The sequence below is a fragment of the Streptomyces sp. NPDC047981 genome (assembly GCF_040653315.1).
GTDB lineage: Bacteria > Actinomycetota > Actinomycetes > Streptomycetales > Streptomycetaceae > Streptomyces.
The window spans coordinates 56754-172096 of record NZ_JBEZNQ010000002.1 but is presented as its reverse complement, the minus strand read 5'-3'; the positions used below and the strand labels follow the sequence as shown (position 1 = coordinate 172096).

Here is a 115343-nt window from a genome sequence, read left to right as displayed (position 1 = left end):
GGGGTGTACCGGGTGGACGTACGGGGGTGGTTCGGGGTGGGCGTACGGGTTCTGTTCGGTGGTGCGCGTGCGTGCCTCGGCCCGGTTCGGCCGGGGCTCGTACGGGGGGCTCGTACGGGGGTGACACGGGGTTGTACCGGAGGAGCCTTCCACCCACTTCGGGTGGGCAATCCGGCGCTTTGTTAACTACTCGGGCGTAGTCGCGCGGGCAAGCGCCCCGACACGTAAAACCGGCCCCGTCCCTGAGGGACGAGGCCGGTCGTCTCGATCGTCAGCCCTGGGTCGAGGGCGACTGTTCCTCCGCGTCTCCCGACCACATCTGCCACGGCTGGCGCGTCACCCACTCCTCCACGGGCGCCGCCCGCACCCCCAGCACGTCCGCCGACACCCCGTCGTCGCCCGCGAGCAGCAGCGGATCGGCGCCGGTCGCCATGTAGTGGTAGATCCCGGCGACGCCGGCCGCCGTCTCCGGGCCGAGCAGCTGGGCGAGCCCGCGCTCGAAGACCTCCGGCGCCAGCTGCAGATACCGCACCGCGCGGCCGAGCCCGCGGCCGAACGCGGCCGCCAGCTCGTCGCCCGTGAGCGACCGGGCCCCGCCGATGTCGAAGGAACGGCCCTCCAGGCCCTCGACGGTCAGCGCCGCGTGCACCGCCTCCGCCAGGTCCCGGTGGGAGAGCCAGGCCGTCGGCGTGGACGCGGGCAGCGGATAGGCGAGGACGCCCTCGTCGACCAGGGCCGGTCCGTTCCACGGCGAGAACAGGTTGTCCAGATAGACCGGCGGCCGTACGACCACCAGCGGGACGCCCGCGCTCCGCAGCTCCTCCTCGGCGATCCGCCGGGTCTCGAACGCGGCCACCGACGTCGGACCCTGCGGGACACGGGTGTTGGCGTTCAGGACCAGCCGCACGGTGCCGGCGGCCAGGGCCGCGAAGGCCACGTTCCGCGCGTAGGCGCGGATCCGCTCGGGCTCGTACACCAGCGGCAGCGTCACCACGCCGTGCGTCGTCCCCTCGAAGAGCCGCCGTACGTCCGCGGGTCTGGCCAGGTCGCCCGCCACGAACAGGGCGCCGGGCAGCGGCGGCCGGTCGCCCGAGGGACGACGGGTGAGCGTCCGCACCCGGTGGTGCCGCTCGACGAGCAGACGCGCGATCGCGCCGCCCTGGAAACCGGTCGCTCCCACGACCGCGACCCGCATCGGTATCTGACTGGACATGTGTCGTAGAGGCCCTTCGATAGGGTGTGGTGGCTGCCGTGTCGTCTCCTCCAGGCTGGCGGCGGCGGCTCACACCGTTCAATTAACAAACCGGGGCGGAAGTTGAAGGATCGTCCATGGACACCGTGGCAACCGACCGTGACGACCGGCGTGAGGAAGACGAGGCCGAGGACCTCCTGAGCGAGCTGCTCAAACCGCTCCGGCTCACCGGAGTCTTCGACAGTCGCTGGCACGTCCGCGCACCCTGGGCCATCGAGGGGGACGCCGAGCAGAGCTGTGCCGTGCTCCACTACATCGTCGAGGGGGGCTGCTGGATCACCGGCGACGGTCACCCTCCGTTGGAGCTGCACGCGGGCGACCTGATCGTCTTCCCGACCGGCAGCGCCCACCGACTCTCCGACACGCCGGACCGCCAGGGCGTACCGCTGCGGGCCGTCCTGCCCGAGCGCAAACCCGGCACGTCGGGCGAGATCCGCATCGACGGCACCGGCGCGGTGAGCCGGCTGCTGTGCGCCGGACTCCACTACGACGCCAGCGCGGCGAGCACGCTCTACACCTCGCTGCCCTGGGCGCTCGTCCTGGACGGCGCCCAGGTCGACCGCGAGCCGCTGCTGCGCGACACCCTGCGCCTACTGGCGGCCCCGGACCGGCCGGTCGGCCCGGGGGACCGGCTCATCACTCTGCGTGCCTTCGAGATGGCCCTGGTCCTGGCGCTCCGCCCGCTCCTGCGCGACCTCGCGGACAACCCGACCTCGCTGCCGCTGCTCCGGCACCCCGGCATCAGTCAGGCCGTGGTGATGATCGCCACCCGCTTCGCGCAGCCGTGGACGATCGACTCCCTGGCCCGCGAGGTCGGCATGTCCCGCTCGGCGTTCACCGCGGCCTTCCGCGCCCTCGTCGGCGAGTCCCCGGCCCGCCACCTCACCTCCCGCCGCATGCAGGAAGCCGCCCGCCTCCTCGCCGAGACCTCCCTCCCCCAGTCCGCGGTCCCCGCCCGCGTCGGCTACCAGAGCGCGGTCGGCTTCCACCTCGCGTTCCGCAAGTGGTTCGGGATGACACCGGGGGAGTACCGCGCGGGGATCTGCCATGCGGCTTGAGCCGCATCGCGCAGCCAGGGGCCGAAAACGGTGGACGCCCGTCGCAGGGACCTGCGACGGGCGTCCACGTTCGGGTCAGCCAATGGCCAGGCTGCTCAGCCATCCACCCTGACTCGCGACGAGACGGGTGCCATGGAAATCGCGACCACCGGGGTAGAAGTACAACGATCCGTCGCTCAGGACCGCCCAGAGATCCGGGATCCCGTCACCAGTGGCATCCGGGGTACCCATGATCTTGGGGACGTAAGCGGCTGCCCAGCCACCGGTTCCGTAGACCTCGTCCTTGCCTGTCCCGGAATTCACCGCAGCCGAGAGCGACGTCAGATCGACGCCTCCGCCCGAACCGGCCTTGCCGTGCCTGAGCAGCAGCCCCCGCCCGGTTTCAGGGCCGCGGAACAGCAAGTCAGGGACTCCGTCGCCGGTGATGTCGGCGATGCTGACGATGTCCCGGTCTGCCCAGGGAGAGCCGGCCACCAGCCTGGCTTCCGTGAAGGCGGCTCCGGTGTAGCCGATGAATGCCCAGAGCTGGTCGCCCACGGTGGCGAACATCTCGGGCAGCCCGTCGCCGGTGACGTCGCCGGTGGCCGCGATCTGGGTGAACGTGTCCGGCTTGGGAGCGTTGCCGGGCAGGAGGATCTCCCGGCGCTTGGTGATGTTGACGGCACCGTAGCCATCGCCGGGATAGACCCAGAGCTTCCCCCCGACGGTGGCGAGGAGGTCCTGCAGGCCGTCTCCGCCGTAGAAGTCTCCGTTGTGCGTGATCAGGGACCCGGTGAAGTGACCGCCGACGGGCGCAATGAAAACGGGCTCTTCGTCGTCGCCGTTGGGGTCCTTGTCGGGGTTGTCGCGGTACGCCCCGGACATCGAGTAGTCGAGATCTCCGGTGCCCTTGATCAGATCCTTGTCCGCATGTGAGGGGAAGAGACGAAGATTGCCCGACGCCGTCACGGAGAACATGTCGGGGCTTTTGTCCCCGGTGAAATCACCCGGTGTGTCGGCCTCTTCGCGCGGGGTGACGTAGAAGAAGTATTTCGTGGGTTCGGAGACATTGCCGGCCCCGTCAACGGCTCTCACGTACAGCACGTTGGGCCCCGCAGACGGAGGCTTCACGTTGGAAAGGAGCGCCGAAACGTTGACCGAGGTGCCCGCCGTTCGGGGCAGAGAAAAGGCGTAGCCGTTGGTGTTGAAGCCGTACTCGTAGCGGACTACGTCACTGTCAAGGGCCCGGATGGTGAACGTGCCTGGAGTACCGAACCTCTTCTTCGACCAGTTCGCGTCCTCAGCCTCGTTGCCGAAGGTGTTCTCGTTGACATCGGCGTTGGGGAAGTCGTCGGAGCTCACCCTCGGCGGCTTGGGGGCGCTGCTGTCGAAGATGAACCGGCAGGGGATCTTGCTCGGGGAGAAGGCCGACGTGGCGCCGGCGTCGTCGACGGCACGGACCTGCCACGAGTACAGGGCGCCGTTGGTCAGGCCCGTCGTGGGGAAGTTGGGCGTTGTGCGCAACGCTGCGGCAGTATCGCCGCCCACGGACACGTTGCCCGTCGACTTGAGCAGGTCGCCGGTGGTCTCCCACTTCCCTGCGGGCCACATGTTGAAGTCGAAGCGGTCGAGGTTCTCGTCCTTGTCGGTGGCTCTGGCCGTGAAGTTGATGGCGTCGGCACCGACCCGTACATACGGCGTGGTGGTGGTGCACTTGAAGTCGGGCCCGAGGTCATGGTGGGTCGGGGCGCTCGGTGGACGGTTGTAGACCAGAGCCAGTGTCGGTCCGTTTTCGCCGTTCGCCTGGAACTTCTTCCAGGCGTACTGGGAGTTCTCGTCCCTGGCACGCAGGCCGAAAGTGATCAGGTCCTTGCCCTTGTCCGCCGTCTTCTGCGCGGATGACGTCACGTCAAAGGTCTCGTAGTCGTCGCGACATCCCGACTTGTAACCGTGCGCGAAGCTCCTTGCCGGCGCCGCCATGTTGGTGTCGTTCATGGCGGGAGCGTTGCTCCAGTTGGTGCGCCCGTTGATGGGGCTTGTGAGGTGGACGCTCATCGAGCGCGCGCTGCATGACCAGGCGTAGGTCTCCAGGAACCGCAACGTGGCCTTCTGGATCTTCGCGCCCTGAAGGCTCTTGTCGAACGCGATGTTGAAGTACGAGCGGGAGGTCCCCCACGTGTCGGACTCGAAGCCGACGCGGGCTTCGTGCGTACCGCCCTTGTTGAAGTCCTTGCCGTTGAAGAAGGTGGCTTTGGGGTGGCGGCTGTAGGCGGTGGTCCAGTCCAGTACGTGCTTCTTGACGCTGGGGTCGATGAAGACCGGGTATCGGGTGCCGGGGTCGCTCAAGAAGTCCTGGTCCGGGGTGAGGAGCCACTTTCCGTCGGACAGGTCGGTCTCGACCAGCTCGCCTCGGGACTCCGGGGACGGACCGTTGAGCAGGGGCAGACTCAAGGTGGCGGCGGAGCCTGTCTGCGAAGGGGCAGGGGTGGGCTCGGACGGAACAGTGGGCGAAGGCGGGTCGGTCGGTGTCGGCCCGGCACTGTCCGAGGCCGAGGGCAGCACCTCGCCCAGGGGATCGACCTGGTCGTTGGCCAGCTCCTCGGTGCTCGTGCTGGGGCTCGGCGTCGGCGAGATGCTCGTAGGGGTCCCCGTGGGGCCCGGTGTCTCGGACGCGGTCGGCTGGGAGGTGGCACCCAGCTCGCCGTCGGTCACCGCAGGGGAGCCACTGCTGTCCCACATCAGCGGCGTCGGTGACAGCGCGACCTCATCCCCGTCGGCGTTCTCCGCCGAGACGATGCCGGAGGTCGGGTCCAGACGGAACGTCAGGTTCGAGGACGTGAGCCCATAGGACAGCTGCGCGGCACGCGGATCAGCTGCCGCCTGAGGGTTCTTCAGTACGAGCAGTTGGGCGAAGCCGTCGTCATCGGCTGTGAGAACCAGATCTGCCCCCGGGAAGATCTCGGGATAGAGGGCTCGAGATCCGTCGATGATCGGCGTCGGCACGGGGCCGGGCCAGGTCAGATGGATGTCGTAGGCGCCGTCGACCGTCAGGGTCACGAGCTGGCTCCCGGTGCCCGCCTCGGTGGCGAATGCGGGGAGGAGGGAGACGCGTCGCGCCGTCCTCCTCGAAGCGCGCTCATCCCCGCCGCTTGCGCTGCCCGCGGAGAACACCACGCCTGTGTTCGTGGCCTTGGGCTCCCACCCTCGGTTGGTCCGGCGCAGGGTTGGATCGACCGGCTTCCACTCCTGGCCGACCTTGGCCCACACCGGTGAGGCGTAGAGCTTCTTCTCCATGAGCCCGTCTGGGCGTGCCCACGTGGTTGATCGCGCGGTGCGGAGCGAGGTGGCCTCGACAGGCTTTCCGGTCTTCCTGGCTCGCGCGAGCGCGGAGCCCTGACCCAGCCCGGCAACTTGCTCGTTCTGGGACTGCTGTGGGTGAGTGGAGTTCGGTCGCTGGTCATCGGACGAGCCGACACGGAAGCCCGCATACGTGAGACCGGAAGCAGCGACCACGGCAGCAAGCGCCGCCGCGCTCGCTCGCCGACCAGGCCGCCGAAGCCACTTGTCTCTCATCGGGTGAGGTCCCTTCCCCTGGAAATCCGGGGCTCTCACGCACCGGCTGGACTGCGAAGCCGGCCATGACATGTGGATGACTTCGTCCGGTCGAGACTCCTGCCGGGAGGCATGGCTTGGGCGAGCTGATGATGACCCATGAAGTTCTCGCCGTCACCCCACGCCTGACGAAGCAGCCCCAGTGGAAGGAGCCCCCGGGCGGTGACTTTCGTGGTGCGCGGATCAGGCGAAGGGAGGTTCAGTGCAACCCCGGACAGATGAAATGCCGGAAAAGCCGGACGAAACTCCATCTCTGATGGCTGGTTCGGGGGAGTATGCACGTCGATCACGCGTTTGGTGATGCTTGACGCACTACTCCCTTCTGCGAGGAGCGCGGCGTTACGGCATGTCTAGCTGGACCTGTCTGACTACGCACCGTGACACTTCTCACCTGGGGTTCACCTACTCTGGCGCTTCTTCACGATTGCCACGCAGAATCTGCAAATCTGAAAGTGAATTCACACGCGGTCCCTTCCGGTCCCGCTTCAAGTGGTCCGGGGGGACCTCCCTGTGTTTGGTCGTCATCTGCATGCCCGTCGTCGAGTGCGTCGGACTCTGGTCCCCGCCTTGGGAGCCGTGCTGCTGGTCGGATTGCTCCCCGCCCAGGCTTTGGCTCTTCCGCCCGACCCCGCGGCTGTTGAGACGGGTCGTGAAACGCTGGCATCTGATCCGCTGGCACTTGAGCCGCTGGACGAGGACCAGCCCGTCAGTGGTGAGACATTCGACAGCGGTCTGGAAGAGCTGAAGGTCCGACCTCCGAGCGATGTGCAGCAGGCACCCCCTGGGACGACTACCCCACCTCCGGCGAGTTCCGGAGCTGTCACCTTCGGATCCGGCTTCAGCCAGGTCTCCACGGCGACGGCAGCCACCGACGACCCTGACTTCACCCAAGTGCCGAATGTCCCGCTCAGGCTGGGGCAGGCTGAAGGCCACGCTCTGCCGACCGGTACCTGGCAAGCGGCTGTCGTGGATCGAAGCAGCGAGATCAGCAAGGGCGTCGAAGGCGCCCTGACGGTTGGTGCGCTGGTGACCATCGAGGCGCCGTCCACCGGATCAGTGCCCATATCCGTGCAGCTCGACTACGGGAAGTTCGAGAACCTCTACGGTGCCGACTGGGCCTCCCGTCTGCGTCTCGTCCAGTTTCCCGAGTGCTATCTGACCACCCCGCTCGAAGAGGCGTGCCAGGAGTACGAGGAACTGGAGACGGCCAACGACACCAGTACGCATACGCTCACCGCGACCGTCGACACGGCGGCCGACGGAACGACGACACCAGCCTCCACGGGCAACGCCGCTACTCGCTCCGGCCCTGCCGTGGTGCAGGCTTCCTACACCACGGCCCTCCCCGTAGCGGCAGGCGGTGACAAGGCCGTCGTCGGCGCCGTCGACTCCGGAGCGGGCGCCGGCGGCTCGTTCAAGGCGACCCCGCTGGCCTCGAGTGGCAAGTGGGCGGCGGGAGGTTCGTCCGGCGCCTTCACCTGGGGCTACCCCCTCGTCATACCGCCGGCACCGGCAGGCCCGGCACCGAAGGTGACGCTGTCCTACAGTTCGCAATCAGTAGACGGCCGGACCGCTGTGTCCTCTCCGCAGGCCTCGTGGATCGGTGAGGGCTGGGACTACGACCCCGGCCACATCGAACGCAGGTACCGCAGTTGCAAAGACGACACCAAGACACTGCAGGCCGGTAGTCCCAACAACACTGCCAAGACCGACAAGACCAGCGACCTGTGCTGGGTGTCCTACAACGCGGTGATGTCGCTCGGCGGAAGCACTGTCGAACTGGTGCGCGTCGACGCGGCAGGCAGCAACCCGGAGAGCGACACCGAGATCTACCGCCCCAAGCGGGACGACGGGACGCGGATCCAGCGTCGCACCGGCGGCACAAACGACGACAACAACGGTGAGTACTGGGTCGTCACCACCACCGACGGCACCGAGTACTACTTCGGCCTCAACCAGGTGGGCGGCGGCCACGCCAACACCGACTCCGTGTCGACCGTGCCGGTCTTCGGCAACCACCCGGGCGAGCCGTGCCATGCGTCGGCGTTCGCCGACTCGCGTTGCGGAACGGGCAAGAAGCAGCAGGCGTGGCGATGGGGTCTGGACAAGGTCGTGGACGTCCACGGCAACGTCATGGTCGTCAACTGGGGGCAGGAGGAGAACTACTACGCGGTCCGCGAGAAGCGGAAGACGCCCGAGAGTTATGACCGGTTCGGGTATCCGAAGACCATCGAGTACGGCATGCGCGCCGCCGACCTGACCAAGCCGTCGGCCACGGTGGAGTTCGGCGTGAAGCAGCGGTGTCTGAAGTCCGCCACGGACTGCGATCCCGCCAGATTCGCGAAGACGGACGATCCAGGAGCCTACCGCCCCTGGTGGGACACCCCCGGGGCGCTGAACTGCAAGTCGACTTCGAAGCTCTGCCCCGGCTTCCCGTCGTTCTGGACCCAGCTGCGCCTGGAGACGATCACCACGAAGGCGGCCCGCGCGGGCCAGTCCGGCCTGGGCAAGGTCGATACCTACACGCTGCGTCAGTCCTTCCCTGAGGATTGGTACGACACGTCTCCGGGCCTGTGGCTCAACTCGATCACCCGCACGGGCTTCGGACCCGGTGACGCCACCGGCACCATCCAGTCCAAGGACGGGGTCAGCTTCGCCCAGTACACCGTCGGGACCACGTCACCCCTGCGGGGCCGGCTCAAGGACCAGCAGCTTCCGAACCTCGTACCTACAGGTGCGAGCGACAAGCGGCCCGGTTTCACCCGTCCGCGCATCGGGGCTGTGGCCACCGAGGCCGGCGGCAGCATCGAGGTCGAGTACACGGGTGGCTGCACCTCCGAGCCGGCCACGGACCAGGGTAAGAACAACACCACCTGTTACCCGGTGCGCTGGTCACCGGACGGGGACGAGAAGACGCCCGCCAAGGCGTGGTTCAACAAGTACGTCGTCGACTCGGTGACCGAGGTCGACAAGGTGGCTTCGCCGTTCAGCAAGCCCGTTCACACAAAGTACGGATACCAGGGACCGGCCTGGGCGAAGACTGACGACGAGTTCACCCGGCCGTCTCTGCGCACGTACAGCGACTGGCTCGGTTACCGGACCGTCACGGTCACCAAGGGCAGCAAGACGATCTCCTCGGACGGCACGCCACACGCCCAGTCGCTGACCGAGACCCGCTATTTCCTGGGAACCGGTGGTGAAGTCAAGGACTCCAGCGGTACCAACACTCTGCTCAACGACGACGCACCGCAGTACGCAGGAATGATGGCAGAGGCCATCACCTACCTGAACTCCGACAAGAAGAAGATCGTCAAGCGGACCCTGAACTACCCGGAGTCGACACAGACAGCCTCCCGGACCAGGGAAGCCGAGGACGGCACCGACCTCGACCCACTGCTCGCACATCGCACGGACGTCAAGCAGACCGACGAGATCCAGACGGTCGGCCCCGGCTGGCAAGCGGTGCGGACCAGCACCCTGAGCCGCGACGTGTATGGACTTCCCACCTCCGTCGAGTCCGCGGTGGTCAAGCCGAACGGCACCGGAGAGACGCTCTCTGAGGTGTCCTGCACCAAGACGGCGTACGTCCACAACACCGGCGCCTGGCTCATCGGGCTGCCCAAGTCCAAGCGCACGACTGCCACGGACTGCGCCAGCCACGCGACGGCCGATCCCGCTACGGAGCTCCAGGACTCGGTACAGCTCAGCTATGACGGGCTCGCCTACGGAGATGCCCCCACCAAGGGCATGGTCACGGGCCTTCACGAGATCAACGCCGCCGGCACCGCTCACGCGATCAGCACGACGACCACGTACGACCCGCTGGGTCGTGTCCGCACCGTCACCAAGCCGGATGCCGGCACGACCGAGACCCAGTACACCCCCGGCGACGTGGGCGGTCCGGTCACATCCGTGAAGACGCTCAAGACGGTCAATTCCAAGGAGCACGTCACCACCACGGCCTTCGACCCGGGCCGTGCTCTGCCTCTGACGGTCACCGATCCCAATGGCCGGGTGTCCCGGACCGAGTACGACGCTCTCGGGCGCCTGACCAAGGGCTGGTCCGCCGCGCGCTCGTCCGGTGGGCAGACACCGAACGTCGAGATCGCCTATCAGGCGGCGATCGCCACTCCCGATGAGAACCGTCCTGCCGCCGTCACCGTCAAGTCACTCATGGACGACGGCACCTATGCGCAGCAGGTCACGCTCTTCGACGGCCTGTTGCGCCAGATCCAGACCCAGTCCGAGGCCCACGGGCCCGGAAGAATCGTCGTCGACACCAGGTACGACGACCACGGTCTGGTGGGTGAGCTGACCAGCGGCTACCTCGCCAAGGGAGAGCCGACAGCAGACCTGTTCGCGGTCAAGACGCCCACGCTCATTCCCAGTTCGGTCAAGGCGCTGTACGACGGGTTGGAGCGTCCGGTCCGTCAGACGACGTACCACGGCCGTGTGATGAAGGACGCGGCGACCACCACGTATGGCGACGTCAGCGTCACTGTGGACCCTGTCGGTTCGACGAACCCCACCACGACGACGTACTCCGACGCGCTCGGCCGAGTCACCTCCATCCGCCACCAGACGGGCAGCGAGGCTGAGGCCTATCGCGAAACCGTGTATGCCTACGACAAGCGCGGCAACCGCAACAGGGTCACCGACCCAGCGGGCAACAACTGGACGTACGCCCACGACGCGCGCGGCCGTGTGACCTCCACGACCGACCCGGACACCGGCACCACCTCCACCGAGTACGACGACGCGGACCGCCCCACGATCGTCCGGGACTCGCTCAACAAGTACACGTACACGGCCTATGACCTTCTCGGCCGCATCACTGCGGTACGAGAAGGGTCTGCGCTCACTCCTCCGGTCAAGGAGTTCACCTACGACGGGGCAGGCGCGCTCGGCCTGCCTGTGGCATCGATACGGCACACCGCTTCCGGTGACTACATCGACCGGGTCACCGGCTACGACATTGAGTACCGGCCCACCGGACGCGAGACGGTCATTCCGCCCAACGCGATGACCACAGGTCTGTCGGGTACGTATGCGTACTCCTACACGTACACCCTCACGGGCAAGCCGCAGTCCGTCACCCTGCCTGCCAAGGGTGGTCTCACAAGCGAGCAGGTCATCACTCGCTACGACGAGGACGGCCTGCCCGAGTCCACCTCCGGCATCAACTGGTACACGACGGATGTCACCTACTCGCCCTACGGTGAGGCACTTAGGACCGTGTCGGGAGCCCAGCCGTACCGGGTGTGGACGACCAACTTCATCGACGAGCACACGGGCCGCCTCCAGCGCACGGTGACCGACCGGGAATCCGCGGGACCTCACCTCGTCTCGGACAGCGCCTACGCGTACGACGCCTCTGGCATGATCACCGCGAGTGCGCGCAAGCTGGCTGATGCGTCGGGAACGAGCTGGGACAACCAGTGCTTCGCGTACGACACGTTGGGTGAGCTGGTCCGCGCCTGGACGTCGTCGATCACGCCGGACGCGAAGGGCACCGGCTGCAAGTCGAACGCGGGCACCACCTGGGGTTACAGGGAGGACGGGGCCACCTCCAGCGGCCCGGTCGCCGACGCCCCCCATCAGGGGAGGACGCAGCCGGCCAACCTTGCAGCGACAGCACCTGCTCCTGGGACCGTCTCCACCGGCACGACCGCCTACCACCAGTCCTTCACGTTCGACTGGATCGGCAACCGCGCCACGATGACGGAGCACGACCCGACGGGCGACACTGCCAAGAACACCAGCTACGCCTACGCGTACAGCACGACGCAGCCGCACACCCTGACCTCCGTCGTCTCCACTCCGACGGGCAAGGACAGCAGCTACACCTACAACGCCACGGGTACGACCAAGTCCCGCGACCTGCCTGGCACCACGCAGGACCAGGACCTGGCGTGGACGACGGAGCAGAAGCTCGAGTCGAACACGGTGGGTGGCGTCAAGACCACGTACGTCTACGACGCCGCCGGCAACCGCATCCTGGAGAACTCCCCCACCGGAAGCACCCTCTACCTGGGCGAAACCGAGCTCACCACGGACTCGGTCGGCAAGATCACCCAGGCGTCGCGCGCCTATGCCCACCCCGGCGCCCCCACGGTCGTGCGCACGACGACCAACGGTTCAACCACCGGCCACAAGCGCAACGTCCTGATCGCCGACCACCTCGGTACCGCCAACACCACGGTGGAACTCTCGGGCACCCAATCGGTCACCCGTCGCGCCTTCAAGCCCTACGGCGAACTGCGTGGCCCCAAGCCGACCGCCTGGCCGAACAAGCGCAGCTATCTGGGCGTCGGCATCGACGACACCGCGTCGGGCCTCACCCACATCGGCGCTCGTGAGTACGACCAGACCACAGGCCGTTTTCTGTCGGCTGACCCGCTCATCGACTTCGCCGACCCGCTCCAGATGAACGGGTACACGTACGCCAATGGAAGCCCTGCCAGTCTCTCCGACCCCACTGGCCTGCGTCCTGAAGGGGCATGCGGAGGTTCGGGTTCTTGCAACGTGGGGACCGAGGAGCAACCCAAGTGGGAAACCTATACCTACGAAGGTGGTGGAGGGTGGTCCTGGGGCTGGGGTTACACCAGCACGACTAAGACGAATGATGGCACGAAGGTAACCACGGGCGTTTCCTACAACCGAAAGCGTGGCCTTTCCGCAGTCGTGACCGTGGCCCGGCCCCCGAAGGCTCCTGCCTTCACCGGCTACGCGATGGGAACTAACCCGAACTACGCCGGTCGAGCGCAGGATGTGGGGCCAGGAATCTCTGCTGATCTCGCCGAAATCGAGAGCTGGTCTTGTCCCGACGGTGATGGGTTTTCTTGCGAGGCGCGTAAGGAGGCTCTAAAGACCGGACTGATCACGGGTTGCATCGGCGGGACCTGCGGGGGAACGATTAGGCTCAGTCTTGGGAAGGGGGGCCTTGGCAGGGGAGGCTCCGGCAAGGGTACGACCAAGGCCGGCGACTGTAATTGCTTCCTGGCCGGCACGGATGTCCTCATGGCCGACGGCACCACGAAGGACATCGAGGATGTAAAACTCGGCGACGAGGTCCTGGCGACTGATCCGGAAACCGGAGAAGAAGGTCCACGGAAGGTTTCTCGACTCATTCGAACAAGTGCTGACAAACACTTCAATACCCTGTCGATCGCCACTGACGATGGCGTGGAAACGCTCACCGCAACGTACGAGCACCCCTTCTGGTCGCCGTCGGAGCAGACCTGGCTTACCGCGAGCGACCTTCAGCCGGGCATGACGCTGCTGACGGACGAGGGGCATGCGGTCATCGTCACGGCCAACAAACCGTTCACCAGGCAAGCTCGCACGTACAACCTCACCGTCGATGACATCCACACGTACTATGTGCTGGCGGGAGCGACGCCGGTACTTGTTCACAACAGTAACTGTGTGCCCGAGGTTCGGACCCTCCCGAGTCGTAATTCGGCCTTCAGAGCGGCGAAGAGGGATCTTGGGATTCCGAACGGCCAGCAGCCTGACGAGTTGAACATGGTGGCGATGACGAACCGTAATGGGGAAAACATCTTGAACCCCGACGGAACTCGAGTGATGACCCGCGAATACGTATTCACGCGTCGCGGCGGCGATCGCGTAATCATTCAGGATCATTCATACGGCCACTACTACGGCGAAGGGGGCGTGGGCGATCAAGGGGCGCATTTCAATGTCCGCCCGTACAGCAATCCAAGGACTGGGAAAGTCCCGGGTACGGCTCAGCATTATGAGTACTAGAGAGGGTGTTTGAGTTGCAGTGGATTGACGCCATCAGCAACCCGAAGCCGGTGCTGGCCATCTACGGAGAAGATGTACCTGCGCTCGAGGGTGTACGCATCGAAGAGATCTGCTTGAGTCCGAATGGTCCTACGCTTCGCCTGCGATTCGATCTGCCCACTTTCCCAAGGCGGCCCCCTACGAAATGGCGACGCGATGGCATGAACGTGGTTCAGCTCGAAGTCTCCTTTGGCGGTCTGCATGAGATCTCGATTGACAGACTGGCGACCAACTCATTGTGTGACCTGAAGGTGCAAAAGAGCGGCTTGCTTCAGTTCTCCGCCGAATCTGATTCCGTAAGGATTCGAGGCGTTGCGGACGAAGCGACGATCTTGCGGATCTCTGCGTACGCATCAGGGAGCTTCTGACGGCGCAAATTGGAAGCACGCGACCGAGGGTTGCCATTGCGAATTTGACTTGGTTTCCCTTGTGTGGGACGGCGTTCCTGAGCGCCCCTGGCGGCAGTAGTTGGCGGCGGACACCACGCGTCCGCCGCCGTTGCCGTACATATGTCAGGGGCGGTCAAGGGCGCGGCCGAGCAGGTCGATGGCGTCGCGCTGGAGGCGTAGTCGGACGTGGGCATAGACGGTGGCGGTGACGCCGATATGGGCGTGGCCGAGAGTTCCTTGCTGACAACGACGAGTTCGACGCCCTGTTCCAGGAGCGGAGTTGCGGTGGAGTGCCGGAGGTCGTGGAAGCGGATGCGCCCCCCGCGCGCCGTCAGGGCGAGGACGGCGGCCAGCGCGTGCCGTACTCCACGTGGGCCACGCGGGTCCGGCACCTGGGACAGTCGCTCCACCAGCGCGGGCACCTCCCCAGACGCGGCCTTGGGCTTGGTCAAGTGCGGTCGGGATCGGGAACGATGCATCGGCAGGCGCGGTCTTCCAGGCAGGTAGCGGGGCGTCGAGAACTCCATGATCTTGGAAGGTCGTGCCTGCTCTGCTTCCACCTCGACTGCGCAATGAACGGTCAGGAACCGGACGCCAGTCGACTACGCCGAAGCCCAGTGGCAACCCACAGGTTCGGCCCTAGCCTCTGGGGGCCCCGAATGACAGCCCTCCGGTCCTACGAGGAGGGCTGCCAGTCGGGGCGGCGGCGCGACGGGCGGCTCCGCCGTCCTGGGCGCGCTGCCTTCAGTCTCTGCTTCCCTCTCCTGGATGCCGACCAGTCGCAAGGAGGTCCAATGCGTCAGGTAGCGGAGGGAAGTGGGGCGCGCGGTCGGGGCAGGCGTAGACGTTGAACCCGGGGCCGGAGGCCTGGTGAACCTCGGAGACGGTGATCGGCGTCGTGGTGATCCGCGCGCAGCGAATGCACATGCGAACCGGCTTGCGAGGACCTGTGGATGGGGCCATTGCTGTGCACTTCTGGCAGCCCCCGCGCTCGCTGGTGCCGGCCGTTGTGCCGCACGTCTCGCACGCGGCCATCACACCACCCCCGGCAGTCCGTGCATGTCCCGCATGTCCAGGTCGATGCCGAAATCCGCGGCCAGTACCAGGGAGATGCGGCGCTGTAGTTGGCGTGTCTGCCGCTCGTGCGCGAGAAGGTACGGACGGATCATGGCCGTTTCGTCGGCGTTCAGTGGTGCGTCCAGCCCGTACGGAGAGCGGAGGGTTGAAGACTTTACCCGTGCAGGAGTGGGGTTCTCGGCGGGCCTGGGTGGTGCGGGACGGAAGGCGACGGTGCGGGCCCTGTGCCGGTGGCTGTGGCTCGGTGTGAGCAGCAGCCTCGCCCAGAGTGCGAGGGTGGGTGCGGATAAGTTCTGGCATGTCGACGCTCCTTCGAAGCGTTGGCCATGCCCCCGGACCCGTCGGAAGGTCGCGGGGGTCTCGTCTTGGCTCGAGTGTACCGGAGTACACCGAGGTGCACTGAAGATGCGAAGAATACCGAGGTGTACTCAGGATGGCCTCATGTCCATTGATCGAACCCGCGCGATGTGGCCGCAGATCGCGACCGTCATCGTCGAACGCATCCGCAACGGCACTTATCCGCCCGGCAGCAAGATCCCGAGCGTGGTCCAGTTGGCGAACGAGTTCGGGGTGGTGAACTCCACCGCGCAGCGGGCCATGGAGGCGGTACGGAAGGAAGGGCTCACGCGCTCCGAGGCCGGCATGGGTACCTACGTGCTGCGGTCGGACGAGCTGCCCGCCGCCGAGTAGCAGCTCGGCCGTGGGTGATCCGTACAAAAGCCGCGTGAACGCCACCGGACTGGCCGGTTCTTAAGGACCGGTGGACGGTCGTTCATTGCCTCGTGCGTGTCGGGCCGTGAAGGCTCGGGACCGGCAGTCAGCCGTGACGTACGAGGAGAGGCGATACCACCGTGACGAGGTCCGGGCAGGAGTATCTGGAGGCGCTGCGCGACGGGCGGGAGGTCTGGCTCGACGGGGAGAGGGTCAAGGACGTCACCGCGCACCCGGCCTTCCGGGCCACCGCGGCCTCCTTCGCCTCGCTCTTCGACCTCGCCCACGACCCCGCGCACAGCGAGACGCTGCTCTCCGGTGGCGTGCACCGGGCCTACGCCGTGCCCCGGTCCTACGAGGACCTCGTCGCCCGGCGGCGCGCGTACAAGGTCTGGGCGGAGGCCAGTTACGGGTTCCTCGGGCGCACGCCCGACTACATGGCCTCCGGCGCCGCCGGGTTCGCCGCGGCGCCCGAGGTGTTCGACCGCGGGGACTTCGCCGGGGGCGAGCACGCGCTCGCCTTCCACCGGCGGCTCACCGAGGGCGGGTTGTACGGCGCCTTCACCATCACCGATCCCGCCTGCGAGGGCGTGCGCGTCGTCGAGGAGCGCGACGGCGGGATCGTCGTGCGCGGGGCCAAGACCATCGGTACCGGCGCCGTCTTCGCCGACGAGATCCTCGTCGGGACCATCGAGCCGCTCCCGGCCGAGAGCGTCGAGCGGGCCGTGACCTTCTCCGTGCCGGTCGACACCCCCGGCCTCAAGCTCATTTCCCGTACCTCGTACGAAGCCAACGCCAGGTCGGTGTTCGACGCGCCGCTCTCCTCGCGGTACGACGAGAACGACGCGCTGCTCGTGTGCGAGGACGTGTTCGTGCCCTGGGAACGCGTCCTGACCTACCGGGACGTGGCCGCCACCGGCGCCATCTGGTGGGAGACGCCCGCCTATCTGCACTTCACCCACCAGTCGTCCACCCGCTTCTGGACCAAGCTGGAGTTCCTCGCCGGCCTCGCCATCCTGCTCGCCCGCTCCAACGGCACGGACCAGGTCCCGCAGGTCGTCCAGGCCATCGGGCGGCTGCTCGGCGCGGTCGCCCAGGCCAAGGCGTTCGTCCTCGGCGCCGAGGCCTCCTGGGAACCCGTCACCGGCGGGCGCGGCGGAGTGCGGCCGGGGCAGGAACTCTCCTTCGCCCAGCGCATCATGGCCGGGGAGATCTATCCGCGGGTCGTCGCCGACATCAAGCTGCTCGCGGGGGGTGCTGTTGTGCAGACCCCGGCGAGTTCGCGCGATCTGCTCCATCCCGAACTCGGGCCGCTGATCCAGCGGTACGTCCGCACCCCCGGCGACCCCGCCGAGGACCGGCTCAAGCTTCTCAAGCTGGCCTGGGACGCCCTCGGTTCGGAGTTCGCGGGCCGGCACGAGCAGTACGAGCGCTTCTACCAGGGCGCCCCGCACGTCTATCTGACGATGCAGACCTGGGCCGGGGCCGCCGACGCCTGCGAGAGCCTCGCCCGCACCTGCCTCGACGGCTACGACCTGGGCACGACGAAGTGACGGCGCCCGGGGCCTGCGCGGGTCGGCGGCATCCCCGCCCACGACGGTGGTGCGAGCCGGGGGCCGGACCGCGCCGGGCGCGCGCCCTGGATCCCGGCTGGCACCGGCGACGCCCGCCGGCCCCTGGCGTGTTCCGCCTGCCGGGGGGCAGGCGGAACGCGGCCGGGAGCCGCGTGGAGGCCGGCGGGAGCCGCATGGAGGCCGCCGCGTGAAGGCCGGCCGCCGAGCGAATTCCGACGCGGTCGCGAAGACCGACGTCGTCCCGAAGTCCGGCGCGATCGCGACGCCCGACGTGGTCCCGAAGTCCGGCGCGGTCGCGACGCCCGACGAGGTCCCGAAGTCCGACCGGCTACGGAAGTCCGCCCCGGGCCCGACGGCCGCCCGGGTTCCGAGAGCCGCCCCGGGCCCCACGGCCGCCCCGGTCCCGCGTGGCGCTCTCCCTCTGCTCGCCGCCACCCAGTTGCTGCTGATCCTCGACACCGCGATCGTCAACGTCGCGCTGCCCTCCATGGGGGAGGACCTCGGCGCCGGCTCCGCCGATCTGTCCTGGGTGGCCAACGCGTACCTCATCGCCTTCGGCGGGCTGCTGCTGCTCGGCGGCCGCGCCGCCGACCTGCTCGGCCACCGCAGGGTGTTCCTCGCCGGGCTCGGGCTGCTCGCCGCCGCCTCGGCGCTCGGCGCGCTCGCTCCGCACGCCGGTGTCCTGGTCGCCGCCCGGGCCGCGCAGGGTGTCGGCGCCGCGTTCGCCGCGGCCGCCGCCTTCGCCCTGCTGCTCGTCCTCTTCCCCGACGGGCCCGCGCGGCACAAGGCGCTCGCCGCCTTCGCCGCGATGGGCGGCCTGGGCGGTGTCCTCGGCACCGTGCTCGGCGGCGTCCTCACCGACCTCCTCGGCTGGCGCTCCACGTTCTGGCTCAACGTCCTCGCCGCGCTGCTCCTCGGCGTCCTCGTCCTGCGCCTCCTGGACGGGCGCGCCGCGCCGCCCGAGGACGGCGACCGCTTCGACCTCGCGGGCGCCCTCGCCGTCACCGCGGGACTCGCCCTCGTCGCGTACGCCCTCGTCGGCGCCGCCGATCAGGGCTGGGTGTCCGGGCACACGGTCGCCGCGGGCGGCGCGGGACTGGTCCTGCTCGCCGTCTTCGCCGTCGTCGAGACCCGGGCCCGCAGGCCGCTCGTCCCGCCCGAGGTCCTCGCCCGTCCCGCGCTGCGGCTCGCCAACATCCTCAGCGCCCTGGCCCAGATGACGCTGTTCCCGATGTTCTTCCTGGTCAGCCTCTATCTGCAGAGCGTCATCGGCTACGCGCCGCTCGGCGGCGGCCTCGGTCTGCTGCCGCTGTCCGTGGTCGTCGTCGCCGTCGCGCCGCAGGCCGGGCGGCTGATCTTCCGGTTCGGGCTGACCCGGACCATGACCCTCGGCTTCGTGCTGCTGTGCGCCGGTACGGTCTGGCTCGCCCTCGCGCTCCGCTCCGACGGCACCTTCCTCACCACGGTTCTCGCGCCCAGCCTGCTCCTCGGTGCCGCGCTGCCGCTGGTCATGGTCACCACCAACGTGGCCGCCACCGCCGACGCCGCCCCCGAGGAGACCGGGCTCGCCTCCGGACTCGTCAACACAGCGCAGCAGTTCGGTTCGGTGCTCGGCCTCGCCGTCCTGGTGGCCGTCGCCACCACCCGTACGGAATCGGCCACGGCGGCGGCCCAGACCGACGGCTTCCGGGCCGCTCTGCTCGTCGGCGGGGCCTTCGCCGCCGTCGCCGCGGTGGCCTCTCTACGCTTGCGCCTGCCCACGCCCAGCCCGGCGCCGCCACGCCAGGGACGCGTGACCGAACCACGGTGAGCACGGTGACCACCCGTAGACCCGGCGCGTGAGCCGAAGGGCGCCGCGGAAGTCGTGACGGAAGCGCGTGCGCAGGTCCTGAGGAACGAGGGGCCCGCGCGCGAGCGACCGGCGACGTCCGCGCGCGGTACCCGGAGACGAACGCGCCCTGACAGAGGGGGCATTCCCATGGCCCTGTACGACCTCGTCGCGCCCCGGCTGGAGGAACGCGGCGATCCGCGGTACCGGATAGCCGACATACGCGCCGCCGACCCGCTCGGCGCCGACGCACTGCTGGCGGCGGTGCCGGGGATGAACGAGCGCGGTGACACGGCCGCGCTGACCGTCGCCCTGCGGGCCCTCGTCCCGGACCGGGAGGCGGCCGCCGAGTGGAGCGTGATCGACGCGCTCGCGGCCATGCGCGACCTCGGCCTCCTGCTCGGCTCGCTGAAACGCCACGGCATCCAGCCCGCGGCCGCCGTGCCCGAGGTCCTCCCGATCCTCGAACTCCTGGCCCGGCGCACCGACATGGTGCCGCGCGACACCGTCCACCACTACACGACGTGGAACCCGCTCGGCCCGCGCCGGCGCACCTACACCGGCGATCCGATGGAGGCCCGGCTGCAGGACGCCGTCCGGACGGCCTTCCCCGGTCTGGTCGCCGCCCTCGACAGCTGCGGGCGGCTCGCGGGCCTCGAACCGTACGACCCGGGCTTCGCAGTCGCGCTCGACCGCATCGCGCACCACGTCCAGTCGATCGTCGACGCCATCGACGTCACCGTCGCCCAGGTCAGCCCCGAGTACTTCGCGCTCACCCTGCGGCCGTACTTCGAGGAGGTCGAGATCGGCGGGCGCGCCTACCTCGGACCCGCCGCCGCCCAGGTCCCGCTCTGGCTCGTCGATCTGACGCTCTGGCAGTGCGACCGCTCCGACCCGGCGTACGACGCGTTCCTCGCCGAGTCCGTCCCGTACGGCCTGCCGTCCTGGCGGGCCTTCCACGCCCGGCACGCCGGCGGGGTGTCCGCCGTCAGCAAGCTCTCGGCCGCCGTCAGCTGGGAGAGCGGCCACCGGCTGCCCCCGCAGCTGGCCGCCTCCGCGCTCGCCCTCGGCCGGGTCCTGAAGATCCTGAAGACCTTCCGCGCCCGCCACATCGGCATCGCCCGCAAGGCCTACGCCGAGGACGTGCGGCTGTACGAGGAGGGCAGCGGCGGCGCGCCCGTCGCCCTGCTGCGCACGATCCTCGACCTGACCCGGGACAACGACACCCTCGTGCGCCGCGCGGCGCAGGGCGCGCTGGGGACGCCCGGCCACGGAGCCCACGCCGCCGCGCAGCGAGGAGGCGTCCGATGACCGCCGCCGCGCCGCCTTACCCCGACGCCGGCCTGCTCCATGTCGTGGTCGCGGGCGGCGGCATCGCCGGGCTCACCGCCGCCCTCGCCCTGCACGCGGCGGGGTTCGACCGGGTCACCGTCGTGGAGTCCGTCCGCGAGAGCCGTCCCGTCGGCGCCGGCCTCAACCTGATGCCGGCCGCCGTCCGCGAACTGGACGCGCTGGGCCTGCTGCCCCGCCTCGAAGCCGGGGCGCTGCGCACCCGGGAGCTGCGCTACTACCACCGCTCCGGCGGCCTGATCTCCCGCGAGCCGCGCGGTCTCGGCGCCGGCTACCGCTGGCCGCAGCTCTCCCTGCACCGCGCCCACCTCCAGCAGGTGCTGGCCGAGGCGGTACGGGAACGGCTCGGCGCCGCCGCCCTGGTGAGCGGTGTCCGGGTGACCGGGGTGGAGCCGCTGGCCGACGGCCGCCCCCGTGTCCAGCTGGTCCACCGCGACGGCGCCGTCCGGGGCAGGGCCTCCCTCGAACCGGACGTCCTCGTCGGCGCCGACGGCATCCGCTCGGCGGTCCGGGCGGCGCTCAACCCCGGCGAGGGGGCGCCGCCGTGGAACGGGACGCTGATCTGGCGGGGCGTCTCCCGGATGCCAGCCCGGTCGGTGGGCTCCTTCATGTTCATCGCGGGCGACGACCGGCAGAAGGCCGTCGTCTATCCGATGAGCGCGCCCTCGGGCCCCTTCCGCGAGGTCCTCGTCAACTGGGCCCTCGCCCGGCCCGCCGGCGAGACGGACGACAGGTACCTCGGCGACTGGAACCGGCCGGTCCCGGTCGAAACGTTCCTGCACCACTACGAGGGCTGGGAGTTCGGGGGCGTCAGCGTCCCCGAGGTGCTCCGCGCCGCCACCGCCGCCCACGAGTACCCGATGGTCGACCGCGAGCCGCTGGCCCGCTGGACCCACGGCCGCACCACCCTCATCGGCGACGCGGCCCACGCCATGTACCCGATCGGCTCCAACGGCGCCTCGCAGTCGATCCTCGACGCGCGCGCCCTCGCCCACTCCCTCGCGCTCCACCGCGACCCCGCGGAGGCCCTCGCCGCCTACGAAGCGGCCCGCAGGCCCGTCACCACCGAACTCCAGCGCGCGGGCCGCCGGCTCGGCCCCGAGGTCGTCATCAACCTGGCGCACCAGCGGGCCCCGCACGGCTTCACCGACATCCACCAGGTGATCCCCGCCGCCGAACTGGCCGACATCGCCGAGCGCTACGCCGCCACCGGGGCCGCCGAGCCGACCACCGTCAACCAGGGCTCGCCCTACGACGTACGGCCCGCGGAACCGGTTCTTCCGGCCGCTGCGCCGCACTGACGCCCCTCCCGGGCCACGGCACGACCCCCGCGCGCCGTGGCCCGGGAGCGCGGGCGTGACCTACCTTCGTTGGATGCACAGACCGGCTGCACAGCGTGGTGCGTCGGCTCCGCTCCGTACTCGCCTGCGAAGGTGGAACGCGTGAAGGCAATCCGTCGATTCACCGTGCGTCCCGTCCTCCCCGACACCCTTCGACCCCTCACCGACCTGGCGCGGAACCTGCGCTGGTCCTGGCACGACCCCACCAGGGAACTCTTCCGCTCCGTCGACCCCGACCACGCCGACCAGGCGGGCCGCGCGGGTGACGTCCGCAGCGCCGACGACCTCGACCCGGTCCGGCTGCTCGGCTCCGTCTCCGCCGCCCGGCTCGCCGCGCTCGCCGCCGACCAGGAGTTCCTGGCCCGGCTGCGCGCGGCCGCCGACGACCTCGACCACTATCTGCGCGCCCCCCGCTGGTACCAGGAACAGCAGGAACAGGGCGCGCGGCTGCCCGCGGGCGTCGCCTACTTCTCGCCCGAGTTCGGGGTCGCCGCGGCCCTGCCCCAGTACTCCGGCGGTCTCGGCATCCTCGCCGGCGACCACCTCAAGGCCGCGAGCGACCTCGGTGTCCCGCTCGTCGGCGTCGGCCTGCTCTACCGGCACGGCTACTTCCGCCAGTCGCTCTCCCGGGAGGGCTGGCAGCAGGAGCACTACCCCGTCCTCGACCCCGGCGAACTGCCCGTCACGCTGCTCCGCGAGAGCGACGGCACCCCCGCCCGGGTCACCCTCGCGCTGCCCGGCGGCCGGGGCCTGCACGCCCACATCTGGACCGCGCAGGTCGGCCGCGTACCGCTGCTGATGCTCGACTCCGACGTCGAGGGCAACGCCCCCGCCGAACGCGAGGTCACCGACCGGCTGTACGGCGGCGGCAGCGAGCACCGGCTGCTCCAGGAGATGCTGCTCGGTATCGGCGGGGTCCGCGCCGTCCGCACCTGGTGCCGGCTCACCGGCGCCCCGGCGCCCGAGGTCTTCCACACCAACGAGGGCCACGCGGGCTTCCTCGGCCTCGAACGCATCCGCGAACTCGCGGGGAACGGGCCCCACGGGCAGGAGCTGGACTTCGACGCGGCCCTGGAGACCGTCCGCGCCGGTACGGTCTTCACCACCCACACCCCCGTCCCCGCCGGCATCGACCGCTTCGAGCGGAGCCTGGTCGCCCGCCACCTCGGCGAGGACGGCGAGCTTCCCGGCGTCGACGTCGGCCGGATCCTGGCCCTCGGCGACGAGGCCCCGCTCGGCGGCGAGCCCGGGCTCTTCAACATGGCCGCCATGGGCCTCAGGCTCGCCCAGCGCGCCAACGGCGTCTCCACCCTCCACGGCGCGGTCAGCCGCGCGATGTTCGGCGGTCTGTGGCCGGGCTTCGACGCGGAGGAGGTGCCGATCGGCTCCATCACCAACGGCGTCCACGCGCCGACCTGGACCGCGCCCGAGATCGGCCGCCGCGCCGAGGGGGCCGACGACCGGGAGCTGTGGGAGCTGCGCCGGACCCTGCGCGAACAGCTCGTGACCGAGGTACGGGAACGGGTGCGCGCGTCCTGGCGGCAGCGGGGCGCGGGGGCCGCCGAACTCGGCTGGACGGACTCGGTCCTGGACCCGGACGTGCTCACCATCGGCTTCGCGCGCCGGGTCCCCTCCTACAAGCGGCTCACGCTGATGCTGCGCGACCCCGACCGGCTGCGGGCGCTGCTGCTCCACCCCGAGCGGCCGGTGCAGCTCGTGGTGGCGGGCAAGGCGCACCCGGCCGACCACGGCGGGAAGCGGCTCGTGCAGGAGCTGGTGCGGTTCGCCGACGACCCCCGGGTGCGGCACCGGATCGTCTTCCTGCCGGACTACGGCATGGCCATGGCGCGCAAGCTGTACCCGGGCTGCGACGTCTGGCTCAACAACCCGCTGCGCCCGCTGGAGGCCTGCGGCACGAGCGGGATGAAGGCCGCCCTGAACGGCTGCCTCAACCTCTCGGTCCTGGACGGCTGGTGGGACGAGTGGTTCGAGTCGGACTTCGGCTGGGCGATCCCCACGGCCGACGGGGCGGCGGCGACCGACGAGGAGCGCCGCGACGACCTGGAGGCGGCCGCGCTCTACGAGCTGATCGAGCGCCGGGTCGCGCCGCGCTTCTACGACCGGGGCCCTGACGGCGTGCCGGTCCGCTGGACGGAGATGGTCCGCAGGACGCTGCGGGACCTCGGCCCGAAGGTGCTCGCCGACCGCATGGTGCGGGAGTACGTGGAGAAGCTGTACGCCCCGGCGGCCCTGGCCCACCGCGCGCTCGCCCCGGCGGCCGCGCGGGAGCTGGCGGGCTGGAAGTCCCGGGTGCGGGGCGGCTGGCCGAAGGTGGCCCTCGACCACATCGAGATCGGCGAGCTGGACGAGGACCTGGCCGACGCGGAGCTGGGCGCGACGACGGCGGTACGGGTCCGGGTGGCCCTCGGTGAACTCGGCCCGGACGACGTGGAGGTGCAGGCGGTGGCCGGCCGGGTGACCCCGGACGACGCGCTCGTGGAGACCCGGATCTGTGTGCTGAAGCCGGTCGGCGGCCCCGACCTGGAGGGCAGGCAGCTCTACGAGGGCTCCCTCGTCCTGGACCGCACGGGCTGCTTCGGCTGTACGGTCCGGGTGCTGCCGGCCCACCCGCTGCTCGCCTCGGCGGCCGAGATGGGTCTCGTCACCCTGCCGACGGAGTGCACGGGGGAGGGGGCCGGGGTGCTCCTGAGGTGACGTGGTCTGGACCAGGGTCTTGACGTGTCCATGGGGTGCCTCTACGTTCCACGTTCGACGCGGAGTTCAATCCTCCGTCCGGCGTTCACACACAGGAACGAAAGGCACCCCCCACATGCGCCTCAGAGCCCTGGTCCTCGCCCTCACGGCGGCCGTCGCCGTCACGGTCGCACCGACGGCCCTCGCCGGCCCACCGCAGCCGGCCGCCCCCGTGCCGGCCGCCCCCGTGCGGGCCGCCGCCCCGGCGACCTTCACCCACCCCGGCGTCGTCGTCTCCCGCCCCCAACTCGACTTCGTACGAGCGAAGGTGCAGGCGGGCGCGCAGCCCTGGAAGGCCGCGTACGACCAGATGACGGCGAGTCCGTACGCCTCCCTGAGCCGGGCGCCCAAGCCCCGCGCGATCGTCGAGTGCGGCTCCTCGTCCAACCCCAACCACGGCTGCACGGACGAACGGCAGGACGCGGTCGCGGCCTACACGCAGGCGCTCGCCTGGTACATCACCCGCGACGCCCGGCACGCCCAGAAGGCGATCGAGATCATGGACGCCTGGTCGGCCGTGATCACCGACCACACCAACTCCAACGCCCCGCTCCAGACCGGCTGGGCCGGCTCCTCCTGGCCCCGGGCCGCCGAGATCATCAAGTACACGTACACCGGGAGCTGGACCAACTCCGGCCGCTTCGCGACGATGCTGCGGAACGTCTACCTGCCCGAGGTCATCAACGGCGCCGCGACCAAGAACGGCAACTGGGAACTCATCATGACCGAGGCCGCGATCGGCATCGCGGTCCACCTGGAGGACCGGGCGGCCTACGACAAGGCGGTCAGGACCTACCTCGGCCGGGTCCCCGCCTACATCTACCTGGCCTCGGACGGCTCCACGCCCAAGCCGCCGCCGAACAGCTCCATCGACACCCGTGACGAGATCGTGAAGTACTGGCAGGGCCAGTCCACCTTCGCCGACGGCATCTCGCAGGAGACCTGCCGGGACTTCGGCCACACCGGCTGGGGCCTCGCCGCCGCCGTCCACACCGCCGAGACCAGCCGGATCCAGGGCGCGGACCTCTACCCCCAGGTCTCCGAGCGGCTGCGGCACGCGCTGGGCTTCCACACCAAGTACGAGAACGGCACGGCCGTCCCGTCCTGGCTCTGCGGCGGGTCGGTGCAGCTCGGCCTCGGACGGGTGACGGAGATGGGGTACAACGCGCTGAACGGCCGGATGGGGATCGGGATGACCAACACCAAGGCGTACACCGAGTCCCACCGGCCCTCCGGCACCGACAACTACTTCGTCTCCTGGGAGACCCTGACCCACGCGGGGAACCCGAACTGACCCGGCCTCAGCCCACGACCGCCTTGTCCGCGAGGCGCCCGTCGACCAGACAGAGCCGGTAGACGGGCACCGAGGCCGTCAGCGTCGCCCGGTAGTACAGGCAGCCGGCCATGCCGGGCGGCTCGGCCGGGGCGGTCGCGGGCGGCCCGTCCAGCGGGTGCGGCGGGAGCTCGTCGGAGTCGGCGGAGAGCGGTGCGCCCACGCGGAGATCGGCGAAGTCGTCCCGGTCCAGGAAGGACCGGGACTGCGTCCACAGACCGAAGGCGAGCATCACGACGCCGAGCGCGCCGACCAGCGCGAGCGGGATCCAGATCGCCCGGGCGAGCCCGCGCCGCACCTCCCGCCGCGCCCGGTCCCGTTCCCGTACGGAGGTGGGCGCGGGGGCCGGCGCGGGGGCGGCGGCACCGGGCTCCAGGGGCAGCACCGCCCGCACGACGAACCCGCCGACCGCCCGCGCCCCGTGGCTCAGCCGCCCGCCCGCCAGACGCACCCGCTCGTCCAGCCCGACGAGCCCGGAGCCGCCGGAGGCGGCGGGGCCGCCGTCGGCCGGTCCGTCGGATGCGGCGGGGGCGGACCCGTCGGCGGGCCCGTCGGCGGGCCCGTTCGAGACGGCGACCGTGACCGTGTCCGCCGCGCGCTCGACGGCGACCCGGACCGTGGCCCCGGGCGCGTGCTTGGCCGCGTTCGTGAGGGACTCCACCACCAGGCGGTGGACCGCGCGGTCGACCATCGGCGGGGTCGTGCCGTCCGGCCCGCGTCGCGTCAGCTCGACCCCGAGACCGGACGCCCGGGCCCGCTCCACGACCTCCTCGACCGTCTCCCCGACGGGGGCCGCCGGCGCGCCCGGCCGCTCCTCCTCGTCGGCACGGAGCACCCCGATGATGTCCCGCAGCCGGGCCGTCGCGTCGGCAGCGGCCAGCCGCAACTCCCCGGCCGCCGCCTGCTGCCGCGTGCCGAGCGCCGGATCGACCTCCAGGGCGGCCGCCCGCAGCGCGATGAGCGCGAGGTCGTGGCCGAGCGAGTCGTGCATGTCGCCCGCGATCCGCGAGCGCTCCCGCAGCCGCTCCCGGTCCGCGACGGCCGCCTGCTCGGCCTCCATCCGGACGGCCAGCTCCCAGCCGGCCCGCACGAGCCGGGCGTACTGGCGCACGTACCGGCCCGTCAGCCAGGGCGCCACGATCGCGAGGGCCAGGACGAGGACGACGGTGAACCCCTGGGAGACGTTCCCGTCCGAGAGCGGGACGAGCGCGAAGCCGAGCGCCGCGACCGTGGCGAACAGAGCCGGGGCGGCCCAGAGGGGCTTCTGCTGCCGCCGCCCGGCGAGATAGCCGAGGACGACGAGCGCGAGCGCGTACGCGGGGGTGAACAGCTCCGGCGACGTGGCCAGGCTGAGCGCGACGGCGAGGCCGAGCGAGACCAGCGGCAGGGCCCGGCAGCAGGCCACGGCCGCGCCGAGCACGACGACCCCCACGACGACCTGGCCCCACGAGCCGCCGTCGTTCGGATCGAGCCGCAGCAGCACGGGGGTGGCGAGCAGCCCCCACAGGCCCAGGTCGAGCAGCAGGTCCCGGAGTCGTTCACGGCGCATCCGTCCAGCTTGCCGGACGACGAGACCCGGCGCCCCGGACGAAAGTCGGGGGTCGCGCGGGCATGCGGCCCGGCGACTCAGGGGCCGGGGGCGCAGGGCTCAGGCGGCTCAAGGGCTCGGCCGCCCGGGCGCTCGGCGGCTCGTACGCTCGGCGGCTCGGACGCCCGGTCGCCCGGTCGCTCGGGCGTGATGCCGGGGCCGCGCCTCGTCAGCCCTCCACCAGGCCCCCCTCGTACGCGAGGATCGCCAACTGGACCCGGTTGCGCAGGCCGAGCCGGGACAGGACCGCGCTCACATGGGCCTTCACGGTGCCCTCGACGACGTGAAGGCGGGCCGCGATCTCCGCGTTCGACAGGCCCGCGCCGACCAGCGCGACCACCTCGCGTTCCCGGACCGTCAGCGGGTCCAGGCGCTCGCGCGCCTCCGCCGCCCGCGAGAGCCGGCCGGTCGGGAGATGGGTGATGACCCGGCGGGTGACCTCGGGGGAGAGGAACGCGGCCCCGCCCGCCACCGCCCGTACGCCCGCGAGCAGTTCCCTCGGGTCACCGGACTTGAGCAGGAAGCCCGCGGCGCCCGAGCCGAGGGCCTGGGCGATGTACGCGTCCTCCGAGAAGGTCGTGAGCATCACGACCGCCGCGTCCGGGACCACCCGCCGCAGCTCCTCCGCCGCCCCGAGCCCGTCGAGCCGGGGCATCCGGATGTCGAGCAGGACCACGTCCGGCAGATGCCGTCGCGCGAGCTCCACGGCCTCCCGCCCGTCCCCCGCCTCGGCGACCACCTCGACCCCCGGATCGGCGGCGAGGATCGCCTTCACCCCGGCCCGCACCATCGCCTCGTCGTCCGCGAGCAGCACCCTGATCATGCGGCCAGCCTATGCAGAACGCGGGGCGGCCCGGACGGAACGAGTCCGTCCGGGCCGCCGTACGTGCCTGCCGGCTTACGGGAACGTCAGCTTGAAGCTGTTGATGTACCCGGTGTCGATCGCGGCCCGGTCCTGGACGCGGAGCTTCCAGGCGCCGTTGGCGACCTCCGAGGAGGCGTTCACGGTGTAGGTCTGCACGATGTTGTCGGCGCTGCCGCCCGAGCGGTTGTGCAGGTTGTAGACCGAGCCGTCGGGGGCGACCAGGTCGACGATCAGGTCACCGCGGTAGGTGTGGACGATGTCCACGTCCACCTTGAGGGTCGACGGCGCGTTGCCGGTGACACCCGTGACGTTGACCGTGGAGGTCACCGCGGCGCCGTTGTCCGGGATGGACACGTCGGCCGTGTTCTCAAAGACCTTCCCGCCCGGGTTGCCGCCGCCGGGGCGCGAGCCCACGTTGATGCCGGCCCAGGCGTGCTCGACGGCCAGGACCTCGGGGCTGCCGGCGCCGTACAGCTCGGTGGCGACCGCGACCGTACCCGTACGGGCACCCGCGTAGTTCGTGTTGGAGCCGAACTTCGTGGTGAGGGCCTTGAACCAGATCAGCGACGCCTTGTCCCGGCCGATGCCGGTGACGGGCAGGCCGTCCGAGGTCGGGGAGTCGTAGTTGACGCCGTTGATGGTCTTGGCGCCGCTGCCCTCGGAGAGCAGGTAGTACCAGTGGTTCGCCGGGCCCGAGGAGTAGTGGACGTCGATCGAGCCGATGCCCGAGTACCAGGCGTCCTTGGACGAGCCGTCCTTGCTCGGCTTGTCCATGTAGCGCAGCGGGGTGCCGTTGCCGCGGATGTCGATCTTCTCGCCGACGAGGTAGTCGCCCTTGTCCTGGGCGTTGTTGGCGTAGAACTCGACGGCCGCCGCGAAGATGTCGGAGGTGGCCTCGTTCAGACCGCCGGACTCACCGCTGTAGACCAGGCCGGCGGTGTTGGAGGTGACGCCGTGCGTCATCTCGTGCGCGGCCACGTCGATCGAGGTGAGCGGCTTGGTGTTGCCCGCGCCGTCGCCGTACGTCATGCAGAAGCAGGAGTCCTGCCAGAAGGCGTTGACGTACGCGTTGCCGTAGTGGACCCGGGAGTACGCGCCGACGCCGTCACCGCGGATGCCGGAGCGGCCGTGCACGTTCTTGTAGTAGTCCCAGGTGACCCCGGCGCCGAAGTGCGCGTCCGCGCCCGCGGTCTCCAGGTTCTGCGGGGTGCCGTCGCCCCAGATGTCGTCGGAGCCGGAGAAGAGCGTTCCGGTGCCGGACGTGCCGCGGTTGAGGTTGTACGTCTTGTGGTTGCCGCGCCCGGTGTCGGTCAGCGTGTACGACGGCGCGGTGCCGAGGGTCACCTGGCCGCTGTACTGGGTGTTGCCGGTGCCGGTGTGGACGGCCTGCCACTCGTACAGCTTCTTGCCGGTGGTGGCGTCGGTGACGACGTGCAGCTCGTTCGGCGTGCCGTCGTGCTGGAGGCCGCCGACGACGGTCTCGTACGCGAGGACGGGCGAACCCTGCGCCATCCAGACGACCTTGCGCGGCGCGCGCTCGGCGGCGCTCTCCTTGGAGCCCTCCGCCTTGGCCTCGGCGACGGCCTGCTTCTCGGCGGCGGCCGGGGCGACGTCGGCGGTCGTGTCGACGTTCTTCAGCTCGGCGCGCGAGGCCTTGGTGACGCTCTGCGTGACGCCGGCCTTGGTCTCCTGGACGACCAGGTCGCCGCCGAGGACCGGGAGTCCGGCGTAGGTGCGCTCGTAGCGCGTGTGGGTCGTGCCGTCGCGGTCCTGGACCACGTCGCGGACGACGAGCTTCTCCTGGGCGCCGAGCCCGAGGGACTTGGCGGTGGCCGCCTTGTCCGCGTCGGCGGCGCGTATCAGCGCGGTGCGCTGGGCCGGGGAGAGGTCCGCCGGGAGCTTGCCGGGGTTGGCCTGTCCGGCGGCCTGCGCCTTGGGGGCGACGGGCAGGCCGGGGTCGGCGGCGGTGGCGGAACCGGTCTGGACGCCGACCGCGATCATGGCGGCGGCGGCGATCAGAGCGCCGGTCGCGGTGGCGCGACGGCTGGGCGTGGATCTCACGCAGACTCCTTTTGCGAGGGGGGTACCGGGCGACTGGGTGGGTCGACCGGGCAGTGCAAACAGAGCTGTGGAGCACGAACTGTCATACGAGACGGGGAGAGAGTGGCAGCCGTGACCGCGATCTGTCAGGAGCGCGTCAACAACTTGGCCGGAAATCGTCCGGAGCCCGAACCCCCGAGTTCGTTAACCGGACGTTTCATCGATCATGGAGCGGACGCCGTCCGCCGTTCGCCGAGGCCGGAGTACGGAGGGCGACCGCGACACGGGACCGCTTCCGCGCCCGTCCGCCGACCGCTCCGCGACGGCATCGGGCCACCCCCGGGTTCACGCCACGGCATGGCTTGTTACGACCCTGTCGCCGCCGGGCCGGCCGGGCCGGACGGGTTCCGGCGGCACCGCTCCTCAGCCGTCGAGGTGGTGGATGCCGATGCAGTCGGGGTCCTGGTTCGGGCAGCTCGGGTGGGGCTTGCGCACCTCGCGCTCGGACAGCCCCTGGTACGAACACCAGCCGCAGGCGCACGTCTCCTGGTGCGCGGCGGGCGCCGTCGAGAAGCGGCGGCAGTCGTCGCACGTCCCGCAGGCGCCCGAGAACGCAGGCTCGCCGTGCCGGAAGCGCGGATGACCGCACCGGCACTCGTGTGTCGCCCAGCTCGTCCCCGCCATGCCGGCCCCCCGCCGTCCGTGCCGAAGCCACCCCGCGAGGAGAGCGTCTCACCCCACGAGACTGTCCCGCCAGGCCCGGTGCAGCCCCGCGAACCGCCCCTCGCCGCCGCTCAGTTCACCGGGCGTGCCGTCCTCCACGATCCGCCCCGCCTCCATCACCAGGACCCGGTCCGCGATCTCGACCGTCGAGAGGCGGTGGGCGATCACCACGGCCGTACGGCCCGCGAGCACCGTGTCCATGGCGCGCTGCACCGCCCGTTCCCCCGGCACGTCCAGCGAGCTGGTCGCCTCGTCCAGGATCAGCACCGCCGGATCGGCGAGCAGGGCGCGGGCGAAGGCCACCAACTGCCGCTGGCCCGCCGAGATCCGGCCGCCGCGCTTGCGTACGTCCGTGTCGTAGCCGTCCGGAAGGCCCGCGATGAAGTCGTGCGCGCCGATCGCCTTCGCGGCCCGCTCGATCTCCTCCCGGCTCGCGTCCGGCCGCCCGATCGCGATGTTCTCGGCGACCGTCCCGGAGAACAGGAACGCCTCCTGCGTCACCATCACCACGCCCCGCCGCAGTTCGGGCGTGGCCAGCTCGCGCAGATCCACGCCGTCGAGCAGCACCCGCCCCTCCGTCGGGTCGTAGAACCGGGCGAGCAGCTTGGCGAGCGTCGACTTGCCCGCGCCCGTGGCGCCCACCACGGCGACCGTCTGCCCGGCCGGGATCGTCAGGTCGAAGCGTGGGAGCACCTCGCCGCCGGTCCGGTAGGCGAAGCGCACGCGGTCGAAGACGACCTCGCGGCCGGGGCGCCCGCCGCGGCTCGCCGGCAGCTCCTTCGGCGCCGCGGCCTCGGGGACACCGGGCTCCTGCGCCAGCAGGCCCGCGATCTTGCCGAGCGAGGCGGCCGCCGACTGGTAGGAGTTGAGGAACATCCCGAGCCGGTCGATCGGGTCGTACAGCCGCCGCATGTAGAGCACCGCCGCCGCCAGCACCCCCAGCTCCAGCGTCCCGCCCGCGACCCGGTACGCGCCCCAGAGGCACATCCCCGCCACGGCCGTGTTCGCGACGAGCCGGGAGCCGATGACATAGCGCGCCATCTCCAGGAGCGCGTCGCCGTTGGAGCGTTCGTGCCGGTGGTTGAGCCCGGCGAACTCGGCCTCGTTGGCCCGCTCCCGGCGGAACGCCCGCACCGGCCGGATGCCGTTCATCGTCTCCGCGAACTTCACGATCACGCCCGCGATGGCGGTGGACCGCTCGGCGAACACGACCGCGGAACGCCGCTGGTAGAGCCGTACCAGCAGGTACAGCGGGACGAAGGAGGCCACGGCGACCGCGCCGATCCCCAGGTCGAGCCAGAGCAGCATCGCCGAGATGTAGACGAACGCCAGGACGACCGCGATCAGTTCCTGCAGCCCCTCGGAGAGCAGCTCGCGCAGGGACTCCACGTCGGTGGTCGACCGGGAGATGAGCCGGCCCGAGGTGTACCGCTCGTGGAAGTCGACGCTCAGCACCTGCGCGTGGCGGAAGATCCGCCCGCGCAGATCGAGCAGCACGTCCTGGTTGACGCGGGCGGCCCGGCGCAGGAAGACGTACTGGAAGAACCCGCCCGCCAGCGCGCAGATCAGGTACCCGAGGGCGACGGCCACGACCGGGCCGTAGTCCCCGTCCCTGAGGGCCGGTACGCCCCGGTCGATGGCGTACGCGACGAGCAACGGCCCCGCCTGCAGGGCCGCCTGCTGGAGCAGCAGCAGGAGCGCGGCGACGGCCACCCGCGCCCGGTGCGCGGAGAGCAGCGAGCGCAGCAGGGCCCCGGTGGCGCCGGGGGCGGTCGGCAGATCGTCCTGGTCGAAGGGGTCGCCGGCCTGCGCGGCGCCGCCGCTGGTCCCGGCGACGTCGTCGGCCTGCGTACCGCCGCTGTTCGCGGACTTCTTCGGATCCGTCATCGTCCCTCAGCCCCTTCGCCCGACATCAGCCAGGCGTACTCGGCGTTGCTCCGCAGCAGTTCGTGGTGGGTGCCCACCGCGGCGATCCGGCCCTCCGACAGGAGCGCCACCCGGTCGGCGAGCAGGACCGTCGAAGGACGGTGGGCCACGACCAGGGCCGTGGTGTCGCGCAGCACTTCTCGGAGCGCGGCCTCCACCAGCGCCTCCGTGTGGACGTCGAGCGCGGAGAGCGGGTCGTCGAGGACCAGGAAGCGGGGCCGGCCGACGACCGCGCGGGCCAGCGCGAGGCGCTGGCGCTGGCCCCCGGAGAGGCTCAGCCCCTGCTCGCCGACCTGGGTGTCCGCGCCCTCGGGCAGCGCCGCGACGAAGCCCTCCGCCTGGGCCACGGCGAGCGCGCGCCACAGCTCGGGCTCGCCGGCCGCGTCGGCGGCGCCCATCAGGACGTTCTCGCCGACGGTCGCCGAGAAGAGCGTCGGCTCCTCGAAGGCCGTCGCGACGAGTCCGCGCAGCCGTTCCCGCGCCATGAGCGCGATGTCCTCGCCGTCCAGCAGGATCCGTCCGCCGGTCGCCTCGTGCAGCCGCGGGACGAGGGCGGTCAGGGTCGTCTTGCCGGAACCGGTCCCGCCGACCAGGGCGAGGGTCTCGCCGGGCCGGATGTGGAGGTCGACGCGGTCGAGCACGGGCCGAGAGCCCGGGGGCGCGTCCGGGTACCGAAAGGTGACACTCTCGAACCGGACGCCGTCCCGGACGGCGCCGGTGACGCCGTCCGGCGCCCCGTCGCGGCCTCCGTCCGGCGCCCCGTCACGGCCCCCGTCCCGTGCCGCACCCTCGCGCGCTCCGTCACGGCCCCCGTCCCGCGCGCCGGACACCGCGACGCCGGCCGGGCTGCCCGCCCCCGACGCCTCTCCCGACGCCTCGCTCGACGCCTCCTCCGGCGCGTCCATCACCTCGAAGTACCGTTCCGTCGCGGTGGCCGCCTCCTGGCTCATCGCCAGCAGGAAGCCGATCGACTCCACCGGCCAGCGCAGCGCCAGCGCGGTCGACAGGAAGGCGACGAGCGTGCCCGCCGACAGCTGCCCGTCGGCCACCTGGACGGTGCCGAGCACGAGCGCGGCGCCGATCGCCAGCTCGGGGATGATCGTGATGAGCGCCCAGATCCCGGCCAGCAGCCGGGCCTTGACCAGCTCCGTGCCGCGCAGCCGCTCCGCGAGCGCCCGGAACGCGAGGGCCTGGCTGCGGTGGCGCCCGAAGCCCTTGACGATCCGGATGCCGAGGACGCTCTCCTCGACCACGGTCGTCAGATCGCCGACCTGGTCCTGGGCCCGGCGCGCGACGACCGCGTACCGCGCCTCGAAGAGCGAGCAGAGCACGACCAGCGGGATCACCGGGGTCAGGAGCAGGAGCCCGAGCGTCCAGTCCTGCGCGAGCAGCAGGACGAAACCGGCCAGGATCGTCACGCCGTTGACGATCAGGAAGGTCAGCGGGAAGGCGAGGAAGAGCCGGACCAGCATCAGATCCGTCGTGCCGCGCGAGAGCAGCTGGCCCGATGCCCAGCGGTCGTGGAAGGCGATCGGCAGCCGCTGCAGCCGGCCGTACAGATCCGCCCGCATCCGCGCCTCGACCCCGGCCAGCGGCCGGGCCACGAGCCACCGCCGGAAGCCGAAGAGCACCGCCTCCGCGATCCCGAGGAGCAGCAGATAGAGCGCCCCGAGCCACACCCCGCCGGGATCCCCGGCGGCGACGGGCCCGTCCACCATCCACTTCAGGACGAGCGGGATGACGAGCGACAGACACGAGGCGACGATCGCGACCACGGCGGCCGAGCCCAACCGCCCCTGGACCGGGCGCACGTACGGCCACAGGCGCAGCAGGTTCCGCACGGCGGACTTCTTGGTGACTGCATCTTTTCCGGGCATCACGAGCGAGCCTACGGTTCACCACTGACACCGCTCATGTGGTTTTCCGGCCACCGGGCGGTCGCACCGGAGACCCGCAGGTCGTACCGGCCATCAACCGATCGGTTGACCGGAGGTCGAGCGCGATGGCGGATGCCGCGCCGCGCCCGGCGGCGCGAGCCTTGAGCCATGTCGATGCCAATGATCGAAGTACAGGGCCTGCGCAAGGCCTACGGCGACAGGGTCGTCGTCGACGGGGTCTCCTTCACCGTCGACGAGGGCGAGATCTTCGGGATCCTCGGCCCCAACGGTGCTGGCAAGACCACCACCGTGGAGTGCGTCGAGGGGCTGCGGACCCCGGACGCAGGGACCGTGCGGGTCGGCGGGCTCGACCCCGTCGCGCGCCATGCCGACGTCACCCGGATCCTCGGCGTCCAGCTCCAGGAGAGCGAGCTCCAGCCGAAGATCACCGTCCGCGAGGCACTTGAGCTGTACGCCTCCTTCTACGAACGGCCCGCCGACTGGCGCGGGCTCGTCGAGCGCCTGGGTCTCGAAGCGCAGCTGGGGAACCGGTTCGGGAAGCTGTCCGGCGGGCAGAAGCAGCGGCTCTTCATCGCGCTCGCCCTGATCGGCGACCCGCGCGCGGTCGTCCTCGACGAGCTCACCACCGGTCTCGACCCGCGCGCCCGACGCGACACCTGGTCGCTCATCGAGGACGTCAGGGCCTCCGGGGTGACCGTCCTGCTCGTCACGCACTTCATGGAGGAGGCCCAGCGTCTCTGCGACCGGATCGCCGTCGTCGACAAGGGCCGGATCGCCGCCCTGGACACCCCCGACGGGCTGATCGGCCGTTCCACCGCCGCGAAGGTCATCTCCTTCGCCGCCGGGACCCCGCTGGACCCGGCCGAGCTGCGCGCCCTGCCACAGGCGGCCGCGGTGGAGACCCGGGACGGTCGGACCGTCGTCGAGGGCACGGACGCGACCGTCGACGCCTTCGTCGCCCTCCTCGCCCGCCGGGGCGTCACCGCCCGCCAACTCCGGGTCGCCGACGCCACCCTCGACGACGCCTTCCTCGACCTGACAGGAGCCGACCAGCCGTGAGCACCGCCACCACCACCGCCACGCCCCGGGCGAACCGTTCCGCCACCGCCGCCGTCCTGCGCACCGAACTCCGGCTCTTCGCCCGGGAACCGGGCTCCCTGTTCTGGATGATGGTCTCGCCGGCCGTCCTCCTCACGATCCTCGGCTCCATCCCGTCCTTCCGCGAGGTATCCGCCGACCTCGGCGGCCGGCGCCTGGTCGACCTGTACGTCCCCGTCGCCGTCCTCTTCGCCGTGATCATGGCCGGGATCCAGGCCATGCCGCCCGTCCTGGCCGGCTACCGCGAACGCGGCATCCTGCGCCGGATGTCCACGACCCCGGTCCGCCCGGCCTCCCTCCTGACCGCCCAGATCGTCCTGCACGGAGCCGCCGCCCTCGTCTCCGGCACGCTCGTCATGGCCCTCGGCCGCCTCGCCTTCGACGTCCGGCTGCCCCGGCAACTCGGCGGGTACACCCTCGCGCTGCTGCTCGCCGTCGCCGGCGGACTCGCGCTCGGTGCCGCCGTCTGCGCCGTGTCCCGTACGCAGAAGATCGCCACCGCCGTCGGAACGGCCGTCTTCTTCCCGACGATGTTCACCGCGGGAGTCTGGCTCCCCGTCCAGGCCATGCCGGATACTCTGCGCGACATCGTGCGGTTCACGCCCTCCGGCGCCGCCTCCCAGGCCCTCGACACCGCGGCGGCCGGCGCCGGTACCGCCTGGGCCGCGCTGGGGGTGATGGCCCTGTGGACGGTCGTCCTGACCGGCACGGCGGCACGCTGGTTCCGCTGGGAGTGACGGCCGCGGACCGACACGGGGAGACGGGGGAGGGGCCGCGATGGGCACGACGACGGTCGAGGAGCGCTGGCGCCAGTTCTTCCGCTGGGGGCCGTACGGCCTGCTCGCCCTCGCGGCGGTCCTCGCCGCGACGACGGCCGACGCGATCGCCATGAGCGGTACGGAGGCCACCGCCGCCGCGGCCCTGGTCGCCGCCACGCTCGCCGTCCAGGTCGGCTGGGACGTCCACCGCCGCCGCGCCCCCGCACCCCCGGAGCCCGCGCCCGAGCCGGGCGGGGGCCCGCTCCTCCTGGGCGCCCCGGGCCCGGCGTCCACCGTCTACTTCACCGTCCGTACCGCCCTGGCCTTCGCGCTCACTTGGCTCAACCCCTTCTTCGCCGTCCACGCGACCATCGGCTACTTCGACGGCCCCCAGCTGCTGCCCCGCCGGCTGGTCCGCGGCGGGCTCCTCGTCACCGCCGTCATCATGGCCGGATCCCAGTCCGGCGGCCTCCCGCCCCGCACGCCCGTCGTCTGGGTCGCCTTCGGCGGCCTGTTCGCGCTCAACGCCTGCCTCGCCATCGGCTTCTCCCACCTCGGGACGCGGGAGGCCGTGAAGGCCGCCGAGCGCGCCGCCACCATCACCGAACTCGCCCGTGCCAACGCCCGCCTGGAACAGGCCCTCGCCGAGAACGCCGCCCTGCAGGCCCAGCTCCTCCTGCAGGCCCGCGAGGCCGGGGTCGCCGACGAGCGGCGCAGGCTCGCCGCCGAGATCCACGACACCATCGCCCAGGGCCTGACCGGCATCATCGCCCAGCTCCAGGTCGTCACCGCCACCCCCGACGCCGATCTCGCCCGGGTCCACGTCCAGCGCGCCGCCGACCTCGCGCGGCACAGCCTCGGCGAGGCCCGCCGCTCCGTGCAGAACCTGAGCCCGGCCGCCCTGGAGCACGACCCGCTCCCCGAGGCGCTCAGGAAGTCGGTCGCCGCCTGGTCCGAACGGACCGGCATCACCGCCCGGTTCACCGTCACCGGCACCGAGGAACCCACCCACGAGGAGGTCGCAGCCACCCTCCTGCGGATCGCCCAGGAGGCGCTCGCCAACGCCGAACGGCACTCCGGCGCCACCCGGGCCGGCGTCACCCTCTCGTACATGGGCGACGAGATCACCCTCGACGTACGGGACGACGGGCGCGGCTTCGACCCGCGCGCCGTCCCCGCCCGCACCACCGGCGGCGGCTTCGGTCTCGACGGCATGCGCGCCCGGGCCGAACGCCTCGCCGGCCGCGTCACCCTGGAGACCTCCCCCGGCGAGGGCACGGCGGTCTCCGCGCGCGTACCGTTGGTGCACCATGGCTGACCGCACCCCCACGACCCTGCTGATCGTCGACGACCATCCCGTCGTACGGGACGGCCTGCGCGGCATGTTCACCGCCGACCCGGGGTTCCGCGTCCTCGGCGAGGCCGCCGACGGTGTCCAGGGCGTCGAACTCGCCCTGAGCCTCGACCCGGACGTCGTCCTCATGGACCTGCGGATGCCCGGCGGCAACGGCGTCGACGCCATCGCCGAGCTGACCCGGCGCGGCGCCCGCTCCCGGGTCCTCGTCCTCACCACGTACGACACCGACACGGACACCCTGCCCGCGATAGAGGCGGGCGCCACCGGCTACCTCCTCAAGGACGCCCCGCGCGAGGAGCTGTTCGCGGCGGTCCGGGCCGCCGCCGAGGGGCGCACGGTCCTCTCGCCCGCCGTCGCCGGCCGCCTCGTCTCCCGCGTCCGCACCCCCGCGGCCCCCGCCGACGAGCCGCTCTCCGCCCGCGAACGCGAGGTCCTCGAACTCGTCGCCAAGGGCACCTCCAACCGTGCCATCGCCGCCGAGCTCTTCATCAGCGAGGCGACCGTGAAGACCCATCTGACGCACATCTACGCCAAGCTCGGCGCCAAGGACCGGGCCGCGGCGGTCGCGCTGGCGTACGAACGCGGCATCCTGGGCCGCGCCTGACCGGGCGGCCCCGCCTCACCCCCCGACCCGCAGCAGCCACACCGACCGCGCCCCCACCGTCACCGTCGCCCCGCCCGCGTACACGGTCTCCGGGGCGTGCGTCTGGTCCTCCAGGGCGGTGTCCAGGACCAGTTCGTACGACTCCGCCCACGGCGGTCCCGGCAGCCGGTACTCCACCGGGCGCGGGCCCGCGTGCAGGATCGCCAGGAAGCTGTCGTCGGTGACCTGCTCGCCCCGCTCGTCCCGCCCCGGGATGTCCCGGCCCGAGAGGTAGAGGCCCAGCGTGGCCGCGGGCGCGTACCAGTCGGACTCCGTCATCTCCGTGCCGTCCGCCGTGAACCACGCCAGGTCCCGCAGCCCGTCCGCGCCCTGTGGGCGGCCGGAGAAGAACGCGCGGCGGCGCAGCACCGGATGCCGGTGCCGCAGCGCGAGCAGCCGCCGGGTCAGGGCGAGCAGCTCGCGCCGTCCTGGGTCCTCGGGCAGCGACCAGTCCAGCCAGCTCGTCTCGTTGTCCTGGCAGTAGGCGTTGTTGTTGCCGCCCTGCGTGCGCCCCATCTCGTCGCCCGCGACCAGCATCGGCACCCCGGTCGACAGCAGCAGCGTGGTCAGCAGGTTCCGCAGCTGGCGCAGCCGCAGCGACTGCACGGCGGGGTCGTCGGTCTCGCCCTCGGCCCCGCAGTTCCAGGCCCGGTTGTCGTTCGTGCCGTCCCGGTTGCCCTCCCCGTTGGCCTCGTTGTGCTTGCGCTCGTAGGTGACGAGGTCCCGCAGGGTGAAGCCGTCGTGGGCGGTGACGAAGTTGACCGAGGCGTACGGCCGCCGCCCGCCCCAGGCGTACAGGTCGCTGGAGCCCGAGAGCCGGTAGCCGAGGTCGCGCACATCGGGCAGGGCGCCGCGCCAGAAGTCCCGTACGGCGTCGCGGTAGCGGTCGTTCCACTCCGTCCACAGTGGGGGGAACGCGCCCACCTGGTAGCCGCCGTTGCCGACGTCCCAGGGCTCGGCGATCAGCTTCACCCGCCGAAGGACCGGGTCCTGGGCGATGACCGCGAGGAACGGGGAGAGCATGTCGACGTCGTGCATCGAGCGGGCCAGCGCCGCCGCCAGGTCGAAACGGAAGCCGTCGACGCCCATCTCCGTCACCCAGTACCGCAGCGAGTCGGTGATGAGCCGCAGCACCTGCGGCTGGACGACGTGCAGGGTGTTGCCGCAGCCGGTGTAGTCGGCGTACCGGCGGGCGTCCGACTGGAGCCGGTAGTAGCCCCGGTTGTCGATGCCCTTCAGGGACAGCGTCGGTCCCAGCTCGCCCGCCTCGGCGGTGTGGTTGTAGACGACGTCGAGGATGACCTCGATCCCGGCCGCGTGCAGCGCCCGCACCATCCGCTTGAACTCGCCGACCTGCTGCCCGGTGGTCCCCGAGGAGGAGTACGCGGCGTGCGGGGCGAAGTAGCCGATGGAGTTGTACCCCCAGTAGTTGCGCAGATCCCGCCGCAGCAGATGGTCCTCGTGCGCGAACTGGTGCACCGGCAGCAGCTCCACCGCCGTCACCCCGAGCCGTACGAGATGCTCGACGGCCGCCGGGTGGGCGAGCCCCGCGTAGGTGCCGCGCAGCTCCTCGGGGATGCCCGGGTGCAGCTGCGTGAACCCCTTCACGTGCAGCTCGTAGATGACCGAGTCCGGCCACGGCGTCTTCGGCCTGCGGTCGTCCGCCCAGTCGTCGTCGTCCAGGACGACGACCCCCTTCGGCACGTACGGGGCGGAGTCACGGTCGTCGCGCACGGTGTCGGCCACATGCTGCTGCGGCCAGTCCCGGACATGCCCGTACACCTCCGGCGGCAGCGCTCCGTAGTCGTTGCCCTTGGCCCCGTCGACCGCCCGCGCGTACGGGTCGAGGAGCAGCTTCGCCGGATTCCAGCGGGCGCCCGTCCACGGGTCCCAGCGGCCGTGCACCCGGAATCCGTACCGCTGCCCGGCACCGACCCCGGGCACGAAGCCGTGCCAGATCTCGTGGGTCAGCTCGGTCAGCGGGAGCCGCCGTTCGGCCCCGTCCGCGTCGAAGAGACAGAGCTCGACGGCCTCCGCCCCGCCGGCCCACAGCGCGAAGTTCGTGCCCGTGACGCCGTCGGGCCCGCTGCGGACGCGCGCCCCCAACGGCGTGGGCGCGCCCGGCCACACCGGGCCCGGCCACCCGGTGGGCGGGCGGGCCCGTTCCGGGGCGGCCGAGAGCCCCCCGCCGTCCCGTACCGCCTCCGCCTTCTGCTCGGCTGCGCTCGACACCTGTCGGCCTCCCGCGGCTCGTCGGGCCCCGCGCGGCGCGGCCCCGCGGCGTCCCGGCCACGGCTCCCCGCACGGGGTCCTCCCACCTGTTCTGCCCGTACGGCCGTACTCCCAACATGACCCGCACGGACGTTTCCCCTGGAGGGTGGCCGTCGTTGGGCCGAGCGTGAGATTCGTATGGAAGCGGGCGGGCCGCGCGCTCGCGGTGGCGGCACTGATGGCGGGCGTGGCGGGCTGCACCGGCACGGGCGAGAGCGGCGGCGGGATCGGCCTTCCCCTGCCCGGGAAGGCGCGGGCCCCCGGCGACGTCATCCGGGTCAGCCCGGAGGACGGCAGCAAGGGCGTGCCGGCCGAGGGACCGATCGAGGTCAGGGTCGACAGCGGACGTCTGGAGCGGGTCGCCGTCGTCCGGGTCGAGGACGCCCAGCGGGCCGAGGTGCCCGGCGAGATCAGCGCGGACGGGCTGCGCTGGCGGCCGAAGCCGGACTCCCGGCTCGCCCTCGCGGCCAAGTACACCGTGGACGCCGTGGCGCTGGACGCGCACGGCCGGCGCTCCGCCCGGCACACCACCTTCACCACCGCCGTCCCCGAGCGCCGCTTCATCGGCTACTTCAAGCCGGAGAACCGTTCCACTGTCGGCACCGGAATGATCGTCTCCTTCTCCTTCAACCGCGCCATCGAGAACCGCGAGGCCGTCGAGCGGGCCATCACCGTCACCTCCGACCCGCCGGTCGACGTGGTCGGCCACTGGTTCGGCAAGGAGCGGCTCGACTTCCGCCCGGCGGAGTACTGGCGGCCCGGCACCAAGGTGACCGTCGACCTCGCCCTGCGCGACCTGGAAGGAGCGCCCGGGGTGTACGGCATCCAGAGCAAGCGCGTCGGGTTCACCGTCGGCCGCTCCCAGGTCTCCCTCGTCGACGCGGCCGAGCACACCATGGAGGTGCGCAGGGACGGCGACCTGCTCGCCACCCTGCCGATCACGGCCGGGGCGCCGAAGACGACGACGTACAACGGGAAGATGGTGGTCACGGAGCTCTACGACGTGACCCGGATGGACGGCCGGACGGTCGGCTTCGGCGGGGAGTACGACATCAAGGACGTGCCGCACGCGATGCGGCTGACCGAGTCCGGGACCTTCCTGCACGGCAACTACTGGGCCGCGCCCTCCACCTTCGGCTCGGCCAACGTCAGCCACGGCTGCGTGGGTCTGCGGGACGAGAAGGGCGGCAGCGCGGACTCCCCGGCGGGCTGGTTCTTCGACCGCACGCTCATCGGCGACGTCGTCGAGGTCGTCAACTCCCGTGACCGAAAGGTCGCTCCCGACAACGGCCTCGGAGGATGGAACATGGGATGGGAGGAGTGGAAGGCGGGTAGCGCCTTGCGATGACAGGGGCAGCCGACCCGAACCCCGTGCGAACTGGGACTGAACGGTGACATTCGCGTGGAACTTTCGTGTCTTCCAGTGTGATTATCTAGCGCCGTGTGCGCGAGAGGATGTGCACGGGGGTGGGGCCCAGGCAGTGCCGGGTCGTGCGAGGGGAGAACACCATAGTGAACGGGCAGCCGATATCCGGAACGACCACCGGACGCAGGCGCCGCGGCACCCGCCTGGGGGCGCTGGCGACGGGGGCGCTGCTCCTCGTCCTGACCGCGTGCGGTGGTGGCGACACCACCGGCGCGAAGGGCGGGCAGGAGCCGGGCAAGGACGGTGGCGGCAAGCAGGAGATCGCCGCCTCGCAGGCGGTCGTCACGATCACCCCGAAGGACGGCGCCGACGCGGTCGCCACCAGCGGCGCGCTGAAGGTCACGGCCGAGCAGGGCAAGCTGACGACGGTCACGGTCGCGGACACCAAGGGCGCCGAGGTCGAGGGCAAGATATCGGCGGACGGCGCCAGCTGGCAGCCCGTCGGACACCTCTCCGCCGGCACGCAGTACAAGGTCCACGCGATCGCGAAGGACTCCGAGGGCCGTGAGTCGGCCAAGGACACCACCTTCACCACGCTGACCCCGAAGAACACCTTCATCGGCCACTACACGCCCGAGGACGGTTCGACCGTCGGCGTCGGCATGCCGGTCTCCATCCGCTTCACCCGGGGCATCACCGACCCCGAGGCCGTGGAGAAGGCCATCAAGGTCACCGCGACGCCCGCCGTCGAGATCGAGGGCCACTGGTTCGGCAACGACCGCCTCGACTTCCGCCCGGAGAACTACTGGGCCGCCGGCACCAAGGTGAAGGTCGAGCTCAACCTGGACGGCGTCGAGGGCCGCCCGGGCGTCTACGGCAAGCAGAAGAAGACGGTCTCCTTCACCATCGGCCGCCGCCAGGTCTCCACGGTCGACGCCAGCGCCAAGACCATGAAGGTCGAGCGCGACGGCAAGATCATCAAGACCATCCCGATCACCGCGGGCGCCCCGTCCACGACCACGTACAACGGTCAGATGGTCATCAGCGAGAAGTACAAGGTGACCCGGATGAACGGCGCCACGGTCGGCTTCGGCGGCGAGTACGACATCAAGGACGTGCCGCACGCGATGCGTCTGTCCACCTCGGGCACCTTCGTCCACGGCAACTACTGGGCCTCCTCGGGCACGTTCGGCTCCGCCAACGTCAGCCACGGCTGCGTCGGTCTGCGCGACGCGCGCGGCGCGGGCGACAGCTCCACCCCGGCGGCCTGGTTCTACGACCGCTCGCTCATCGGTGACGTGGTCGTCGTGAAGAACTCGAAGGACAAGCAGATCCAGCCGGACAACGGCCTCAACGGCTGGAACATGTCCTGGTCGGAGTGGATCAAGTAACACCGCCTTCGCGGGGCCCGGTGCTGTGAGCAACAGCACCGGGCCCTTCGTCGTTAACGACGGCTAACCTGCCGGGTATGACTGTGAACCTCGAAGTCGCGGACGGCGTCGGCACGATCCGCCTCGACCGCCCCCCGATGAACGCCCTCGACATCGCCGTCCAGGACCGCCTGCGCGAGCTGGCCCAGGAGGCGAGCGACCGCGACGACGTGCGCGCCGTGATCCTGTACGGCGGCGAGAAGGTGTTCGCGGCCGGCGCGGACATCAAGGAGATGCAGGTCATGGACCACGCGGCCATGGTGAAGCGGTCGCGCGCGCTCCAGGACTCCTTCACCGCGATCGCCCGCATCCCCAAGCCCGTCGTCGCCGCGGTCACCGGCTACGCCCTGGGCGGCGGCTGCGAGCTGGCGCTCTGCGCCGACTACCGGATCGCCGCCGACAACGCCAAGCTCGGCCAGCCCGAGATCCTCCTCGGCCTCATCCCCGGCGCCGGCGGCACCCAGCGGCTCTCCCGCCTCGTCGGCCCGTCCAAGGCCAAGGACCTCATCTTCACCGGCCGGATGGTCAAGGCGGAGGAGGCCCTGACACTCGGTCTGGTGGACCGTGTCGTCCCCGCGGCCGAGGTGTACGAGCAGGCGCACGCCTGGGCCGCCAAGCTGGCGCAGGGCCCGGCCATCGCGCTGCGCGCCGCCAAGGAGGCGATCGACCAGGGCCTGGAGGCCGACATCGACACCGGCCTCGCGATCGAACGCACCTGGTTCGCGGGCCTGTTCGCGACCGCGGACCGGGAGACCGGGATGCGGAGCTTCGTCGAGGAGGGCCCGGGCAAGGCCAAGTTCGCCTGACGGACACCCCGCCCACTGGCCGCTGGCATATGCCGGAGGAATCTCGCGGAATCGTTGATTCCGGGGTACGGATTCCTCCGGAACGGCCACGCGGCCGCGTCCGGACGGCCATGATGGGGGCATGGCGGGCCTGGAGGGTGTGGAACAACCGCGGCAGCACGGCGGTGCGACCGCCGCACGGTGGGTACCGACCGCCGAGGACGAACAGGCCCTGAAGGCGCTGGAGTTGTACGGCAACCCGGCCGAGGACGACGTCCGCCTGCCGTCCCGCCCCGAGTCCGCCGCGGTCGCCCGCCGGCTCACGCAGTGCGTGGTGCTCCGACAGTGGGCCCTGACGCCGCAGATCGCGGAGCACGCGGTCTTACTCGTCTCGGAGCTCGTCGGGAACGCCGTCCGGCATACCGGGGCGCGCGTGTTCGCCCTGAGGCTGCTGCGCCGCCGGGGCTGGATCCGGATCGAGGTCCGAGACCCCTCGCGCGGCCTGCCCTGTCTGATGCCCGTGCAGGAGATGGACATCAGCGGCCGCGGCCTCTTCCTCGTCGACAAGCTCTCCGACCGCTGGGGCGTGGACCTGCAGCCGCGCGGCAAGACCACCTGGTTCGAGATGCGGGTCTCCGACCGCTGATACACAAAAACCCCCGGAGAGGGGGCTTCTGTGTATGGAGCGCCGCGGGTCGGGGGGGGGTGTAACCCACGGTGCTCGAAGACGACCTGGCCCGGGTCAATGGGGGTCGTGGCTTCGACTATGGCAGACAGGTGGCCTTGCCGCCAAAAGTCCCTATCGGTTCAAAATCGGTCAAACCGTCACGCATCGCCGATGAATCATTGGTGACGTGCAGCACGAACCTTGTAAATGGTGAATAAGTATGGCGTTCATCGGGTGTTTCCTCGACGTGTCCGCATGTCGGACGCCGCGTGCGGGATGGCAAACGTCCTGAATTGGCCTAATCGTAATTTTCCGGACACATCGCCCTTTTAATGGGCGCGTGACCCTCACCGACCGTCGTGGCGCGCTCCGGGCAGGTGCGGCCGCCGCCCTCGCCGGGGCCGTCGCGGGGGCCCTCACGACCGCCTGCGGCACCGAGACCCGTCCGGCGCCGCCCCGGGACCCCGCACCCGCCCCCAGGCCGCCCGAGGCCCCGGCCCCGCGCCGCTTCCCCGGGCTGCCCGTCGAGATCACCGACGGCCCGCGCGACCGCCCCCTGGTCGCCCTCACCTTCCACGGCCAGGGCGACCCCGCCCTCGCCCGCGCCCTGCTCGCCGAGGCCGAGAAGGGCGGCGCCCGGGTCACCGTCCTCGCCGTCGGCGAGTGGCTCGACGCCCACCCCGACCTCGCCCGCCGCGTCCTCGACGGCGGCCACGACCTCGGCAACCACACCCAGCGCCACCTCGACGTCGACGCGATGACCGAGGACCAGGCGCACGCCGAGATCGCCGCCTGCGCCACCCGGCTGCGCCGTCTCACCGGCTCCATCGGCACCTGGTTCCGCCCCTCCAGGACCCGGCACGCCGGAGAGGCCGTCCGCCGGGCCGCCCGGCGGGCCGGATACCCGCACGTCCTCTCGTACGGCGTCGACTCCCTCGACCACACCTCGCCCGGTGCCCCCGCCGTCGTCCGGAACGTCACCACGCGCGTCGGGGCCGGATCCGTGGTGAGCCTGCACCTCGGCTACCCGGACACCCTCGCCGCGCTGCCGCCCCTCCTCGCCGAACTCGACCGCCGCGGCCTGCGCGCGGTGACGACCACGGAGCTGCTGACCTGATGCTGCCTCTCACCACGCGCACGAAGAGCCTCCTCGCCGCCGCGCTGCTCGCCGCGCTCGCCGGGTGCGGCACCGCGGACCGGGCCGCCGAGCCCCGGGGCGGCGGCCGGGAGCAGGCCGCCGCGCTCCCCGCCGTACCGAAGAAGGCCGCCCCCGCGGGGCTGCCGGGCATGCCGCCGGTCCTCGACCCGAACGACATCTACGCCGCCGACCGCCCCGGCAGGCTCTCGCCCGTGGTGAAGGGCTTCCCCAGCCGGGTCTACGTCCCCAACACCAACTCCAACACGGTCTCGGTCATCGACCCGGCGACGTACAAGGTCGTCGAGACGATCCCGGTCGGCGTCCAGCCGCAGCACGTCGTGCCGTCCTGGGACCTGAAGACCCTCTGGGTCAACAACAACCGGGGCCACACGCTCACCCCGATCGACCCGGCCACCGGCGTCGCCGGAAAGCCCGTCGAGGTCCACGACCCGTACAACCTGTACTTCACGCCCAACGGGAAGTACGCCGTCGTCATGGCCTCCCTCGACCGCGAACTGGTCTTCCGCGACCCGCACACGATGGAACGGAAGAAGACCGTCCCGGTCAGCTGCTACGGCGTCAACCACGCCGACTTCTCCGCCGACGGCCGGTACTTCGTCGTCTCCTGCGAGTTCTCCGGCGAACTCCTGAAGGTCGACACCGAGAGGATGGAGGTCATCGGCCAGCAGCGACTGCCCTTCGAGGGCGCCATGCCGCAGGACGTGAAGATCTCCCCGGACGGCAAGACCTTCTACATCGCCGACATGATGGCCCACGGCGTGTGGGTCCTCGACGGCGAGAAGTTCACCACCCCGCAGCTGATGCCGACCGGCAAGGGCGCCCACGGCCTGTACATCTCCCGCGACTCCAAGGAGATGTACATCCCCAACCGCGGCGAGGGCTCCGTCTCCGTCTTCGACTTCGACCGGAACAGGCTGACGAAGAAGTGGCGGCTGCCGGACGGCGGTTCACCGGACATGGGCGGCGTCTCCGCCGACGGCAAGGTGCTGTGGCTGTCCGGCCGGTACGACTCCGAGGTGTACGCGATCGACACGACGACCGGGAAGCAGCTGGCCCGCATCCCGGTCGGCGGCGGCCCGCACGGCCTGGCGGTCTACCCGCAGCCGGGCCGGTACTCGCTCGGCCACACGGGAGTCTTCCGCTGACCGTCAGGCGGCGACCAGCAGGGCCTCGGAGGCGACGGGACGGTAGCCGGCGGCCTGGAAGACCCGGACGCTGCGGGCGTTGCCCGGGGACTGCTGGGACCAGACCACGTCGCCCGGCGTGAGGTGCCGGGCGGCGAGCGCGAGGGCCCGGCCGATCCCGCGGTGCCTGACGTCCTCGTCCACCTCGATCGCGGCCTCCCAGCGCCCGGCGACGCCACGGCCGAGGACGACCACGCCGCCGTCGGCGCCCCACACCCGGACGTCGTCGCGGTACTTCAGCGCCCGAGCGACCCGCGGGTGCTCGGGGTCCCGGATCTCCCGCAGCGGCAGCTCGGGGGCGCCGGGCAGGGCGGGGGCGACGGTGAGCAGGTCGACGGTGTTCATCCGGCGCCCGGTCCGCCGCATGAGGGCCAGCAGGAACCCGGGATTCATCGACGCGGCCAGTGGGTCACTGGCGGTGGCGGCCAACTCCGCCCGCACCCACTCCGGATCCGCGTCCGTGAAGACGACGGAGTGCGCGGTGAAGGCGAGGACCCCGGCGTCGCGCGTGCTCGGCTGCGGGACGACCGTCGTCGTCCCGTCCGGCGGCGGGAACCTTCCCTCCGCCGCGTCGGCCAGAATCCGTGCCACATCGTCGCTCATACCCCCATCATCCGGCACGACCGCGCCCGCTAATCTGACCCCGTCAGAGAAGCACCAAGAAGGGGCGGAAACAGTGGCGGACATCGAGTCGGCACGCACGGCGTTCGATCGGTTCGACGTGGACAAGGACGGCTTCATCACCGCCTCCGAGTACAAGAGCGTCATGGCCCAGCTGGGTGACTTCAACGTCACCGAGACGGTCGCCGAGGCGCTCATCAAGCAGCGCGACGACAACCACGACGGCAAGCTGTCGTGGGACGAGTTCTGGGCCCACCTCAGCAAGGCCTGACCCCTGCCGCGCGGGGCGGGCGGCGTGTACTCCGTGCGTACGCACGTGAGTTGCCGCCCGCCCGGGCGCCGGTGACGATCGAGCGGTGACGCTCCCCGGATCCGCCGGCACGTGTTCGACCCTGCGCCGGCTCCCCCTGGGCAGGACGACGCGCGCGGGCGTGAACCTGGTGGGAAAATAGGGGTGTTCCCCCAAACCCTCTCCCTATGGTTACTGTCGCGCGGCTGGTGCGTCGATTGCTGATGGCTGTGCTTCTGAGCGTAGCGATCAGCGTGGGACCGGTCGCCATCCCGGCGTCGGCCGAACCGACGCCCCCACCGACGACGTCGGAGCCGCCATCGGGCACGTCGGAACCGCCGCCACCACCGGAATCGACACCACCGGAATCGCCGCCGACGCCATCGGAACCGCCGTCGACGACGGAACCGCCGGATGCCGAGGCCTCCCTCACGCTCGACCCGGACCACGGCTCCGTCGGGGACGTGATCGACGTCCGGGGCACGGGCTTCGACGAGTGCCCTGGTGGCACCGTGTATCTCCACGTGGTGGGCGGGCCCGAGATCGCGTCCGGCATCCCCGTGTCGGAGAACGGCGACTTCTCGTACACGGAGACCGTCCCGGCTGATTCTGACCCGGGCACGTACACCTTCCGGGCCGTGTGCACCGATGCGTCGTCCCTCTATGCGGAGGCCGTCTACGTCGTCGAAACCCCGGGGGACCCGCTCCTCGCCCTCGCCGAGGAGGAGGGCACGAAAGGGAGCACCGTACAGGCGGAGGGCACGGGCTTCCGTTGCTCGAACGTCGACCTGCTGTGGGACGGCGACGAGTCGCTGACCACCGCCCCCGTCACGGAGCAGGCCACTTTCGCCACCGAGATCCCGGTACCGAGCGACGCGGAGCCGGGCGGGCACACGGTGCGGGCGGTCTGCCAGGACTACCCGGAGCAGTACGACGAGGCTTCGTACGAGGTCACGGACGAGCCGAACCCGACGGACCCGAACCAGACGGACCCGAACCAGACGGACCCGAACCAGACGGACCCCTTCCAGACCGACCCGAACCAGACGGACCCGAACCAGACCGACCCGAATCAGACCGACCCGAATCAGACCGACCCGAACCAGACCGACCCCAACGCAACCGTCCCGCCCGGAGGCAACGGCGGCGGCTCCACCCCCGTCGGGTGGGTCGTCGGTCCTGCGTCCCTGGGCGGTGCGCTCGCTCTCGCCGCCGCCGCGGCCGTCTACTTCGGGCGGCTGCACCGAGGCCCCCGCTGGGTGCGCAGCCACGTACGGGCGACCCTGCGGCCCGCCACCGGCGACACGGCGCTGACCGAGTACCGTCCGCCCGGCGAGCCGCCCACCCACACCACCCGGCTCGACCCGCACCCGGACCCCGGTCGGCAGACCCTCGACGAGGAGGACCGATGACCACGACCGCGCCCTTGAGGGCCACGACCCCGACGATCGCCGTCCGCTCGTTCCTGCTCGGCGACGGTGAAGGCCTCGACGGGCCGCTGCGTGCCCATGGCACGGCCGGGCCGCTGCTCGCGTCCGTACGGGGCCGGACGCCCGCCGCCGACCGGGCGGTCGAGCACGAGCTGGCCACCGTCGTGGACGACTTCCTCGGCCTCGACGTGTTCGACCTGGCCGCCGCCGGCTGGCGCGGCCACTCCGCGCTGCAGTCCGCCGCGCGCCGTACCCGGGACCTGCCGGGCAGCGAGGAGGTCGTCGCCCTCGCGACCCATCGGGTCACCTCCACGCACCGGCCCTACGTCGACGTCTACGTGGACGGCGCGAAGATCGGCACACTGGACGTGCAGCTGAGCGTGGTCTTCTGGATCTCCGGGCTCGTCTGTGTGGTCCGCGACGCCTGCCTGACCGGCGTGCGGTCGGGGGAGTGCGCGGTCGACGTGAGCCTGGGGGCGCAGGGGGCGGTGATCGCCGAGCGACGGGGCGGCCGGCTGGACCTCCCGGGCGGATTCGCGATGCGGGGCCCGGTGCCGCTGCTGCGGCACGAGCCGAATCCGCACGAGACCCGGACCGCCCCGGGAATCAGCAGGCGGTGATCAGCACGCGGTGATCAGCCTGTGCTGATCAGCCGTGTGTGATCAGCACTCGATGATGTTCACCGCGAGACCGCCCCGCGCCGTCTCCTTGTACTTGACCGACATGTCCGCGCCGGTCTCCTTCATCGTCTTGATGACCTTGTCCAGGGAGACCAGGTGGCTGCCGTCGCCGCGGAGGGCCATCTTCGCGGCCGTGACCGCCTTGACCGCCGCCATGCCGTTGCGCTCGATGCACGGGATCTGGACCAGGCCGCCGACCGGGTCGCAGGTCAGGCCCAGGTTGTGCTCCATGCCGATCTCGGCCGCGTTCTCGACCTGCTCCGGGGAGCCGCCCATGACCTCCGCGAGGGCGCCGGCCGCCATCGAGCAGGCCGAGCCGACCTCGCCCTGGCAGCCGACCTCGGCGCCCGAGATCGAGGCGTTCTCCTTGAAGAGCATGCCGACCGCGCCCGCCGCGAGCATGAAGCGGACCACGCCGTCGTCGTCGGCGCCCGGCACGAAGTTCATGTAGTAGTGCAGGACCGCCGGGATGATGCCCGCCGCACCGTTCGTCGGGGCGGTCACCACGCGGCCGCCCGCCGCGTTCTCCTCGTTCACGGCCATCGCGTAGAGCGTGATCCACTCCATCGCGAGCGCCGCCGGCTCGCCCTCGGAGCGCAGCTTGCGGGCCGTGTTCGCGGCGCGGCGGCGGACCTTCAGGCCGCCGGGCAGGATGCCCTCGCGGGACATGCCGCGCGAGACGCAGGCCTGCATGACCCGCCAGATCTCCAGGAGGCCCTCGCGGATCTCGTCCTCGGTGCGCCAGGCCTTCTCGTTCTCCATCATCATCGCGGAGATCGACAGGCCCGTCTCCTTCGCGAGCCGGAGCAGCTCGTCGCCCGTGCGGAAGGGGTACTTCAGGACCGTGTCGTCCGGGATGATCGGGTCCGAGCCCTCGACCGCGTCCTCGTCGACGACGAAGCCGCCGCCGACCGAGTAGTACGTCTTCTCCAGGACCAGCGCGCCCTCGACGTCGTACGCGAAGACCGTCATGCCGTTGGCGTGGTACGGCAGCGCCTTGCGCCGGTGCAGGATCAGGTCCGCGTCGAAGTCGAAGGGGATCTCGTGCATCCCGAGGACGTTGATCCGGCCGCTCGACTTGATCCGCTCGAACTCGTCGTCCGCGGTCTCCACGTTCACCGTGCGCGGCGAGTTGCCCTCCAGGCCCAGCAGGACCGCCTTCGGCGTGCCGTGCCCGTGGCCGGTCGCGCCCAGCGAGCCGTACAGCTCGGCCCGTATCGACGCCGTGTGCGCCAGGAGGCCTTCGTTCTTCAGACGGCGCGCGAACATCCGGGCCGCGCGCATCGGGCCCACCGTGTGCGAGCTGGACGGGCCGATGCCGATCGAGAACAGGTCGAAGACCGAGATGGCCACGGGGGACTCCTTGTGGGGGGCTGACGCCGTTGTCTGCCGGGGTGGTGCAGAACAGAGCAGGAAAGCGAGCGGGACAAAGGGGTGGGGCACCGGCTCACTGTCCAGTGTGCGCGGTGCCCCGGAGCTTCATACCAACAAAAGGGTACGAAATTACTTCAGGCCGGGGTACAGCGGGTGCTTCTCGGCCAGCGCGACGACCCGGGCCTTCAGGGCGTCGGCGTCGAAGCCGGGCTTCAGGGTCTCCGCGATGACGTCGGCGACCTCGGCGAAGTCCTCGGCGCCGAAACCGCGGGTCGCGAGCGCCGGCGTACCGATGCGCAGACCCGAGGTGACCATCGGCGGACGCGGGTCGTTCGGGATCGCGTTCCGGTTGACCGTGATGCCGACCTCGTGGAGGCGGTCCTCGGCCTGCTGGCCGTCCAGCTCGGAGTTGCGCAGGTCCACCAGGACCAGGTGCACGTCCGTGCCGCCGGACAGGACCGAGACGCCGTGCGCGGTGACGTCGTCCTGGACCAGGCGCTCGGCCAGGATCCGGGCGCCGTCCAGGGTGCGCTGCTGGCGCTCCTTGAACTCCTCCGAGGCCGCGATCTTGAACGAGACGGCCTTGGCCGCGATCACGTGCTCCAGCGGGCCGCCCTGGAAACCGGGGAAGACCGAGGAGTTCAGCTTCTTCGCGAACTCCTTCTTCGCGAGGATGATGCCGCCGCGCGGGCCGCCGAGCGTCTTGTGCGTGGTCGAGGTGACCACGTCGGCGTGCGGGACCGGGTTCGGGTGCAGACCGGCCGCGACCAGGCCCGCGAAGTGGGCCATGTCGACCCACAGGTACGCCTCGACCTCGTCGGCGATCCGGCGGAACTCCGCGAAGTCCAGCTGACGCGGGTAGGCGGACCAGCCCGCGATGATCACCTTCGGGCGGTGCTCCTTGGCCAGGCGCTCGACCTCGGCCATGTCGACCAGACCGGCCTCGTCCACGTGGTACGCGACCACGTTGAACTGCTTGCCCGAGAAGTTCAGGCGCATGCCGTGGGTCAGGTGACCGCCGTGCGCCAGGTCCAGGCCCAGGATCGTGTCGCCCGGCTGGGCGATCGCGAAGAGCGCGGCCTGGTTCGCGGAGGCGCCGGAGTGCGGCTGGACGTTGGCGTACTCGGCGCCGAACAGGTCCTTGATCCGGTCGATGGCGATCTGCTCGGCCACGTCGACGTGCTCGCAGCCGCCGTAGTAGCGGCGGCCCGGGTAGCCCTCGGCGTACTTGTTGGTGAGGACCGAGCCCTGGGCCTCCATGACCGCGACCGGAGCGAAGTTCTCCGAGGCGATCATCTCGAGGGTGGACTGCTGGCGGTGGAGCTCGGCGTCGACGGCGGCGGCGACGTCCGGGTCCAGCTCATGGAGAGGGGTGTTCATAAGCGACATGGATCGATCCCTACGGGTCTCGGTCAGCCTGCGGTGAAGGCGGTGTACTCGTCGGCGGTGAGCAGCTCGTCCGGCTCACCGGTGATGCGCACCTTGAACAGCCAGCCACCCTCGAACGGGGCGGTGTTCACCAGGGAGGGGTCGTCCACGACGTCCTGGTTGGCCTCGACGATCTCGCCGGTCACCGGGGCGTACAGGTCGCTGACGGACTTGGTGGACTCCAGCTCGCCACAGGACTCGCCCGCGGTCACGGTGTCCCCGACCTCCGGGAGCTGCACGTAGACGACGTCACCGAGGGCGTTCGCCGCGTGCTCGGTGATGCCGACCGTCGCGACGCCGTCGACGACGTCCGACAGCCACTCGTGCTCCTTGCTGTAGCGGAGCTGCTGGGGGTTGCTCATGTCGTGATTCTCCTGGATCGGGGGAGTGCTGATGAACGCTGGTCTTACGGGATGAGACGCGGGGTGAGACGTGAGGGGGTGGGATACCTCACGCCCGCCCCGATCGTCAGTTCCGGTGCGCCGTCACTTCTGACGCTTGTAGAAGGGCAGCGCCACGACCTCGTACGGCTCGTGCGTGCCGCGGATGTCCACACCTACACCCTGGGTGCCGGGCTCGGCGTGCGCCGCGTCCACGTAGGCGATCGCGATCGGCTTTCCGAGCGTCGGGGACGGCGCGCCCGAGGTGACCTCGCCGATGACCTCGCCGTTCGCGACGACGGAGAAACCGGCGCGCGGGACGCGGCGGCCCTCGGCGATCAGGCCGACCAGCTTGCGCGGCGGGGCGGTCTCGGCGCGCTCGGCGGCCTTCTCGAGCGCCTCGCGGCCGACGAAGCGGCCCTCGTTCGTCGTCTTCTCGAACTTCACGACCCGGCCGAGACCGGCGTCGAACGGGGTGAGGGAGGTCGTCAGCTCGTGCCCGTACAGCGGCATGCCCGCCTCCAGGCGCAGCGTGTCACGGCAGGACAGGCCGCAGGGGATCAGGCCGACCGGCGCGCCCGCCTCGGTCAGCGCCTTCCAGACGCCCTCGGCGTGCTCCGGCTTCAGGAACAGCTCGAAGCCGTCCTCGCCGGTGTAGCCGGTACGGGCGATCAGGGCGGGGACCCCGGCGACCGTGCCCGGCAGGCCGGCGTAGTACTTCAGCCCGTCCAGGTCGGCGTCGGTGAGCGACTTCAGGATGCCGGGGGACTCCGGGCCCTGGACGGCGATCAGGGCGTACGCGTCGCGGTCGTCGCGGACCTCGGCGTCGAAGCCGGCCGCGCGCTCGGTGAGCGCGTCGAGGACGATCTGGGCGTTGGAGGCGTTGGCGACGACCATGTACTCGGTGTCAGCGAGCCGGTACACGATCAGGTCGTCGAGGATGCCGCCGTCCTCCTGGCAGATCATCGTGTAGCGGGCGCGGCCCACGCCGACCGTGGAGATGTTGCCGACCAGGGCGAAGTCGAGCAGCTCGACCGCCTGCGGGCCGGTGACGGTGATCTCGCCCATGTGGGAGAGGTCGAAGAGGCCCGCCTTGGTGCGGACGGCGACGTGCTCGTCCCGCTCGCTGCCGTAGCGCAGCGGCATGTCCCAGCCGGCGAAGTCGGTCATGGTCGCGCCCAGGGAGCGATGCAGGGCATCGAGGGCGGTCAGACGGGGGGCAGACGTGCTCATGGGTGGCTCCCGGATCCCAAGGGCGGAAAACATGACGGGCGAGGACGTCCTCCCCATCTGTCATGGAACCTGAGAGGTTCACCGAGAGCATCTCGTCACCGAGAGATCGGCTTGCACCTTGGGTGGGGACACGCGAGGGCGTGTCCCGCTTTTCAGATCTGCCTCATCCACGCGGTACGGGGCCTGAGAGATTCAAGGGAGGGTCTTGCTCCTTCGGCGCCCGGGGCCCACCGTGGTGGTTCCGGGACTCTCCCGCGCGGATTCGAGCGGCCGGTATGCGGTTGTGTGCGCTTGGCGCGGACATCATTGCACGCGGTGTCGGATCGGCAAATCGCTTGTGACTGATTACCCCTTCTTTACACTTTGTGGGCAAGGGGTTCTCGGGACCCGACTGGGGGAGAGACGATGACGATCCAGCGCTCCGGCGCCTACGCCACGAGTACGGGGATACCGGCCCCGCGTGCCCGCGCCCGCGCCAGGACCCGCAGACGCCGCGCCGCGCCCCTGCTGCGCGATCTGCGCGAGCGCGGCGGCCGCGGCCCCCGCACGCTCGCCTTCACGGCGGGCGACCTCGTGGTGGTCTCCGGGCTGCCCGGCAGCGGCAAGTCCACGCTGATGCGGCGCGCCGCGGACGGCCTCGGCATCGACTCCCAGGACGCCCGCGAGCGCTGGGAGGCCCGGCTGCCCGCCTTCCTGCCGTACGCGGTCTACCGCCCGCTGGCCCGGATCGCCCACTACGCCGGTCTGTGGCGCGCGCTGCGGGCCGGGCGGAGCGTCGTCGTCCACGACTGCGGCACCCAGTCCTGGGTGCGGAACTGGCTGGCCCGCGAGGCCCGCCGCCGGGGCGGCGCCCTCCATCTGATCCTGCTCGACGTCCCACCCGCCGCCGCCCGGGCCGGCCAGCGCGAGCGCGGCCGGGGCGTCTCCGGCTACGCCTTCGCCCGGCACCGCCGGGCCGTCGGCCGGCTCCTCCGCTCGGTCGAGGCGGGCCGGCTGCCCCGCGGCTGCGCCTCGGCGACGCTGCTCGACCGGGACGCCGCAGGAGCCCTGCGGACCATCGCCTTCCGCTCCGCGCACTGAGCGCTTTTGGCCACGGGGGTGCCAGGGCGGCGTTAGGGTTCTGCCCCGAGGGCGTCACGACGAGGGCGCGCCAGACACGCGATCAGGGCGTGCCAGACAGGGGAAGCGGGAACCGTGGACGTTACGTGGCCGGGCAACGAGCTCGAAGAGGTCCTCGCGGCCTCGCTCGGCAACCCCTCCGCCGGGGGCCGCCTCGTCGAGGTCCTCGGCCGGAGCCCCGTCTGGGTGCCGCTGCCCAACGGAGGCAGCCAGGAGAGCCGGGACCTCGACCTGCCCACGATGGAGATCGACGGACTGCCGTACGTCCCCGTCTTCAGCTCCGAGCAGCAGTTCCTCGCCTGCGTCGGCAGCCACATGTCCTTCACCGTCGCCCCCGCCCGTGACTTCGCCCGCGGACTGCCCCCGCAGCTCGGCATCGCCGTGAACCCCGGCGGCACCGTCGGCGCCCCGCTGCCCCCGCCCGCCGTGGCCGAACTCTGCCGGACCGGCCGCACCCCGCTGGACGGCCCCGCGAGCGGCGGCCGGGTCCGGCTCTTCGAGCCCGACTGGCAGGACGACCCCGTCGACTTCCTCTCCGCCGCCTCCGCCGAGTTCGAGGACACCGGAGTCGTCCTCTCCGCCCGCCGCGCCCTGGCCAGCGTCGAGGGCACCGAACCGGCCCTCTTCGTCGGCGTCGAGCTCGTCACCTGGGACGGCGTCGACCGGAACGCCCCGCTGGACGCCCTCGGCCGCGCGCTCGGCCGGGTCGAGGTGGCCTGGCCGGTCAACCTCATCCTGCTCGACGTGGCGCAGGACCCGGTCGGCGACTGGCTGCTGGAGCGGGTGCGCCCCTTCTACCAGCGGGCCTCCCGGTAACTAAGCTGAAGCGGTGGACGGAAGAGGGGCGGAGAACAGCGTGAGCGCGTCAGGCACCGCTGCGACCGGAATGGTCGAGCACAGGCTGCGCCAGGTGGCACCCGGACGCTACGAGGCGTACGAGGACCTGCTGCGCGCCCTCGCCGACGGCGGCGTCTGGATGCTGCTCTGGCAGGGCACCCCCGGCTCGCCCGACGCCCAGTACGGACACATGGAGGTCGACGGCTTCGGGTACGCCCCGTGCGTCACCTCCGCCCAGGAGCTGGCCGCCTCCGGCTGGAACCGCGCGCACGAGGCGGTCACGGGACGCGAGATCGCCGGCGCGCTCTACCCCGACCGGGTGGGCATCTGGCTCAACCCGCACGACCCGAACGGCGGCGTCGGCATCCCCTGGGCGGACCTGCGCCGGATCGCCACCGGTCTCGACCGGATGCCGGCCGGACCGCTCAGGCTCTCCGAACCCGCGCTCGAGATTCCGCAGTTCTACGCCCTGCTGACCCAGAACGCCCATCGCACCCCGTCCGTACGGTCGCTGCGCAGGGCCTGGGTGCAGCCCGCGCTCGGCTCCCCGTACCTCGCCATCGGTCTCGACCTGTACGACACCTCCGCCGCCGCCGTGGAGTCGGTGCGCGCGATGATGCGGCAGTCGGTCTCCGCGGTCCCCGACGGCCTGCCCGTCTCGACGGTCGCGATGTCGGACGCGTACGACCCCGTCGCGATGTGGCTGCGCGCCAACGCCCGGCCGTTCTACGACCGCGACGCGCACGCGGCGCCCGCGCCGCCCGCCTCCGGCTACGGCTACCCGCCGGCCGTGCCCCGCACGTACTGAGCCGCGTCCCGCACCTGGCGCGTCGCGTCCCGGACATGGCGAATCACCCGATTCGCCACCCCATGCGTCACCCCAATTGGCACCTGTCACAGGGGTGTTGGGGTGGATGTCCGTTTGAGCCGAATAGTGGCCGAGATGGTCCGCTGACGCGATCACAGAGTCCGGATAACGGAAGGCAACGAACCGCATCACGGTTGAGCAAACATTCACCGTGAGGTCTGGCGGGTGATCGCGACCACATTGAAGACTCCCCGGAACACCGGGCGTTCGGCCTCCTGGCCGGTGCCCCGCAGTTGTTCCACCAAGCCGCTACCCGCGGCGGGCAAGGGCCGGCTACCGGCGGCCGAGAGGGGTCCTCACCACGATGACGGCACCACTGCACGAGACGAGTGCGGCCGAGTCGACCGCCGCCGTCGATGCCGTGCCTCCCGCGCCTGCGGGCAAGGCGATCGAGGGTCGTTCCCCCTGGCAGATCGCCTGGACCAGGCTCAAGCGCGACAAGCTCGCGCTGGCCGGCGGCGCGATCGTGATCTTCCTGGTCTTCGTCGCGATCTTCGCGCCCCTCATCGTGGGGCTGCTCGGCCACCCGCCGGACGAGTTCCACGAGGACCAGATCGACCCGCTCTTCGGCACCCCGATCGGCCCCTACGGCGGCATCAGCTCCGACTTCCTGCTCGGCGTCGAGCCGGTCAACGGCCGTGACGTCTTCAGCCGGATCGTCTACGGGGCGCGGATCTCGCTGCTCGTCGCCTTCCTCGCGGCGATGTTCGCGGTCGTCCTCGGCACCGTCCTCGGCGTCGTCGCCGGCTACTTCGGCGGCTGGGTCGACGCGGCCCTCAGCCGGGTCATGGACGTCATGCTCGCCTTCCCGCAGCTGCTCTTCACCATCGCCCTGGTCTCCGTGCTCCCCAACGAGCTGCTCGGCTTCTCCGGTTCCGGGGTCCGCATCGGCGCGCTGGTGGTCGTGATCGGCTTCTTCGGCTGGCCGTACGTCGGCCGGATCGTCCGCGGCCAGACCCTCTCGCTGCGCAACCGCGAGTACGTGGAGGCGGCCCGCTCGCTGGGCGCCGGCCGGCTCTACATCCTGCGCCGGGAGCTGCTGCCCAACCTGATCGCCCCGATCATGGTCTACGCGACCCTCATGATCCCCACGAACATCCTCACCGAAGCGGCCCTCAGCTTCCTCGGCGCGGGCGTCAAGCCGCCCACCGCCTCCTGGGGCCAGATGCTCTCGACGGCCATCTCCACCTATGAATCGGATCCCCTGTTCATGGTGATCCCCGGCCTCGCGATCTTCATCACCGTTCTGGCGTTCAACCTCTTCGGCGACGGCGTGCGCGACGCGCTCGACCCGAAGGCAGCGCGCTGACCGCCCGCCGAACCGCCCGCACGCCCGTACAGACCCGCCCCTGCCGCTGTTGACAGGAGGCAATCACCACCCGGCGGACCGCCGTAACGGCCGCCACTATTCCGGAGGTTGCGTGACCATGACTCTGAACAGCTCTTCGCGGCGCAGAATCGCCGCCGGCGCGCTGCTCGCCGCCGCCACGATGGTCGTCACCACGGCGTGTGGCGGCGGCACCGGCGACAACGGCAAGGGCAAGACCGGCGCCCCCGGCTTCAACGCCGCGGTGAACAAGGTCGCCAACGCCTCCGACAAGAAGGGCGGCGAGCTGAAGTTCATCGGCTCGCAGGAGGCCGACTCGTGGGACCCGCAGCGCGGTTACTACGGCTTCGTGTGGGACTTCGCCCGCTACTACACGCGTCAGCTGGTCACCTTCAAGGCCGAGCCGGGCGCCGCCTCCACCGAGCTGGTCCCCGACCTCGCCACCGACGCCGGCAAGGTCTCGGCCGACGGTCTGACCTACACCTTCACGCTGAAGGACGGGGTCGCCTGGGAGGACGGCAAGCCGATCACCTCCAAGGACATCAAGTACGGCATCGAGCGCATCTGGGCGCAGGACGTCATCTCCGGCGGTCCGATCTACCTGCAGCAGGTCCTCGACCCCAAGGGCGAGTACAAGGGTCCCTACAAGGACACCACCCCGGACAAGCTCGGCCTGAAGGCGATCGAGACCCCGGACGACAAGACCATCATCTTCAAGCTGCCGGTCGCCAACGGTGACTTCCTGCAGATGCTGGCCATGCCCGCCGCCTCCCCGGTCCGCCAGGACAAGGACACCAAGGCCCAGTACGGCCTGAAGCCCTTCTCCTCCGGCCCGTACAAGTGGCAGTCGTACACCCCGAACAAGTCGATGCTGCTCGTCCGCAACGACAAGTGGGACGCCAAGACGGACACCGTCCGCAAGGCCCTGCCGGACAAGATCAGCGTCAAGTTCACCACGAACGCGGACGACATGGACAACCGGCTGATCGAGGGCGAGTACGACCTCGACCTCAACGCCACCGGTGTCGGCGCCGCGGCCCGCGCCAAGGTGCTCCAGCAGCACAAGGAGAACGCGGACAACCCGCAGACCGGCTTCATCCGCTACGCGGTCTTCCCGCAGACGGTCATCGACAACGTCGAGTGCCGCAAGGCGATCATCTACGCGGCCGACTCCAAGTCCCTGCAGACCGCCCGTGGTGGCCCGCAGGCCGGTGGCGACATCGCCTCCAACATGCTGCCGCCGGCGATCAAGGGTGCCGACCCGAAGGCCGACCCGTACGGCAAGCTGGCCGGCAAGGCCGACGTCGCCAAGGCCAAGGAGGCCCTGGCCAAGTGCGGCAAGCCGAACGGCTTCAAGACCACGATCGCGGTCCGCAACAACAAGAAGATCGAGATCGCGACCGCCGAGTCCCTCCAGCAGTCGCTGAAGGCCGTCGGCATCGACGCCCAGATCGACCAGTTCGACGGCGCCCAGACCTCCGGCATCATCGGTTCGCCGAAGGTCGTCAAGGACAAGGGCTACGGCATCATCATCATGGGCTGGGGCGCCGACTTCCCGTCGGGCCAGGGCTTCCTGCAGCCGCTGGTCGACGGCCGCTTCATCCTCCAGAGCGGTAACAACAACTTCTCCGAGCTGAACGACCCGGCCGTCAACGGCCTGTTCGACCAGGCGCTGAAGGAGACCGACCCGGTCAAGGCCGGCGAGCTCTACAAGCAGATCAACACCAAGGTCTCCGACGCCGCGGTGTACCTGCCCTTCACGCACGAGAAGAACATCATCTGGCGCTCCTCGCGACTCACCAACGTCTACACGGCCGACGCCTACAACGGCCGCTACGACTACGCGTCGCTCGGCGTCATGAAGTAACCGAGAGTCCCATCCACCCGCTCCAACGGCGCACCACCCGCCGCTAGGTCCGAAGGGCAGGTGATGGCCGCTCACGGCGGCCGGGGAACCTGATCGGGATCCCCGGCCGCCGGTCGGCCGACCGCATGCTTGCATATCTCGTCCGACGGCTGTTCGCCGTCGTCATGATGCTGATGGTCGTCACCCTGACGACGCTCAGCATCTTCTTCCTCATCCCCAAGATGACCGGCAGCGACCCTGCCGTGATGTTCGTCGGCAAGCAGGCGGATCCGGCTGCCATCGAAGGTGTCCGGCAGAAGCTGGGCCTGGACGAGCCGATCCTGGTGCAGTTCTGGCACTTCGTCTCCGGAATCTTCGTCGGCCGCGACTACACGGGCGGCGGCAGCACCATCCACTGCGAGGCTCCCTGCTTCGGCTACTCGTTCCGTACCGAGCAGGACGTCTCGACGATGCTGGTCGACGCGTTCCCCGTGACGCTCTCCATGGTGCTCGGCGCCGCCGTGCTGTGGCTGCTCATGGGCGTCACGACCGGTGTGGTCTCCGCGCTCAAGCGGGGCACCCTCGTCGACCGCGCCGCGATGGTCACCGCACTCGCCGGTGTCTCGCTCCCCATCTTCTTCACCGCCATGCTGGCGATGCTGATCTTCCGCACCCAGCTGGGCTGGGTGAACGCCTCGTACACGCCGATCGGCGAGTCCTTCGGCGGCTGGTTCGGCGGCCTGCTGCTGCCGTGGATCACCCTCGCGTTCCTGTACGCGGCGATGTACGCGCGGCTCACCCGCGCCACCATGCTGGAGGTCCTCGGCGAGGACTACATCCGTACGGCGCGGGCCAAGGGTCTGCCGGAGCGGGTCGTGCTCGGCAAGCACGCCATGCGCTCCACGATGACCCCGATCCTGACCATCTTCGGCATGGACCTCGGAGCCCTCGTCGGCGGCGCGGTCCTCACCGAGACCGCGTTCAACCTCCAGGGCCTCGGCCAGATGGCGATCAAGGGCGTCACCGAGCGCGACCTCCCGCTGATCATGGCGGTCACGCTCATCACCGCGGCCGCCGTCGTCATCGCCAACCTCGTGGTGGACCTTCTGTACGCGGTGATCGACCCCCGAGTGAGGCTCGCATGACGGACAAGCTGACCAAGACCGGCGCGGCGCTGGGCGAACCGGTCGCGGCCTCGAACGCCCCGTCCGACGCCTTCCTCGACGTCCGCGACCTGAAGATCCACTTCCCGACCGACGACGGCCTGGTCAAGTCCGTCGACGGGCTCAGCTTCCAGCTGGAGAAGGGCAAGACCCTCGGCATCGTGGGCGAGTCCGGCTCCGGCAAGTCGGTCACCTCGCTCGGCATCATGGGCCTGCACACCGTCGGCCAGTACGGCCGGCAGAAGGCACGCATCTCCGGCGAGATCTGGCTGAACGGCCGCGAGCTGCTCTCGGCCGACCCCGAAGAGGTCCGCAAGCTGCGCGGCCGCGACATGGCGATGATCTTCCAGGACCCGCTGTCCGCGATGCACCCGTACTACACGGTCGGCGCGCAGATCTCCGAGGCGTACCGGGTCCACCACCCGGTCGACAAGAAGACCGCCAAGAAGCGGGCCGTCGAACTCCTCGACCGGGTCGGCATCCCCGAGCCGGCCAAGCGCTTCTCGAACTACCCGCACGAGTTCTCCGGCGGTATGCGCCAGCGCGCGATGATCGCGATGGCGCTGGTCAACAACCCCGAGCTGCTCATCGCCGACGAGCCGACGACGGCCCTCGACGTGACCGTCCAGGCGCAGATCCTCGACCTGATCCGGGACCTGCAGAAGGAGTTCGGCTCGGCGGTCGTCATCATCACGCACGACCTCGGCGTCGTCGCCGAGGTCGCCGACGACATCCTCGTGATGTACGGCGGCCGCTGCGTGGAGCGCGGACCGGCCGAGTCGGTCTTCTACGAGCCGCAGCACCCCTACACCTGGGGCCTGCTCGGCTCGATGCCGCGGATCGACCGCGAGCAGACGGACCGCCTGATCCCGGTCAAGGGCAACCCGCCCAGCCTGATCAACGTCCCCAGCGGCTGCGCCTTCAACCCGCGCTGCCCGTACGCGGACGTGCCCAAGGGCGGCATCACGCGCACCGAGCGCCCCGAACTGAAGGAGACGGGAACCCGCCACTTCTCCGCGTGCCACATGGAGCGCGAGGAGCGGACCCGGATCTGGACCGAAGAGATTGCGCCGAAGCTGTGAGCGACAAGACGGAACCCCTGCTGAGGGTCAACGGCCTGACCAAGCACTTCCCGATCAAGAAGGGGCTGCTGCAGCGCCAGGTCGGGGCGGTCAAGGCGGTCGACGGCCTCGACTTCGAGGTCTACCCGGGCGAGACGCTGGGCGTCGTCGGTGAGTCGGGCTGCGGCAAGTCGACGATGGGCCGGCTGATCACCCGGCTGCTCGAACCGACGGGCGGCACGGTCGAGTTCGAGGGCGTGGACGTCTCGCACCTCGGCGTGGCCAAGATGCGTCCGCTGCGCCGCGACATCCAGATGATCTTCCAGGACCCGTACGGTTCGCTGAACCCGCGGCACACGGTCGGCTCGATCATCTCGGCGCCCTTCAAGCTCCAGGGCGTGGAGCCCGAGGGCGGGATCAAGAAGGAGGTCCAGCGCCTCCTCGGCCTGGTCGGCCTGAACCCGGAGCACTACAACCGCTACCCGCACGAGTTCTCGGGCGGCCAGCGGCAGCGCATCGGCATCGCGCGGGCGCTCGCCCTGAAGCCCAAGCTGGTCGTGGCGGACGAGCCGGTCTCGGCGCTGGACGTCTCGATCCAGGCGCAGGTGGTGAACCTCCTGGACGACCTCCAGGAGGAGCTGGGCCTGACGTACGTGATCATCGCCCACGATCTGTCGGTGATCCGGCACGTCTCGGACCGGATCGCGGTCATGTACCTCGGCAAGATCGTGGAGCTCGCGGACCGGAAGTCGCTGTACGAGTCCCCGATGCACCCGTACACCCGCGCCCTGATGTCGGCGGTCCCGATCCCGGACCCCCGCCGCAAGGGCGCGAAGAGCGAGCGCATCCTGCTCACCGGCGACGTCCCGTCCCCGATCGCCCCGCCGCCGGGCTGCCGCTTCCACACCCGGTGCTGGAAGGCGACGGACCTGTGCAAGACGGCCGAGCCCCCGCTCGTGGAGCTCCGCCCGGGCCAGCGCGTCGCCTGCCACCACCCGGAGAACGCCGAGGGCCTCACGGTCCCGTCGGCGCGGGAGTCGGTGGAGGTCACGATCACCAAGAAGCCCCAGGCCCCGGAGCCGGAGCCGGCTGCGGAGCCGGAGGCCGTCGAGGCCTCCGAAGGCGACGACAAGAAGGCGTGACGCACGACGGGGGTTCGGGGGCGGAGCCCCCGGTCCCGTCAGGGTTTCGGGAAGGGGCGGGGTGGGGGAACTCACCCCGCCCCGCACTCCACCCCGCCCCGCACCCGGCGAAGCCCCGCGGCCCACCCGTCACAATGGTCGCCGTGGTTCACGATCTGTTCAGTCCCGACGTCCAGCACGCCCTGGATCTCGTCGGCATCTTCGTCTTCGCGATCTCCGGCGCCCTCCTCGCCGTCCGCAAGAACTTCGACGTCTTCGGCATCGCCGTCCTCGCCGAGGTCACCGCCCTCGGCGGCGGTCTCCTCCGCGACCTGATCATCGGCGCCGTTCCGCCCGCCGCCTTCACCGATCTCGGCTACTTCCTCACGCCGCTCCTCGCCACCGTCCTGGTCTTCTTCCTCCACCCCGAGGTCGAGCGCACCCAGACCGCGGTCAACGTCTTCGACGCCGCCGGCCTCGGCCTCTTCGCCGTCACCGGCACCATCAAGGCGTACGAGTACGGCCTCGGCCTCACCTCCTCCGCCGCCCTCGGTCTCGCCACCGCCGTCGGCGGCGGTGTCCTGCGCGACGTGCTCGCCAACGAGGTCCCCTCCCTGCTCCGCTGGGACCGCGACCTCTACGCCGTGCCCGCGATCGTCGGCGCCACGACCGTCGTGCTCTGCATCCGCTTCGACGCCCTCAACGCGTTCACCAGCGCCGCCGCCGTCCTCATGGCCTTCGTGCTGCGGCTGCTCGCCATGCGCTACCACTGGCGTGCGCCCCGCGCCTGGAACCGGCGGTCGGCAGCCCGCGAGGAGGAGCCCGAAAAAGCTACCGCTTAGTAGTCTCCTGCTGTACCGTCGGAACCATGAGCACGAGCATCGAGACGATCGCGGAGACGACGACGGTCAGCGAGTTCGACCGCGACACCGCCGTCACCCTCCGCGCCCCCGGCGTCTACGACGCCGACCTCTCCGCCGGCTGGACGATCATCAACGCCGTCAACGGCGGCTACCTCCTCGCCCTGCTCGGCCGCGCCCTCGGCGACCACCTCCCGCACCCGGACCCGTTCACGATCTCGGCGCACTACCTCACGCCGTCCGTGCCCGGCCCCGCCGTGATCCGCACCGAGACCGTCCGCACCGGCCGCACCCTCTCCACGGGCACGGCCTCCCTCTTCCAGTACGCGGAGGACGGCACCGAGGTCGAGCGCATCCGGGTCCTCGCCTCCTACGGAGACCTCGACGCGCTCACCGACGAGGTCCGCACCACCGCCACGCCGCCCGCCTTCGCCCCCATCGAGCAGTGCTTCGGCACCGGCGACGGCCCCCGGCCGCCGATCCCCGGCTCCAGCGCCATCACCGACCGCCTCGCGCTCAAGCTCGACCCGGCCACCGTCGGCTGGGCCATCGGCGCCCCGTCGGGGAAGGGCGAGATGCGTGCCTGGTTCGCCCTCGCCGACGGCCGCGAGCCGGACGCGCTCTCGCTGCTGCTCACCGTCGACGCGCTCCCGCCGACCTCCTTCGAGCTGGGCCTCAAGGGCTGGACCCCGACCGTCGAGCTGACCACCCACGTCCGCTGCCGCCCCGCCCCCGGACCGCTGCGCGTCTCCATCACCACCCGCAACCTGGCCGGCGGATTCCTGGAGGAGGACGCCGAGGTCTGGGACAGCGCCGACCGCCTGGTGGCCCAGTCCCGCCAACTGGCCCGCGCCCCGCGCGGTTAGGACCCCTGGGGGAGTGTCCGCCCTGCGGCTACCGTGAGCCGGTGAAGTCCGACCGGCTCCTCTCCCTCCTCCTGCTCCTCCAGACCCGGGGCCTGGTCCCCGCCACCGAACTCGCCGAGCGCCTCGAGGTCTCCGTACGCACCATCTACCGGGACGTCGAGGCGCTCTCCGCGTCCGGCGTGCCCGTCTACGCCGAGCGCGGCCGGCACGGCGGCATCACCCTGCTCCCCGGCTTCCGCACCGACGTCACGGGCCTGACGGCCGACGAGTCCCGCGCCCTGTTCGTCCTCGCCGCCCAGGGCGCGCACGCGGCCCTCGGCCTCGACCGGGCGCTCGGCTCCGCGCTCCGCAAGGTCATGGCCGCCCTCCCCGAACCCCACCGGCCCGCCGCCGAACTGACGAGCCGACGGATCCTCGTCGACCCCGACCGCTGGATGCGCACACCCCGGCCGGCCGTGGACCTCGACGTCCTCGACCGGGCCGTCCTCGCCGACCGGCGGGTACGGCTCCAGTACCGAAGCGGCGGGGCGCCCGCCCCGAAGACGTACACGGTCGACCCCTACGGACTCGTCGTGAAGGCGGGCGTCTGGTACCTGGTGGCCGACCGGGACGCCGAGCCCCGGCTCTTCCGCGCCGACCGCGTCCACCGGGCCGAACTCCTCGACGACCCCGTCCGCCGCAGGGACGGGATCGAGCTGGCCGACGTGTGGGAGGTGCTCCGCCGCCGCGTCGAGACCCGGCCCGACGAGATCCTGGTCCGGGCCCGGGTCCACCGCGAGCGCCTCGACCGCTTCGTCCGCCTGCACGGCGACCGCCTGACGGCCGCGCCCGAGCGTTCGGACCCGGACGAGGAGTGGACCGAGGTCGAACTCGCCTTCCACCGGGCGGGCGACGCCCGCCCCCTCCTCGCCATGGGCGGCAGCCTGGAGGTCCTGGACCCGCCGGAGATCCGGACGCTCCTGGCCCGGGCGGCGGCGGAGATCGTCGCGCTCTACCCGGAGGCGCGCGACGCGGACGCGGGCGCGGGGCCGGAGGCGCAGGTGGAGCCACGTGCGCGGACACGGGCGACGGCGCTCCAGGAGGCGATCACGGAAGCGATCACGGAAGCGATCCCGGAGCCGCGCGGCGGCGGCGCGGACGGGCCGGGCGGCGGAGGCGCGCGACCGCCCTCGTAGAATCGAGAAACCATGGCTTACCTCGACCACGCCGCGACCACGCCGATGCTCCCCGAGGCGATCGAGGCGATGACCGCCCAGCTCGCCGTCACGGGCAACGCCTCCTCCCTGCACGCGGCCGGGCGGCGCGCCCGGCGGACCGTCGAGGAGGCCCGCGAGACCCTCGCCGCCGCCCTCGGCGCGCGGCCCAGCGAGGTCGTCTTCACCTCCGGTGGCACCGAGGCCGACAACCTCGCCGTCAAGGGCCTGTACTGGGCCCGCCGCGACGCCGACCCGGCCCGCACCCGCGTCCTCGCGAGCCCCGTCGAGCACCACGCCGTCCTCGACGCCGTCGACTGGCTCGCCACGCACGAGGGCGCCACCGTCGAATACCTCCCGGTCGACCGGTACGGCCGCGTCCACCCGGACGCGCTGCGCGAGGCCATCGCCCGCGAACCTCAGACCGTCGCCCTGGCCACCGTCATGTGGGCGAACAACGAGATCGGCACGATCATGCCGATCCGCGAACTGGCCGACGTCGCCCGCGAGTTCGACGTCCCCCTGCACTCCGACGCGGTCCAGGCCTTCGGTCAGGTCCCGGTCGACTTCGCCGAGTCCGGGCTCGCCGCCCTGACCGTCTCCGGCCACAAGATCGGCGGCCCCTACGGCATCGGCGCGCTGCTCCTCGGCCGGGAGTACAGCCCCGTGCCCGTGCTGCACGGCGGCGGCCAGGAGCGCCACGTCCGGTCCGGCACCCTGGACGCCCCCGCCATCGCCGCGTTCGCCGTCGCCGGCCGGCTCGCCGCCGAGCACCGCGAGGAGTTCGCGCGCGAGGTCGGCGCCCTCCGCGACCAGCTGGTGGCGGCCGTCCGCGCCGCCGTCCCCGACGCGATCCTCGGCGGCGACCCGGTCGACCGGCTCCCCGCCAACGCGCACTTCACCTTCCCCGGCTGCGAGGGCGACTCCCTGCTCCTGCTCCTCGACGCCCAGGGCATCGAGTGCTCGACCGGCTCCGCCTGCACCGCGGGCGTCGCCCAGCCCAGCCACGTCCTGCTCGCCACCGGCACCGACCCGGACCTCGCCCGCGGCACCCTGCGCTTCACCCTCGGCCACACCTCCACCGAGGCGGACGTGGCCGCCGTCGCCGAGGCCATCGGCCCCGCGGTGGAACGCGCCCGCACGGCCGGCCTGGTCTGAGGCCCACCCGGACCGTCCGGATCAGGCGGGCTTCTTCGAAGCCTCCTGGGACGCCGCCCGGGAGGCCTCCCGGACCAGCTTCATGTACCGGTCCCAGTCCCAGTGCGGGCCGGGGTCCGTGTGGTCGGTCCCGGGCACCTCGACGTGCCCGATGATGTGCTCCCGGTCGACGGGTATGCCGTACCGCGCGCAGATCCCGGCCGTGAGGCGCGCCGAGGAGGCGTACATCGCGGGCGTGAAGTCCTGCGGGCGGTCGACGAAGCCCTCGTGCTCGATGCCGACGCTCCGCTCGTTCATGTCCCGGCTGCCGGCGTGGAAGGCCACGTCGAGCTCGCGGATCATCTGCGCCACATGGCCGTCCTTGCGGACCACGTAGTGCGTGGCGGCGCCGTGCCCCGGGTTCTTGAAGACCTTCAGGGCGGTCGCGTAACTGCCCTGGACGACGTGGATCACGACCCGGTCGATCCTGAAGTCGGCCGGCCGGTCGGCCCGCCGCCAGTTCGCCCTGGACGCCGCCGTCCAGTCCGCGCCCTTGTGGTCCAGCTCGCCCTCGACCCGAGGCTTCTCCGTGCCCGGCAGCTGCCACCACAGGCGCGCCAGCTCGTCGCGCGCCAGCGCCGCCGTACCGAGGACGGCCGCGCCGCCGCCGAGCAGGACGGCCCGCCGTCCCACCCCCCGCTTCTTGTTCTCGCTCCCCATGTCCGGAACAACGCTTACTCACGCGACCTCGGTTCCCGGGCCCCGTACCCTGGTAGGGCTATGACTGAGACCTCCCAGCGGACCGAGACCCCCGCACGCCGCCTCCGTGTCCTTGCCGCCATGTCGGGCGGTGTCGACTCCGCCGTCGCCGCCGCCAGGGCGGCCGAAGCCGGGCACGACGTCACCGGCGTCCACCTGGCGCTCTCCGCGAACCCGCAGTCCTTCCGTACCGGTGCGCGCGGCTGCTGCACCATCGAGGACTCCCGGGACGCCCGCAGGGCGGCCGACGTCATCGGGATCCCCTTCTACGTCTGGGACCTCGCCGAGCGCTTCCGCGAGGACGTCGTGGACGACTTCGTCGCGGAGTACGAAGCGGGCCGCACGCCCAACCCGTGCCTGCGCTGCAACGAGAAGATCAAGTTCGCGGCGCTGCTCGACAAGGCGCTCGCGCTCGGCTTCGACGCGGTCTGCACCGGCCACTACGCCACGGTCGTGCTGAACGAGGACGGCACGCGCGAGCTGCACCGGGCCTCCGACATGGCCAAGGACCAGTCGTACGTCCTCGGTGTCCTGGACGAGAAGCAGCTCGCGCACGCGATGTTCCCGCTGGGCGACACCCTCACCACCAAGGACGAGATCCGGGCGGAGGCGGAGCGGCGCGGTCTCGCGGTCGCGAAGAAGCCCGACAGCCACGACATCTGCTTCATCGCCGACGGCGACACCCAGGGCTTCCTGGCCTCCCGGCTCGGCAAGGCGGAGGGCGACATCGTCGACGAGTCGGGGGAGAAGGTCGGCACCCACGAGGGCGCGTACGGTTTCACCATCGGCCAGCGCAAGGGCCTGCGGATCGGCCACCCCGCGCCGGACGGCAAGCCGCGCTATGTCCTCGACATCTCGCCGGTGAACAACACCGTCACCGTCGGCCCGGTCGAGGCGCTCGACGTCACCGGCCTGACCGCGATCAAGCCCCGCTGGTGCGGCACGGCCCCCGAGGGCTCCGGCCGCTACACCGCCCAGCTGCGCGCCCACGGCGGCGAGACGCCGGTCACGGCGGCCCTCGCGGACGGCGAGCTGACGGTCACCTTCGACGAGCCGGTCCGGGGCGTGGCGCCGGGGCAGGCGATCGTGCTCTACGACGACACGCGCGTGGTGGGCTCGGCGACGATCGCCACGACGGTACGGCGCACGGTGACGCCCGCGAGCGCGTGAGCAGGGCGCACGCCCGAGGCGGTCGGGGCGACGCGACCGCTCACTCCTCCTCGTAGAAGTCCTCCAGGACCGGCGCGAGGACGTGCGGAGCCACCTCGTGCGTCTGGCCCGTCAGGGTGCGGTGGCGGGCCCGGGGGAGCGCCGCCGAGAGGCCCATGGCCGCCCGGCGCGTCGGTGCCGGGCTCGCCCCGCCGTCCACGACCAGCACGCGCGCGTGGACCCGTCCGAGGCACGCGGCCGCCTCCGCTTCCGCCTCGGCGGGGAACGGCGGCTCGAAGACCGAGACCCGCTCCACCGGCAGCCCGGCGGCCACCGCCGCGAGCGCCAGCTCCCCGCCGGACGCGATCCCGTGCACGTAGGCGTGACCGCCCACCTCGTGCACCAGGGCGGCCAGGTCGTCGATCTCCTCCCCCTGCGCCGCGCCGGCCCGCCGGTCGTACGTCACGACCGCGTGGCGCGGGGCCAGCAGGGCGGCCAGCGCCCGCTCGGTGTCGGCCGTGCCCGAGGTGCCGCCCACCACGATCACCGGCGTCCCCTCGCCCCGCCGCTCGTACGCGATCCGCGTCCCGTCGGCGGACCTGACCCGCCCCCGGACCCTGCCCGATGTGCCGCTCGTCTCGTCCATGGCAGTGCTGACCGGCCGCGTCCGCCGAACTCATCGGTGGGGCGCGGAGATGACGAGAAAATCTTGGAACCGGCCTCCGGAAGGGGCGCGGAGGCCGGCGTTACGGTGGGCGCCATGAACATCTGCGTCTTCCTCTCCGCCGCCGACCTCGACGAGCGCTACACCGCCCCCGCCCGCGACTTCGCCGAGCGGCTCGGCAAGGCGGGTCACGCGCTGGTGTGGGGCGGCTCCGACTCGGGACTGATGAAGGTCGTCGCGGACGGCGTGCAGGACGCGGGCGGCAGGCTCGTCGGCGTCTCCGTCGACTTCCTCGCCGCCAAGGCCCGCCCGGGAGCGGACGAGATGGTCTTCGCCAAGGACCTCGCCGAGCGCAAGGCCCTGCTTCTGGCCAAGTCCGACGCGGTCGTGATCATGGTCGGCGGCACCGGCACCCTCGACGAGGCCACCGAGGTCCTGGAGCTGCGCAAGCACGGCAAGCACACGAAGCCCGTGGTCCTGCTGAACACGGCCGGGTTCTACGACGGCCTGAAGGCCCAGTTCCACCGCATGGAGGAGGAGGGCTTCCTCCCGATCCCCCTCGCCGACCTGGTCTTCTTCGCGGAGGACGGGGTGTCGGCGCTCGCCTACCTTGAGGAGTCCACCGCCGCACGGTGATGGGACCATGTCCCCATGGCTACTCATGTGATCACCGGGGCGGGTTCCGGCATCGGCGCGGCGGTCGCCCGCAGGCTCCACGCGCGCGGGGACGAGCTCGTGCTCCACGCGCGCGACGCCGGTCGGGCCAAGGAACTCGCCGCCGAGTTCCCCGGCGCTCGGACGCTCGTCGGCGACCTCGCCGACCCCGACCGGCTCTCCTGGGCCTTCTCGCACCAGAGTCTGCCCGAGCGCGTCGACACGCTCCTGCACATCGCGGGCGTCGTCGACCTCGGGCCGGTCGGCGACCTCACCCCCAAGACCTGGCGCCACCAGCTCAACGTCAACCTGATCGCCCCCGCCGAGCTGACCCGGCACTTCCTGCCCCAGCTCCGGGTCTCCCAGGGCCATGTCGTCTTCGTGAACTCCGGTGCCGGACTCAACGCCCACGCCGAGTGGAGCGCCTACGCCGCCTCCAAGCACGGTCTGAAGGCGCTCGCCGACTCCCTGCGCCACGAGGAGCACGCCCACGGGGTGCGGGTCACCTCGGTCTACCCCGGCCGCACCGCGAGCCCGATGCAGGCGAAGGTCCACGCCCAGGAGGGCAAGGAGTACGACCCCTCCCGGTGGATCGACCCCGAGTCGGTAGCGACCACGATCCTGACGGCCGTCGACCTCCCGCGCGACGCGGAGATCAACGACCTGACGGTCCGTCCGGGACGGTAGGGGCGCGAGAACAGTGACCGAGACCAGCGAGACCAGCGAGACCGAGGCGTTCGCCTGGGGGCCCGCCACCGGCGTCGGCTCCCTGCCCGGCGGCGACGCCCGGGAGGCCGCCAAGACCGTCACCGGCACCTTCGAGGACTTCCCGTTCCTCGCCGAGCTGCCCGCGCGCGGCCCCGGCGCCGACATGATCGGCCGGACCCTCGGGCTGCTCGTCGACCTCTACGCGCACGTGGAGCCCAGCGGCTGGCGGATCAGCGACCGGCCCGGCCGGGACACCCGGCGCGCCCGCTCCTGGCTGGGCGAGGACCTCGACGCCCTGGAGGAGTTCACCCAGGGCTACGAAGGCCCGCTCAAGGTCCAGGCCGTGGGCCCGTGGACGCTCGCGGCGGCGCTCGAACTGCGCGGCGGCGAGGCCGCCCTCGGCGACCCCGGCGCCTGCCGGGACCTCGCGGGCTCCCTCGCCGAGGGGCTCTCGGCCCACCTCGCCGAACTGCGCAAGCGGGTCCCCGGCGCGCGGCTCGTCCTCCAGCTCGACGAGCCCTCCCTCACCGCGGTCCTGCGCGGCCAGATCCGTACCGCCAGCGGCTACCGCACGCACCGGGCCGTCGACCGGCAGGTCGTCGAGAGCGCCCTGCGCGAGGTGATCGCGGTCCACGACGGCCCGGTCACCGTCCACTCCTGCGCCCCCGACGTACCGTTCGCGCTGCTGCGGCGGTCCGGCGTCGACGCGGTCTCGTTCGACTTCGGGCTGCTCACCGAGCGTGACGAGGAGTCGATCGGCGAGGCCGTCGAGTCCGGCACCAAGCTCTTCGTGGGCGTGGTGCCGTCCACCGACACGGCATTGTCCGACCCGGGCGGTAGCGTCATGGGTGTCAGGACGCTGTGGCGCAGGCTGGGGCTGAATCCGGGGACTCTCGCCGAGTCCGTCGTGGTCACCCCGACGTGCGGGCTCGCGGGCGCTTCGCCCGCCTACGCCCGCGCGGCCCTCGCCCACTGCGTCCGGGCGGCGAGATCGCTCGCGGACAACCCTGAGTGATGGGGTCAGAGGCAACGGGAGGACGAGTAACGGTGGCAGTCGAACAGGGGGCCCTGCCCGCCGAGGCACGGGAGAAGCACGGGCAGCTGTCCGAGCAGGTCGAGGAGCACCGCTTCCGGTACTACGTGAAGGACCAGCCGGTCATCAGCGACGGCGAGTTCGACAAGCTCCTGCGCGCCCTGGAGGCGCTGGAGGACGAGTACCCCGAGCTGCGCACGCCGGACTCGCCGACCCAGAAGGTCGCCGGGCAGTACGCAACGGAGTTCACCTCCGTCGAGCACCGGGAGCGGATGCTCTCCCTCGACAACGCCTTCGACGATCTCGAACTGGCCGCCTGGGCCGAGCGGATCGCCCGTGACGTCGGCACCCCCGACTACCACCTGCTGTGCGAGCTGAAGGTCGACGGCCTCGCGGTCAACCTCACGTACGAGCACGGCCGGCTGACCCGCGCCGCCACCCGCGGCGACGGCCGGACCGGCGAGGACATCACGCCCAACGTCCGTACGATCGCCGACATCCCCGACCGGCTGCACGGTGACCGCGTCCCCGCCCTGGTCGAGATCCGCGGCGAGGTCTACTTCCCGATGGAGGCCTTCGAGGGGCTCAACGCGCGGCTGGTCGAGGCGGGCGACAAGCCCTTCGCCAACCCGCGCAACGCGGCCGCCGGTTCGCTGCGCCAGAAGGACCCGAAGGTCACCGCGACCCGCCCGCTCCGCATGGTCGTCCACGGCATCGGTGCCCGGGACGGCTTCGCCATCGACCGGCTCAGCGAGGCGTACGAGCTGCTGCGCGAGTGGGGCCTGCCGACCGCCCGGCACAACAGGGTGGTCGACTCCCTGGAGAAGGTACGGGAGTTCATCGCGTACTTCGGCGAGAACCGGCACTCCGTGGAGCACGAGATCGACGGCGTCGTCGTGAAGCTCGACGAGATCCCGCTCCAGGGCCGGCTCGGCTCCACCGCGCGCGCCCCGCGCTGGGCGATCGCCTGGAAGTACGCGCCGGAGGAGGTCAACACCAAGCTCGTCGACATCAAGGTCGGTGTCGGCAGGACCGGCCGCGTCACTCCGTACGCGCAGGTGGAGCCGGTCACGGTGGCCGGCTCCGAGGTCGAGTTCGCCACCCTCCACAACCAGGAGGTGGTGAAGGCCAAGGGCGTGCTCATCGGCGACACCGTGGTGCTGCGCAAGGCCGGTGACGTCATCCCGGAGATCCTCGGCCCGGTCGCCGACCTGCGGGACGGCACCGAGCGGGAGTTCGTGATGCCCACCGAGTGCCCCGAGTGCGGGACGCCACTGCGGGCCATGAAGGAGGGCGACATCGATCTGCGCTGCCCGAACGCGCGGACGTGCCCCGCCCAGCTGCGGGAGCGGCTCTTCTACCTGGCGGGCCGCGAGTGCCTGGACATCGAGAACTTCGGCTCGGTGGCCGCCGCCGCGCTCACCCGCCCGCTGGAGCCCTCCGAGCCGCCGCTCGTCGACGAGGGCGATCTCTTCGACCTCACCATCGAGCAGCTCCTGCCGATCAAGGCGTACGTCCTCGACCCGGACAGCGGGCTGCCCAAGCGGGACCCGAAGACCGGCGAGGAGAAGGTCGTCACGGTCTTCGCCAACCAGAAGGGCGAGCCGAAGAAGAACGCGCTTGCCATGCTGGCCAACATCGAGGCCGCGAAGACCCGCCCGCTGGCCCGGTTCATCAACGGTCTCTCCATCCGGCACGTGGGCCCGGTCGCCGCCCAGGCGCTCGCCCGCGAGTTCCGCTCGCTGGACCGGATCGAGCAGGCGACCGAGGAGGAGCTGGCCGCCGTCGACGGCGTCGGCGGAATCATCGCGACCGCCGTGAAGGACTGGTTCGCTGAGGAGTGGCACCGGGAGATCGTGCGCAAGTGGCGCGCCGCCGGGGTCGTGCTGGAGGAGGAGGGCGCGGGCGAGGACGAGGGGCCGCGTCCGCTGGAGGGGCTCACGGTCGTCGTCACCGGCACCCTGCAGAACTTCACCAGGGATGGCGCAAAAGAGTCCCTGCAGAGCCGTGGCGCCAAGGTGACCGGTTCCGTTTCGAAGAAGACCGACTTCGTCGTCGTGGGCGAGAACCCCGGATCCAAGTACGACAAGGCGATGCAACTGAAGGTTCCGGTTCTGGACGAGGCGGGCTTCGCCGTCCTGCTCGAACAGGGGCCCGAAGCCGCGCGGGAGGCGGCCGTCCCGGCCGAGGCGTAGCCCGACCGGCGGGTCGGGGGAGGGCGGTGAGGCGGCCGGTGCGGAGCCGCAGGCCAGTCGTACGAGTGTCACTCGTTCGGCGCATACCAGATCGTTACGGGTGGGCAGGTCGCATTCGGGCAAGAGATGGAGAGCGCTGCCCGTCGGAGCCCTCCGCGGCCTAGTGTTGAGACCGTGCGTCTGTCGCGCGCGGCCGAGTGGGCTCAGCCGGTCGCGGCGGCATGACAACGGCCCACCGCGTTGCGACGGCACCGCCGGCTGTGAGAGGGACGGAATGAAACCGACCGAGAGTGCCGCCGCCCCGCACTCGCGGGCGCGCGGCCGCGCCGCCTGCGTGGCGATCACCTCCGGGCTTCCCGGCGCCGTGGTCGGCCTCGCCGCCGTCGTGCTCGCGACCGGGATCTACCGGGCCGTGAGCACGGGACACGGACTCTTCCCCGGGGGAGCCGAGGGCTGGTCCCTCGCCGTCCTCACCGGGCTGATCGTCGGACACCTGGTCGCCCTCGGCCGGGACCGCTGGTGGGGCGGCACCGGCTCCGGCGCCGCCCTCACCCTCGCCGTCCTGCTCCTCTACGGCTGGGTGCCCGCCGGACTCGTCTCCATGGCCGTTGTCGTGCTCGTCGGCGCCGCCCGCCGCCACCGCTGGCGCCAGGGCCTCCTGCACGGCTCCGTGGACGTCCTCGGCGTCGGCGCCGCCGCCCTCGTCCTCGCCGCCTTCGGAGACGTACCGACCGTCGAGGACCCCTGGCAGCCCCCGGACTGGGGGATCTCCGACATCCCGGAGGTCGCGCTGGCCGCCGGCACCTACCTCGTAGTGACCCGGCTGCTCCTCTGGTACGTCCTCTCGCCGCAGGGCGGCGGGCTGCCGACGGTCGCCCGCACCGCCCTGCTCCGCCAAGGCCTCGTCGCCGTCGCGCTGCTCGGCATCGCCCCGCTGATCTGCGTCGTCGCCGTCTCCCAGCCACTGCTCCTTCCGCTCTTCGCCGTCCCGCTCATCGCCCTGGACTCCACGCTCTGGATAGCCCGCGCCCGCGCCGAGGAGCAGCTGCGCGACCCGCTCACCGGCCTGCCGAACCGGCAGTGGCTCCTGGAGCGGGCCTGGACCGCCCTGGAGCAGGCCGAGGGCGAGGGCGCCCGCTCCGCGCTCGTCCTGATCGACCTCGACCGGTTCCGGTCGGTCAACGACACCCTCGGGCACCTCGCCGGTGACCGGCTGCTCCTGCAGATCGCCGAGCGGCTGAAGCTCGCCCTGCCGCGCGGAGCGGAGGCCGCCCGCCTCGGCGGCGACGAGTTCGCCGTCCTGCTCCCCACCGCCGACTCCACCACCAGCGCCCAGCGCGTCGCCCGCCACCTGGTCGCCGAGCTCTCCTCGCCGCTCGACCTCGACGGCCTCACCCTCGTCCTGGAGGCCAGCGCGGGCGTCGCCGTCTTCCCCGACCACGCGCTCGACGCGGAGGGGCTCCTGCGCCGCGCCGACGTCGCGATGTACCAGGCGAAGCGGGACCGCACGGGCGTGGAGGTGTACGAGTCCAAGCGCGACTCCAACACCCCCGACCGGCTCGGTCTCCTCGGCGACCTGCGCCGCGCCCTGGACGCCGGCGAGGTCGAACTGCACTACCAGCCCAAGGTCCGCTTCGACGGACAGGTCGCGGGCCTGGAGGCCCTGGTCCGCTGGGTGCACCCGGAGCGCGGCAAGGTGCCGCCGGACGAGTTCATCGCCATCGCCGAGTCCTCCGGCCTCATGCCGCACCTCACCGAGTACGTCCTGGAGACCGCGCTCGCGCAGGTGGCCCGCTGGCGGGCCCAGGGGTTGAACGTTCCTGTGGCCGTCAACGTCTCGCCCCGCGACGTCCACACCCCCGGCTTCGCGGGCGCCGTCGCCGCCCGGCTCGCCCGGCACGGCGTCCCGGCCGGCGCGCTCCAGCTGGAGATAACGGAGCACGTGCTCCTGGAGGACCCGCAGCGCGCCGCCGACACCATGGCGGGCCTGACCGGCCACGGCGTGAAGATGTCCCTGGACGACTTCGGCACCGGCTACTCCTCCCTCGTCCACCTGCGCCGCCTCCCGGTGAGCGAGCTGAAGATCGACCGCTCCTTCGTCGCCCGGCTCGCGGTCGACGCGGAGGACGCCGAGATCGTCCGCTGCACCCTCGACCTGGCCCACTCCCTCGGTCTGCTCGTCGTCGCCGAGGGCGTCGAGGACGACGAGACCTGGGAGCGGCTGCGCGACCTGGGCTGCGACGCCGTCCAGGGCTGGCTGGTCGCCGCCGCGATGCCGCCCGCCGAGACCACCGCCTGGCTGCGCGCCCGGGGCGAGCACGGCTGGCGCCGGCCCTCCGAGGAGGCCGCGCTGCAGGCCGCCGAGACGGCCTCGGCCGTGGACGTCGACCACCCCTCGGGCCAGGTGGTGCAGTAGCCCCGCGCGAGTGCAGCGGACGAACCGTTTCACGGGTGGCGGTGCGGGCCCCATAGGATTGGGCCAACACCATCAAACTCACCCCGTGAGGATCGCATGCCTGGCATCACGCGCGAGGAGGTCGCCCACCTCGCACGGCTGGCGCGTCTGGAGCTGAAGGGCGAAGAGCTCGATCACTTCGCCGGTCAGCTCGACGACATCATCGGCGCGGTCGCCCGCGTCTCCGAGGTCGCCGACCAAGACGTACCGCCGACCTCCCACCCGCTGCCGCTGACCAACGTCATGCGCGCGGACGAGGTCCGTCCGTCGCTCACCCCCGAGCAGGCGCTCTCCGGCGCCCCGGCCCAGGAGCAGCAGCGTTTCAAGGTGCCGCAGATCCTGGGGGAGGACTAATCACATGACGGACAGCACCATCATCAAGCTCACGGCCGCCGAGATCGCCGCGAAGATCGCCTCCGGCGAGCTGACCGCCGTCGAGGTGACCGAGGCCCACCTCGCCCGCATCGAGGCCGTCGACGAGAAGGTCCACGCCTTCCTGCACGTCGACCGTGAGGGCGCCCTCGCGCAGGCCCGCGCCGTGGACGAGAAGCGCGCCAAGGGCGAGAAGCTCGGCCCGCTGGCCGGCGTCCCCCTCGCGCTGAAGGACATCTTCACCACGTCCGGCATGCCGACGACCGTGGGCTCGAAGATCCTCGAAGGCTGGATCCCGCCGTACGACGCGACCCTGGTCAAGAACCTGAAGGCCGCCGACGTCGTCATCCTCGGCAAGACCAACATGGACGAGTTCGCCATGGGGTCCTCCACCGAGAACAGCGCCTACGGCCCCACCGGCAACCCCTGGGACCTCACCCGGATCCCCGGCGGCTCCGGCGGCGGCTCCTCGGCCGCCCTCGCCGCGTACGAGGCCCCGCTCGCCATCGGCACGGACACCGGTGGCTCGATCCGCCAGCCCGCCGCCGTCACCGGCACGGTCGGCGTCAAGCCGACCTACGGCGGCGTCTCCCGCTTCGGCATGGTGGCCTTCTCCTCCTCCCTCGACCAGGGCGGCCCCTGTGCCCGTACGGTCCTGGACGCGGCCCTGCTGCACGAGGCCATCGCCGGGCACGACCCGCTCGACTCGACCTCCATCGACGCCCCGGTCCCGCCGGTCGTCGAGGCCGCCCGCAACGGCTCCGTCGCCGGCATGCGCGTCGGTGTCGTCAAGCAGTTCCGCGGCGAGGGCTACCAGGCCGGTGTCGTGCAGCGCTTCGACGAGTCCGTCGAGCTCCTCAAGGAGCTGGGCGCCGAGATCGTCGAGCTGGACTGCCCGACCTTCGACCTCGCCCTGTCGGCGTACTACCTGATCGCGCCGTCCGAGTGCTCGTCCAACCTGGCCCGCTTCGACGCCATGCGCTACGGCCTGCGGGTCGGCGACGACGGCACGAGGTCGGCCGAGGACGTCACCGCCCTCACCCGTGAGGCCGGCTTCGGCGACGAGGTCAAGCGCCGCATCATCCTCGGCACGTACGCGCTCAGCTCCGGCTACTACGACGCGTACTACGGCTCGGCGCAGAAGGTCCGTACGCTCATCACCCGCGAGTTCGAGCAGGCCTTCGAGCAGGTGGACGTGATCGTCTCCCCGACGACCCCGACCACCGCCTTCCCGATCGGCGAGCGCGCCGACGACCCGATGGCGATGTACCTCGCGGACCTGTGCACCATTCCGACCAACCTGGCGGGCAACGCCGCCATGTCGCTGCCCTGCGGCCTCGCGCCGGAGGACGGCCTGCCGGTCGGCCTGCAGATCATCGCCCCCGCCATGAAGGACGACCGGCTGTACAAGGTCGGCGCCGCCGTCGAGGCCGCCTTCGTGGAAAAGTGGGGTCACCCACTGCTTGAGGAGGCTCCGTCGCTGTGAGTACCAGTGCACTGCAGAAGGCCAAGGGCTTCAAGAAGTCCAAGACCGGCACGTACCTGTCCATGGGCACCACCGCGTTCGGCGCCGTCAGTGTGATGAAGCAGGTCAAGAAGGCCCGCGCCGAGCACGACACGCTGAAGCTCATCGATGCCGCGGTGTCCGCCGCCGCCATCATCACCGGCCTGGCGATCCTCTACCGGGAGCTGAAGCGCCTGGGCGACGACGACGTCCTGCTGGGCTGAGAGGGAAGTTCCACCGTGACTGTCACTGAACTGCTGTCGTACGAAGCGGCCCTGGCCGCGTACGACCCCGTCATGGGCCTCGAGGTCCATGTCGAACTCGGTACGAAGACCAAGATGTTCTGCGGCTGCTCGACCGAGCTGGGCGCCGAGCCCAACTCGCAGACCTGCCCCACCTGTCTCGGTCTGCCCGGCTCGCTCCCGGTCGTCAACGCGATCGGCGTCGAGTCGGCCGTGAAGATCGGTCTCGCGCTGAACTGCGAGATCGCCGAGTGGTGCCGCTTCGCCCGGAAGAACTACTTCTATCCGGACATGCCGAAGAACTTCCAGACCTCGCAGTACGACGAGCCGATCGCCTTCAACGGCTACCTGGACGTCCAGCTGGAGGACGGGGAGATCTTCCGCGTGGAGATCGAGCGCGCCCACATGGAGGAGGACACCGGCAAGTCGACGCACATCGGCGGCGCGACGGGCCGGATCCACGGCGCCTCGCACTCGCTGCTCGACTACAACCGGGCCGGCATCCCGCTCATCGAGATCGTCACCAAGCCCATCGAGGGCGCGGGCGAGCGGGCCCCCGAGGTCGCCAAGGCGTACGTCGCCGAGCTGCGCGAGCTGATCCGCGCCCTCGGTGTCTCCGAGGCGCGGATGGACAAGGGCCAGATGCGCTGCGACGTGAACCTGTCGCTGCGCCCGAACGGCACGCAGACCTTCGGCACCCGCTCGGAGACGAAGAACGTCAACTCGCTCCGTTCGGTGGAGCGGGCGGCGCGCTTCGAGATCCAGCGCCACGCGGCCGTGCTGACCTCCGGCGGCACGATCGTGCAGGAGACCCGTCACTTCCACGAGGACGACGGCTCCACCACCTCCGGCCGGATCAAGGACAACGCCGAGGACTACCGGTACTTCCCGGAGCCCGACCTCGTTCCCGTCGCGCCGGCGCGCGCGTGGGTCGAGGAGCTGCGTGCCGAGCTGCCCGAGCTGCCGCGCGTGCGCCGCAACCGGCTCCGCGAGGAGTGGGGTGTGTCGGAGCACGACATGCAGTCGATCCTCAACGCGGGCGCGGTCGACCTGATCGTCGCGACCACGGACGCGGGCGCGCCGTCGGACCAGGCGCGCAAGTGGTGGATGGGCGAGCTGGCCCGCTCCGCCAACGAGTCGGGCACGGCCCTGGACGAGCTGCCGATCACCCCGGCGCAGGTCGCCCGGGTGACCGAGCTGGTGGCCTCCGGCGACCTCACGGACAAGCTGGCCCGTCAGGTCATCGAGGGCGTGCTCGCCGGCGAGGGCGGCCCGGACGAGGTCGTCGAGAAGCGCGGCCTGAAGGTCGTCTCCGACGAGGGCGCGCTCGGCACGGCCGTCGACGAGGCCATCGCGGCCAACGCGGGCATCGCCGACAAGATCCGCGGCGGCAAGGTCGCGGCGGTCGGCGCCCTGGTCGGCGCGGTCATGAAGGCCACCCGCGGCCAGGCGGACGCGGCGCGCGTGAAGGACCTCATCCTGGAGAAGCTGGGCGTCAGCGAGGGCTGACCGTCCGGTCCCTCCGGGGACGCGTACGAGGGCGGCGCCCCGGGGCACGAGACCTGGGGCGCCGCTCCCGCGTTCACGGGGTCGGCTGTCGGAGCCCGGCCACGAGGAGGGCGACGAGGCGGCGGGCGTCGTAGCGGGGGTCGCTCTCGGCGCCGATGCACAGGTTCCCGATGCCGCGCATGAGCTGGTACGCGTCGAGGTCGGTACGGATCTCGTCGGCGGCGACGGCGGCGTCGAGGAGCTGGGTGCACACCGGCACGAGCCGCTCCAGGAAGTACGCGTGCAGGGCCTCGAAGCCGGGCCCGTCGCCCTGCATGGCGGCGGCCAGGCCGTGCTTGGTGACCAGGAAGTCCACGAACAGATCGACCCACCGTGTCAGGGCGGCATACGGCGTCGGGCCGCTCGCGAGCAGCCCGGGCCCGGCCTCGGCGCAGGCGTCGACCTGGTGGCGGTAGACGGCGATGACGAGGTCGGCGCGGGTGGGAAAGTGCCGGTAGATGGTCCCCATGCCGACCCCGGCCCGGGCCGCGATGTCCCGCACGGGCGCGTCGACGCCCGAGGCGACGAAGGCCGCGGCCGCCGCCTCCAGCAGCGTCTGCTGGTTGCGCCGCGCGTCCTTGCGCTGGGACCTGGCCGAACTCCCCGGCGCCAGGCCCTGGCCGTCGTCGCTCACCGCGGGCTCCTTCCGTCGACCGGCCGCACGAAGCGGAATGATGTTCCGTATCGCCCATGATGGCAGATCCGGGGCGGGAATCCGTCCCCCCGGGGCGGACGGCCGCCACCGTCCGGTGTCCCGTCGGTGGTGTTCGCCTGGCGGACGTTCACCACCGCGTCCGAATCGGGTCTTCTCTCCGTCACCCGGCCTCACTACCGTCCCCGGGGTACCACCCAATGGCTCGAAGGCGAACCATTGGGAGCCGTCGACTGGAGGTCGGTCTTGTCCCCCGAGAAGTCCCGGATGTCCCGCCGCAAGGTGCTCGCCCTGGGCGGAGGCGCGCTCGGCGCCGCTGCGGCGGGCTCGCTGCTTCCGCCGTCGCTCCAGCAGGCGATCGCCGCGGGGCCGCCGGCCGGGGGCATGTCCGCCGTGCGGCACGTGGTGATCCTCATGCAGGAGAACCGTTCCTTCGATCACTACTTCGGCACCCTCCGCGGTGTCCGCGGCTTCGGCGACCGCAACGCGATCGAACTGCCCTCCGGCAAGCCCGTCTTCGAGCAGCCCGCCGCCCTCGGCCGGACCGTGCTGCCGTTCCCGATCCGCGGCGCCGCCGAGACGCAGGCCAAGGACCTCCAGTACATCGGCGACCTCGACCACTCCTGGAGCGGCGGCGCCAAGGCCTGGCACGAGGGCTGGATGGACGGCTGGGTCTCCGCCAAGACCGCCGCGACCATGGCCTACTACGACCGCCAGGACATCCCGCTCCACTACGAGCTGGCCGACACCTTCACCATCTGCGACGCGTACCACTCGTCCACCCACACCTCCACCAGCCCCAACCGCAACCACCTGTGGTCCGGCTGGACCGGTTACGAGGCCGACGGCAGCCGCGCCGTCACCAACGCCGCGTACGCCGAGGGCACCCACCCCGGCTACTCCTGGCCCACCTACGCCGAGCGCCTCGAAGCGGCCGGGCGGAGCTGGAAGACGTACACGGAGTGGGAGAACTTCACCGACAACAACATCGAGTTCTTCACCTCCTTCAAGAAGATCGCCCGCAAGGCCCTCGCCCCCACCGGCGGGCACACCTTCATGGAGTCCTTCTACGCCGCCGTCCGGGACACGCAGGACATGGCCGAGCGGGCCAGGCTGCTCGCCGCCCTGGAGGACGGCGTCGCCACGCTCACGGCGGCGGAGCGCTCGCTCTTCGAGCGCGGGCTCCGCCGGGTCGAGAGCGGGACGCTCGCCGACGCCTTCCGCGCCGATGTCGCCGCCGGGACGCTGCCGGAGGTCTCGTACCTCGTGCCGTCCGCGATCGACTCCGAGCACCCCGGCTCCTCCTCGCCGATCGCCTCCGCCTCGCTCGTCTACAAGGTCCTCGACGCCCTCGGCTCGCACCCGGACGTCTGGCGCCACACCGTCCTGCTGATCAACTACGACGAGAACGACGGCTTCTTCGACCACGTGCCGCCGCCCGTCCCGCCGGCCGACAACACCGACGAACGGTGGAAGGGGCTGCCCACCGGCCTCGGCATCCGCGTCCCCATGCTCGTCGTATCGCCCTGGTCGCTCGGCGGCTACGTCTGCTCCGAGACCTTCGACCACACCTCGGTGATCCGCTTCCTGGAGAAGCTCACCGGCATCAAGGAGCCCAACATCACCCCGTGGCGGCGGGCCGTCGCCGGCGACCTGACCTCCGCCTTCGACTTCCGGCGTGCCCACCGGCAGCCCGACGTCGCCGAGCCCGGCCCGATCCCGCCGTTCTCGGGCCGCTGGCGTCCGCAGCCCCCGGCGGTCCAGAAGATGCCGGTACAGGAGCCGGGCAGCCGCCCCGCGCGACCGCTGCCGTACCAGCCGGACGCCGAGGCGCGGGTCGGCGCGGGCGGGATCACCGTCGACCTGAAGAACACCGGCAAGGGATCGGCCCACTTCGCGCTGTACCCGTACGCCGGTGAGTTCACGGCCCCCCAGCACCGCGATGTAAGGGGCACGGCACAGTGGGCGGTACCCCTTACGCGTGATCATTACCGGTTCACGATCACCGGCCCGAACGGCTTCCGCCGCGAGTTCGAGGGCCCGGCGGCGGGCGGCGCCGAGCTGGCCTCGCACATCGATCATCACGACCGCGACCTGCATCTCACCGTCCGGAACACCGGCACCGCGCCCGTCTCCTTCACGGTCCGCCCGGTCGGCTACGTGGACCGCGAAGACCTCGGCGACCTGCGGGACTGGACCCGCACGGTCACCGTGAAGCCCGGCCGCAGCCGTACCCTCGTGCACTCGGCCGCCGACGCGCACGGCTGGTACGACGTCGAGGTGACCGCCCCGGGCGGCTTCCGTCGACGGCTCATGGGGCACATCGAGAACGGGCGGGCCAGCGTCTCCGGCTGATGTCTCCGGCCGAGGTCTCCGGCCGAGATCCCTCTCTCCACGGCGTCCGCGCGGGGCCCGGGCCGAAAGGCCCGAGCTTCCGCGCGGCGCTGTGAGTATCGACACGAATGGGGCAATTGATCTCTTTGGGCTGCGACAGTGGGCTCAAGTAGGTCATGCGTTCTTTTTCGGGCTGTTCCCCGGTAAAGATCCACGAACCACCACCAGGGAGCACGTCCTTTGGCAGCCATCGCACGGTGGTGCATCAAGCACCGCCTCGTCGCCGTCCTGCTCTGGCTCGTCGCGCTCGGCGGCGTCGTCGCCGGAGCGTCGGTCGCGGGCACCGCGTACTCCAACGACTACGAGGTCCCCGGCACCGAGTCCGGCCGCGCCACCGCCCTCCTCGAGAAGGGCTTCCCCGGCAGCGGCGGCGACAGCAACACCATCGTGTGGCACACCGACAAGGGCAGCGTCCGGGCCGCCGGCGTCGAGCAGCGCATGACCGAGATGCTCGACGAGGTCGCCGAACTCCCCGGCATCGCCTCCGTGACCTCCCCGTACGGCCCCGGGCCCGCCGCCCAGGCGCAGATCAGCGAGGACGGGCACACCGCCTACGCGGCCGTCACCTTCCACGAGCAGGCCGACGACATCCCGAAGTCCCAGGCCCAGGCCCTGGTCGACACGGCACGCTCCGCCGGGAGCCAGGACGTCCAGGTCGAGCTCGGCGGCAGCGCCGTCGCCCTCACGGAGGCCTCGGGCGGCCATGTCGCCGAGGCCGTCGGCGTCGTCGTCGCGGCCGTCGTCCTCTTCCTGGCCTTCGGCTCGCTCGCGGCCTCCGCCCTCCCCATCGCCACCGCGCTCGTCAGCGTCGGCATCGCGTACTCCGGGATCGTGCTCCTCGGCCATGTGATGACCGTCGCCGACTTCGCCCCGATGCTCGGCATGCTCATCGGCCTCGGCGTCGGCATCGACTACGCGCTCTTCATCGTGACCCGCCACCGCAAGGGCCTCAAACGCGGGCTCTCGGTCCCCGAATCCGCCGAGATCGCCGTCGCCACCACGGGCCGCGCCGTGGTCTTCGCCGGGGCGACCGTCTGCATCGCCCTCCTCGGCATGCTGATCCTGCGCCTCAGCTTCCTCAACGGCGTCGCCATCGCCGCCTCCCTGACCGTCGTCCTGACGGTCGCCGCCTCGGTCACCCTGCTGCCCGCCCTGCTCTCCCTCATCGGCATGCGGGCGCTGTCCCGCCGCGAGCGCCGTCACCTGGCCGAGCACGGGCCGCAGCCGGAGCTGCCGACCGGCTTCGCCGCCCGCTGGTCCGCCTTCGTGGAGCGCCACCCCAAGCTGCTCGGCGCGGTCGCCGCCGTCGTCATGGCCGTCCTCGCGCTGCCGACGCTCTCGCTCCACCTCGGCACCTCCGACCAGGGCAACGGTCCGGCCACGGCCACCACCCGGCAGGCCTACGACCTGCTCGCTCGTGGGGGTACCTCCCAGGCCGAAGGCTCTGGGGGAGGTTTCGGGCCCGGGGTCAACGGGCCGCTCACCCTCGTCGCCCAGATCGACGGCGCCGACGACCGCGTCGCCCTCGGCGAGCTGCCGGCGGCCCTCGCCGCCACCAAGGGCGTCGAGTCGGTCTCCCCGGTCACGTACAACAGCGCGGGCGACACCGCGGTCCTCACCGTCGTACCGGACTCCTCGCCGCAGTCGAAGGCCACCAGCGAGCTGGTCGACCGGCTGCGGGCGGACGTGCTGCCCACGGCCGAGCGCGGTACGTCGCTCGACGTACACGTGGGAGGCGTCACCGCCTCGTACGACGACTTCGCCGAGATCATCGTCGGCAAGCTGCCGCTCTTCGTGGGCGTCGTCATCGCGCTCGGCTGTCTGCTGCTGCTCGTCGCCTTCCGGTCGATCGGCATCCCGCTGAAGGCCGCCCTGATGAACGTGATGGCGGTCGCCTCGGCCTTCGGGATCGTCGTCGCGATCTTCCAGTGGGGCTGGGGGAGCGAACTCCTCGGCCTCGGCAGCGCGGGCCCGATCGAGCCCTTCCTGCCGGTGATCATGGTGTCGGTGCTCTTCGGGCTCTCCATGGACTACCAGGTCTTCCTGGTCAGCCGGATGTACGAGGAGTGGCTGGAGACCGGCGACAACCGGCGGGCGGTCCGGGTCGGGCTCGCCGAGACCAGCCGCGTGATCAACTCGGCGGCGGTCATCATGATCTCCGTCTTCCTCGCCTTCGTGCTCTCCGGCGACCGGGTCGTCGCGATGTTCGGCATCGCGCTCGCGGCGGCCGTGGCCCTGGACGCCTTCGTCCTGCGGACCCTGCTCGTACCGGCTCTCATGCACATGCTCGGCGGCGCCAACTGGTGGCTCCCGCGCTGGCTCGACCGCCGCATGCCCCGCATCAGCATCGAACCGCCCGAGTCCAGGGCCGCCGCCGACGCCCGGGACGCGGAGGCGGGCGCGGCCGCGGGTGCCGGTGCCGGTGCGGGGATACCCGCTCAGCGCGTGACGGTGGACGAGAAGGCGTCGTAGGACGCCGCGAGGCACATGGGTCACCAGGTCGTTAAGACGCTTCTCATACGCGGCACCTAGCGTGCGACGCATGACTATCAAGACGGAGAAGACGCCCACCGAGCCCACTGAGGCCAATGACGCGGTCGAGCCGGTGGAGGACCTGGTCGAGGAGCCGGAGGAGAAGCTCGACGCGACCGACGAGACCGACGACCTCGACGAGATCGAGGAGGCTCCGGCCGCCCCCGTCGGTGACGGGGCCGGGGTCGGTGCGGGCGCCGCCGCCGTCGTGTCCACCGGGCTCGGGCTCGCCGCCCTCACCGGCACCTGGGTGGGCAAGGTCAGCAGCGAGCGCGAGACGCTGATCGGCCAGATCAAGGCCCAGGGCGGCACCGCCGCCCAGCAGATCAACGAGATCTACGCCGACGCCTGGCACACCACCGCCTTCGTCAACGGGGTCTTCGCCTTCCTCGCGCTCGTCGTCGCCGTGCTCGTCCTCACCCGCCCCCAGCGGCCCGCGTGGGTCGGCGCGGTGGCCGTCGCCGGCGCCGTCCTGGGCGCGCTCGGCATGTTCCTGTCGGCGGGGATGTACTTCGACCTGTTCCTGAGTCTCCCGACCGCGTCCTAGGCACCCGCCTCAGGCACCCTAAGGCGCCCTGAGGCCCGCCTAAGGCCTCCCGTACCCCGAACATGCGGCACTCGCCCGATGTGGCCGTACCCCCTGGGCCGCGAGAGTAGAGGCATCGCAAGAAGCGATACCGACACCAGGGGAGAACGAGATGTTCGCGTACGAACTGAACCGCCAGCACCACTCCGAGCTCGTCCGTGAGGCCGCCGCCCAGCGCCTGGTCCGCCAGGCCGTCACGGCGCGGCGGGCCGCGAAGGCCGCCGCCCGGTCCGGCGACCAAGAAACCGAGGGGCGGGTGGGAGAGGCGCGGGACCGCTTCGCCCGGGCCGCGTGACCCTTGTGGGCGCGACTCCGGACGGCTGTGCGATGCTCGGCGCCGTGGAGACCAGGTCAGTCAGTCCCGTGTTCGTCGGCAGGGCCGGTGAGATCGCCGCCCTGACCGACGCCCTCGTCCGCGCCACCGACGGCGAGCCCCAGGCCCTGCTCGTCGGCGGCGAGGCGGGCGTCGGCAAGACGCGGCTCATCGAGGAGTTCGTGGCGGCGGCCTGCGACCGCGGCGCGTACGTCGCCGTCGGAGGCTGTGTCGAGGTCGGCGCGGACGGACTGCCGTTCGCGCCCTTCTCCACGGCCCTGCGGTCGCTCAGCCGCCGGCTCCCGGACGAACTGGCCGCCGCGGCGGCCGGCCAGGAGGGCGAACTCGCCCGGCTCCTGCCCGAACTGGGCGACGTCGGCAGCCACGAGCCGTCGCACGAGGACTCCACCGCCCGCCTCTTCGAGCTGACCGCACGGCTCCTGGAGCGCCTCGCCGGCGACCGGACGGTCGTGCTCGTCCTGGAGGACCTGCACTGGGCCGACGCGTCCACCCGGCACCTCCTCTCCTACCTCCTGCGCACCCTGCGCCGGGGCCGGATCGTCGTCGTCGCCACCTACCGCTCCGACGACATCCACCGCCGCCACCCGATGCGCCCCCTACTGGCCGAGCTGGACCGGCTGCGGACCATCCGCCGCATCGAACTCGCCCGCTTCACCCGCGCCGAGGTGCGCCGCCAGCTCACCGGCATCCTCGCCGCCGAACCGGACGCGGGGCTCGTCGACGAGGTCTTCGACCGCTCCGACGGCAACGCCTTCTTCGTCGAGGAGCTGGTCGTCTCCCACGAGGCCGGCTGCGCCGTGGGCTCCCTCAGCGACTCCCTGCGCGACCTGCTTCTGGTCCGGGTCGAGGCGCTGCCCGAGGACGCCCAGCGGGTGGTCCGGATCGTCGCCGAGGGCGGCTCCACCGTCGAGTACGCGCTCCTCGCCGCCGTCGCCCGGCTCTCCGAGGACGACCTGATCGAGGCGCTCAGGGCCGCCGTCGGCGCCAACATCCTGCTCGCCGTCCCCGACGGCGACGGCTACCGCTTCCGGCACTCCCTGGTCCGCGAGGCCGTCAGCGACGACCTGCTGCCCGGCGAACGCTCCCGGCTCAACCGGCGCTACGCCGAGGCCCTGGAGGCCGACCCCACGCTCGTCCGCGCCGACGAGCGCGTGACCAGGACCGCCACCTACTGGTACCACGCCCACGACTCCGCCAAGGCGCTGCCCGCCGTGCTCCGCGCCTCCGTGGAGACCCGCAAGCGCTACGCCCACGCCGAGCAACTGAGCCTCCTCGAACGGGCCATGGAACTCTGGGACGAGGTCCCCGCCGCGGTCCGCGACGCCCTGCGGCCCATCGACTACGTCGAGGCCTACCCCGCGTGCGGCTGCGACCCGGCGACCACCCCGCTGCGCTATCTCGACCTGCTCGCCGAGGCCGCCATCGCCGCCCGCTTCGCCGGGGAACGCGAACGCGCCCTGAAGATCGGCAAGATGGCGCTGCGGCTGCTCGACTCCGCCGAGGAGGGCGGCGAGACCGACCCGCTCCGGGCCGCCTGGTTCTGGTGCGAGCGCTCCCGCATCGTCTCCGGACTCGGCCGCTCCGACGGCTGGGCCGAGATCGCGAAGGCCCAGGAACTCGTCAAAGGCCTCCCGCCGTCCGCCGTCCACGCCCGCGTCCTGGTCGTGGCCGCCGGCTGGGGCATGTTGCACAAGCCCGGCCCGGAGAGCCTCGCCGCCGCCGAACGGGCCGTGGAGTACGCCCGTCTCGTGAACAACGAGCCCATCGAACTCGGCGCCCGGCTCACCCTCGGCACCCTCCAGGTCAGCGCGGGGGACCGCGAGGCCGGGCTGGCCAGCATGTACGAGACGCTCGCCCGCTGCCGCGCCCTCGGCCTCCATCACGAGTGCTCCCGCGCCCACGTCAACCTCTCCCACGTCCTGGAGAACCTCGGCCGCTCCCGGGAGGCCGTCGACGTCGCCGAGGAGGGCCTCCGCATGGCCCGCGCCCATGGGCTCCTCGACAGCCAGGGCTGGATCCGCGCCAACCAGGCCGAGTCCCAGCTCTCCCTGGGCCTCTGGGACGAGGCGCAGCGCAACTGCGAGTGGCTGGAGCACTCCGGGACCAGCTCCAAGCCGCTCGGCTCCACCGCCCTCCGCCTCGCCCAACTCGCCGTCGCCCGCGGCGAACTCACCGCGGCCGCCACCCACCTCGCACGGGCCCGGGAGCACTTCGGCGAGGCCGACCCGATGCCCCAGTACGTCATCCCGAGCCGCCAGGTCGAGCTGAGCCTGGCCGCCGCCGGTGGCCGGATCCACGAGGTACGGACGGTGCTCGCCGACGCCGTCGAGACCGGCTTCCCGCCCGGTACCCATCGCGAGGCCTGGCCGCTGCTCCTGAGCGCCGCCACCGCCGAGGCGGACGCCCTCGGCCTGCCCGCCGCCGAGGAGGGCCGCGCGGAGTCGCTCGCCCTGCTCCGCCGCGCCGCCCGGCAGCTGCCGACCCCGGCACCGATCTGGGAGGCGTACGCCCACCACACCTCGGCCGAGCTGGACCGCGCCGAGGGCCGCCACCCGGTCGACCGCTGGACCGAGACCGTCGCCGGCTACGAGTCCCTGGAGCGCCCCTACGTCCTGGCCCTCGCCCGGCACCGCCTCGCCGACGCCCTCCTGGCCGAGGGCGGCCGCCGCGAGGAGGCCGCGGCACTGCTCCGCGAGGCCCACGCCACGGCCGTCCGCCTCGGCGCGCAACCGCTCCGTGAGGACGTCGAACTCCTCGCCGCCCGCGCCCGCCTCCCGCTGACCGCCCCGGACAGCGCACCGGAGCAGGAGCCGGGCGACGACGCCTTCGGCCTGACCCCCCGGGAACAGGACGTCCTGCGCCTGGTCGCCGCCGGCCGCACCAACCGCCAGATCGCCGAGGAACTCTTCATCTCACCGAAGACCGCGAGCGTCCACGTCTCCAACATCCTGGCCAAGCTCGGCGTCTCCGGCCGGGGCGAGGCCGCCGCGCTCGCCCACCGCCTCCGCCTCCTGGAGCCGGCCCCGGCCCCCTAGGGCGCCCGCCTACGGGGTCTCGTCGTCGCCCCCGTCACCACTGCCGCCCCCGTCGTCGTCGCCGTCCTCGTCGCGGACGGTGACGGGGTTCGGCAGCCGTATCAGCACGGCACCGGAGTTGAGGTCGATCGGTCCTCGCGCGGGGTCGGCGTCCCCCGGGTCCTCCCGGGTCAGCTCCAGCCGCTGCCGCTCGTCCTCGGTGTGCTGACGGCCGGGCGCGAACAGCTCTTCCATCATGTTGAACATCGTCTCCGCCTCCTACTTCACCTCCAACCGGAGGATCTTGTCGTCGCCGGACCCGGGCGTCCCCCGGGTGTCCGTCTCGCTCGTCGTCAGCCAGAGCCGACCGTCGCCCGCCGCCAGGACCGTGCGCAGCCGGCCGTACTCCTCCACGAGGAACGCCTGGGGGTCCCCGGAGCGTTCCGCTCCGGACACCGGGATCCGCCACAGGCGCTCGCCGCGCAGCCCCGCCATCCAGATCGCGCCCTCGGCGTACGCGATCCCGCTCGGCGAAGCCTCGTCCGTTCTCCACTGGGCGACCGGGTCGACGAAATCGGCGACGTTCGCCACGCCCTCGACCTTCGGCCAGCCGTAGTTCTTCCCCGCCTCGATGAGGTTCAGCTCGTCCCAGGTGTTCTGGCCGAACTCCGCCGCCCACAGCCGCCCGTCCCCGTCCCAGGCCAGGCCCTGCACATTGCGGTGACCGAGCGAATAGACCACCGAGCCGGGGAACGGATTGCCCGGCGCCGGCCTGCCCTCGGGCGTCATGCGCAGGATCTTGCCGCCCAGCGATCCGGGGCTCTGCGCGAGCCCCGTCTCCCCGCGCTCACCGGTCCCCGCGTACAGCATCCCGTCCGGGCCGAACGCGATCCGGCCGCCGTTGTGCACGGTCCCCTTCGGGATGCCCGAGAGGACCACCTCGGGAGCGCCGAGCCGGTCCCCGGCCCCGCCTCCGTACGGCATGCGGACGATGCGGTTGTCCGACTCGGCCGTGAAGTACGCGTACACCATGCCGTCCCGCACGGCCAGGCCGAGCAGCCCGCCCTCACCGCCGGGAACCACCCCCGGCACCTCACCGAGCGGCGTCTTTCTCCCGGTCTCCGCGTCGACCCGGGTGATCGTGCGCTCGTCGCGCGAGGCGACGAGCAGGTCACCGTCCGGCAGCGCGGCCACGCCCCACGGCGACTCCAGGTCCTCGGTCAGCGTCCCGGCGACGCGCACGGAGCCCGCCGCGGCCGGCGACCCCGACACGGTCCCGGACGGGGCCCCGGACGCAGACGCGGACACCGAAGGGGAGCCGGGGGAGGCGGCCCCGTCCCCTTCTCCGCCCGACCCGCACCCGGTCAGCAGCCCCAGCACGGCGGCGACTCCCACGACCCCCACGGCACTCACAGAAGCTCGGCCCACGGTCCCGATCCCTTCGAACGGCGATCACTACCCTTGATACACCGCTCGGCCCGATCAGGTTCCCACCCGCCGGATTCCCACCCGCGGGATTCCCGCCCGCCGGATGCCCGCACGCCGGATTCCCGCCCGCGCGGGCCCGCCCGTCAGTCCCAGGAACCGCGCGGTCGCGGCAGCCCGGCGATCTCGGCCAGATCCCCGGCCGTGAGGACCAGCTCCGCCGCCCCCGCGTTCTCCACCGCCCAGCGCTCCCGCTTGGCGCCCGGGATCGGCACCACGTGCGGCCCCTGCGCCAGCGCCCATGCCAGCGCGACCTGCGCCGGAGTCACGTCCTCCCCGTGCCGCGCGGCCACCCGCCGCAACCCCGCCACCAGCGGCTGGTTCGCGGCCATCATCTCGGCCGTGAACCGAGGGTGCCGGGCCCGCGGGTCGTCCGGCTCGAAACCGCCGCCCGGCGTCAGCGTCCCGGTCAGGAACCCGTTCCCCAGCGGCATCGCGGCCAGGAACCCGACCCCGCGCGCCTCGCACCAGGGCAGCAGCCGCGCCATGGCCTCCCGCGACCACACGGACAGCTCGGCCTCCACCGCGCTCACCGGGAACACCTGCTGGACCCGCTCCAGCTGCCGGATCGTTCCCTCGAACACGTCTGCCACCGTCCCGCGCCGCGCCGCGCGCGCCCCGACGGCGCAGAACCCCAGCGCCCGCACCTTGCCCGCGGACACCAGCTCGGCCATCGCGCCCCAGGTCTCCTCGACCGGCACCTCCGGGTCCGCCCGGTGCAGCTGGTAGAGATCGATCACGTCCGTCTGCAGCCGCCGCAGCGAGGCGTCGCAGGCACGGCGGACGTATCCGGGCCGCCCGTTGGCCACGATGTGCTGATCGCCCACCAGCAGGCCGCACTTGGTCGACACGAACGCCTCCGCCCGGCGCTCCTTCAACGCCCGCCCCACCAGCAGCTCGTTGGTGAACGGCCCGTACATGTCGGCGGTGTCCAGCAGGCTCACCCCGGCGTCCAGCGCCGCGTGCACCGTGCGCAGCGAGCGGTCCCCGCGCTGCTGCGAGCAGCTGTAGGCCCAGCTCATCGGCATACAGCCCAGGCCGACCGCGCCCACGTCGAGCGCCGTCGCCCCGATAGTCCTGCGCTCCACCTGCCGGTACCCCTCCCTGTGCCTCCCCCAAAGTAACCAATGGCGGCCGGGATTCTTCGCATAGCCTCCCGGTCATGACACTCGATGAGACGACCGCTGACGTGTGGCTTCCGATTCCCGCGGACGAGATCGAAGGGCTTCCCGACCCGGGCGCGTCGGGCCTGAACTACCGCTTCTGGGACGGTGGTCCCGACTTCCCCGCCGATCCGGCGCGGTGCGCCTTCTACGTGGTGCCGTACATGAAGGGCATGGAGATCGCCGTCCGGCCGCTCGCCGCGATGAGTTCGGTCCGTGTCGTCCAGACCCTTTCGGCGGGAACGGACCATGTGACGCCCGGAATCGGCGCGCTGGGCGCGGGGGTCGACCTGTGCAACGCCAAGGGCGTCCACGAGGCCAGCACCGCCGAACTCACCCTCGCCCTGATCCTCGCCTCGCTGCGCGGCATCCCCGGTTTCGTGCGCGGCCAGGAGAAGGAGGAGTGGCGGGCCGGTTTCTACCCCGCGCTCGCGGACAAGTCCGTGCTGATCGTGGGGTACGGATCCATCGGCGCCGCCATCGAGGACCGGCTCGCTCCGTTCGAGTGCGCGCGGGTGGTGCGCGTCGCGCGCTCCGCCCGCACAACGGAGCGCGGTCCCGTCCACCCTCTGACGGAGCTGCCGGCCCTGCTGCCGCAGGCCGACGTGGTGGTGCTCTCCACTCCGCTCACGCCGGAGACCAGGCATCTCGCCGACGCGGGCTTCCTCGCCCGGATGAAGGACGACGCCCTTCTGGTGAACGTCGCCCGGGGTCCCGTGGTGGACACCGCCGCGCTGCTCAAGGAGGTCGAGTCCGGCCGGATCACCGCCGCGCTGGACGTGACCGACCCCGAACCCCTGCCGCCGGGTCACCCGTTGTGGCACGCTCCCGGTGTTCTGGTGAGCCCCCATGTCGGCGGTTCCACATCGGCGTTCATGCCGCGGGCCAAGCGGCTGATCGCCGCCCAGCTCACCCGCTTCGTGGCGGGGGAGCGACCGGCCAACGTGGTGCTGACCACCTGACCAGGCGCCCGGGCCTGCGCGCCCCCTCGGTGCGCCTCTCGCGAGCCCCTGGGCCGTCACGGAGAGTACAGCAACCCTGTCCCTGAGTGACGGTCCTGGTGTATCGTCCCGAAGTGGGGGGCTGCGTCGAGTACGAGCTGACGCCGGGGAGCGAAGTGACGGGTCATCAGATTCCGAGGGGGGCGACGGGTGATGTACGGCCGATGGACCGACGATCCGACGCGGCGGCGCCGCCGTCGACGACCCTCGCCCGCGACGACGGCACCGGGCAGCCCTCGCACGGCGGCCACCTCCGAGGGCCGGGCGGGACCACCGCCCTGCCCGCCCAGACCGACCGGCGCAGCGCCGACACGGTCCCGGGCGCCGATCGCGTTACCGTGCCCTCGCGTGCCGACGCCCACGGAAGGCCGGCGGGGGCGATGACCGCCCCCGGTGCGCTGATCGAGCGCGGGCGCGTCACGGGCGCGCGCGGAGCCGCCGCCGGACCGGGGCGGGCCCGGCCGGGACCCGTGCGCTCCGGGTGCCCCGTGATCCTCACCCAGGTCGTCCTCGGACTCATCTGCGCGGGGTACGCGACCGGCGCCGCACTCGGCTGGGGCTCCGAGCGACTCGCCCTGATCATGGGCGACTTCGGCCTCAGCGCCGCCGCCCTGGCCGCCGCCGTCTCCTGCTTCCTCTACGCGCGCGTGCACGAGAGCCGCTTCCGCCCCGCCTGGCTGCTCTTCGCCTTCTCCTCGGGGATGGCCGCCGCCGGGAACGCAGTCTGGGGGTGGTACGAAGTCGTGCTCCGCCAGGAGGTGCCCAGTCCCTCCTTCGCCGACGTCTTCTTCCTGCTCTTCGCGCCGCCCGCGATCGTCGGCCTGCTCGTCCTCGCCAAGAAGCCCGTCACCCGGGCCGGTTGGGTCTGCCTCGTGCTCGACGCCTGGCTCATCGGCGGCTCGCTGCTCACCCTCTCCTGGAGCCTCGCCCTCGCGCACACCGCCCACTTCGAGGGCGAGAGCGTCGCCAGGGCCGCGCTCACCCTCGCCTACCCGCTGCTCGACATCGTTCTCGTCAGCATGGTCCTGGCCCTGCACTTCCGCCGCTCGCACCTGAACCGGTCGGCGATCAACACCGCCATCGCCGCCCTTGCGCTCACCGTGCTGTGCGACGCGCTCTTCACCTCCCCGCTGCTCCGCGCGAACTACACCTCCGGCCAACTCCTCGACGCCGGCTGGTTCGCGGGCTCGCTGCTGCTCGCGTACGCCCCCTGGGGGGCGAGTCGCACCTCGCCCGCCCCCGGCTCCGCGGCGGCGCGCGCACAGCGCCACCACAGCCGCCCGATCGCGGGCTCGCTGGCCGCCCTCACCCCGTATCTCGCCGCCGCGGTCTGCACCCTCGGCATCCTGTACAACGTCGTCGAGGGACGCAGAGTGGACCGCGTCGTCGTCCTCACCGGCTGCACGGTCGTGCTCGCCCTGGTCGTCCGCCAGGGCATCATGCTCCTCGACAACATCGCCCTCACCCATGAACTGGCCCAGCAGGAGAACCACTTCAGGTCCCTCGTGCAGGGCTCCAGCGATGTGATCATGATCGCCGCGCCGACCGGCATACTCCGGTACGTCAGCCCCGCCGCGTCCGGGGTCTACGGCCGGGAGGCCGAGGACCTGATCGGCGAGGAACTCGCCTCGCTCATCCATCCCGAGGACCTCGGCGGGGTCGTCCACGAGGTCCGGCGCTTTCTCGCCACTCCTCCCTCGGAGGAGCCGACCACCCGGATCGAGTGCCGTTTCCGCTCCGGCCGCGGCGACTGGCTCAACGTCGAGTCGACGGTCAACCGCCACCAGGGCGGGCTGATCTTCAACAGCCGGGACGTCACCGAACGGGTCCGCCTCCAGGCCCAGTTGCAGCACAACGCGGAGCACGACCCGCTCACCGACCTGCCCAACCGCTCGCTGTTCACCCGGCGCGTCCGCAAGGCGCTCGCGGGCCGCCGCGCCTCCGACCCCGGCACCGCCGTGCTCTTCATCGACCTCGACGGCTTCAAGGGCGTCAACGACCGCCTCGGCCACCAGGCCGGTGACGAGCTGCTCGTCCAGGCCGCCCGCCGCCTCCAGGACTCCGTGCGCGCCGGCGACACCGCCGCCCGGCTCGGCGGTGACGAGTTCGCCGCGCTCATCCTCGGCGACGGCTCACGGGACCGCGTGGCCCGCGAGTGCCAGGTCCACGAGATCGCCGACCGGCTGCGCCTCACGCTCTCCCAGCCGTACCGCGTCGACGGAGGGAACGAGGTGCGGGTCGCCGCCTCCATCGGCGTCGCCTTCGCCGAGCCGGGCATCAGCGCCGGCGAGCTGCTGCGCAACGCCGACCTGGCCATGTACCGGGCCAAGGCCGCGGGCAAGGACCGGGTCGAGATGTACGCCCCGCAGATGCAGGCGGAGGTCGTACGCCGCACCGAACTGGCCACCCGGCTGCGCACCGCGCTCGACGACGGCGAGTTCGCCCTGCTCCACCAGCCCGTCGTGGACCTCGCCACCGGCCGGATCACCGCCGTCGCCGCCCAGGCACGCTGGCGCTCCGCGCAGGGCATCCTCTTCACCCCCGCCGAGTTCCTGCGGGTCGCCGACGACGGCGAGCGCATCGCCGAGCTCGGCCGCTGGCTCCTGGAGCACGCCGTCGAGCAGGCCGCCGAGCGGGCCGAGCTCGGCCACCGGACCCCGGTCTCCGTCCGGCTCCCCGCCCGCCGGCTGCTCGACCGCTCCCTGCCGCTCGGCTCCGTCGAGGCGCTGCTGACCCGCCACGGGCTCCCCTCGGGCTCTCTGATGATCGAGCTGGCCGACAGCGACCCCCGGGTCTCCTTCGACGACCTGGAGCAGCGTCTGGTGGCCCTGCGCCGGCTCGGCGTACGGATCGCCCTCGACGGCTTCGGCAGCGGCTACGCGGCGATCAACGCGCTCCGCCGCCTCCCCGTCGACGTACTGAAACTGGACAGAGGGCTCGTCGAGGGGGTGGTCGAATCCGCCCGTCTCCGTAAGATCACGAGCGGGCTGCTCCGTATCGCCTCGGACCTCGGGCTCCAGTCCGTGGCCGACGGCGTGGACGTCCCCGAGCAGGTCCTCGCCCTGCGTGCCATGGGGTGCACCCATGGCCAGGGCATGGCCTTCTCGGGCCCGCTCGACGAGTACCGGCTGCGCCGCGCGCTCGTCAGGGACGAGTACCCGCTCCCTGGTGGGGCGGCCGTTCCGGTCGGGGAGAGGCTCCCCGCGTCCCCCGATCCGCTCAAATAATGAGACGCCCGTCCCACCCACTTGACACTGGTAGTGGGTCGGGGGGAGGGTCAGTGCCATGCGCACCCGAATTCTCGTACTTGGAAAGCGCGTCGGCTGAAGCAGGGCCTGAAGGCCCGGCTTGAACGCACCCGACGCGCTCCCCTCGCTTGCCTGACGGCACGAGGGGTTTTTTGTTGCACCGGCTCACCCCAAACTCTGGCAAAACCCCCGCAAAGACCCTCTGCTTCGAGAAGAGAATGCTGATGACCGAGCAGGCCACCGGGCACCATCCGCAGCCGCGGACCCGTAACGGCGGACAGTCCGCCACCATCGTCGAGCACGTCACGGGTGCGCAGTCCCTCATCCGTTCTCTCGAGGAAGTAGGGGCCGACACCGTCTTCGGCATTCCGGGCGGCGCCATCCTGCCCGCGTACGACCCGATGATGGACTCGCAGAAGGTCCGCCACATCCTGGTCCGCCACGAGCAGGGCGCGGGCCACGCGGCCACCGGCTACGCCCAGGCCACCGGCAAGGTCGGCGTGTGCATGGCCACTTCGGGCCCGGGCGCCACCAACCTGGTCACCCCGATCGCCGACGCCCACATGGACTCCGTCCCGCTGGTCGCGATCACCGGTCAGGTCGCCTCGAAGGCCATCGGCACGGACGCCTTCCAGGAGGCGGACATCTGCGGCATCACGATGCCGATCACCAAGCACAACTTCCTGGTCACCAAGGCCGAGGACATCCCGCGGACGATCGCCGAGGCCTTCCACATCGCCTCTACCGGCCGCCCCGGCCCGGTCCTGGTCGACATCGCCAAGGACGCCCTGCAGGCCAAGACGGTCTTCAGCTGGCCGCCGCAGACCGACCTGCCCGGCTACCGCCCGGTGACCAAGCCGCACGCCAAGCAGATCCGCGAGGCCGCCAAGCTGATCGCCGCCGCCAAGCGGCCGGTCCTCTACGTCGGCGGCGGTGTCCTGAAGGCCGGCGCCACCGCCGAGCTGAAGGTCCTCGCCGAGCTCACCGGCGCCCCCGTCACCACCACCCTGATGGCGCTGGGCGCGTTCCCCGACAGCCACCCGCTGCACGTGGGAATGCCGGGCATGCACGGTGCGGTCACCGCCGTCACCGCGCTGCAGAAGGCCGACCTGATCGTCGCCCTCGGAGCCCGCTTCGACGACCGCGTCACCGGCAAGCTGGACAGCTTCGCGCCGTTCGCCAAGATCGTCCACGCCGACATCGACCCGGCCGAGATCGGCAAGAACCGCGCCGCCGACGTCCCGATCGTCGGTGACGCCCGCGAGGTCATCGCCGACCTGGTCCAGGCCGTCCAGGCCGAGGCCGCCGAGGGCAACAAGGGCGACTACACCGCCTGGTGGAGCGACCTGAACCGCTGGCGCGAGACCTACCCGCTCGGCTACGACCTGCCGGAGGACGGCAGCCTCTCGCCGCAGCAGGTCATCCAGCGCATCGGCCAGCTCGCCCCCGCCGACACCATCTACGCGGCCGGCGTCGGCCAGCACCAGATGTGGGCCGCCCACTTCATCGACTACGAGAAGCCGGCCACCTGGCTGAACTCCGGCGGCGCCGGAACCATGGGCTACGCGGTCCCGGCCGCCATGGGCGCCAAGGCAGGCCTGCCGGACCGCCCTGTCTGGGCGATCGACGGCGACGGCTGCTTCCAGATGACCAACCAGGAACTGGTCACCTGCGCGCTCAACAACATCCCGATCAAGGTCGCCATCATCAACAACGGCGCCCTCGGGATGGTCCGCCAGTGGCAGACCCTCTTCTACAACCAGCGCTACTCCTCCACCGTCCTGCACGCCGACGAGACGGGCCACGAGGCGACCGGCTCCCAGGTCGGCGCCAGCACGGCGCCCCGCAAGGGCACCCGTATCCCCGACTTCGTCAAGCTGTCGGAGGCCATGGGCTGTGTCGCGCTGCGCTGCGAGGACCCGGCCGACCTGGACAAGGTCATCGAAGAGGCCAACGCCATCAACGACCGCCCGGTCGTGATCGACTTCATCGTCCACGAGGACGCCCAGGTCTGGCCGATGGTCGCCGCCGGCACCTCCAACGACGAGGTCATGGCCGCCCGGGGCGTCCGCCCCGACTTCGGCGACAACGAAGACGACTGAGACCGAGAGCCGTAGGAAGAGGTACGACGCACATGACTAGGCACACGCTCTCCGTCCTGGTGGAGAACACCCCCGGCATCCTCGCCCGGATCGCCGCGCTCTTCTCCCGGCGCGGGTTCAACATCGACTCGCTCGCCGTCGGTGTCACCGAACACCCCGACATCTCCCGCATCACCATCGTGGTGAATGTCGAGGACCTGCCCCTGGAGCAGGTCACCAAGCAGCTCAACAAGCTGGTGAACGTCCTGAAGATCGTCGAACTCGAGCCCAGCGCTGCGATCCAGCGCGAGCTCGTGCTGGTGAAGGTCCGCGCCGACAACGAGACCCGCTCCCAGATCGTCGAGATCGTCCAGCTGTTCCGCGCCAAGACCGTGGACGTCTCGCCCGAGGCGGTCACCATCGAGGCCACCGGTTCGAGTGACAAGCTCGACGCGATGCTCAAGATGCTGGAGCAGTTCGGCATCAAGGAACTCGTGCAGTCCGGCACGATCGCCATAGGGCGTGGTGCGCGGTCCATCACCGACCGCTCCCTGCGGGCCCTCGACCGCAGCGCCTGACCGTCGACCCCGGCCGGCCGCCGTCCACCGCGGCGGTCCGCCAGGCGAGACCCGAAAACCTTCCTCCCGCTCCCCGCCGTACGGTGGGACGCAACACCAGCACATCAAGGAGAAATCCAGTGGCCGAGCTGTTCTACGACGCCGACGCCGACCTGTCCATCATCCAGGGCCGCAAGGTCGCGGTGATCGGTTACGGCAGCCAGGGGCACGCCCACGCGCTGTCGCTCCGTGACTCGGGTGTCGACGTCCGCGTCGGTCTGCACGAGGGCTCCAAGTCCAAGGCCAAGGCCGAGGAGCAGGGCCTGCGCGTCGTCACGCCCGCCGAGGCCGCGGCCGAGGCCGACGTCATCATGATCCTGATCCCGGACCCGATCCAGGCCAAGGTCTACGAGGAGTCCATCGCCCCGCACCTGAAGGACGGCAAGGCCCTCTTCTTCGCCCACGGCTTCAACGTCCGCTTCGGCTTCATCAAGCCCCCGGCCGGCGTCGACGTCGCGCTCGTCGCCCCCAAGGGCCCGGGCCACCTGGTCCGCCGTCAGTACGAGGAGGGCCGCGGCGTCCCCGCGATCGCCGCGGTCGAGCAGGACGCCACGGGCGGCGCCTTCGCCCTGGCGCTCTCGTACGCCAAGGCCATCGGCGGCACCCGTGCGGGCGTCATCAAGACGACCTTCACCGAGGAGACCGAGACCGACCTCTTCGGCGAGCAGGCCGTCCTCTGCGGTGGCGCCAGCGCGCTGGTCAAGGCGGGCTTCGAGACCCTGGTCGAGGCCGGCTACCAGCCGGAGATCGCCTACTTCGAGTGCCTGCACGAGCTGAAGCTCATCGTCGACCTCATGTACGAGGGCGGCCTGGAGAAGATGCGCTGGTCCGTCTCCGAGACCGCCGAGTGGGGCGACTACATCACCGGCCCGCGCATCATCACGGACGCCACCAAGGCCGAGATGAAGCAGGTCCTCGCGGAGATCCAGGACGGCACCTTCGCCCAGAACTGGATGGACGAGTACCACGGCGGTCTGAAGAAGTACAACGAGTACAAGACCCAGGACGAGAAGCACCTCCTGGAGACCACCGGCAAGGAGCTGCGCAAGCTCATGAGCTGGGTGAACGACGAGGAGGCGTAAGCCTCGGCGGAGCGGGCCGGACACTGTGTCCGGCCCGCTCCACTTCGTTGGACAGGCCGTCCAACCACGGACGGGTGATCCTTCCAACGAGGCGCATGAATCGCGCCAGTGCACCACTACACTGCTCAACACCATTCGCGTTCAGGCCCACAGCGTCGTGCGCTTTCACGCGGCAAGCCCCCTCCACCGCATGCGGCCGTCGGGACGGCCGTCCGCACTGGATCTGTGAGGACTCACGTGAGCTCGAAACCCGTCGTACTCATCGCTGAAGAGCTGTCGCCCGCCACCGTCGACGCCCTGGGCCCGGACTTCGAGATCCGGCACTGCAACGGCGCGGACCGCGCCGAGCTGATCCCCGCCATCGCCGACGTGGACGCGATCCTGGTCCGCTCCGCGACCAAGGTCGACGCCGAGGCCATCGCCGCCGCCAACAAGCTCCGCGTCGTCGCCCGCGCCGGTGTCGGCCTGGACAACGTGGACGTCTCCGCCGCCACCAAGGCCGGCGTGATGGTCGTGAACGCCCCGACCTCCAACATCGTCACCGCCGCCGAGCTCGCCTGCGGTCTGCTCGTCGCCACCGCGCGCAACATCCCGCAGGCCAACACCGCGCTGAAGAACGGCGAGTGGAAGCGCTCCAAGTACACGGGCGTCGAGCTCAGCGAGAAGACCCTCGGTGTCGTCGGCCTCGGCCGCATCGGCGTCCTGGTCGCCCAGCGGATGTCCGCGTTCGGCATGAAGATCGTCGCCTACGACCCCTACGTGCAGCCGGCCCGCGCCGCCCAGATGGGGGTGAAGCTGCTGACCCTGGACGAGCTCCTGGAGGTCGCCGACTTCATCACCGTCCACCTGCCGAAGACCCCCGAGACCCTCGGTCTCATCGGCGACGAGGCGCTGCACAAGGTCAAGCCGTCCGTCCGGATCGTCAACGCCGCGCGCGGCGGGATCGTGGACGAGGAGGCGCTGTACTCGGCGCTCAAGGAGGGCCGGGTCGCGGGCGCGGGCCTCGACGTGTACGCGAAGGAGCCCTGCACGGACTCCCCGCTCTTCGAGCTCGACCAGGTCGTCTGCACCCCGCACCTCGGCGCGTCCACGGACGAGGCGCAGGAGAAGGCCGGTATCGCGGTCGCCCGCTCGGTGCGGCTCGCGCTCGCCGGTGAGCTGGTCCCGGACGCGGTCAACGTCCAGGGCGGTGTCATCGCCGAGGACGTCAAGCCCGGTCTGCCGCTCGCCGAGAAGCTCGGCCGGATCTTCACCGCGCTCGCGGGCGAGGTCGCGGCGCGGCTCGACGTCGAGGTGTACGGCGAGATCACCCAGCACGACGTGAAGGTGCTCGAACTCTCCGCGCTCAAGGGCGTGTTCGAGGACGTGGTCGACGAGACCGTGTCGTACGTCAACGCCCCGCTCTTCGCCCAGGAGCGCGGTGTCGAGGTCCGGCTCACGACCTCCAGCGAGTCCCCCGACCACCGCAACGTGGTCACCGTGCGCGGCACCCTGGGCAACGGCGAGGAGGTCGCGGTCTCCGGCACGCTGGCCGGCCCCAAGCACCTCCAGAAGATCGTCGCCGTCGGCGACTACGACGTGGACGTGGCGCTCGCCGACCACATGGTGGTGCTGCGCTACGAGGACCGCCCGGGTGTCGTCGGCACCGTCGGCCGGATCCTCGGCGAGGCCGGTCTGAACATCGCGGGCATGCAGGTGGCGCGCGCGGAGGAGGGCGGCGAGGCGCTCGTCGTGCTCACCGTCGACGACACGGTCCCGGCGGCGGTGCTCGCGGAGATCGCGGCCGAGATCGGCGCGGCGTCGGCCCGTTCGGTCAACCTGGTCTGATCGGGTTCCCGCCCGGAGCAACCCCGTACCCGGTCACTAGACAAGCGTCTTACACGACTGTCTAGCGGCCGGGTACAGTGCTGTCATGGGACACAAGGAAGACCTGCTCGACGGCGCCAAGCGCTGCCTCCTGGAGAAGGGTTACGCCCGGACCACGGCCCGCGACATCGTCGCCGCCTCGGGCACCAACCTCGCCTCCATCGGCTACCACTACGGCTCCAAGGACGCCCTGCTCCAGCAGGCCTTCCTCGCGTTGACCGAGGAGTGGGGCAACCGCGTCGGCCCCGCGGGCAGCGGTGAGGACAGGAAGACGCTGCCGGCCGACCCGTACGCCCGCTTCCACGCGGTCTGGGAGCAGGTGATCGCCGCCGCCGAGGCCAGCCGCCCCCTCTGGAAGCTCCAGACGGAGGTCGTCACCCGCCTCGACGACGACGAGAAGCTCCGCGAGGCCATCAAGGAGCCGCAGCGCGAGGGCAGGTTGGGCATGGCGGAGGTCTTCCTCGGCCTCGACCCGGACGCGGACCCGGAGAAGGCCCGGGTGGCGGGTCTGCTCTGTCAGGCGCTCGCCGCCGGCGTGATGATCCAGTGGATGGTCGACCCCGAGACGGCCCCGACGGCGGACGACCTGACCGAGGGGCTCAAGGTGCTGATGGGGGACCGATAGCGTCGACCCGGCTCAGCGCCACGGGATGTTCCGCCACGGGCTGCCCTCGTGCTCCGTGAGGGCGCGGTGGGCGGCCACGTTGTCCTCGTGGTACGGCCCGTACTCCTCTCCGTCGAAGCGCAGGACGCGGCCCAGCGCGTACCCCGCCGAGTACTCCTCCCACGACCCGTAGGCCGAGCGGGCGAGCGCCCCCGCGTGCACGATCGCCTGCTCGGCCTCGGGGGGCGCGCAGAAGCGGGCCGTCAGGCCCCAGCGGGCCACGTTCACCGCGCGCCCGTAGTCGTACGCGACCGTCCTGCGCACCCGCCCGTCCGGCGGCAGCAGCCCGTCGGCGCGGAACCGGGCCTCGTAGCGCAGGACGCGGCGGACCAGCTCCTCGATCGCCCGCACCGTCGCGGGGCTCGCGCCCAGGTCCTGGGCGTGTCCCGCGGCCGTCTCGCGCCACTCGTCCGGGGAGGGGACCGCGCCGCGGGCGACCCGCAGCTCCTCGCGGACCCGCAGGACGAAGTCCGGCTCCGGCGGGCTGTTGCGCCCGTCGAGCAGCGCGTCCAACTGCCTGCGCCAGCCCTCGCGTTCGGTGACGCCCCACCCCTCGCGGAGGGTGTCGAGGATGATCGTGTACCCCATGTAGGCCGTGCCCACGTCGTTCCACGGGACGCCGTTGCCGAACGCCAGATGCGTGCCGCAGGCCAGACCGAAGGCGAGCGGCCCGTGCAGCGGGCCGTTGCGCAGGGCGACCAACCGGCCCTTCGTGCTCCGCTCTTCCTCGGCGTACGCGCGCAGCCACCAGGCGCGGCGGTCCGGGGTCGCGGACAGCAGCAGCTCGCCGGGGGTGCCGCCGTTGACGGCGAGCAGGACCCGCGGGTCGCGCCACTCGAACTCGGCGATCCTGCGCAGGTTCACCTGGTGGAACACCCAGTCCGGGTGCCAGGGCGGCAGCATGCCGCGGGTGAGCACCGGCCGGACGCGGAGCCCCTTCGGCGCCGGCCGGCTGCGCCACCAGATGCTGTCCGGGTCGGCGTCGACCTCCGCCTTGGGGGCGCCGATGAAGAGTTCGGCGCCGGCGAGGGCCCGTAGCTGCGCCCTGAGGTCGCCGCTCAGCACCGCCTCGTGGAGCAGCTGCTCGGTCTCGGACGGCGGGATCCACGGGGCGGCGTGGTCGGTGCGGGAACGGCGGAAGTTCATGACCATGGGATGTTCCGGTAGGGGCTCGACGGGTCCTGGGTGAGGGCGTGGTGGATGGCCAGGGACTCCTGGTACATCGGCTCCGGGTCGCCCTCGTCGAAGTGGATCAGCCGGGCCAGCAGATAGCCGAGCGAGAACTCCGTCCAGGAGCGGTAGACGGGCCGGGCCGCTTCGAGGACCTGGAGCACGGACCGCTCCGCCTCCTGCGGATCGACGTAGCGGGCGCCGAGCGCGAGCCGTACGACGTTCACGGCCCGGCCGTGGTCGAAGGCGGCGAGGGTGTCGACCCGGCCGTCCGGCGGGAGCAGGCCGTCGACCCGGAACCGGTGCTCGTAGTGGGTGATCCGGCGCAGGAACTCGGCGGCCTCCGCCGGGTCCTCGCCCCAGCGGTCGTCCCGCTCGGCCGTCTCGGTGACGGCGGACGTCCACTGCTCGGCCGTGGGCGGGCCGCCCTGCCGGGCGGTGAGCCGGCGCCGGACCGCCAGGACCGACTCGGGGACCCGGCCGACGAGCCGGGTCGCGATCAGCGTCCGCACCTTGTCCCGGACGTCCGAGCGCTGGTGGACGGCCCAGGGGTTCCGCAACCGCGAGACGTCCGACGGGTAGTCCTCGTACTGGGCGCCGAGCCGGTTCCACACCAGGCCGTTGAGGACGGCGAGGTGCGCGCCGAGGGCGAGTGCCTGCGCGACCGGCCCGTGCAGATGCTCGCCGGCGTGCGTGAGCAGCCGCAGCCGCGCGGGCCCGCCGCCGTGGGCCTCGGCCTCCCGCCAGGCCCTCCGGTCGCCGGACCTGGCCGGCAGGACGGTCGCGCACGGGGTGTCCGGGTTGACCGCGAGCCGCCACCGGTCGTTCGGCCAGGCCGCGGCGAGCCGGCCGAGGGTGGTCTGCTTGAACACCCACTCCGGGTGCCACGGCGGGAGCATGCCCTCGGTGAGGACCGGCACCACGGTGCGCAGGCCGGCCCTGTCGCGCTGGTGGGGGAGCGGCGGGCTGTGGCCGGGCACGTCGGCCTGGAGCCGGGGGAGGAGCACATAGAGGCGGGTCCGCCCGAGGGCGTCCAGGGCGGCCTCCCGGTCCCCGCGCTCACCGGCCTCGTACAGCAGCTGCTCGGTGTACGTCGGTGCCGTCCAACTCCCCGTGTTCATGGGGAGATCCTATGTACCGGTCGGCGCGGCCCGTTCTCAGAGCCTGGCGGCCTTGAGGGCCATGTGCAGCAACAGGCGGTCCTCGCCCGCGTCGAGGTCGAGGCCCGTCAGCTGTTCCACGCGGGAGAGACGGTAGTAGAGGGTCTGCCGGTGGATGCCGAGGGCGGTCGCCGTGCGTCCGGCCTGGCCCGCGTTGTCGAGGAACACCTCGGCGGTGCGGGCCAGTTCGTGGTGTGCGGGGGTGAGCAGGGTGCGGACCGCGGGATCGGGCTCGGCCGGCGGGAGGGCGGTGAGCAGGCGGTACGGGCCGAGGGTGGCCCACTCGGCGACCGGCCCCAGGTGCGGCTGGGCGCTCGCGGTGCGGGCGGCCGCGGTGGCCTCGCGCCAGGAGACGTCCAGGTCCGCGAGCCCGCGGCGGGGCGAGGCGATCCCGGTGACGGCGCCCTCGCCCGCCGCGCCCCGGAGCCGTTCGGCGGCGGTCACCGCGGGCGCGAGGTTGTCGGCGGCCCGGAGGCGGACGAGGACGGCGAGGGCGCGGCCCGTCGAGGCCGCTCCGGCCGCTGCCCCCGGCCCGGGCTCGCCGCCCGCCGGAGCGCGCCACGGCACCGTGCACAGGACCGCGGCCCCCGGGACCGTACGGGAGGAGGGGCTGTCCTCGTCGGACCACGGCGCGAGGCACACCAGGGCGTGCAGGCCCTCGGCGTCCGCGCCCAGGGCCGAGCGCAGGGCGGTGAGGGCCATGTCGTACTGCCAGCCGCGCTCGGCCGTCAGGGCGGCCCGCAGCTCGCGCGAGAGGTCGGCGCCCGCGCGCTCCTCGTCGGCGAGGAGGCCGCCGATCCGGGTGGCGACCTCCATGGCGGCGGTCAGCTGGGCGTGGGTCGGCGCGGGCTCGGCATCGAGGAGCCAGACGTAGCCGAGGACGACGCCCCGATGGCGTACGGGCAGGCAGATGCGGTCGCGGAAGACGCCCGCGTCGGGGGCGGCCGGGATGCGGACGGGACCGGTCGCCCGGGTGATGCCGAAGCCCTCGAACCAGGCGCGGACCGCCGGGGTCGACTTCCGGGTCAGGATCGAGCGCGTACGGACGGGGTCCATCGCCGTGTCGTCGTCGCTGTCGTGGGCGCCGAAGGCGATCAGCCCGAAGTCCCGGTTCTCCAGCGTCGCGGGCGCCCCGAGCAGCGCGGAGATCTCGTCCACCAGTTCTTGGTAATCGCCCTTCACGGCGCCATTCTCGCACCCCTTCAGACATATGTATGAGATGCCGCCCACGGATGCGTGACAGCTGTCGATGGCAGAGGATCGGAGCGATCCTTAGGTTTCACGGTGGTTCTCCGTGCTGTTCCGATTCCTTACGAAAGATCGGTTACGGCACCCTTCGTCACCCTGCTTTCTGGAGGTCCCCGTGCTGGGTCCCGTGATCCTCGCCGCGTCCCGCAGCGACAAGATGCGCCGTTTCGTGTCGGCCGCGCCCGGGACCAAGCAGGTCGTCGACCGGTTCATCGCCGGCGAGACGGTCGACCACGTCATCCCGATCGTCCAGGACATCACCTGCCGCGGCCTGGAGGTCACCCTCGACGTCGTCGGTGAGGACATCACCACCGTCGAGCAGTCGTACGCCGCCCGCGACGCGTACCTGGAGCTCATCGGCCGCCTGAAGGAGCTGGGCCTCGGCGAGCGCGCCGAGATGTCCGTGAAGCTCTCCATGTTCGGCCAAGCGCTGGAGGGGGGCCACGAGCTGGCCCTCGCCAACGTCCGCCCGGTCGTCGCGGCCGCCGCCGAGATCGGCACCACGGTCACCCTGGACGCCGAGGACCACACCACCCTCGACTCGATGTTCGCCATCCACGAGGAGCTGCGGAAGGACTTCCCGCAGACCGGATGCGTCATCCAGGCGTACCTCTTCCGCACGGAGGAGGACGCCCACCGCCTCGCCGCCAACGGCTCCCGCGTCCGGATCGTCAAGGGCGCCTACAAGGAGCCCGCCTCCGTCGCCCTCCAGGACAAGCCGGAGATCGACAAGGCCTACGTCCGGATCATGAAGATCCTGATGGAGGGCGAGGGCTACCCGATGATCGGCTCGCACGACCCGCGCCTGATCTCGATCGGCCAGGAGCTCGCCCGCCGTGCGGGGCGCAAGCTGGACGAGTACGAGTTCCAGATGCTGTACGGCATCCGCAGCGAGGAGCAGAACCGTCTCGCCGCCGAGGGACACCGCATGCGTGTCTACACCGCGTACGGCACCGACTGGTACGGCTACTTCATGCGCCGCCTCGCGGAGAAGCCGGCCAACCTCCTCTTCTTCGTCCGCTCCATCCTCACCAAGGGCTGAGCCCACCACTCAAAAGGAGTTACGAGACTCATGGACGCTGTGACCCAGGTCCCCGCTCCGGTCAACGAGCCGGTGCACAGCTACGCCCCCGGTTCCCCCGAGCGCGCCCGTCTGGAGGTCAAGCTCAAGGAGCTGGCCGAGAACCCGCGCGAGCTGCCGATGACCATCGGTGGCGTCAAGCGCATGGGCGGCGGCGAGCGCGTCGACGTCGTGCAGCCGCACAACCACAAGTCCGTCATCGGCACCTTCGCCGGCGCCACCGAGGCCGACGCCCAGGACGCCATCGACGCCGCCCTGGCCGCCGCCCCGGCCTGGCGCGCGATGGCCTTCGACGACCGCGCCGCGATCATCCTGCGCGCCGCCGAGCTGCTCGCCGGCCCCTGGCGCGAGACGCTGGCCGCCTCCACGATGCTGGGCCAGTCCAAGACCGCGCAGCAGGCCGAGATCGACACCCCCTGCGAGCTCGTCGACTTCTGGCGCTTCAACGTGGCGTACGCCCGTCAGATCCTCGCCGAGCAGCCGCCGGCGAACTCCCCGGGTGTGTGGAACCGCCTCGACCACCGCCCGCTGGAGGGCTTCGTCTACGCGATCACGCCGTTCAACTTCACGGCCATCGCGGGCAACCTGCCCACCGCCCCCGCCCTCATGGGCAACGTGGTGATCTGGAAGCCGTCCCCGACCCAGACCCACTCCGCCGTGCTCCTCATGGAGCTCCTGGAGGAGGCCGGTCTGCCGAAGGGCGTCATCAACCTGGTCACGGGCGACGGCATCGCCGTCTCCGAGGTGGCGCTGAACCACCCCGACCTGGCGGGCATCCACTTCACCGGTTCCACCAAGACCTTCCAGCACCTGTGGAAGACGGTCGGCACCAACATCGAGAAGTACCGCTCCTACCCGCGGATCGTCGGCGAGACCGGCGGCAAGGACTTCGTCGTCGCCCACCCGAGCGCCGACCGCGCGATCCTGAAGACCGCGCTGACCCGCGGCTCCTTCGAGTTCCAGGGCCAGAAGTGCTCCGCGTCCTCGCGTGCGTACGTCCCGGCCTCGATCTGGAACTCGGGCTTCAAGGAGGAGTTCGCGGCCGAGGTCGACGGCATCACCATGGGTGACGTCACCGACCTGTCGAACTTCATCGGCGCCGTCATCGACGAGCGTTCGTTCGCCAAGAACAAGGCCGCGATCGACCGCGCGAAGGCCGACGCCTCCTGCACGATCGTCGCCGGTGGCACGTACGACGACTCGGAGGGCTACTTCGTCCGTCCGACCGTCATCGCGTGCACCGACCCGGAGAACGAGGTCTTCACGACCGAGTACTTCGGCCCGATCCTCGCCGTCCACGTCTACGAGGACGAGAAGTACGAGGAGATGCTGGCGCAGATGGAGTCGGTGTCGGCGTACGCGCTGACCGGCTCGATCATCGCCGGTGACCGGGCGGCCGCGGCCGACGCGATGGAGAAGCTCCGCTTCGCCGCGGGCAACTTCTACATCAACGACAAGTCGACCGGCGCCGTCGTCGGCCAGCAGCCCTTCGGCGGCGGCCGCGCCTCCGGCACCAACGACAAGGCCGGCGCCCCGCAGAACCTGATGCGCTGGACGCTGACCCGCGCGATCAAGGAGACCCTGGTCCCGCCGACCGAGTACGGCTACCCGCACATGGGCTGATGCCGTAGCTCCCCCCGAACACCGCCCCCCTCCTCGGTCCCCCAACTGAGGACGGGGGCGGTTCTCATTCCGCGGGCTTACGCTGCTGGGAGGGGGCTCGGTGAGGAGGTAGGCCATGCCTGGTTCGACGACACTCGGCCCCGGGCACGGGGTCGACGCGATCGAGCACCAAGACGCGGTGCGGATGGCGTCCCTGATGAAGGAGCTGTACCGGCTGATGACCGAGCCGGGGTCCGACCGGCTCACGGACGCGCAGGTCGCGGCCCTCCGCGCGGGTGACGGCCTCCATCGTGAGGGCTTCACCGACTGGGTGGAGCGCATGACCCGTGACCTGGAGAAGGCTACGGCCTGACGGGGACACGCCGTGCCAGGAAGTCCCCGATCAGCGCGGCGATCGCCGGCGCGTGGGTCTCCAGGGCGAAGTGCCCTGTCGGCAGGAGGTGGACCTCCGCGTCCGGGAGGTCGCGGAGGAAGGCTTTCGCGCCCGCGGGGACGAAGACCTCGTCGCCTTCGCCCCAGACGGCGAGCAGCGGGACCCCGGTGGAGCGGAAGTAGTCGTGGAAGGCCGGGTAGAGCGCGAAATTGGAGCCGTAGTCCGCGATCAGGCCGAGCTGGATCTCGTCCTGGCCGTCACGCGCCATGAGGGCGGCGTCGTGGTACCAGGCGTCGGGGCTGAGCAGGTCGCGGAACTCGGCAGGGACGCCGGTCTCGTACTGCCACCTGATCCCGTCGAGGGAGCGGATCGCGCGGACCGGCTCCTCGGTCGCGGGGGTGCGCTCGGCGATCAGCGCGAGGACGGGCGCCCAGGCGTCGGCGCCGAGGCCCTCCTCGTACGCGTTCCCGTTCTGGGTGACGATCGCGGTGACGCGCTCGGGGTGGGCGAGGGCGAGGCGGAGGCCGATCGGGGCGCCGTAGTCCTGGATGTAGATCGCGAACCGGTCCAGACCGAGGGCCTCGGTGAACTCCTCGGTGATGGCGGCGAGTTCGGCGAAGGTGTAGTCGAACTCGGCCGCCGAGGGCGCCGCGCTGCGGCCGAAGCCCAGGTGGTCGGGGGCGATGAGGCGAAGGGGGCCCCTCCCTGCACGAGCGGAGCCGAGAGCTTGGGGGACATCGGCGAGGCGCGGGATCAGGTCGCGGAACATGTGCGAACTGGTCGGGAAGCCGTGCAGCAGGAGCAGGACGGGCGCGTCGGCGGGCCCCGCCTCCCGGTAGAAGATCTCGTGGCCCCGAACGGTGACCGTGCGGTGGTGGACCTGCTGCACCTGCTGCACCTGCTGCTTCACGCTCGACATCCCTAACCCCCTGGGGTGGTGTGAGTGGTTACGGAGAGAGTCAAACAGGAGCACTTCTAACCTGTCAAGAAATCTTTAACGGTTAGCCGGGAGGGTGGGCACACTGGGGGCATGACGGACTCTCTCCACACTGCCCCCACCCATGAACTCGGGCCCCAACGGCTCCGCGCCGTACGGGAGATGCTCGACGCCGCGTTCGGCGGCGGATTCTCGGACGAGGACTGGGACCACGCCCTCGGCGGCGTCCACGCCTGGGTCGAGGACGAGCGCGGGATCGCCGCGCACGGCAGCGTCATCATGCGGCGCGTGCTCCACGACGGCCGGTCGTACCGCGTCGGTTACGTCGAGGGGGTCGGGGTGCGGGGCGACCGGCGCAGGGAGGGGCTCGGCGGGCGGGTGATGGCCGAGCTGGAGCGGGTGATCGACGGGGCGTACGCGTTCGGGGCGCTGTCCGCCTCCGACGAAGGGGCCGCGCTCTACACGGCGCGGGGCTGGCGGCTCTGGGAGGGCCGGATCGAGGCGCTCGGCCCCGAGGGGATCGTCCACCTGCCCGAGGAGGAGGACTCGACCTACGTGCGGTCGGCGGGCGGCCGGCGGCTGCCGGGCCCCGCCGCCGCGCTCGTCTTCGACTGGCGCGACGGCGACGTGCTCTGAGGGGCTCCGGGCGGGTCAGTGCTTCGGCGGTGCGGGGGGCGCGTCGTCCGCGTTCCGCGCTGCCGCCGCCGCGGCGACCTCGCCGCGCGCCGTCTCCAGCCTCGACGTGACCACGGAGGACACCAGGGCGCCCAGGCCCATGAGCAGCATGACGTACCCCGGCAGGCCGAGGGTCAGGGCGGCGGCGGCCGAGAGCAGCATCCAGCAGCCGAGCAGCGCCTTGCCGCGGCGGCTCAGGAAGAGCCACTGGGCGGGCGTGGCGGGCAGGGTGTCCAGGGCGCCCGCCGGGCCCGCGCTGGCGGCCTTGGGGCGCTTGAAGTAGCCGTACACCATCCACTCGCCGCACAACTCCCACCCCTCCGGCGAGAGTTCGGCGAGCACCTGGTCCTTGCGGCGGCCCCTGATGACCTCGCGCCGGTACTCCCAGCGCAGCGCCTGGCCCGGAGCGCGGCGGCAGACGAAACGGCCGACGGAGTCCAGCGACTCGACCTCCCACCCCTGGTCGCCGTGGATCGCCAGCATCCGCCGGTCGTTGAAGAGGTCCGCCGTCCACGTCCAGCTCTCCGCCGCCTCCTCGGGCGCGCCGGGCGGCGGTACGACCCCGCCGAGCTGCGCCGCGAACGCGGTCGCGGGGCCGAACTCCTCCACGGCGTCCGTCCCGGTCTCCGCCAGGTGCGCGCGCAGATCGGCCACGGTCGAGGCGATCTGCTCCGCCGGGACCCCGGCCGTGCGCAGGGCCGCGGCCAGCTCCTCGAAGTACGCGTCGGTCGTCATGATGTCGTTCCCCCTGGGTGCAGCATGGTCTGTACGGCGTGGTGGAAGTCCAGCCAGGCCCCGCTCTCGGCCGCGAGCTCCTCACGGCCCCGTTCGGTGAGCCGGTAGTAGCGGCGCCCCGGTCCGCGCTCGGCGGCACGGAACTCGGCCTCGACGAGGCCGGCCTCCTCCAGCCGGTTCAGCACCGGATAGAGCGTGCCGCCCTTGATCTCGCCGAGCCCGGCCCGGCCGAGCGCCTTGGCGATCTCGTACCCGTAACTCTCGCCGTCGGTCAGGCAGGAGAGGACGAGCAGGTCGAGGACTCCCTTGAGCCAGCTGGATCTGCGGTCTGCGGCCATGGCTGCATTCCATCACCACCTAGGTAGGAATGCAATCTAGATGGGTGGGCTAGCTGGATCGGGCCACCAGCATCTTGCCGGTGTTCTCGCCGCGCAGCATCCCCAGGAAGGCCTCGACGATGTGCTCGAAGCCGTCGGTGACCGTGATGTCCAGCGGCAGCCGTCCGCTGCGCAGATGCGGGACCGCGAACGCGTACAACTCCTCCTGCGCGTCCGCGTGGTCGCGCACCAGGAAGCCTTCGAGCCGGATGCTCTTCTCGACCAGGTCGAAGAGGTTGCGCGGGGCCGGCGGGGGAGTGGCGAGCGAGTGGTACTGGGCGACGGCGCCGACCCAGGCGATCCGGCCGTGCTCGCGCAGCGTGGCGATCGCGGCTTCCAGGTGGTCCCCGCCCACCCCGTCGAGCACGGCGTCGACCCCGTCCGGGGCCGCCTTCGCGAGCAACTCCCTCACCGGTCCGTCGTGGTGGTCGAAGGCGGCGTCGAAGCCCACCTCCTCCGTCAGGTACGCGACCTTCCGTGCCGACCCCGCGCTGCCGACCAGCCGCCCCGCGCCCAGCAGTCGCGCGAAGCGTCCCGCGGCCGTGCCGACCCCGCCCGCGGCGGCCGAGACGAACAGGTCCTCGCCCGGCTTCAGGCGCGCGATCCGGGTCAGGCCGACGTACGCCGACAGGCCCGTACCGCCCAGGACGCTCAGGTGCGCGGCGAGCGGTACGCCGTCGAAGTCCGGCACGGCGCGCACCTCGTCCGGCGCGAGGACGGAGTGCGTGCGCCAGCCCTTGCGGTGCAGGACCAGGTCGCCGGGGGAGAGCGCGGGGGTGCGGGAGTCGACGACCCGGCCGAGGGTGCGGCCCTCCATGGGGGAGCCGAGCGTCCACAGGAAGTCCCCGTCCATCGCCTCGCGGTGGTACGGGTCGACGGACCACAGGAGGTTCTCGACCAGCGCGGTACCGGGCGCCGGATCGGGCACGGGGGACTCGACGAAGGCGAAGTGACCGGGGGTGGGGAAGCCCTCGGGGCGGGCGGTCTGGTGGACGGTGATCATGGTGGCGTCGTGCGTCATGGGGGAGACCGTAGGAAGGAATCCGGGGGTCGGGCAGTAGGTTCCTTCGATGGGTCCGTCCGACCCATCGAAGTCGCTCATAGTCCGAGGTGAGAGCTGTCATGACCGACCTTGCGCCGCGCGAACTGCGCATTCTCGTCGCCGTCGGGAGCGAGCGCGGCTTCTCCGCGGCGGCCGCGGCGCTCGGCATGACCCAGTCCGCCGTCTCGCACTCGGTGCGGACCAGCGAGCGGAAGCTCGGCGCCGTCCTCTTCGAGCGGGGGCGCACCGGAGCCGCGCCCACC

Annotated in this window: 89 protein-coding genes, 2 pseudogenes and 1 riboswitch (1 of these 92 only partly in view); of the genes and pseudogenes, 62 read left to right on the top strand and 29 right to left on the bottom strand. The window is 71.5% G+C overall.

Annotated features, from left to right (window positions below; translation table 11 throughout):
• Positions 1-271: 271 nt before the first annotated feature.
• Positions 272-1213, bottom strand: coding sequence for an NmrA family NAD(P)-binding protein (locus tag AB0E14_RS02610; RefSeq protein WP_362410722.1), 942 nt, complete (start codon positions 1211-1213; stop codon positions 272-274).
• A gap of 116 nt (positions 1214-1329) precedes the next feature.
• On the opposite strand from AB0E14_RS02610, the gene AB0E14_RS02605 reads away from it, so the two are divergent.
• A complete protein-coding gene (locus AB0E14_RS02605) occupies positions 1330-2310 on the top strand; it encodes an AraC family transcriptional regulator (RefSeq protein WP_362410719.1) in 981 nt (326 codons plus the stop codon).
• A 75-nt stretch (positions 2311-2385) separates the two neighbouring features.
• On the opposite strand, the gene AB0E14_RS02600 is transcribed toward AB0E14_RS02605, so the two are convergent.
• Entirely contained in the window at positions 2386-5862 is a 3477-nt protein-coding gene (locus AB0E14_RS02600) for a DNRLRE domain-containing protein (RefSeq protein WP_362410716.1), read from the bottom strand.
• Positions 5863-6468: 606 nt separating this feature from the next.
• Between AB0E14_RS02600 and AB0E14_RS02595 the strand changes: the two genes are divergently transcribed.
• Both AB0E14_RS02595 and AB0E14_RS02590 read left to right on the top strand, forming a co-directional pair.
• The gene (locus AB0E14_RS02595) at positions 6469-13671 is read left to right on the top strand and encodes an HNH/endonuclease VII fold putative polymorphic toxin (protein ID WP_362410713.1); all 7203 of its coding nucleotides are present in this window, start codon (positions 6469-6471) and stop codon (positions 13669-13671) included.
• Positions 13672-13676: 5 nt separating this feature from the next.
• Positions 13677-14078, top strand: coding sequence for an Imm50 family immunity protein (locus AB0E14_RS02590; RefSeq protein WP_362410710.1), 402 nt, complete (start codon positions 13677-13679; stop codon positions 14076-14078).
• Between the two features lie 144 nt (positions 14079-14222).
• Here AB0E14_RS02590 and AB0E14_RS02585 read toward each other — a convergent pair.
• Positions 14223-14416 (bottom strand): annotated as a pseudogene (locus AB0E14_RS02585) (tyrosine-type recombinase/integrase); the annotation flags it as partial.
• Positions 14417-15133: 717 nt separating this feature from the next.
• Entirely contained in the window at positions 15134-15268 is a 135-nt protein-coding gene (locus tag AB0E14_RS02580) for a hypothetical protein (RefSeq protein WP_362410707.1), read from the bottom strand.
• 349 nt (positions 15269-15617) lie between these two features.
• Here AB0E14_RS02580 and AB0E14_RS02575 point away from each other — a divergent pair, with 349 nt between their 5' ends.
• From AB0E14_RS02575 to AB0E14_RS02545, 7 genes are all read left to right on the top strand, one after another.
• The gene (locus AB0E14_RS02575; protein WP_362410704.1) at positions 15618-15866 is read left to right on the top strand and encodes a winged helix-turn-helix domain-containing protein; all 249 of its coding nucleotides are present in this window, start codon (positions 15618-15620) and stop codon (positions 15864-15866) included.
• 161 nt (positions 15867-16027) lie between these two features.
• On the top strand, positions 16028-17440 hold the full coding sequence (locus AB0E14_RS02570; RefSeq protein WP_362410701.1) for a 4-hydroxyphenylacetate 3-hydroxylase N-terminal domain-containing protein: 1413 nt from the start codon (positions 16028-16030) through the stop codon (positions 17438-17440).
• 208 nt (positions 17441-17648) lie between these two features.
• Complete coding sequence (locus AB0E14_RS02565) at positions 17649-19271, top strand: MFS transporter (protein WP_362410698.1); 1623 nt, start codon at positions 17649-17651, stop codon at positions 19269-19271.
• Between the two features lie 168 nt (positions 19272-19439).
• Positions 19440-20600 (top strand): monodechloroaminopyrrolnitrin synthase PrnB family protein, encoded by a 1161-nt coding sequence (locus tag AB0E14_RS02560; protein ID WP_362410695.1) that lies wholly within the window; start codon positions 19440-19442, stop codon positions 20598-20600.
• Positions 20597-21940, top strand: a complete 1344-nt coding sequence (locus AB0E14_RS02555) for an FAD-dependent monooxygenase (RefSeq protein ID WP_362410692.1) — start codon at positions 20597-20599, stop codon at positions 21938-21940. Before AB0E14_RS02560 ends, AB0E14_RS02555 begins: the two co-directional genes overlap by 4 nt.
• Positions 21941-22081: 141 nt before the next feature.
• Entirely contained in the window at positions 22082-24694 is a 2613-nt protein-coding gene (gene glgP / locus AB0E14_RS02550; RefSeq protein WP_362410689.1) for an alpha-glucan family phosphorylase, read from the top strand.
• 115 nt (positions 24695-24809) lie between these two features.
• Positions 24810-26027: an alginate lyase family protein gene (locus tag AB0E14_RS02545; protein WP_362410686.1), complete on the top strand. Its 1218-nt coding sequence runs from the start codon at positions 24810-24812 to the stop codon at positions 26025-26027.
• A gap of 7 nt (positions 26028-26034) precedes the next feature.
• Here AB0E14_RS02545 and AB0E14_RS02540 read toward each other — a convergent pair whose 3' ends face one another.
• From AB0E14_RS02540 to AB0E14_RS02515, 6 genes are all read right to left on the bottom strand, one after another.
• Positions 26035-27615, bottom strand: coding sequence for a histidine kinase (locus AB0E14_RS02540; RefSeq protein ID WP_362410684.1), 1581 nt, complete (start codon positions 27613-27615; stop codon positions 26035-26037).
• Positions 27616-27823: 208 nt separating this feature from the next.
• Positions 27824-28477 (bottom strand): response regulator transcription factor, encoded by a 654-nt coding sequence (locus AB0E14_RS02535; protein WP_362410682.1) that lies wholly within the window; start codon positions 28475-28477, stop codon positions 27824-27826.
• A gap of 75 nt (positions 28478-28552) precedes the next feature.
• Positions 28553-30580: a M4 family metallopeptidase gene (locus AB0E14_RS02530; RefSeq protein ID WP_362410678.1), complete on the bottom strand. Its 2028-nt coding sequence runs from the start codon at positions 30578-30580 to the stop codon at positions 28553-28555.
• Positions 30581-30982: 402 nt separating this feature from the next.
• A complete protein-coding gene (locus AB0E14_RS02525; protein WP_362410675.1) occupies positions 30983-31243 on the bottom strand; it encodes a hypothetical protein in 261 nt (86 codons plus the stop codon).
• Positions 31244-31291: 48 nt separating this feature from the next.
• Positions 31292-33169, bottom strand: a complete 1878-nt coding sequence (locus AB0E14_RS02520; protein ID WP_362410672.1) for an ABC transporter ATP-binding protein — start codon at positions 33167-33169, stop codon at positions 31292-31294.
• Positions 33166-35085, bottom strand: a complete 1920-nt coding sequence (locus tag AB0E14_RS02515; protein ID WP_362410669.1) for an ABC transporter ATP-binding protein — start codon at positions 35083-35085, stop codon at positions 33166-33168. The genes AB0E14_RS02520 and AB0E14_RS02515 overlap by 4 nt, the downstream gene beginning before the upstream one ends.
• Before the next feature lie 174 nt (positions 35086-35259).
• Between AB0E14_RS02515 and AB0E14_RS02510 the strand changes: the two genes are divergently transcribed.
• Genes AB0E14_RS02510 through AB0E14_RS02495 form a run of 4 tightly spaced genes read left to right on the top strand, consistent with a single transcriptional unit; the run spans position 35260 to position 38923 of the window.
• On the top strand, positions 35260-36165 hold the full coding sequence (locus AB0E14_RS02510; protein ID WP_362410852.1) for an ABC transporter ATP-binding protein: 906 nt from the start codon (positions 35260-35262) through the stop codon (positions 36163-36165).
• On the top strand, positions 36162-36941 hold the full coding sequence (locus AB0E14_RS02505) for an ABC transporter permease (RefSeq protein ID WP_362410666.1): 780 nt from the start codon (positions 36162-36164) through the stop codon (positions 36939-36941). Before AB0E14_RS02510 ends, AB0E14_RS02505 begins: the two co-directional genes overlap by 4 nt.
• A 40-nt stretch (positions 36942-36981) precedes the next feature.
• Positions 36982-38280 (top strand): sensor histidine kinase, encoded by a 1299-nt coding sequence (locus AB0E14_RS02500; RefSeq protein WP_362410663.1) that lies wholly within the window; start codon positions 36982-36984, stop codon positions 38278-38280.
• Positions 38273-38923, top strand: a complete 651-nt coding sequence (locus AB0E14_RS02495; protein WP_362410660.1) for a response regulator transcription factor — start codon at positions 38273-38275, stop codon at positions 38921-38923. The genes AB0E14_RS02500 and AB0E14_RS02495 overlap by 8 nt, the downstream gene beginning before the upstream one ends.
• A 15-nt stretch (positions 38924-38938) precedes the next feature.
• On the opposite strand, the gene glgX is transcribed toward AB0E14_RS02495, so the two are convergent.
• Positions 38939-41194, bottom strand: coding sequence for a glycogen debranching protein GlgX (glgX, locus tag AB0E14_RS02490; RefSeq protein WP_362410657.1), 2256 nt, complete (start codon positions 41192-41194; stop codon positions 38939-38941).
• A gap of 166 nt (positions 41195-41360) precedes the next feature.
• Here glgX and AB0E14_RS02485 point away from each other — a divergent pair, with 166 nt between their 5' ends.
• The 6 genes from AB0E14_RS02485 (at position 41361) to AB0E14_RS02460 (ending at position 47785) form a co-directional block, all read left to right on the top strand.
• Entirely contained in the window at positions 41361-42581 is a 1221-nt protein-coding gene (locus tag AB0E14_RS02485) for an Ig-like domain-containing protein (protein ID WP_362410654.1), read from the top strand.
• 164 nt (positions 42582-42745) lie between these two features.
• The gene (locus AB0E14_RS02480) at positions 42746-43990 is read left to right on the top strand and encodes an Ig-like domain-containing protein (protein ID WP_362410651.1); all 1245 of its coding nucleotides are present in this window, start codon (positions 42746-42748) and stop codon (positions 43988-43990) included.
• A gap of 77 nt (positions 43991-44067) precedes the next feature.
• Positions 44068-44835 (top strand): enoyl-CoA hydratase-related protein, encoded by a 768-nt coding sequence (locus AB0E14_RS02475; protein WP_362410648.1) that lies wholly within the window; start codon positions 44068-44070, stop codon positions 44833-44835.
• 121 nt (positions 44836-44956) lie between these two features.
• On the top strand, positions 44957-45460 hold the full coding sequence (locus AB0E14_RS02470) for an ATP-binding protein (protein ID WP_362410645.1): 504 nt from the start codon (positions 44957-44959) through the stop codon (positions 45458-45460).
• Positions 45461-45821: 361 nt separating this feature from the next.
• Positions 45822-46598 carry a polysaccharide deacetylase family protein gene (locus tag AB0E14_RS02465; protein WP_362410642.1) on the top strand — a complete coding sequence of 259 codons (777 nt, stop codon included), beginning with the start codon at positions 45822-45824 and terminating at the stop codon, positions 46596-46598.
• Positions 46598-47785, top strand: a complete 1188-nt coding sequence (locus tag AB0E14_RS02460; protein WP_362410638.1) for a hypothetical protein — start codon at positions 46598-46600, stop codon at positions 47783-47785. The genes AB0E14_RS02465 and AB0E14_RS02460 overlap by 1 nt, the downstream gene beginning before the upstream one ends.
• Positions 47786-47788: 3 nt before the next feature.
• Here the strand turns inward: AB0E14_RS02460 and AB0E14_RS02455 are convergent, their stop codons facing one another.
• The gene (locus tag AB0E14_RS02455; protein WP_362410635.1) at positions 47789-48427 is read right to left on the bottom strand and encodes a GNAT family N-acetyltransferase; all 639 of its coding nucleotides are present in this window, start codon (positions 48425-48427) and stop codon (positions 47789-47791) included.
• A gap of 73 nt (positions 48428-48500) precedes the next feature.
• Here AB0E14_RS02455 and AB0E14_RS02450 point away from each other — a divergent pair, with 73 nt between their 5' ends.
• From AB0E14_RS02450 to AB0E14_RS02440, 3 genes are all read left to right on the top strand, one after another.
• The gene (locus tag AB0E14_RS02450) at positions 48501-48716 is read left to right on the top strand and encodes an EF-hand domain-containing protein (protein ID WP_362410632.1); all 216 of its coding nucleotides are present in this window, start codon (positions 48501-48503) and stop codon (positions 48714-48716) included.
• A 482-nt stretch (positions 48717-49198) separates the two neighbouring features.
• On the top strand, positions 49199-50146 hold the full coding sequence (locus tag AB0E14_RS02445; RefSeq protein WP_362410629.1) for a hypothetical protein: 948 nt from the start codon (positions 49199-49201) through the stop codon (positions 50144-50146).
• Positions 50143-50784: a hypothetical protein gene (locus AB0E14_RS02440; protein WP_362410626.1), complete on the top strand. Its 642-nt coding sequence runs from the start codon at positions 50143-50145 to the stop codon at positions 50782-50784. The genes AB0E14_RS02445 and AB0E14_RS02440 overlap by 4 nt, the downstream gene beginning before the upstream one ends.
• A gap of 42 nt (positions 50785-50826) precedes the next feature.
• Here AB0E14_RS02440 and AB0E14_RS02435 read toward each other — a convergent pair whose 3' ends face one another.
• From AB0E14_RS02435 to gcvT, 4 genes are all read right to left on the bottom strand, one after another.
• Positions 50827-52197: an L-serine ammonia-lyase gene (locus tag AB0E14_RS02435; RefSeq protein WP_362410623.1), complete on the bottom strand. Its 1371-nt coding sequence runs from the start codon at positions 52195-52197 to the stop codon at positions 50827-50829.
• A gap of 150 nt (positions 52198-52347) precedes the next feature.
• Positions 52348-53607 (bottom strand): serine hydroxymethyltransferase, encoded by a 1260-nt coding sequence (gene glyA / locus AB0E14_RS02430; protein WP_362410620.1) that lies wholly within the window; start codon positions 53605-53607, stop codon positions 52348-52350.
• Between the two features lie 23 nt (positions 53608-53630).
• Positions 53631-54008, bottom strand: coding sequence for a glycine cleavage system protein GcvH (gene gcvH / locus AB0E14_RS02425; RefSeq protein ID WP_362410617.1), 378 nt, complete (start codon positions 54006-54008; stop codon positions 53631-53633).
• 123 nt (positions 54009-54131) lie between these two features.
• Entirely contained in the window at positions 54132-55259 is a 1128-nt protein-coding gene (gene gcvT / locus AB0E14_RS02420) for a glycine cleavage system aminomethyltransferase GcvT (RefSeq protein WP_362410614.1), read from the bottom strand.
• A 162-nt stretch (positions 55260-55421) separates the two neighbouring features.
• Positions 55422-55524, bottom strand: a riboswitch (glycine riboswitch).
• A 140-nt stretch (positions 55525-55664) separates the two neighbouring features.
• On the opposite strand from gcvT, the gene AB0E14_RS02415 reads away from it, so the two are divergent.
• The 12 genes from AB0E14_RS02415 (at position 55665) to AB0E14_RS02360 (ending at position 68678) form a co-directional block, all read left to right on the top strand.
• Positions 55665-56339, top strand: coding sequence for an AAA family ATPase (locus AB0E14_RS02415; RefSeq protein ID WP_362410611.1), 675 nt, complete (start codon positions 55665-55667; stop codon positions 56337-56339).
• Positions 56340-56453: 114 nt separating this feature from the next.
• The gene (locus AB0E14_RS02410) at positions 56454-57194 is read left to right on the top strand and encodes an enhanced serine sensitivity protein SseB (protein ID WP_362410608.1); all 741 of its coding nucleotides are present in this window, start codon (positions 56454-56456) and stop codon (positions 57192-57194) included.
• A gap of 40 nt (positions 57195-57234) precedes the next feature.
• Positions 57235-58023, top strand: coding sequence for an enhanced serine sensitivity protein SseB C-terminal domain-containing protein (locus tag AB0E14_RS02405; RefSeq protein WP_362410605.1), 789 nt, complete (start codon positions 57235-57237; stop codon positions 58021-58023).
• Positions 58024-58387: 364 nt separating this feature from the next.
• Positions 58388-59392, top strand: a complete 1005-nt coding sequence (locus tag AB0E14_RS02400) for an ABC transporter permease (RefSeq protein WP_362410602.1) — start codon at positions 58388-58390, stop codon at positions 59390-59392.
• Positions 59393-59510: 118 nt separating this feature from the next.
• The gene (locus AB0E14_RS02395) at positions 59511-61277 is read left to right on the top strand and encodes an ABC transporter substrate-binding protein (RefSeq protein ID WP_362410850.1); all 1767 of its coding nucleotides are present in this window, start codon (positions 59511-59513) and stop codon (positions 61275-61277) included.
• Between the two features lie 125 nt (positions 61278-61402).
• Positions 61403-62401: an ABC transporter permease gene (locus AB0E14_RS02390; RefSeq protein ID WP_362410599.1), complete on the top strand. Its 999-nt coding sequence runs from the start codon at positions 61403-61405 to the stop codon at positions 62399-62401.
• Complete coding sequence (locus AB0E14_RS02385) at positions 62398-63501, top strand: ABC transporter ATP-binding protein (protein ID WP_362410596.1); 1104 nt, start codon at positions 62398-62400, stop codon at positions 63499-63501. The genes AB0E14_RS02390 and AB0E14_RS02385 overlap by 4 nt, the downstream gene beginning before the upstream one ends.
• Entirely contained in the window at positions 63498-64622 is a 1125-nt protein-coding gene (locus AB0E14_RS02380) for a dipeptide ABC transporter ATP-binding protein (RefSeq protein ID WP_362410593.1), read from the top strand. Before AB0E14_RS02385 ends, AB0E14_RS02380 begins: the two co-directional genes overlap by 4 nt.
• A gap of 143 nt (positions 64623-64765) precedes the next feature.
• Complete coding sequence (locus AB0E14_RS02375; RefSeq protein WP_362410589.1) at positions 64766-65443, top strand: trimeric intracellular cation channel family protein; 678 nt, start codon at positions 64766-64768, stop codon at positions 65441-65443.
• A gap of 26 nt (positions 65444-65469) precedes the next feature.
• Positions 65470-66327, top strand: coding sequence for a thioesterase family protein (locus AB0E14_RS02370; protein ID WP_362410585.1), 858 nt, complete (start codon positions 65470-65472; stop codon positions 66325-66327).
• A gap of 41 nt (positions 66328-66368) precedes the next feature.
• Positions 66369-67502, top strand: a complete 1134-nt coding sequence (locus tag AB0E14_RS02365) for a WYL domain-containing protein (RefSeq protein WP_362410582.1) — start codon at positions 66369-66371, stop codon at positions 67500-67502.
• A gap of 12 nt (positions 67503-67514) precedes the next feature.
• A complete protein-coding gene (locus AB0E14_RS02360) occupies positions 67515-68678 on the top strand; it encodes a cysteine desulfurase family protein (protein ID WP_362410579.1) in 1164 nt (387 codons plus the stop codon).
• A 21-nt stretch (positions 68679-68699) separates the two neighbouring features.
• On the opposite strand, the gene AB0E14_RS02355 is transcribed toward AB0E14_RS02360, so the two are convergent.
• On the bottom strand, positions 68700-69377 hold the full coding sequence (locus AB0E14_RS02355) for an N-acetylmuramoyl-L-alanine amidase (RefSeq protein WP_362410576.1): 678 nt from the start codon (positions 69375-69377) through the stop codon (positions 68700-68702).
• Between the two features lie 60 nt (positions 69378-69437).
• Between AB0E14_RS02355 and mnmA the strand changes: the two genes are divergently transcribed.
• Positions 69438-70586: a tRNA 2-thiouridine(34) synthase MnmA gene (mnmA, locus tag AB0E14_RS02350; protein ID WP_362410573.1), complete on the top strand. Its 1149-nt coding sequence runs from the start codon at positions 69438-69440 to the stop codon at positions 70584-70586.
• A 40-nt stretch (positions 70587-70626) separates the two neighbouring features.
• Here the strand turns inward: mnmA and AB0E14_RS02345 are convergent, their stop codons facing one another.
• Entirely contained in the window at positions 70627-71211 is a 585-nt protein-coding gene (locus tag AB0E14_RS02345; protein WP_362410570.1) for an alpha/beta hydrolase, read from the bottom strand.
• Between the two features lie 114 nt (positions 71212-71325).
• Between AB0E14_RS02345 and AB0E14_RS02340 the strand changes: the two genes are divergently transcribed.
• From AB0E14_RS02340 to gatB, 9 genes are all read left to right on the top strand, one after another.
• Positions 71326-71865: a TIGR00730 family Rossman fold protein gene (locus AB0E14_RS02340; RefSeq protein ID WP_362410567.1), complete on the top strand. Its 540-nt coding sequence runs from the start codon at positions 71326-71328 to the stop codon at positions 71863-71865.
• 15 nt (positions 71866-71880) lie between these two features.
• Positions 71881-72570: an SDR family oxidoreductase gene (locus AB0E14_RS02335; RefSeq protein ID WP_362410564.1), complete on the top strand. Its 690-nt coding sequence runs from the start codon at positions 71881-71883 to the stop codon at positions 72568-72570.
• A 13-nt stretch (positions 72571-72583) separates the two neighbouring features.
• Positions 72584-73606 carry a methionine synthase gene (locus tag AB0E14_RS02330; protein ID WP_362410560.1) on the top strand — a complete coding sequence of 341 codons (1023 nt, stop codon included), beginning with the start codon at positions 72584-72586 and terminating at the stop codon, positions 73604-73606.
• Positions 73606-75819 (top strand): NAD-dependent DNA ligase LigA, encoded by a 2214-nt coding sequence (gene ligA, locus AB0E14_RS02325; protein WP_362410557.1) that lies wholly within the window; start codon positions 73606-73608, stop codon positions 75817-75819. The genes AB0E14_RS02330 and ligA overlap by 1 nt, the downstream gene beginning before the upstream one ends.
• A gap of 274 nt (positions 75820-76093) precedes the next feature.
• Positions 76094-78235, top strand: coding sequence for a bifunctional diguanylate cyclase/phosphodiesterase (locus tag AB0E14_RS02320; protein WP_362410554.1), 2142 nt, complete (start codon positions 76094-76096; stop codon positions 78233-78235).
• Between the two features lie 96 nt (positions 78236-78331).
• Positions 78332-78628, top strand: coding sequence for an Asp-tRNA(Asn)/Glu-tRNA(Gln) amidotransferase subunit GatC (gene gatC, locus AB0E14_RS02315; RefSeq protein ID WP_015036350.1), 297 nt, complete (start codon positions 78332-78334; stop codon positions 78626-78628).
• 4 nt (positions 78629-78632) lie between these two features.
• Positions 78633-80132 carry an Asp-tRNA(Asn)/Glu-tRNA(Gln) amidotransferase subunit GatA gene (gene gatA / locus AB0E14_RS02310; RefSeq protein WP_362410551.1) on the top strand — a complete coding sequence of 500 codons (1500 nt, stop codon included), beginning with the start codon at positions 78633-78635 and terminating at the stop codon, positions 80130-80132.
• Between the two features lie 62 nt (positions 80133-80194).
• On the top strand, positions 80195-80374 hold the full coding sequence (locus AB0E14_RS02305; protein ID WP_362410847.1) for a hypothetical protein: 180 nt from the start codon (positions 80195-80197) through the stop codon (positions 80372-80374).
• Positions 80375-80389: 15 nt separating this feature from the next.
• Entirely contained in the window at positions 80390-81901 is a 1512-nt protein-coding gene (gatB, locus tag AB0E14_RS02300) for an Asp-tRNA(Asn)/Glu-tRNA(Gln) amidotransferase subunit GatB (RefSeq protein ID WP_362410548.1), read from the top strand.
• A gap of 73 nt (positions 81902-81974) precedes the next feature.
• Here gatB and AB0E14_RS02295 read toward each other — a convergent pair whose 3' ends face one another.
• Positions 81975-82574, bottom strand: coding sequence for a TetR/AcrR family transcriptional regulator (locus AB0E14_RS02295; protein WP_362410545.1), 600 nt, complete (start codon positions 82572-82574; stop codon positions 81975-81977).
• Between the two features lie 285 nt (positions 82575-82859).
• On the opposite strand from AB0E14_RS02295, the gene AB0E14_RS02290 reads away from it, so the two are divergent.
• The 5 genes from AB0E14_RS02290 to AB0E14_RS02270 all read left to right on the top strand — a co-directional run bounded on the left by AB0E14_RS02290 (position 82860) and on the right by AB0E14_RS02270 (position 91473).
• Positions 82860-84947 (top strand): phosphocholine-specific phospholipase C, encoded by a 2088-nt coding sequence (locus AB0E14_RS02290; protein WP_362410542.1) that lies wholly within the window; start codon positions 82860-82862, stop codon positions 84945-84947.
• Between the two features lie 219 nt (positions 84948-85166).
• Complete coding sequence (locus AB0E14_RS02285) at positions 85167-87458, top strand: MMPL family transporter (RefSeq protein WP_362410539.1); 2292 nt, start codon at positions 85167-85169, stop codon at positions 87456-87458.
• Between the two features lie 70 nt (positions 87459-87528).
• Positions 87529-88065 carry a hypothetical protein gene (locus AB0E14_RS02280; RefSeq protein WP_362410536.1) on the top strand — a complete coding sequence of 179 codons (537 nt, stop codon included), beginning with the start codon at positions 87529-87531 and terminating at the stop codon, positions 88063-88065.
• A 151-nt stretch (positions 88066-88216) separates the two neighbouring features.
• The gene (locus tag AB0E14_RS02275; protein ID WP_362410533.1) at positions 88217-88399 is read left to right on the top strand and encodes a hypothetical protein; all 183 of its coding nucleotides are present in this window, start codon (positions 88217-88219) and stop codon (positions 88397-88399) included.
• A 32-nt stretch (positions 88400-88431) separates the two neighbouring features.
• The gene (locus AB0E14_RS02270) at positions 88432-91473 is read left to right on the top strand and encodes an AAA family ATPase (RefSeq protein ID WP_362410844.1); all 3042 of its coding nucleotides are present in this window, start codon (positions 88432-88434) and stop codon (positions 91471-91473) included.
• Between the two features lie 9 nt (positions 91474-91482).
• Here the strand turns inward: AB0E14_RS02270 and AB0E14_RS02265 are convergent, their stop codons facing one another.
• From AB0E14_RS02265 to AB0E14_RS02255, 3 genes are all read right to left on the bottom strand, one after another.
• Entirely contained in the window at positions 91483-91719 is a 237-nt protein-coding gene (locus AB0E14_RS02265) for a DUF6191 domain-containing protein (RefSeq protein WP_362410530.1), read from the bottom strand.
• A gap of 12 nt (positions 91720-91731) precedes the next feature.
• Positions 91732-92829, bottom strand: a complete 1098-nt coding sequence (locus AB0E14_RS02260; RefSeq protein ID WP_362410841.1) for a PQQ-dependent sugar dehydrogenase — start codon at positions 92827-92829, stop codon at positions 91732-91734.
• 194 nt (positions 92830-93023) lie between these two features.
• Positions 93024-94025 carry an aldo/keto reductase gene (locus AB0E14_RS02255; RefSeq protein WP_362410527.1) on the bottom strand — a complete coding sequence of 334 codons (1002 nt, stop codon included), beginning with the start codon at positions 94023-94025 and terminating at the stop codon, positions 93024-93026.
• Between the two features lie 74 nt (positions 94026-94099).
• Between AB0E14_RS02255 and AB0E14_RS02250 the strand changes: the two genes are divergently transcribed.
• From AB0E14_RS02250 to AB0E14_RS02220, 7 genes and pseudogenes are all read left to right on the top strand, one after another.
• Positions 94100-95062 (top strand): 2-hydroxyacid dehydrogenase, encoded by a 963-nt coding sequence (locus tag AB0E14_RS02250; protein ID WP_362410524.1) that lies wholly within the window; start codon positions 94100-94102, stop codon positions 95060-95062.
• A 419-nt stretch (positions 95063-95481) separates the two neighbouring features.
• Positions 95482-98353, top strand: a pseudogene (locus AB0E14_RS02245) (EAL domain-containing protein).
• A gap of 220 nt (positions 98354-98573) precedes the next feature.
• Positions 98574-100451, top strand: a complete 1878-nt coding sequence (locus AB0E14_RS02240) for an acetolactate synthase large subunit (protein ID WP_362410521.1) — start codon at positions 98574-98576, stop codon at positions 100449-100451.
• Positions 100452-100483: 32 nt separating this feature from the next.
• Entirely contained in the window at positions 100484-101008 is a 525-nt protein-coding gene (gene ilvN / locus AB0E14_RS02235; protein ID WP_215065241.1) for an acetolactate synthase small subunit, read from the top strand.
• 119 nt (positions 101009-101127) lie between these two features.
• Positions 101128-102129, top strand: coding sequence for a ketol-acid reductoisomerase (gene ilvC, locus AB0E14_RS02230; protein ID WP_362410518.1), 1002 nt, complete (start codon positions 101128-101130; stop codon positions 102127-102129).
• Between the two features lie 237 nt (positions 102130-102366).
• Positions 102367-103956 (top strand): phosphoglycerate dehydrogenase, encoded by a 1590-nt coding sequence (gene serA, locus AB0E14_RS02225; RefSeq protein WP_362410515.1) that lies wholly within the window; start codon positions 102367-102369, stop codon positions 103954-103956.
• Between the two features lie 85 nt (positions 103957-104041).
• A complete protein-coding gene (locus AB0E14_RS02220; protein ID WP_362410512.1) occupies positions 104042-104620 on the top strand; it encodes a helix-turn-helix domain-containing protein in 579 nt (192 codons plus the stop codon).
• 12 nt (positions 104621-104632) lie between these two features.
• Here the strand turns inward: AB0E14_RS02220 and AB0E14_RS02215 are convergent, their stop codons facing one another.
• The 3 genes from AB0E14_RS02215 to AB0E14_RS02205 are packed head-to-tail and all read right to left on the bottom strand — an operon-like array spanning position 104633 to position 108171.
• The gene (locus tag AB0E14_RS02215) at positions 104633-105811 is read right to left on the bottom strand and encodes a DUF1266 domain-containing protein (protein ID WP_362410509.1); all 1179 of its coding nucleotides are present in this window, start codon (positions 105809-105811) and stop codon (positions 104633-104635) included.
• Positions 105802-106950: a DUF1266 domain-containing protein gene (locus tag AB0E14_RS02210; protein WP_362410506.1), complete on the bottom strand. Its 1149-nt coding sequence runs from the start codon at positions 106948-106950 to the stop codon at positions 105802-105804. Before AB0E14_RS02210 ends, AB0E14_RS02215 begins: the two co-directional genes overlap by 10 nt.
• A gap of 36 nt (positions 106951-106986) precedes the next feature.
• Positions 106987-108171 (bottom strand): helix-turn-helix domain-containing protein, encoded by a 1185-nt coding sequence (locus AB0E14_RS02205; protein ID WP_362410503.1) that lies wholly within the window; start codon positions 108169-108171, stop codon positions 106987-106989.
• 181 nt (positions 108172-108352) lie between these two features.
• On the opposite strand from AB0E14_RS02205, the gene AB0E14_RS02200 reads away from it, so the two are divergent.
• The 3 genes from AB0E14_RS02200 to AB0E14_RS02190 all read left to right on the top strand — a co-directional run bounded on the left by AB0E14_RS02200 (position 108353) and on the right by AB0E14_RS02190 (position 111293).
• Complete coding sequence (locus AB0E14_RS02200) at positions 108353-109279, top strand: proline dehydrogenase family protein (protein WP_362410500.1); 927 nt, start codon at positions 108353-108355, stop codon at positions 109277-109279.
• Positions 109280-109309: 30 nt separating this feature from the next.
• Complete coding sequence (gene pruA, locus AB0E14_RS02195) at positions 109310-110941, top strand: L-glutamate gamma-semialdehyde dehydrogenase (protein WP_362410497.1); 1632 nt, start codon at positions 109310-109312, stop codon at positions 110939-110941.
• A gap of 115 nt (positions 110942-111056) precedes the next feature.
• Positions 111057-111293 carry a hypothetical protein gene (locus AB0E14_RS02190; protein ID WP_362410494.1) on the top strand — a complete coding sequence of 79 codons (237 nt, stop codon included), beginning with the start codon at positions 111057-111059 and terminating at the stop codon, positions 111291-111293.
• Here AB0E14_RS02190 and AB0E14_RS02185 read toward each other — a convergent pair.
• Positions 111283-112203 carry an alpha/beta hydrolase gene (locus tag AB0E14_RS02185; protein ID WP_362410838.1) on the bottom strand — a complete coding sequence of 307 codons (921 nt, stop codon included), beginning with the start codon at positions 112201-112203 and terminating at the stop codon, positions 111283-111285. The genes AB0E14_RS02190 and AB0E14_RS02185 overlap by 11 nt on opposite strands.
• 141 nt (positions 112204-112344) lie before the next feature.
• Here AB0E14_RS02185 and AB0E14_RS02180 point away from each other — a divergent pair, with 141 nt between their 5' ends.
• A complete protein-coding gene (locus AB0E14_RS02180) occupies positions 112345-112887 on the top strand; it encodes a GNAT family N-acetyltransferase (protein WP_362410491.1) in 543 nt (180 codons plus the stop codon).
• Positions 112888-112902: 15 nt separating this feature from the next.
• On the opposite strand, the gene AB0E14_RS02175 is transcribed toward AB0E14_RS02180, so the two are convergent.
• From AB0E14_RS02175 to AB0E14_RS02165, 3 genes are read right to left on the bottom strand one after another with little or no spacing between them, the layout of a single operon-like run.
• Positions 112903-113661, bottom strand: a complete 759-nt coding sequence (locus AB0E14_RS02175; RefSeq protein ID WP_362410488.1) for a hypothetical protein — start codon at positions 113659-113661, stop codon at positions 112903-112905.
• Positions 113658-113999 (bottom strand): PadR family transcriptional regulator, encoded by a 342-nt coding sequence (locus tag AB0E14_RS02170; protein WP_362410485.1) that lies wholly within the window; start codon positions 113997-113999, stop codon positions 113658-113660. The genes AB0E14_RS02175 and AB0E14_RS02170 overlap by 4 nt, the downstream gene beginning before the upstream one ends.
• Positions 114000-114048: 49 nt before the next feature.
• The gene (locus AB0E14_RS02165; RefSeq protein WP_362410481.1) at positions 114049-115059 is read right to left on the bottom strand and encodes an NADP-dependent oxidoreductase; all 1011 of its coding nucleotides are present in this window, start codon (positions 115057-115059) and stop codon (positions 114049-114051) included.
• 101 nt (positions 115060-115160) lie between these two features.
• On the opposite strand from AB0E14_RS02165, the gene AB0E14_RS02160 reads away from it, so the two are divergent.
• Positions 115161-115343 carry the 5' end (the start) of a LysR family transcriptional regulator gene (locus tag AB0E14_RS02160; protein WP_362410478.1) on the top strand. It continues 708 nt past the right edge of the window, so 183 of the gene's 891 nt are visible here — the first part of the coding sequence; the start codon lies at positions 115161-115163; its stop codon lies beyond the right edge, outside the window.

Excerpts from the sequence above, each read along its gene's own strand:
- AB0E14_RS02610 (WP_362410722.1), bottom strand. The coding sequence starts at position 1,213 with ATGTCCAGTCAGATACCGATGCGGGTCGCGGTCGTGGGAGCGACCGGT.
- AB0E14_RS02605 (WP_362410719.1), top strand. The coding sequence starts at position 1,330 with ATGGACACCGTGGCAACCGACCGTGACGACCGGCGTGAGGAAGACGAG.
- AB0E14_RS02600 (WP_362410716.1), bottom strand. The coding sequence starts at position 5,862 with ATGAGAGACAAGTGGCTTCGGCGGCCTGGTCGGCGAGCGAGCGCGGCG.
- AB0E14_RS02580 (WP_362410707.1), bottom strand. The coding sequence starts at position 15,268 with ATGATCCGTCCGTACCTTCTCGCGCACGAGCGGCAGACACGCCAACTA.
- AB0E14_RS02575 (WP_362410704.1), top strand. The coding sequence starts at position 15,618 with ATGTCCATTGATCGAACCCGCGCGATGTGGCCGCAGATCGCGACCGTC.
- AB0E14_RS02560 (WP_362410695.1), top strand. The coding sequence starts at position 19,440 with ATGGCCCTGTACGACCTCGTCGCGCCCCGGCTGGAGGAACGCGGCGAT.
- AB0E14_RS02555 (WP_362410692.1), top strand. The coding sequence starts at position 20,597 with ATGACCGCCGCCGCGCCGCCTTACCCCGACGCCGGCCTGCTCCATGTC.
- AB0E14_RS02545 (WP_362410686.1), top strand. The coding sequence starts at position 24,810 with ATGCGCCTCAGAGCCCTGGTCCTCGCCCTCACGGCGGCCGTCGCCGTC.
- AB0E14_RS02540 (WP_362410684.1), bottom strand. The coding sequence starts at position 27,615 with ATGCGCCGTGAACGACTCCGGGACCTGCTGCTCGACCTGGGCCTGTGG.
- AB0E14_RS02535 (WP_362410682.1), bottom strand. The coding sequence starts at position 28,477 with ATGATCAGGGTGCTGCTCGCGGACGACGAGGCGATGGTGCGGGCCGGG.
- AB0E14_RS02525 (WP_362410675.1), bottom strand. The coding sequence starts at position 31,243 with ATGGCGGGGACGAGCTGGGCGACACACGAGTGCCGGTGCGGTCATCCG.
- AB0E14_RS02520 (WP_362410672.1), bottom strand. The coding sequence starts at position 33,169 with ATGACGGATCCGAAGAAGTCCGCGAACAGCGGCGGTACGCAGGCCGAC.
- AB0E14_RS02515 (WP_362410669.1), bottom strand. The coding sequence starts at position 35,085 with ATGCCCGGAAAAGATGCAGTCACCAAGAAGTCCGCCGTGCGGAACCTG.
- AB0E14_RS02510 (WP_362410852.1), top strand. The coding sequence starts at position 35,260 with ATGCCAATGATCGAAGTACAGGGCCTGCGCAAGGCCTACGGCGACAGG.
- AB0E14_RS02500 (WP_362410663.1), top strand. The coding sequence starts at position 36,982 with ATGGGCACGACGACGGTCGAGGAGCGCTGGCGCCAGTTCTTCCGCTGG.
- AB0E14_RS02495 (WP_362410660.1), top strand. The coding sequence starts at position 38,273 with ATGGCTGACCGCACCCCCACGACCCTGCTGATCGTCGACGACCATCCC.
- AB0E14_RS02475 (WP_362410648.1), top strand. The coding sequence starts at position 44,068 with ATGACTGTGAACCTCGAAGTCGCGGACGGCGTCGGCACGATCCGCCTC.
- AB0E14_RS02470 (WP_362410645.1), top strand. The coding sequence starts at position 44,957 with ATGGCGGGCCTGGAGGGTGTGGAACAACCGCGGCAGCACGGCGGTGCG.
- AB0E14_RS02460 (WP_362410638.1), top strand. The coding sequence starts at position 46,598 with ATGCTGCCTCTCACCACGCGCACGAAGAGCCTCCTCGCCGCCGCGCTG.
- AB0E14_RS02455 (WP_362410635.1), bottom strand. The coding sequence starts at position 48,427 with ATGAGCGACGATGTGGCACGGATTCTGGCCGACGCGGCGGAGGGAAGG.
- AB0E14_RS02440 (WP_362410626.1), top strand. The coding sequence starts at position 50,143 with ATGACCACGACCGCGCCCTTGAGGGCCACGACCCCGACGATCGCCGTC.
- glyA (WP_362410620.1), bottom strand. The coding sequence starts at position 53,607 with ATGTCGCTTATGAACACCCCTCTCCATGAGCTGGACCCGGACGTCGCC.
- gcvH (WP_362410617.1), bottom strand. The coding sequence starts at position 54,008 with ATGAGCAACCCCCAGCAGCTCCGCTACAGCAAGGAGCACGAGTGGCTG.
- gcvT (WP_362410614.1), bottom strand. The coding sequence starts at position 55,259 with ATGAGCACGTCTGCCCCCCGTCTGACCGCCCTCGATGCCCTGCATCGC.
- AB0E14_RS02415 (WP_362410611.1), top strand. The coding sequence starts at position 55,665 with ATGACGATCCAGCGCTCCGGCGCCTACGCCACGAGTACGGGGATACCG.
- AB0E14_RS02400 (WP_362410602.1), top strand. The coding sequence starts at position 58,388 with ATGACGGCACCACTGCACGAGACGAGTGCGGCCGAGTCGACCGCCGCC.
- AB0E14_RS02395 (WP_362410850.1), top strand. The coding sequence starts at position 59,511 with ATGACTCTGAACAGCTCTTCGCGGCGCAGAATCGCCGCCGGCGCGCTG.
- AB0E14_RS02390 (WP_362410599.1), top strand. The coding sequence starts at position 61,403 with ATGCTTGCATATCTCGTCCGACGGCTGTTCGCCGTCGTCATGATGCTG.
- AB0E14_RS02385 (WP_362410596.1), top strand. The coding sequence starts at position 62,398 with ATGACGGACAAGCTGACCAAGACCGGCGCGGCGCTGGGCGAACCGGTC.
- AB0E14_RS02370 (WP_362410585.1), top strand. The coding sequence starts at position 65,470 with ATGAGCACGAGCATCGAGACGATCGCGGAGACGACGACGGTCAGCGAG.
- AB0E14_RS02360 (WP_362410579.1), top strand. The coding sequence starts at position 67,515 with ATGGCTTACCTCGACCACGCCGCGACCACGCCGATGCTCCCCGAGGCG.
- AB0E14_RS02355 (WP_362410576.1), bottom strand. The coding sequence starts at position 69,377 with ATGGGGAGCGAGAACAAGAAGCGGGGGGTGGGACGGCGGGCCGTCCTG.
- mnmA (WP_362410573.1), top strand. The coding sequence starts at position 69,438 with ATGACTGAGACCTCCCAGCGGACCGAGACCCCCGCACGCCGCCTCCGT.
- AB0E14_RS02345 (WP_362410570.1), bottom strand. The coding sequence starts at position 71,211 with ATGGACGAGACGAGCGGCACATCGGGCAGGGTCCGGGGGCGGGTCAGG.
- AB0E14_RS02340 (WP_362410567.1), top strand. The coding sequence starts at position 71,326 with ATGAACATCTGCGTCTTCCTCTCCGCCGCCGACCTCGACGAGCGCTAC.
- AB0E14_RS02335 (WP_362410564.1), top strand. The coding sequence starts at position 71,881 with ATGGCTACTCATGTGATCACCGGGGCGGGTTCCGGCATCGGCGCGGCG.
- ligA (WP_362410557.1), top strand. The coding sequence starts at position 73,606 with ATGGGGTCAGAGGCAACGGGAGGACGAGTAACGGTGGCAGTCGAACAG.
- AB0E14_RS02320 (WP_362410554.1), top strand. The coding sequence starts at position 76,094 with ATGAAACCGACCGAGAGTGCCGCCGCCCCGCACTCGCGGGCGCGCGGC.
- gatC (WP_015036350.1), top strand. The coding sequence starts at position 78,332 with ATGCCTGGCATCACGCGCGAGGAGGTCGCCCACCTCGCACGGCTGGCG.
- gatA (WP_362410551.1), top strand. The coding sequence starts at position 78,633 with ATGACGGACAGCACCATCATCAAGCTCACGGCCGCCGAGATCGCCGCG.
- AB0E14_RS02305 (WP_362410847.1), top strand. The coding sequence starts at position 80,195 with ATGGGCACCACCGCGTTCGGCGCCGTCAGTGTGATGAAGCAGGTCAAG.
- AB0E14_RS02290 (WP_362410542.1), top strand. The coding sequence starts at position 82,860 with ATGTCCCGCCGCAAGGTGCTCGCCCTGGGCGGAGGCGCGCTCGGCGCC.
- AB0E14_RS02280 (WP_362410536.1), top strand. The coding sequence starts at position 87,529 with ATGACTATCAAGACGGAGAAGACGCCCACCGAGCCCACTGAGGCCAAT.
- AB0E14_RS02275 (WP_362410533.1), top strand. The coding sequence starts at position 88,217 with ATGTTCGCGTACGAACTGAACCGCCAGCACCACTCCGAGCTCGTCCGT.
- AB0E14_RS02270 (WP_362410844.1), top strand. The coding sequence starts at position 88,432 with ATGCTCGGCGCCGTGGAGACCAGGTCAGTCAGTCCCGTGTTCGTCGGC.
- AB0E14_RS02265 (WP_362410530.1), bottom strand. The coding sequence starts at position 91,719 with ATGTTCAACATGATGGAAGAGCTGTTCGCGCCCGGCCGTCAGCACACC.
- AB0E14_RS02250 (WP_362410524.1), top strand. The coding sequence starts at position 94,100 with ATGACACTCGATGAGACGACCGCTGACGTGTGGCTTCCGATTCCCGCG.
- AB0E14_RS02240 (WP_362410521.1), top strand. The coding sequence starts at position 98,574 with ATGACCGAGCAGGCCACCGGGCACCATCCGCAGCCGCGGACCCGTAAC.
- ilvN (WP_215065241.1), top strand. The coding sequence starts at position 100,484 with ATGACTAGGCACACGCTCTCCGTCCTGGTGGAGAACACCCCCGGCATC.
- AB0E14_RS02220 (WP_362410512.1), top strand. The coding sequence starts at position 104,042 with ATGGGACACAAGGAAGACCTGCTCGACGGCGCCAAGCGCTGCCTCCTG.
- AB0E14_RS02215 (WP_362410509.1), bottom strand. The coding sequence starts at position 105,811 with ATGGTCATGAACTTCCGCCGTTCCCGCACCGACCACGCCGCCCCGTGG.
- AB0E14_RS02210 (WP_362410506.1), bottom strand. The coding sequence starts at position 106,950 with ATGAACACGGGGAGTTGGACGGCACCGACGTACACCGAGCAGCTGCTG.
- pruA (WP_362410497.1), top strand. The coding sequence starts at position 109,310 with ATGGACGCTGTGACCCAGGTCCCCGCTCCGGTCAACGAGCCGGTGCAC.
- AB0E14_RS02190 (WP_362410494.1), top strand. The coding sequence starts at position 111,057 with ATGCCTGGTTCGACGACACTCGGCCCCGGGCACGGGGTCGACGCGATC.
- AB0E14_RS02180 (WP_362410491.1), top strand. The coding sequence starts at position 112,345 with ATGACGGACTCTCTCCACACTGCCCCCACCCATGAACTCGGGCCCCAA.
- AB0E14_RS02175 (WP_362410488.1), bottom strand. The coding sequence starts at position 113,661 with ATGACGACCGACGCGTACTTCGAGGAGCTGGCCGCGGCCCTGCGCACG.
- AB0E14_RS02170 (WP_362410485.1), bottom strand. The coding sequence starts at position 113,999 with ATGGCCGCAGACCGCAGATCCAGCTGGCTCAAGGGAGTCCTCGACCTG.
- AB0E14_RS02165 (WP_362410481.1), bottom strand. The coding sequence starts at position 115,059 with ATGACGCACGACGCCACCATGATCACCGTCCACCAGACCGCCCGCCCC.